The following is a 115,343-nucleotide window of genomic DNA, read 5'->3' on the forward strand; positions in this document are numbered from 1 at the left end:
TCGAGTACCTGGTGGTGTCGAACAACTCGAAGACCGCGGCGTCCGCGACCGTACCGACGTACGGCCCGAACACTTGGCTCAAGCCCGTCTACGGTGGCTCAAAGTCCGTCAAGACCGACCGCGAGGGCCGTGTTGTCGTCAGCCAGGCGCCCCTGTCCGTGACGGTGTACCAAGCGCAGAACAAGGTCCCGCCGCGTGCCAAGGCGCCTAACGTGTACATGAGCTCACCTGAGCTCGGCGCGACGGTCGGTGGGCGCGCTGAGATCGCGGCTGCGGTCCCCGAGAACACACCGGCCACCGTGACCTTCGGCTACCGCCCCGTGGGTACGACGGCGTGGAAGCGGCTCGGGTCTGACGACAACGCGCCGTACCGCGTCTTCCAGGACGTCAGCGGGCTGGCCAAGGGCACGCTGCTCGAGTACCGCGCCGTACTGCGGGACACCTCGGGCAACTACTCGGTCTCCGACTCGTACGGCGTGGTGGGCGACGCTGCTGCGCCGGGAGGTGGCGGCGGCTCGACCAGGCCCGTCGTACAGCCCAACAACGTGTCAGTGCCGGGTGACCACAACAGCGAGATGGGCTGTGCCGCGGACTGGTCACCGGACTGCGACCAGGCGCAGCTGAAGCTGGACCCGAAAGACAACGTGTGGAAGGGCACGTACACGATTCCGGCCGGTGAGCACGCGTACAAGGCGGCCGTCAACAAGAGCTGGGACGAGAACTACGGCGCCGGCGGTGTCGCTACCGGCGCCAACATCTCCTACACGGCGCCTAGCGGGCCTGTCACGTTCTATTACGAGCACGGGCGGCACTACGTCACGTCCAGCGCGGAGGGGCCGATCATCACGGTGCCTGGCTCGTTCCAGACTGCTCTGGGCTGCCCTACCGACTGGGATCCGTCCTGCATGCGACCCTGGTTGACCGACGAGGACGGTGACGGGACCTACACCTGGTCCACCAGCGAACTGAAGGCGGGCAACTATGAGGCGAAGGTCGCGCACAACCTGTCCTGGGACGAGAGCTACCCGGCGCAGAACGTGCCGGTCTCGGTACCGAGCGACGGGCTGGTCGTCACGTTCTCGTACGTGCTCGCGACCCATCAGCTCACGGTGACCACGTCCAAGCCCGGCGCACAGCCGGACCTCGGCCAGGCGAAGGCGTACTGGCTCAACCGCGACACCCTCGCCGTACCTGCCGTCGACCACCCGGAGCGGTACCGCTGGCGGCTGCACTGGTCGGACACCGGCTCGCTGAAGGTCGACGCGGACGACATCGGCGGCTCGTCGACGGCACTGCGCTACGACCCGACGGAGGTGAAGCCCGGGTACACGACACTGCGGCTGGACCATGCTGATGTCAGCAAGATCCTGACCGGGCAGCTCGGTCTGGCGCAGTACGACGACACAGGCCGACTGCTGGATGCCACCGGCGTACAGATCCCCGGTGTGCTCGACGATGTCTACAGCACTGCGGTCAACCGCTCGTACGGCGTCACATGGCAGGCCGGCAAACCGACCTTCACCGTCTGGGCGCCCACAGCCCAGAACGTCCGCCTACTTGTCACCGGAAGTGCTGTGCAGATGCACCGCAACTCAGATGGGTCCTGGGCCATCACTGGGCCCCGCTCTTGGAAGGACGATTCGTACCGTTTTGAGGTCACGGTCTATTCGCCCAGTACTGGGAAGGTAGAGCGGAACGTTGTCACGGATCCGTACTCGGTGGCCCTCACCACTGACTCGACCTACTCGGTGGCCGCTGACCTGAACGACCCGGCGGGCAAGCCGGCGCTGTGGTCAACCACCCCGTCACCAAAGCTCGCCCGGGGCGTCGATTCGACCATCTACGAGCTGCATGTGCGGGACTTCTCCATCAACGACAGCACCGTGCCGGTAGCGCACCGCGGTACGTACCTGGCCTTCGCCGACAACGGCAACGGCACGAAGCACCTGCGGTCGCTGGCCGCAGCAGGGCTCAACACCGTGCACCTACTACCCACCTTTGACATCGCTTCGATCCCAGAGACCGGCCAGCAGACACCGGCGTGCGACCTGAAGTCCATGCCGGCCGACTCCGACCAGCAGCAGGCCTGCGTGACCGCTGTAGCTGCCAAGGACGGCTTCAACTGGGGCTACGACCCGTTCCACTGGCTGGCGCCGGAGGGCTCGTACGCAACGCAGAAGGACGGGCTGCCACGGGTGGCCGAGTTCCGCACGATGGTCGGCGCGATCCACAAGTCCGGGCTGCGCGTCGTACTGGACCAGGTCTACAACCACACGCCCGCCGCAGGTCAGGCCCCGACGTCGGTACTCGACCGGATTGTGCCCGGGTACTACCAGCGGCTCGACGCGACCGGCAAGGTCGAGAACTCGACCTGCTGCAGCAACATCGCCACCGAGCACGCGATGGCCGAGAAGATCATGGTCGACGGCACCGTGAGCTGGGCGCGCAACTACCACGTGGATGGCTTCCGCTACGACCTCATGGGCCACCACACGAAGGCCAACATGCTCAAGATCCGGGCCGCGCTGGACAAGCTGACGCTCGCCAAGGACGGTGTCGACGGCAAGTCGATCTACCTGTACGGCGAGGGCTGGAACTTCGGCGAGGTCGCGAACGACGCGCTGTTCGTCCAGGCCCGGCAGGGCAACCTCGGCGGCACCGGGATCGGCACGTTCTCCGACCGGCTGCGGGACGCCGTCCGCGGCGGCGGGCCGTTCGACGACGACCCGCGGGTCCAGGGCTTCGGCTCCGGCGAGGCGAGCGACCCGAACGGCGCGGCCGTCAACGGTACGCCGGCCGACCGTGCGAAGCGGCTCGCGCACGACACGGACCTCGTACAACTCGGGCTCGCGGGCAACCTGCGGTCGTTCACGTTCAGGTCGGTGGCGTCCGGGGCCGAGGTCCGCGGTGACCAGGTCGACTACAACGGCTCACCGGCCGGGTACGCCGACCAGCCGGACGAGGTGGTGACGTACGTCGATGCCCACGACAACGAGACGTTGTGGGACACACTGACGTACAAGCTCCCGACAGATCTGCCGATGGCGGACCGGATCCGGATGAACACGTTGTCGCTGGCAACGACCGCGCTGGCGCAGACGCCGTCGTTCTGGCATGCCGGGGCCGACCTGCTGCGGAGCAAGTCGCTGGACCGGAACTCGTACGACTCCGGCGACTGGTTCAACACGCTGGACTGGACCGGCGCGGACAACGGTTTCGGGCACGGACTGCCACCGAAGGCCGACAACCAGGCCAAGTGGCCGTTCATGAAGCCGTTGCTCGCCAACCCGGCGCTGAAGCCGTCGGCGGGTGACGTGGCGACGGCTTCGGCGGCCGCCGGCGATCTGCTGAAGCTGCGGTTCTCCACACCGCTGTTCCGGCTGGGGTCGGCCGCGCTGATCAACCAGAAGCTGAGCTTCCCGGTCAGCGGTACGACGCCGGGAGTGATCACGATGCGGATCGACGACACGGTCGGCCCGGACGTGGACCCGGCACTGAAGGGGGTCGTGGTCGTGTTCAACTCCACCAACGCCGCCGTCACCCAGCAGATCCCGGGCCTGACCGGCGCCAACCTCACCCTCTCCCCCGTCCAGGCCTCCGGGTCCGACCAGGTGGTCAAGCAGACGACCTGGTCGGCCGGCAGCGGTACGGCGACCGTGCCGCCGCGGACTGTCGCCGTACTGGTCCAGCACTAGAGCTCCAGCACTAGAGCTCCAGCACTAGAGCGCAGCGAAGCGAGCCGCGGCGACGAAGGCCGCCAGCGCCAGGAGGACGGTGTTGGCGGCCGTGGACCGCGGCTCACGCAGGGACGAGTGGGAGGTCGCGGCGCCGACCATCACCACGCACAGGCCGACCGCGGCGAGTGGGGTGAGGACGCGGGCTCTGTCGCTCAACCACGGCGCGAACAGGCCGGCGACCGCGAGCAGTTCGCAGACGGCGACCGTACGCACGAGCGGCATCGGGAACGGTGCGATCCCGGTCTGACCGGTGGCGATCAGGCGTGCCCGGGACATGGTGGCCTTCAGTACGCCGGAGATCGTGAAGACCACGCCCAGCGCGCCGGTGAAGATCCAGACGATTGTGTTCATGCGGATTGCAGACGATCCGGCCATCCGGTCTGTGACACTGCGACACTGTCACAGAGAGGATGACTCGATCGTCTGAGATGGATGTGATGGAGGAACTCAGACCGCTGTTGCTGTCGATCGCGTACCGGATGCTCGGAACGTTCGGTGACGCGGAGGACGTCGTCCAGGAGGCGTACCTGCGGCTGCACCGCGAGCCCGAGGTGACCTCGCCCAAGTCGTTCCTCACCACGGTCACGACCCGGCTGGCGATCGACCAGCTGCGCTCGGCGCGGCGGCAGCGGGAGCAGTACTTCGGCCCGTGGCTCCCGGAGCCGGCTGTGGACGAGTACGTCGACCTCGCGGACCGGGCCGCCCTCTCGGACTCGCTGTCGACGGCGTTTCTCGTCGTACTCGAGCGGCTCTCCCCCGACCAGCGCGCGGTGTTCCTGCTCGGCGACGTGTTCGGCTACTCGTACGACGAGCTGGCCGGGATCCTCGGCAAGACCCCCGCGAACTGCCGCCAGCTCGCGGTCCGCGCGCGTCGCAGGATTGCCGACGATCGACCGCGCTTCGATCCGTCACCGCGGGAACGTGACGAGCTGCTCCGCCGGTTCGTCGCCGCGGCCGAGGACGGCGACCTCGAGGCGCTGGTCGCGGTCCTCACCCCTGACGCCACCTTCATCGGCGACGGCGGATTCCCCCGGCCCGTCCAGGGCGCGCTCAACATCGCCCGCCTGGTGATCGGCTCGTTCCGCAAGTTCACCGGTGTGGACTCGGCACGACTCAAGGGTCTCGGACCGCTGACTGTCGAGGTGGTGCACGTCGGTGGCCAGCCGGCGCTCCGGATGCTCGACCGAACGGACCGGACGGTCGCGATCTGGTCGTTCACGATTGCCGACAGTCAGGTGTCGACGATCCACGGAGTCGTCAACCCGGACAAGCTCACCCATCTCCAGCCCTGACGGCGCGCTCACGACCGCCCGTCTGTCGGCGCGGGGAGATAGCGTGCTGGGGGTGAGCAGACTTCCCCGGAGTACGCCAGAAGCCCAGGGTCTGTCCGCGGCCGCGCTCGACAGTTTCGTCGGAGCGCTCGACGCCGGGCAGCCGGAGATCCAGACAGTGATGCTGGTGCGGCACGGCCACGTGGTCCTGGAGGACGCGTGGGCGCCGTACCGGCTCGACGACCGGCACCTGCTGTTCTCGGTGTCGAAGAGCTTCACGTCGACAGCGGTCGGCCTCGCGGTCGACGCAGGACTGTTGACGATCGACGATCCGGTCATCTCGTTCTTCGGCGCGGACGAGCTGCCGGAGACGATCAGCGAGAACCTGGCCGCCATGAAGGTCCGGCACCTGCTGACGATGACCACCGGCCATTCCAAGGACACCGTCGAGGCGCTCAGCCGGGACCGCCGGATGGTGAAGATCTTCCTCGGCCTCGACGTCGAGCACGAGCCCGGCAGTGTGTTCGTCTACAACAGCGGCGCGACGTACATGCTGTCGGCGATCGTGCAGCGCCTTACCGGCGGCAACCTGCTGGAGTACCTGCGCCCGCGGCTGTTCGAGCCGCTGGGCGCCACCGAGGCGACCTGGCAGGTGTCGAAGGAGGGCATCACCGTCGGCGGCTGGGGGCTCAGCCTGAACACCGAGTCGCTCGCCTGCTTCGGACAGCTCATGCTGCAGCACGGCGAGTGGGAAGGCCGCCAGCTCGTCCCGGCGGAATGGTACGAGGCCGCAACGTCCAAGCAGGTCCCCAACGACAGCGAGGCGAATCCGGACTGGAAGCAGGGGTACGGACTTCAGTACTGGCGTGGCCGGCACGGCACGTATCGCGCGGACGGGGCGTTCGGGCAGTTCATCCTGGTGTTCCCGGCGTACGACGCGGTGCTGATCACCACGAGCGCGACCGGCGACATGCAGGCGATCCTGGACACCGCGTGGGACTACCTGCTGCCGGCGCTCGAGGGCAAGGAGGTGCCGGTAACGCCGCGCCCGGAGCAGCTCGAGCTACCGCCGCCGACCGGCGCCACTCCCCCACCGGGCGACGGCCGGACGTACCGCTTCGCCGGCCGCAACCCGGCCGGGCTCACCGCCGTACGGCTCGATGCCGACGGCACCGGGACGTTCACGTTCGAGGACCCGCAGGGCGGGACCCACGAGCTCGTCAGCGCCGCCGGCCCGTGGCAGGAGCGGCAGGCGCCGGGTACGGTCGCCGACGCCGGCCCCGAGACCGGCGAGCGGATCCTGACCAGCGCGTACGGCGACGGCGACGCGTTCGTCGCGACGTTCCGCTGGGTCGAGACACCGTTCCTCGCGACCCTCGGCTGCCGGGTCGCGGACGGGGTGATGACGGTCGACGGGAAGCTCAACGTGTCGTTCGGGCCGACCGAGTTCACCGTGGTTTCGGAGCAGATGTCACAAGGCTGAGGCGGCGCGTGTCCTCCGGGTCGTAATCATCGACGACGGAGGACGAGATGAAGGTCTTGGTGGCAGGAGCGACCGGCGGACTGGGCCGGTCGCTGGTACCGCAGCTGGTCGCGGCCGGGCACGAGGTGACCGGGATGATCCGGTCCGAGTCCGGCGCGGCCGGCGTCCGGGCGTTCGGCGCGGACGTCGTACTCGCCGACGGTCTCGACGCGGACGCCGTCCGGGCCGCCGTACTGTCGGTCCGCCCCGGTGGTCGTCCATCAGATGACCGCGCTCAAGGGCGGGATCGACTTCAAGCACTTCGACGACAGCTTCGCGCTCACGAACAAGCTGCGGACGACAGGTGTCGACAATCTGATCGCCGCCGCCCAAGCTGCCGGCGTACGACGGTTCGTCGTCCAGTCGTACGCCGGCTGGAACCTGCAGCACGGCGGCTCCGCCACCAAGACCGAGGCCGACCCGCTCGACCCGGCCCCGGCGCCCGCGCAACGGCAGACGATGGCCGGCATCAAGCACCTCGAGTCCGCCGTACTGAACGCCGACGGCATCGAGGGCGTCGCGCTCCGGTACGCGAACTTCTACGGCCCGACCGCCGACCTCGGCAAGGGTGGCTCGATGGTGGAACTGATCCAGAAGCGCCGGCTGCCGATCATCGGCGACGGCACCGGCGTCTGGTCGTTCATCCACTACGACGACGCGGCCGCCGCGACCGTGAAGGCGGTCGAGAGCGACGTCACCGGCGTGTACCAGGTCGCCGACGACGACCCGGCGCAGGCGGCGGTCTGGCTGCCGGAGTTCGCGAAGATCCTCGGCGCGAAGGCACCGCGGCACATCCCGTCCTGGATCGGGCGGCTCGCCGTCGGCGACGTCGGCGTGGCCGCCTTCACCGAGATCCGCGGAGCGTCGAACGCGCTCGCCAAATCGACGTTCGACTGGCAGCCCGGGTACGCCTCGTGGCGCGAGGGCTTCCGCAACGGCCTCTGAGCGGCCCTCTAAGGTGGGTGGGCATGAGCCTGACGCCCGCTGAACAGAAGGTGCTGGACCGCATCGACGAGGAACTGCTGGTCCGGATCACCCAGGCCCTGCTCCGCGCCCCCGGGCAGAACCCGCCCGGCGAGGAGGCCGCCACGGTGGCCGTCCTCACCGCGGCGGCACGCGACCTCGAGCTGGATGTGACAACCGCCACCGTCGAGCCGGACCGGGAGAACGTGACCGTATCGCTTGCCGGCGGCAACGGTCCCGGCCTGCTGCTGCTCGGCCACACGGACGTCGTACCGCTGGGTGACGGCTGGACGGTCGACCCGCACGGCGGCCTCGTCCGCGACGGGCGGATCTACGGTCGCGGCGCCTCCGACATGAAGGGCGGCCTAGCCGCTGGACTGGCCGCGCTCGCGGCGCTCTGCGGTACCACCCTCAGCGGCCCGGTAGACCTCGCCGCGGTCGTCGACGAAGAGGAAACCGGCAAAGGCATCCGCGCCTACCTGGCCGCCATCCAGGACGCGGCTGTGGATAACTCGGACCCAACCACCGCCCCGGCCTCGACCACGGCTCGGTACGTCGGGTGCATCACGGCCGAACCCACCGACCTGCAGACGATCATCGCGGCGCGAGGCGACTCGTACCTGCAGGTCGCCGTCCACGGTCGCGCATCCCACGCGGGCAACCCGGACGGCGGCGCGAACGCGATCTACGGCGCAGCCGCCGTCGTCGCCGAGATCGAACGCCTGCACGCCGAACTCGCCCAAACACCCCATCCCCTGCTCGGCCCGGCGACCTGGAGCGTCGGCCAGATCAACGGCGGTACCGGCGGCTCGATCGTCCCCGCCGAATGCGTCGTCGTCGCCGACCGCCGCCTCCTCCCGGGCGAGTCCCCCGCCGACGTACTCGCCGACCTGCGAGCCCGCGTCGCCGCCCTCCACCTGGAGGACCGCGGCCTGACCGTCGACCTCTCGATGCCGATGGAGATGCCCGCCTTCGAAACCCCCGAGGACCACGACCTGGTCCGCATCACCGAGGCCGCCCGCTTCGACGCCGGCGGCCCACCACTCCCCCTCGCCGGCTGGACCGCCGCCTGCGACGGCGGCTACATCGCCCGCGACCTCGCCGTACCGGTAGTCGTCCTCGGCCCCGGCTCGGTCACCACCCAAGCCCACCGCGCCGACGAGTCGGTAGCCATCGCAGAACTCGTCACCGCAGCCCGCGCCTACACCCTGATCGCCCTCCGCCTCCTCAACCCGTCGTGACCTGCTGCGACGTGGTTTGGATGTCCTCGTTACCCGACACGCAGCACCTGCCACCTTTCCGCTGGCCACTTTGAGGCATAGGCCGTATGGCGGGCGTCGTCTAACGCCTGTCCTCGAGAGAGGCCAAGAGCACGTCGACAGCAAAGTCATGGGGTGCTCGCCGGGCCGCCCGATCTGGCGGTCGCCTTCAGCGAGACCGACGGGCGGCTCGTAGTCACCTAGCGGATGTGCCGCCGCCACCGTGTGCAGGAGATTGGCTCTTCATACTTAGGACGTAGCACCCGTCTGCGCACTGGTGTCGGAATGAGAGATTTCCACAGCCGAACGGGAACGACGACCGCCAGCTACCCCCAAATCTGTGGATAACAAATCCCCTTGAAAATAAGGGGTTCTCGGCTTTGAAAACTGTCGGAGCCACCGGCTACAGTCATCGGCATGGACATTCTCGGCGGACGGACAGTGGTTGCTATCGGCAACCACGAGGTGCTGCCTGCCCTGGACGAGGTCCGTGCCGAGATCGCCCGCCTGCGATCCGTCGAGTTGCAACTCATCGCGCGCTGCGAGGCCGACGGCCTGCCCGAGGAAGTCGGCGCCCGCGACACCGTCGAACTCCTCACCGTCCGCCACCGCCGCGACCGCGCGGAAGTCTGGCGCGACGTCCGCCTGGCCCGCGCCCTCCCGAGGTACCAGGCCGTGAACACCGCCCTCACCGACGGCATCCAGTCGACCGACGGCACCGTCCACCAAATGCAGACCGGCCACGCCGCCGCGATCATCACCGAACTCGAACGCGTCCGCGCCCGCGTCCCCGTCGAAACCCTCGACGTCACCGAACACCAACTGGTCGGCCTCGTCCCCACCCACACCCCGCAAGAACTCCGCACCGCCGCCAAACACCTATGCGACCGGATCGACGCCGACGGCCCCGAACCCGACGAACACAGAGCCTACGCCCGCGAATCCCTCACCCTGAGCACCGCCGAGAACGGCGTGAAGATCCGCGGCTACCTGGCCAACGAGAACGCCGACCTCCTGCGCGCGATCGTGCATGCCGGTGCCCGCCCCCACAAGACCGTCGACGGCGAGCACGACCCCCGCCCCCGCGACAAACGCCAGGCCGACGCCCTCACCACCGCGCTCACGGTCGCCTCGAACGCCTGGGACACCGACACCGCCGGCCACGGCGCCAAAGCCAACATCACCGTCACCATCGACCTCGACGACCTCAAGTCAGCCACCGCCCACGCCACCGGCCAAACCGTCTACAGCGACGACCTCTCCGCCGCCACCATCCGACGCCTGGCCTGCGACGCGAACGTCATCCCCCTCGTCCTCGGCTCCAACTCCGAACCCCTCGACGTCGGCCGCCGCGAACGCCTCGTCACCCGACACATCCGCCACGCCCTCATCGCCCGCGACCGAGGCTGCGTCGTCTGCGCAGCACCCCCGGTCATGTGCGACGCCCACCACCTCACCTCCTGGCTCGACGGCGGACCCACAGCCCTCAACAACCTGACCCTCTTGTGCCGCCGTCACCACGTAGACCTCCACAACGGCCGCTGGCACATCACCATCACCAACGGCAAGGTCCAGGTAGCCCGCCCCACCTGGGCCGACACCACCGCCGTACGTGCCGCCCAACCACCGGACACAAACCTCCCCCAACCCGCAGAAACAGGTTCGGCCCAACCAGCTGATACGCGTCCCACGCAACCCGCACGGGCGGACTCTGCCCAGCGAGCGGGTGGATGCCTCGCACGATCGACCGGTGTCGGCTCCACCCGAGCTGCGGACTCATCCCCGCTCCAACCTGCAAGGGCGAAGCCTGTCCAACCTACGCGTGGATCCCTCGCGCGACCTGCAGGCAAGAGGTCTGCCCAACCTACGGGAGAACCCTTCGCGCGACCTGCACGGGAGAGGTCTGCCCACCCTACGGGTACGCATCTCGGGCCACCCGCAGGTGCTGACTCCACCCGAGCTGCAGCGGCGGAGCCTGCCCGATCTACGGATGACATCCTCGCGCGACCTGCACGGGAAAGGTCTGCCCAACCCACGGGTACGCATCTCGAGCCACCCGCAGGCCCTGACTCCACCCGAGCTGCAGCGGCGGAGCCTGCCCGATCTACGGATGACATCCTCGCGCGACCTGCACGGGAAAGGTCTGCCCAACCCACGGGTACCCATCTCGGGCCACCCGCAGGCGCTGACTCCACCCGAGTAGCAGCGGCGGAGCCTGCCCGATCTACGGATGACGTCCTCGCGCGACCTGTGGGAGCGGACTCTGCCCGGCGTGCAGGTGCGTATCCCGCGCGACTCGCGGGAGCTGGCTCCAGCCGGCCTGCGGCTGCAACGTCCGTTCGATCGGAGCAGTCGTCCGGTGGAGTGGCGCATACGCCTGAGCCGCCGGGTGCCGTGCCCGCCTGGTCTGAGCGGTCCGACAGCAGACCCAGACCCGTCGAACCCAACGAGCCGCCAGCCGACCTCTGGGGCGATACGGCCGTGCCTGTTGCGCGGAGGAGTCGGTGGAAGGCTGATGAAGCCACCCTGACTGATGCGGCTCGTTTCGCGGTGTGGGGCGAGCGTGCGCCGACCGGACCCATGACCGATCCGCCGCCCTTCGTCACCATCGAGTTGGGTTCCGGCTGACGGCGGACCGGTGTGCCCGCGATTCTTGTGCCGAGCGCGAGGGCTTCACCGCTCCAGACGGCTGCGCGACGAACTGCTCGGCGACGCGCCGTTCGACAACGAACGGCTCCGCGACACGCGAGCGTCGTCGAGCAGTCCCGGAGTGCTGGGCATGCTGTTCGTCAGCCAGCGCCGCGGCCGAGGGGCGGCAGTTGGAGGAGTCCGACGGCTTCGTGGTGCTGTCGTCGATGGTGGTCAAGAGCCGTACTGCGATCCCGGTGGCCGGACAGCGGCCTGTGGGCGGGCAAGCTCGACGGCTTGCCGGGCGCGCCGCAGCAACTGCTGGCTTGGGTTGTGGTCTCGCGGTACGCGAGGCGCGCCGGGCCGGCGTTGTCGAGGAGTCGTGCGGTCGTGGGCACACTGTTCGTCAGCTGGCGCCCGGCGCGAGGAGCGTCAGTTGGAGTCAGCTAGCGCCGGGTCCGAGGTGCGGCAGTTGGAGCAGTCCGACGGCTTCGTGATGTTGTTGTCGATGGTGGTCAGCGGGCGTACTGCGATCCCGGTGGCCGGACAGCGGCCTGTGGGCGGGTGAGCTCGACGGCTTGCGGGCGGGGCGGCGCGGGTGCCGAGGTGGGAGCGTGTGGGCGGGCCGCTGCGGTAGTTGGGTCGTGGGCTCGCTGTCTGTGCGGCGGGCTAACAGGTAGCGAGTCTTGCTCTGGTTGCGGTCATGGCCCGACGTGTTGTGCCTCAGCCGAGACCGGGGCCTCGCGGTTCGACTGGGCCGGCGCCGGTGGCGGAGGCGTCGACGGCTGGATTGAGGGCCTTTGGAGGTCCGTGCTTGGCGCAGGAGGTTCGACGGCTGCGTCGGCGGGTTGCTGGTCGAAGTCGGTGGATTCGGACGCTAGCTTCGGCTGCGGTCGTGGCGGGCGGTGTTGGGGCATACTCCGTGGCGATCGGATTCCTGGCTTGGTTGTGGAGGGGTTGTTCGGTGTGAGGCGGGTGGTTTTGCATTCGGGGGTGGTGCTGGATGTTGGGTCGGGTGAGGTGCGTGCCGCGGATGTGGTGATTGGTGACGGGCGGATTGTCGACGTCGGGGTCGGGTTGGACGGGGACGACGGGGTTGATTGCGCCGGGGCGCTCGTGGTGCCTGGGTTTGTGGATTGTCATACGCATGTGTGTTTCGGGCCGCCGGGGATGGATGCCTTGCGGGTGCCGCGGTCGGCTCGGGTGTTGTCGGCGGTTCCGGCGATGCGGACGTTGCTGCGGCTTGGGGTGACGACGGCGCGGGACGCGTGGGGTACGGACGTGGGGGTGCGGCTCGCGGTCGCGAGTGGGTGGATCGAGGGGCCTGATCTGCGGCTGAGTCTGCGGCAGGTCGGTACGACGGGGGCGATCGGAGACCTGTGGGCGCCGCGTACGGGGACGCTGGACTTCTACGGCGACCCGTCGCTGCCGGAGCCGATCTTCGACGGGGCGGACGCGGGGCGGGCCGTCGTACGGCGGATGGTGCGGGCGGGGGCGGACTGGATCAAGGTGACGGCGGGCGGATCGCTCGCGGCCGGGACCGGCGTACACGATCTGCACCTGACGTTCGACGAGTTGGCGGCGGTGGTGGACGAGGCCGCGCGGCGTGGTGGGCGGCGGGTGATGGTGCACGCGCACGGGGCCCGGGCGGCGGAACTGGCGGCGCGGGCCGGCGCGGCGAGTGTTGAGCATGGGACGTACCTGGATGCTGCCGCCGTGGAGGCGATGGCCGCGCACGACACGTGGTACGTGCCTACCTTGTCGGTGACACAGTCCGATCCGGAACACGCGCCGGATGGTGCGGCTGAGGCGCACCGGGCGTCGATGCGGTTGGCGATCGACGCGGGCGTGCGGATCGCGATGGGTACGGACAATCCGGTGCGCCCGTACTCGGAGGCGTTGTGGGAGCTGCGGCATCTGTCCGCGGCCGGTCTCGGTGAGGTGGGGGCGTTCCGCGCGGCGACGATCGACGCGGCGCGGTTGCTCGGGCTGGCGGACGATCGGGGCGAGATCGCGGCGGGCAAGCGGGCGGATCTGGTCGTCCTGGACGGTACGACGCTCGACTGCGCCGCTGTGGCGGAGCGGATCCGACGGGTGTTTCGCGACGGGGTCGAGGTGGGGCGTTGACTCTCACACAGTGTCCGGCGGATCTGGTGGTGCTGGACGGTACGACGCTGGACTGCACCGCTGTCGAGGAGCGGATCCGGCGGGTGTTTCGCGACGGGTCGAGGTGGGGCGTTGACTCTCACACGGTGTCCGGCGGATCTGGTCGTGCTGGACGGTACGACGCTGGATTGCACCGCTGTCGACCAACGGATCCGGCGGGTGTTTCGCGACGGGGTCGAGGTGGGGCGTTGACTCTCACACAGTGTCCGGCGGATCTGGTGGTGCTGGACGGTACGACGCTCGACTGCGCCGCTGTCGAGGAGCGGATCCGGCGGGTGTTTCGCGACGGGGTTGAGGTGGGGCGTTGACTCTCACACGGTGTCAGACCGTAGACAGTCCGCATGTTCACAGCTGGAGAGATCGCGGAGCGCATTCGTACGGGTCGAACGACGTCGTGGGAGGTCACCGAGGACCTGCTCGACCGGATCGCGGCTGACACCGAGGTCAACGCAGTCGTCGAGGTACGCCGAGAGCACGCACTAGCCGCAGCAGCTGCCGCCGACGCACAGCTGACGCACACGGCGCACACGGCGCACACGGCGCACACGGCGCACACGGCGCACACGGCGCACACAACACCCGCATCACACACGGCAGGCACAGCACCCGCGGCGCGCACCGCGCACACGATGCCCACAGCAGGCACGGTGCCCACAGCAGGCACGGTACCTACAGCACATGCAGTGCCCGCGGGCCGCGCCGCGGAGGGAAGGCCTGCGGTTCAGGAGCTTGGTCCGTTGCACGGGGTGCCGGTTACGGTGAAGGACTGCTTCGACGTGGCGGGCATGCATACGACCTGGGGCAACCCCGCATTCGCCGGTTTCGTCGCGGACGAGGACGCGGTGATCGTGCAGCGGTTGGAGCGGGCCGGGGCGCACGTTGTCGGAAAGACGAATGTTCACACGATGCTCGGTGACTTCGGGCAGACCGTGAACGAGGTGTACGGGCGGACCAACAACCCGGCCGACCTGACCCGCACCCCTGGCGGCTCCTCGGGTGGAGCGGCGGCCGCGCTTGCCGCTGGGCTCACGTATCTCGAGTTCGGCTCCGACCTGGTCGGGTCGATCCGGCTGCCGGCGGCGTACTGCGGCGTCTACGGACTGAAACCGACCAACGGACTCGTCCCAGAACGCGGCTTCCAGGTGCCCGGTACGCCGTACATCCCCAGCGAACTGCCCAGATTGTCAACCATCGGACCGCTCGCCCGCTCCGCCGCCGACCTGCGGATCGCCCTCCGCGCAACCGCCGGCCCGGAAGCGCCGTACTCGTACAACCTCGCCGCCCCAAGGCACCGGGACCTCAAGGATTTCCGCGTCGGCATCGTCACCGACCACCCCGCCGCGCCTGTGACGAGCGATGTCGGTGACGCACTCTCCGACACAATCGACCGCCTCGCCGCGGCCGGAGCGAAGATTGTCGACGGTTGGCCGGCCGGCGTCGACCCGAACGAACAGGCCGAGGAGTTCGGCCGCCAGGTGGAACTGTTCTTCGCGCTCCACGGCGGTGAGCCGACCACCATGACCGTCGACCAACTCCTCACCACCGAACGCCACCGCCTCGCCGCCCGGGCGAACTGGCAGCAGTACTTCGACGACGTCGACGTGTTCCTGTGCCCGACGAGCTTCACGGTCGCGTTCCCGCACGGTTCGACGACGATCGACGGGCGCCCGTACGAAGCGCAGGTGTTCTGGATCGCGCATGCCTCCCTCACCGGCCATCCCGCGCTCAGCATGCCGATCGGCAGTACGGCGACCGGGCTCCCGACCGCGGCGCAGGTCATCGGCCCGTGGCACCAGGACGACACCGCGATCATGTTCGCCGAGCTCCTCGCCCAACACCTCGGATCCCGCTAGCGAACTGGTTGACTGTCGGCATGTTCGCAATCGGCGAGTTCGCACGGCACGGCCGGGTGTCGGTCCGGATGCTGCGGCACTACGACGCGATCGGGCTGCTGCGGCCGGCGTACGTCGACCCCGCGACCGGGTACCGCAGCTACACCGCCGCCCAGCTCGCCGACCTGAACCGGATCGTCGCGCTGAAGGACCTCGGCTTCTCGCTCGAACAGGTCGGCACGATGATTGCCGACAATCCGACGCCGGCCGAACTCCGCGCGATGCTCACGCTGCGCCGCGCGCAACTGGAGAGCACCTTAGCCGAGAGCTACGCCCGGCTCGCCCAGGTCGAGGCGCGGCTCCGCGGCCTGGAGACGGACGTCCCGGCCAAGGACATCGTGGTCAAGGAACTGCCCGCCGTACGGCTCGTCGGCCTGACCGCGACCGCGGCGAGCTTCACCCCGGACGACATCACGCCCGTGGTGCACCCGCTCTGTGCGGAGCTGGGCCGCCGCCTGCCGCACGCCGCCGTGCGACCGGCCGGCCGCCTCACCTGCCTGTACGAGCAGCAGACAGACATCGTCGTACGGGCGACTGTCCCCGCCGCGGTCGATGCCGAAGGCAACCTCAACGGACTCGACGTCATCGACCTACCGGCGACGCCGGCGGCAACGCTCGTCCACCGCGGCCCCATCGACCAGGTTCTCCCGTCCTGGCAGGCGCTCGCCCGCTGGCTCGAGGACAACGGCCGGCGTGCCGCGGAGCCGGCCCGCGAGCTCTACCTCGACACCCCGGAGAACCCGCAGGACTGGGTCACCGAGCTGCAGCAACCGTTCACAGCCGGCTGAACGACAGCGTCTCCCCGCGCGCGCCGCCCATCCACAGGTCCTGGCACGCCGCGGCGAACTCCTCGAGATTCTCGGTGACCGCCCCGAACACGTTCCCAGGCACCCACCCCTGATCACCGTTGATCAGCAGGTTGTTCCGCCCGTAGAACACGGCAAGGTCGACAATCGCGCCGGTGGTCCCGGTGCCGGTCGTGTTCTCGTAGCCGTACGCCGGATTCCCGAGATCGTCGGAGTCGAACGAGAACCAGCACAGGTCCCCCGGGATCGGCGTGATCGTCGTGTTCTCCTTCCCCGGGTCGGCCGCGAACCCGGGCAGCAACGTGTAGATCTCGTTCCGCGCGTACTTCCCGTGGAACACCGGCGCCGACAGCGGCAGCGCGTCCCACACCGCCGCGCAGGTCCGCGGCGCGACGTCGTCGAGCAGCGTCGCCACGCAACTCGCGCCGCGCTTGTCCAGGCTGACCGTGATCTGCTTCATCGTGCCTCCAAGCTCGGGGTACGCCGGTGCCAGTCGGTCGCGGCCTGATACGCCTCGCCGACCCGCAGCGTCAGATTGTCGGCATGCCGGCGGCAGACGATCTGCAGTCCGACCGGCAGACCGGCCTTGGTCAACCCGCACGGCACGGTCAGCGCCGGCTGCTGGGTGAGGTTGAACGGATACGTGTACGGCGTCCAGTCCGTCCAGTCGGGCGACGCCGACCCGTCCGGGACGTCCTGCCCGACCGGGAACGCCGTGATCGGCAGCGTCGGCGTGACGAGTACGTCGTACCGCTGGTGGAACCGCCCCATCAGCGTGCCGAGCTCCATCCGGACCGCGGTCGCGTCGAGGAAGTCCGACGCCGTGTACGCCGCGCCCAGTTCGGCGACCCGGCGCAGCCCGGGATCAACCCGATCGTTGACGACATGACCGGACAGCACCTTGGCCGCTCCGGACCACCAGAGCACGTTGAACGCGTCGATCGGGTCCGCGAACCCGGGGTCGACCTCGGTCACCTCGGCGCCGAGCCCGGCGAGCACCCCGACCGCCGAGCGCACCAGCGCCTCGACCTCAGGATCGTTCTCGACGAACCCGAGATCCGCCGAGAACCCGATCCGCAGACCCGCGATCCCGTCGTCCAGTCCGTCCAGGAACGACCGGCCGGGCGTCGGCATCGCCGACCAGTCCCGCGGGTCGTACCCGGTCACCACGTCGAGCAACGCCGCCGCGTCCCGCACGGTCCGCGTCATCGGCCCCGCGTGCGACAACGTCCCGAAGGCGCTCGGCGGGAACAGCGGGATCAGCCCGTACGTCGGCTTCAACGCGACCGTGCCGGTGAACGCCGCCGGGATCCGCACCGAGCCGCCGCCGTCGGTGCCCAGCGACCACACGCCCATCCCGAGCCCGACCGCGGTCGCGGAGCCGCCGCTCGAACCGCCCGAGGTCTTCGCCGGATCCCACGGGTTGCCGGTCGCGCCGTACGTGAAGGAGTCGGTGACGCCCTTCCACGAGTACTCCGGGGTGGTCGTCTTGCCGAGGATGACGGCGCCGGTCTCGCGCAGCCGGGCGACCGACGGCGCGTCCTCGGCCCACGGCCCGGCCGGGTCGATCATCGTGCTGCCGCGCAGTGTCGGCCAGCCTTTGGTCCACAACGCGTCCTTGATCGACGTCGGCACCCCGTCGCCGGGGCCGAGCGGCCGGCCGGCGCGCCAGCGGCCCTCCGACTCCTTCGCCGCGGCCAGCGCACCCTCGGCATCGACCAGGACGAACGCGTTCACCTGCTCGTCGTACCGGTCGATCGCGTCCAGCGCGGCCTGCGTCGCGTCGACCGGGGACAGCGCCCCGGTCCGGTAGCCCTCGACCAACTCGGTTGCCTGAGTCATCGATCTCCTGTCGGAATGTAGCCAAGCTTCTTGTCGACGATGTTCAGCAGCGGTTCGCCGGCCAGCCAGCGGCGTGCGTTGTCCGCGAACTGGGCCGCGAGCGTGTCCCGCCAGCCGACCACGTCGCCGGACATGTGCGCGGTGACCGTCACGTTCGGCGCCGACCAGAGCGGATGGTCCGGCGACAGCGGCTCGCGGTCGAACACGTCCAGGGTGGCCGCGAGGTGCCCGGCGGCCACGGCGTCGAGCAGCGCACCTTCGTCCACAATCGGGCCGCGGGCAACGTTGACCAGGTGCGATCCCGGCCGCATCGCCGCCAGTACGCCGGCATCGACCAGCCCCCGGGTCGCCGCGGTCAACGGCGCCGCGAGCACCACGTGATCGGCCCAGCCGACCTCGGCGGACAGATTGCCGCTGGCAACGATCTCGCCGAAGTCCGGGTCGTCCGCCCGCGCGACCCGGCCGGCGCCCCGCACCTGCAGCCCGGCCGCGGTGAGCAGCCGGGCCGTCGCCCGGCCGATCGCCCCGGTGCCGACGACGAGCGCCTTCGCGCCGAGCACGCTCCGGGTCTCGCGGTGCTGCCAGCGGTGCTCGCGCTGCAGGTCGAAACTGCGCCGGCTGTCCTTGGCGTGCGCGATCACCGCACCCAGCACGTACTCGGCGATCGGCCGGTCGAACACCCCGTGCGCGTTGGTGACCACAACGGCCGAGTCCCGTAGTTCGTCGAAGAGCAGCGTGTCGACGCCTGCCGCCGTGACGTGGATCCACTCGAGCGATCCGGCGCCGGACCAGACATCGCGGACCGCGGTCGAGAAGAAGTCCCAGAGCAGGAGTGCCCGCGCACCTTCGACCGCAGGCGCCAACCCGTCGGCGGCGCAGTACCGGAAGTCGATCGGCAGGCCGTCCAGGCCCGGCGGGCGGTCCGTCGCCCGCTCGCAGAGCACCGCGACGACTGGGCGTTCCACGGGGGCCGGCACAGCTCCGAGGCTAGGAACTCGTTGGTAGGATTGTCAACAATCTACCCGGGGCCGCACACTGACTCGCATGAGCACGCGTCCCCTCACCAACCCGATGCCGGCAGCGGTCCCACCGCTGCTCCAGACCGGCATCGGTGTCGTCGCGCCGTACGACTTCGCGCTCGACCGGGAGCTCTGGCGCTGGGTGCCCGACGATGTCACCCTGCACCTCACCCGGACGCCGTACGCCCCGATGGCGGCCACCGTCGAGATGGCGTTGCACATCTCGGATCCGGGACTCGTCGCGCGGACGACGTACAACGTCCTCCCGGTCGCCCCGCTGGCCGTCGCGTATGCGTGCACCTTCGGCAGTTTCGTCGGCGGGCTCACCGGTGAGCTCGCGCTCGTGGACGCCATGGTCGGCGCCGGCGCCCCGGCCGCGGTGACCACCAGCGGTGCGCTGCTGCTCGCGCTCCGGCGGCTCGGGATCAACCGGGTCGCGACGGTCACGCCGTACACGAACGACCTGACCGCGGGCCTGTCCGCGTACCTCGCCGAGGCCGGGATCGAGGTGGTCGCGACGGCCGGGCTCGGGCTGATCGCGCAGATCTGGGCGGTGCCCTACGAGACGACGGTCGAGCTCGTGCGGGCTGTCGACAATCCTACGGTCGAGGCGATCTTCATCAGCTGCACCAACCTGCCGACGTACGACGTGATCGCCGGGCTGGAGGCGGCGCTCGGCAAGCCGGTGCTGACCGCGAACCAGGTCACCATGTGGGCGGTCCTGGAACTCGTCGGTCGCATCGGCATCGGTCCCGGCCAGCGCCTGCTGACGGCGAGTTGCCCATGAGCGAACCGGGAAGAGGCGAGTCCGTGTCCGACCTGCTGGAGCAGGCGGTCGAGCCCGCCGAGTACGCCGGCCGGCTGGCCCGGGTCCGCGCCGTCCTGGCCGAACGCGGCCTCGGCGCGCTGGTGGTCAGCGATCCCGCGAACCTCTTCTATCTGACCGGGTACGACGCGTGGTCGTTCTACACACCCCAGTGCCTGCTGGTCCCGGCCGACGGCGAGGTGCGGCTGTTCGCGCGGGCGATGGACGCGGCCGGGGCGTCGTACACCTGCAACCTGCGCGCCGACCAGATCCACGGTTACCCCGAGCAGCTGGTGCACCGGCCGGACGTCCATCCGTACGACTGGATCGCGGACGTCTGCCGCGACCTCGTGCCGGCCGGCGCCGACGTCGCGGTCGAGGCGGACGCGCACTACTTCACGCCGCGCGGGTACCTTGCCCTCGGCAACGGGCTGCCCGGCCGCCGGCTGGTCGACTCGGCCGAGCTGGTGAACTGGGTCCGGCTGGTGAAGTCCGAGCACGAGCTCCGCCAGCTGCGGATCGCCGGCCGGATCGCCGAGCAGGCGATGCGGATCGCGCTCGACCAGCTCCGGCCCGGCCGGCGGCAGTGCGACCTGGTCGCCGAGATCCTCGCCGCGCAGGCCACCGGCACGCCGGAGCACGGCGGCGACTACCCGGCGATCGTGCCGATGCTGCCGACCGGGAACGCGGCCGGTACGCCGCACCTGACCTGGACCGACCGCCCGTTCCGCAGCGGCGAGGCGACCACCGTCGAACTGGCCGGCGTCTTCGGCCGGTACCACGCCCCGCTCGCCCGGACGATCATGCTCGGCGACCCGCCGCGGCGGCTCCGGGAGACCGCGAAGATCGTCGCCGACGGCATGCGTGCCGCCTTGTCGGCGATCCGGCCGGGTGTCACCGGCGGCGCCGTGCATGCCGCGTTCGACGACGTGATCGCCGCGCACGGCCTGGTGAAGGAATCCCGGATCGGGTACTCGATCGGTATCGGGTACCCGCCCGACTGGGGCGAACGCACCGTCAGCCTGCGCCCCGAGGAGACCACCGTGCTGACCGCGGGAATGGCGTTCCACGTCATCCTCGGGATGTGGATGGACGGCTGGGGCTACGAGTTGTCCGAGCCCGTGGTGGTCACCGCCGACGGAGTGGAACGACTGACCGGTCTGTCCCACGAACTGACGATCAGGAGGTAAGCCCTTGTCCGCACTCCCGTACGCGGCCCGCGCGACCGGACTCGTAGGTTCGGTGATCGACTCGAGTACGTCGCTCCTGCACAAGCAGACCCACGACATCGTCCGCTTCGCGATGGGTTCGCCCGCCGCCGAGGCCGTACCGTCGCGGATCCTGTCCGCGATCGCGGCCGACGAGCTGGCCCGCCCGGACGCCTACGACTACGCGGCCACCGAGGGCGATCCGCCGCTGCACGCGGCGTTGCTGGAGATGCTGCGCGGCACGAGCGACGAGACGACCGCGGCCCGCCTCACCGTCACGGCCGGCGGCATGCAGGGCCTCGACCTGTTCTGCAAGATCTTCGTCGACCCGGGCGACCTCGTCGTCGTGGAGTCTCCGACGTACACGAACGGCAGCGCGACGGCACTGTCGTACGGCGCGGAGCTGCTCGAGGTGCCGGTGGATGCCGACGGGATGATGGTCGACACTCTGCCGAAGCTGCTGGACGGACGGCGGCCGAAGGCGATCTACACGATCCCGACGTTCCAGAATCCCTCCGGCGCGACGCTGTCGCTGGCCCGGCGGCACCAACTGCTGGAGCTGGCCCGGTCCTGGGGGTCGATGGTGATCGACGACGACCCGTACGGGCTCCTCCGGTTCGCCGGCGATCCGCTGCCGACGTTGCGGGAGCTGGGTGCGGGCGATCCGCTGGTGTTCTCGGTGCGGACCTTCTCGAAGATCGTCGCGCCCGGGCTGCGGGTCGGGTGGGTCGACGCGGATCCAGCGCTGCAGCAGCTGCTGATCAACGCGAAGCAGGCGATGGACACCTGTACGAACCTGCCGGCGCAGCGGCTGCTGGCGGGGTTCCTCAGCGGTGGGCATCTGGAGGAGCACCTGGTGCGGCAGCGTGCGGAGTACCGGACGCGCAAGGAGGCGATGCATGCCGCGCTGACCGAGCACTTCGGCGACATCGCGCGGTGGACGGATCCGGAGGGCGGCTTCTTCCTCTGGGTGACGCTGGAGAACGGCGTCGACACCCAGAAGCTGTTCGAGGTCGCGCTCGCGGAGGGCGTGGCGTTCATCCCCGGCCCGGCCTTCTCCCCCAGCGGACGCTTCGCCGACGCGTTCCGGGTCTGCTTCGCGTCGACGACTCCCGACCGCATCCAGGACGGCATCACTCGGCTCCGGCGTGCCGTCGACAGACTCGCAACGAACTAACTGACACCGCTGTCCGGGAGACCTGAGGCGAGTACCTCCGCCAGGTGGCGGGCGGTCCGCGGGGTGCCCTGGGCGATCTGGGTCCGGCAGCTGAAGCCGTCGGCGAGCACGGCTGTTGTCGACGGCAACGAGCGTACGGCGGGCAGCAGCGAGCGCTCACCGACCGCCTTGGACACGTCGTAGTGGTCGCGCTCGAACCCGAAGTTGCCCGCCAGCCCGCAGCAACCGGGCGCGGCGAGCTCGCTGTCGATCCCGGCGGCCGCCATCAGCTGGCGGTCGGCCTCGAACCCGAGCACCGCGTGCTGATGGCAGTGCGGCTGGACGAAGGCCTCTCCCCCGACCCGCGGCGGCGTCCAGCCGGCATCGACGAGAAACTCGGAGAACGTCCGAATGCCGGCAGCCGCCGATCCCGCGAGAGGATGGTCGACGAGCGCGGGCGCGTCATACCGGAAGGCCGCCGTACAGCTCGGTTCGAGGCCGACGATCGGCGTACCCGCGGCGAGGTGCGGAGCCAGCACGGCCAGCGACCGGTTGAGGACGCGGCGCGCGGTCGTGAGCTGCCCGGTCGAGATCCACGTGAGACCGCAGCAGACCGGCTTGCCGAGCAGGACGACCTCGAAGCCGGCGTTCTCCAGTACGGCGACCGCGGCCCGCCCGATCTCCGGAGCCAGGTAGTTCGTGAACGTGTCCGGCCACAGCACGACCTTCCGCCCGGCGGCTCCCGGCGTACGACCTTTGAACCATTGAGTGAAGGACTGCGAGGCGAACCCGGGCACAGCCCGCTCAGCGGCGATCCCGCCCAGGCGCTTCGTCAACGACAGCGCGGCGAAGCGGTTGGCAAGCTTCGGAGCGCGTGACGCGAGCCGGGACCACACCGGCAGCCACCCCATCGACCAGTGCGACATCGGCCTGGCCCACGGGCGGCGTGCGTAGTGATGATGGGTGAACTCGGCCTTGTACGTCGCCATGTCGACGTTCACCGGGCAGTCCGACAAGCAGCCCTTGCACGACAGACACAGATCGAGGCCGTCCCGTACCTCGGTGGACCGCCACCCGTCCGTGACCAGGTCGCCTTGCAGCATCTCCCACAGCAGATGCGCCCGCCCGCGCGTCGAGTGCAGTTCCTCGCGCGTCGCCTGGTAGCTCGGGCACATCACGCTGCCCGACGTCTGCCGGCACTTCCCGATCCCGACGCACCGCCGCTGCGCCTGGGCGAAGTCGTGCCCGTCGTCCGGATAGCTGAAGATTGTCAACAGTTGACGATCCTTCGCCGGCCCGTCGTGCCGGATCCCGGCGTCCAGCGGCGGCGGATCGGCGATCATCCCCGGATTCAGCACGCCGGCCGGGTCCCAGATCCGCTTCAGCTCACCGAACAGCGCGACGCCGTCCGCGCCGTACATCCTGGCCAGCAGCTCGCCCCGCGCCCGGCCGTCGCCGTGTTCGCCGGACACCGATCCGCCGAGCCCGACCACCAGGTCCGCGGCCTGCTCGACGAACTCCCGGTACGTCGCGATCCCCCGCCGGCTCAACAGGTCGAAGTCGATCCGCATGTGCATGCAGCCTTCGCCGAAGTGCCCGTACGACGCCCCCGACAACCCGTGCCGCCCGAGCAGTTCGTCGAGCCCGCGCAGGTACGCGCCCAGCCGCTCCGGCGGTACGGCGGCGTCCTCCCAACCGCCCCACGCCTCCGCCCCGTCCGCGCGCCGGGTCGCCAGCCCCGCGGCGTCCGTACGGCAACGCCACAGCACGGCTTGTGCCTGAGGCTCCGTGACCAGCGAGGCAGTCGCACCCGAATCGCGCAGTTCCGCCAGCATCGAGCGGGCCGCCGCCGCGGCGGCGGCCTCGTCCGACCCACCGACCTCGACCAGTAGCCAGGCGTTGCCGTCCGGCAGACCGGCGTGCACCGCGGCGTCACGGACTTCCTTCGGCAACCGGTCGACGAGCTCGTTGTTGATCGACTCCATCGTCAACGGTGCATGCCGCAGTACGACCGGCACACAGTCCGCCGAGGTGATCGAGTCGGCGAACCCGAGCACGCACAGAACCCTTGCCTTGGGCAACTCGACCAGCTCGACCGTCGCGCGGAGCGTCGCAGCCAGGCCGCCTTCGCTCCCGGACAGCAGCCCGGCCACGTTGTAGTCACCGAGCAACCGGTGCAACGCGTACCCGGAGATCTGCCGGCTGAACTGCCCGAACCGCCGCCCGATCAGCAGCTCGTGCCGCTCCGCGAAGGCCTGCAGCGCCCGGTGCAGTTCACCTTCCCGCCCAGGCCGCGCCGCGGCAACGGCCCGATCAGCAGCCGCGTCGACCGTCAGCCGGGTGCCCTCGGCAAGGACCAGCTCGAGTGACCGCAGATTGTCGGCAGTCGTCCCCCACGCGACCGAGTGCGCGCCGCAGGCGTTGTTCGCGATCATCCCGCCGAGCGTTGCCCGGCTCGCCGACGACGGGTCCGCACCGAACGCGAGCCCATGCGGCTTCGCGGCCGCCAGCAGCTCGGTCAGTACGACGCCGGGCTCCACCACCGCTGTCCGTGCCTCGGCGTCGAGATCGAGGATCCGGTTCACGTGCCGGGACGCGTCGATCACGACGCCGCCGATCGCGTTGCCGGCCATCGACGTACCGCCGCCGCGGAGCACCACGGGCGCACCGGCGGCCGCCGTCAGCGAGACCGCCGCGGCCAGGTCGTCCACGTCGGCCGGTACGACGACGAGATCGGGGACGGCGCGGTAGTTCGAACCGTCCGCCGCGTACAGCGCGCGGGTCCGGCGGTCGTCGGCCGCCGTACCCCGGAGCTCTCGGCGGAGCGTCGCCAGCAGACCCTGAGCGTCGTACGCGGAGTTGTCCGCGGGGTGCCTCGCAGCGGACCCGGGCTCCGGACGCTCTGGGGTTAACATTGTCGACAATCTACCCATTCGGTGCGGATCAAGCCAGGAGGTGCGATGGTCACGGTAGGGCTGCTCTATCCCGGGCACAGTGCCGAGGACGACTACTCCCTGCTCGAGGCGAAGCTGAACGGACAGGTCAAGCTGCCGGTCGTGATCACCTCGGTGGGCGAGGACGCCCACCGCGTGGACGCGCTCCTCGATCTCGGCCGGGCCGAGCGCCTCGCCGAGGGCGCCGCGCAGCTCAAGCAGGCTCATCCGGACTCCGTGATGTGGGCGTGCACCTCGGGCAGTTTCGTGTTCGGCCGCGAGGGCGCGAACATCCAGGCGGGCGGGGTCGCGCAGGCGGTCGGCGTACCGGCGTCGTCCACCTCGATCGCGTTCGTCGAGGCCTGCGCGGAGCTGGCGATCCACCGGGTCGCGGTGGCCGCGTCGTACCCCGAGGACGTCGCCCAGCACTTCGTCCGGTTCCTCGCCGCGGCCGGCATCGAGGTGGTGTCGATGGGCAGCAGCGGGATCGTCACCGCCGCGGAGGTCGGGACGCTGGAGCCGGAGCAGGTGATCACGATGGCCAAGGCCGCGAACCACCGCGACGCCGACGCGGTGCTGATCCCGGACACCGCGCTGCACACGCTGGGAATCATCGACGAGTTGGAGATCGCCACCGGCGGCGCGGTGCTGACCGCGAACCAGGTGACGGTGTGGAAGGGTCTGGAGCTGGTCGGCCCGGTGCCGTCGCTGCCGGGTCTCGGGATGCTGTTCGGGCAAGGGGAGAATGTGCTGTGACCAGTTACATCGAGCCGCTGGCGCAGGAGTCGACGCCGAGCATCATCGCCGACAAGCTGCGCCAGGCCATCAGCCACGGGGAGTTCAAACCCGGCGCCCAGCTCGTCGAGGCCGACCTGGCCCGCAAGCTCGGCGTCAGCCGCGGACCGTTGCGCGAGGGGATGCAGCGGCTCACCCAGGAGGGGCTGCTGGTCCCGATCCGGAACCGCGGCCTGTTCGTCATCGACATGAGCCCGGCCGACATCCGCGACATGTACTACGCCCGCGAGGCGATCGAGCAGGCCGCGGCGCTGCTGATCCTGCGCGACGGCGACTTCGAGACCGTCGGGCTGGACCTGCACGCGATCGCCGAGCGGATGAAGCCGGTCCGGCACGATCCGGCCGCGGTCGGCGAGATCGACATCCAGTTCCACGAGCACCTGGTCCGGGCCTCCGGCAGCCCGCGGCTGGTGCGGATGCACCGGACCTCGATCATCGAGACCCGGATGTGCATCCACGCGCTCGAGGCGACGTACGCCGCCGACGACGACCGCTACCTCGAGCACCGCCGGATCGCGGCGGCGATCCGCGACCGCGAGGTCGAGCGCACCAAGGAACTGCTCTCCGACCACATGCAGGACGCCATCGAACGCCTCGCCCGCACGTAGCCGCCAGCCGGCTCAGCTGCCGGCGGCAATGCCGATGTACTTGGTCTCCAGGAACTCGTCGATGCCGATCGCGCCGCCCTCGCGACCGAGGCCGGACTGCTTGACACCGCCGAACGGCGCGGCGGGGTTCGACACCACGCCCTGGTTCAGCCCGACCATCCCGGTCTCGATCGCCTCGGCCACCCGGAGCGCCCGCCGCAGGTCGTTCGTGAACACGTAGGCGACCAGCCCGTACTCCGTGTCGTTGGCGGCCCGCACCACCTCGTCCTCGGTACCGAACGGGGTCAGCGGCGCGACCGGCCCGAAGATCTCCTGGTCCGCCATCGCCGCCTCCCGCGGTACGCCGGTGAGCACCGTCGGCGGGTAGAAGTACCCGTTGCCCGGGGCAACCTCTCCGCCGGTGAGCACGGTCGCGCCGCGGTCGACCGCGTCCGCGACCAGTGCGCGGACCTTGTCGCGGCCGGCCTCGTCGATCAGCGGGCCGACGGTCACGTCCGGCGCGGTGCCGCGGCCGACGGTCAGCGCACCCATCCGCTCCGCGAGCCGGCGGCCGAAGTCGTCGATCACCGAACGGTGGACGAAGATCCGGTTCGCCGCGGTGCAGGCCTCGCCCATGTTCCGCATCTTCGCCGCGATCGCACCGGTCACCGCCTCGTCCAGGTCGGCGTCCTCGAACACGATGAACGGCGCGTTGCCGCCGAGCTCGAGCGAGGTCCGCAGCACCTTCTCCGCGCACTGCTCGAGCAGGATCCGGCCGACCCGGGTCGAGCCGGTGAACGACAGCTTCCGCGCCAGCCCGGACCGGATCAGCGGCTCCATCACACCGCCGGCGTCCATCGCGGTCACGCAGTTCACCACGCCCGCGGGCAGGCCGGCCTCGGCCAGGATCTCCATCAGGGCAAGCATCGACAGCGGTGTCTGGTGCGCGGGCTTGATGACACTCGTACAGCCGGCGGCGATCGCGGGGCCGAGCTTGCGGGTGCCCACCGCCATCGGGAAGTTCCACGGCGTGATCAGCAGGCACGGGCCGACCGGCTGCTTGGTGATCAGGAACCGCGCGTTGCCGGCCGGCGCGGTCTGGTACCCGCCGTCGATCCGCAGCGCCTCGCCGGAGAAGTGCCGGAAGAACTCGGCCGCGTACGCGATCTCGCCGCGCGCCTCGGCGAGCGGTTTGCCCATCTCCAGCGTCATCAGCAACGCCAGCTCGTCGACCCGCTCCATCAGCAGCCGGTACGCCGTCATCAGCAGGTCGGACCGCTCCCGCGGCGAGGTCCGGGCGAAGTCCGGCTGCGCGGCAACCGCGGCGTCGAGCGCGGCCCGCCCGTCGGCCGGCGACGCGTCGGCGACCGCGCAGAGCACCTCGCCGGTGGACGGATCGACGACCTCGAAGGTCCTGCCGCCGGCGGCGTCCGCCCATTTCCCGTCGATGAACAACCGCTTCTCGACCGCCTGGACCACGGTGGACTCGTCCATCTGCACCCCTTCACCGGCCTGGAACTGCTGAGGTAGGATTGTCAACAATCTACCATCTTGCGGTTGGAGGGAAGTCCGTGGCCGAGCTCTCGCAGATCCTGAAACAGGCGACCGGGGTGGTCGCCGCCCGTGGAGTGGGCGTGCAACTGTTCGACGAGGACGACCGCCGGTATCTGGACTTCACCGCCGGCATCGGCGTCACGTCGACCGGGCACTCCCATCCCCGGGTGGTCGCGGCCGCGCAGGAGCAGGTCGGCCGGATCATCCACGCGCAGTACACGACCGTCATGCACCGGCCGCTGCTGACGCTGGTCGACCGGCTCGGCGAGGTGCTCCCCCGGCACCTCGACCGGATGTTCTTCGCGAACTCGGGCAGCGAGGCGATCGAGGCCGCGCTCCGCCTCACCCGGCAGGCCACCGGCCGGCCGAACGTGATCGTGTTCCACGGCGGCTTCCACGGCCGGACCGTCGCCGCGGCGTCGATGACGACGTCCGGCACCAAGTTCCGCTCCGGCTTCAGCCCGCTGATGGCCGGCGTGCACGTGTCGCCGTTCCCGGACCCGGGTCACTTCGGCTGGCCGGTCGAGCAGGCAACGGACTTCGCCCTCAAGCAACTGGACTACGTGCTGCAGACGTTGAGCACACCGGCCGACACCGCGGCGTTCTTCGTCGAGCCGGTGCTCGGCGAGGGTGGCTATGTCCCAGCAAATGAACGGTTCTTCGCCGGCCTGCGCGAACGCGCCGACGCGCACGGCATCCTGCTGGTCGTCGACGAAGTACAGACCGGCTTCGGGCGGACCGGGAAATTCTGGGGCGGCGACCACTTCGGCTCGCACCCGGACGTGCTCGTCACCGCGAAGGGGCTGGCCTCCGGCTTCCCGCTGTCCGGGATCGCCGCGTCGTCGGACCTGATGGAGAAGGCCTGGCCCGGTTCGCAGGGCGGCACGTACGGCGCGAACGCGGTCGCCTGCGCGGCAGCGATCGCGACGCTCGACGTCATCCAGGACGAAGGGCTCGTCCAGAACTCGGCCGACCGTGGCGCGCAGCTCAAGCAGGCGCTGCAACTGGTCGCGGACAAGCACGAGCAGATCACCGACGTCCGCGGGCTCGGCCTGATGATCGGCAACGAGTTCCGCGACGCGGACGGCAAACCCGACGCCGCGACCGCCACCGCCGTCCAGCAGGAAGCCGCACGCCGTGGACTGCTGCTGCTCACCTGTGGCGCCTGGGGCCAGGTGGTGCGGTTCATCCCGGCGCTGGTCGTGTCCCCCGACGAGGTCGACGAGGCGGCCGGCCTCTGGTCCGACGCCGTCTCCGCCGTCCTCGGCTGACAACGCGAACGACCCGCGCTCACCACGGTGAGCGCGGGTCGTTCGTCGTTTCAGGCCTTCGCGTGGGCCGGCTCCAGGGCCACGGGCGGCGGGGCGTCCTCGGTGCCCGGGATCTCGGTGCCGTTGATCGGGCACCGCGACGTCTCCGGCACCCTCGCCAGTGCGAGCGCGCCGATCACGCAGGCCGCCATCATGTAGTACGCCGGGACCAGCGAGTCACCGGTCTTCGCGGTCAGCCAGTCGTTCACCGCGGGCGCCGTACCGCCGAACAGCGACGTCGACACGTTGTACGCGATCGCGAACCCGGCGTACCGGACGTGCGTCGGGAACATCGCCGGGAAGGTCGCGGAGATGGTCGCGAGCTGCGGCACGTACAGCAGGCCGAGCACCGCGAAGCCGACGATCGCGCCGACCAGGTTCGTACCCATCAGCAGGAACATCGGTACGCCGAACACGAACAGCCCGGCCAAGGATGCCCACCACAACGGTTTTCGCCCGATCCGGTCGGACGCGCGGCCGGCGAACGGCACGAACACCATCATCGCGAGCATGCCGATGATAGGCACGACCAACGACTTGTCCGCACTCAGGCCGATCTGCTTCTCCAGGTACGTCGGCATGTACGTGAGCAGCGTGTAGTTCACGACGTTCAGCGCGATCACCATGCCGCCGAGGCGCAGGATCGGCTGCCAGTAGCCGGACAGCAGGTCCTTGAACTGGGTCGCGGTCTCCTCCTCCTTCTGGCCCTTCGCCTCGAGCTCGCGGAAGACCGGCGTGTCCTCGAGCCGGGACCGCAGGTAGACGCCGACCAGACCGAGCGGCGCGGCCACCAGGAACGGCAGACGCCAGCCCCACGCGTGCATCTGCTCGTCACCGAGTACGAGCGAGAAGCCCAGCATCAGCAGCGCACCGAGCGAGAACCCGGACAGGGTGCCGAACTCCAGGAAGCTGCCGAGGAACCCGCGCTTGCGGCTCGGCGCGTACTCCGCCATGAACGTTGCCGCACCACCGTACTCGCCGCCGGTCGAGAAGCCCTGCACCATCCGCAACAGCACCAGCAGCACCGGCGCCCAGTAGCCGATCGTGTGGAACGAGGGGACGAGTCCGGCGCACAGGGTCGCGCCGGACATCATCAGGATCGTGATCGCCAGCACGTGTTTGCGGCCGAGCCGGTCACCGAGCGGGCCCCAGACCAGGCCGCCGAGCGGACGGACCAGGAACGAGACGGCGAACGTCATCAACGCCAGCAGCGTCTGGCTCTGGGTGTCACCGGGGAAGATCGCGGCCGAGATGTACGTCACGCCGTAGGCGTAGATGCCGTAGTCGAACCACTCTGTGGCATTGCCGATGGCCGAGGCGGCGATGGCCTTCTTCAGTACTCCTGGGGGCTGCTCCTGTTCGGTCGGCGGTACCACTGGTGGCGGGGTGTCGGCGTCCACGATGTCCTCCTGTCGTCATACGGCCTCACCCGAGTGCCCACCCCACACGCAATCCACACGCCTCACGAGTGACAAAGTCGTAGTTTTGTAGACAATCCGAATGTTAACCATGTGCATTCGTGAACCACAAGCACTTGAACCTACGATCGATCAGGGTTGGGCGAGCGCGGCGAGACCCGCGACGATGACGGAGATACCGAACTCGAACCGCTCGTCACCCGACGCACCGGAGGTGAGCGGACCGGCCAGCGCCGCGATCAGCGGGAAACGATCGGCCGGCTGCCCGGCAAGGTAGGTGCGCAGTCCGGCGACGAAGGCTTCGACGTCGTCAAGGGTCCAGTCGGAGGCGCTCTGCACGGTCTCCTCGAACGCGACCGCCGTTACGTACAAGGGGATCAGGTCGACCGCCCACGCCGCGGCCTGGTCCGGGAGACTGCCCGCCTTGAGCAGCGAGAGCATCCGTTCGGTGGTCTGCAGCGCCCGATCCCCCGTCGGTACGGCGCCGATCGCGGCGCGGGCCACCCCCGGATTCGCGCGCAGCGCGCCGAGCATCCCGCGCATCAGGTCCTTCAGCTGCTCCTGCCAGCGCGCGGGGTCGACCGGCTCGTCGAAGGACAGGTCGGCATTGGCCCGCTCCACCAGGAGCTGGTCGAGCTCCCGCTTGTTCGCGACATGGGCGTAGAGCGAGGCCGGGCCGGTGCGGAGTTCCTGGGCGACCTTGCGCATCGAGACGCCGTCGTACCCCTCCTTGCGCAGCAGCTCCATCGCGGCGTCGACGATCCGGTCCCGGGTGAGCGGAGCCTTGCGCTCGCGAGCCGGCTTCGCGGGGGTGATCGGCTGCCACGGAGAGTGCGTCATGGGACCACTGTAGCGAACACCGTACTTGACGCGAACACTGTTCGGGAGTAGAACAGTGTTCGTCAACGAACACCGTTCGAATCAGAGCTCGAGGGGGCCACCGATGAGCACCACACTTCAGAACACGGCAGCACCGGCCGACGGAAGCACCGTCTTCCGGTGGCGGTGGATCGTGCTGGCGACGATCCTGATCGCGGAGATCATGGATCTTGTCGACGCGACGATCGTCAACATCGCGGCGCCGTCGATCCGCGCCGAGCTCGGCGGTTCCGAGTCGGCGATGCAGTGGATGCTCGCCGGGTACACGCTCGCGTTCGCGATCGGGCTGATCACCTTCGGCCGGCTCGGCGACCTGGTCGGGCGGCGGCGGTTGTTCGTGATCGGGGCGCTCGGGTTCACGGTCGCGTCCGCGGTCTGCGGGCTGGCCGGAAGCCCGGAGGTGCTGATCGGCAGCCGGTTCGCGCAGGGGCTGCTCGGCGCGGTGATGATCCCGCAGGGCTTCGCGATCCTGAAGTCGATCTTCCCGGCCGACGAGCTCGGCAAGGCGTTCGCGATGTTCGGCCCGGTGATGGGGCTGTCCGCGGTCGCCGGCCCGATCCTCGCCGGCCTGCTGATCGACGCGAACTGGTTCGGCGCCGGCTGGCGGACGATCTTCTTCATCAACGTCCCGATCGGGATCGCCGCCCTGGCCGGCGCGCTGCGGTTCATGCCCGAGGTCAGGACCCCCGGGGCGGCCCGGCTCGACACGACCGGCGTCCTGCTGGTCAGCCTCGCCTCCGGGATGCTGATCTATCCGCTCGTCCAGGGCCGCGAACTCGGCTGGCCGTTGTGGACGATCCTGTTGCTGACCGGTTCGCTCGTGGTCTTCGCGCTCTTCGCCCACCGCGAGCGCCGGTCCGGCAACCCGGTCATCGACCCGTCGCTGTTCCGGAACCGCGGGTACGTCGCGGGCCTCGGCGTGATCACCACGTTCTTCCTCGCGATGAACGGCTTCATGCTGGTGTTCAACCTGTTCACCCAGCTCGGTCTGCACTACAGCCCGCTGAAGGCCGGGCTCGCGATGGTGCCGTTCTCGCTCGGCATCGCGATCGGCGCTCCGGTCTCGGCCGCGCTGCTGGCCCCGAAGCTCGGCCGCAAGGCGCTCCAACTCGGCGTCGCGTTGATGACCGTAGCGATGGGTGGCGTCTGGTTCACCCTGCACATGTACGGCGACGCGACCACCATCTGGAACCTGGTCCCGGCGACCCTGGCCACCGGGATCGGCGCCGGGATGGTGTTCGCGCCGCTGTTCGACATCATCCTGGCGTCCGTCGACGACCAGGCCGCGGGGTCGGCATCCGGCGTACTGACCGCCATGCAGCAGTACGGCGGGGCGATCGGCGTCGCCGTGATCGGCACGATCTTCTTCCAGCTGCTGCCGGCCCGCGCGTTCCTGGGCGCGACCAAGACGTCGGTCCTGGTCGCGATCGGGTTGTTCGTCGTCAGCCTCGCGGTGACGTACCTACTTCCCAAGCAGGCCAGGGAGAACGTCGTCAGTCACGGCTGACGAAACCCTCCTTGACCAGCCAGTCCATGGCGACGTCGGCGGGCTCGCGCCCCTCGACGTCGACCTGGGCGTTCAGGTCGATCAGCACCGGGTCGGTCAGCTTGTCCGACACCGGCTGGAACAGGTCCCGCAGCTGCGGATACGTGTCCAGCACCTTCTTGCTGATCACCGGCGCCACGTTGTACGCCGGGAAGTACTTCTTGTCGTCCTGCAGCACGACCAGGTCGAGCGACTTGATCCGGCCGTCGGTGGTGAAGATCTCCCCGAACCGGCAGTCCCCGTGACTCGTCGCGGCGTACACCGCGCCGGTGTCCAGGGTCCGGATGTTGTTCCGCGGTACGCCGCTGCCCAACGGGATCCCGTAGTGCTTCAGCATCGGCTCGAACCCGTCGTTCCGGTTCGCGAACTCGGACTCGACGCAGAACGTACGGTCCTTCACCGGCAGCGTCTGGACCTGCGACAGCTTGGTGATGTGCAGCCGGTCCGACTCCTCGCGGGTCATCGCGAAGCCGTAGCTGTTGTTCATCGGCGCGGGCTTCAGCCAGATCAGCCCGTACTTCTCCGCGTCCTCCTTCGCGACCGCGTCGTACTGCTCCTGCTTGTCCGGGATGCCGGTGTCGTGGCCGAGGTACGAGATCCACGCCGTACCGGTGTACTCCCAGGCCATCTGGATCTGGCCCTGGATCATCGCCTGCCGGGACGTGTCGCTGCCGGGCATGTTGGTCAGGTCCTTGACGTGCGCACCGGCCGCGCCGAGCAGGATCGCGGCGATCTTGCCCAGGATCAGCTGTTCCTGGAAGCTCTTCGACCCGATCCCGATCGTCAGGCCGTCGAGGCTCTTCACCGACCGCAGTTCGCCCTTCAGCGTCCCGGACGGTACGAACCCGCCGCTGGTGCCGAGGCCGCAGCCGGACAGTACGAGGAGAAGGGCGGACGCTGCCGCCATCAGCCGCTTCATCCGAGCCCTCTCGGTCGGGTCACTTCTTCCAGGACACGGCCCGCCCAGTCGATCAGCAGGGCGAGCGCCCCGACCAGCAGCGCGCCGCTGATCAGGACCGGGTACCGCAGCAGCCGGATGCCGGTGGTGATCAGGCTGCCCAGTCCCCCGGCGTCGATGAACGTCGCGAGCGTCGCCGTACCGACGACCAGCACGAGCGCGGTCCGGATGCCGGCCATGATCACCGGTACGGCGAGCGGCAGCTCGATCCGGCCGAGGACGGCGAGCGTCGACATGCCCATCCCCCGCCCGGCCTCGACGAGCGTCGGGTCGACGCCTTGCAGGCCGACGATCGTGTTCCGCAGTACCGGCAGGATCGCGTACAGGCAGAGCGCCACGATCGCGGTCCAGAAGCCGAACCCGAGCCAGATCGCGAGCAGCACGATCAGCCCGATCACCGGCGCGGCCTGGCCGGCGTTCGCGACCGCGACCACGATCGGCGCGGCCTTGCGGGAGCGCGGCCGGGTCAGCATGATCCCGAGCGGTACGGCGATCAGCAGCACGATGACGGTGGCGACCGCGGTCAGCTTCAGGTGTTCGAGGGTCAACTGCCCGACGAGCTTCCACTCCAGCTGCCGCCGCTCGATCGAGTCGAGCTCGGCCTGCGAGCGCCAGATCGCCCAGGCGCCGATGACGATCGCGACGAACAGCGGCTGCCCGATCAGCGTGCCCCACGACGGGCGCCGGGCCCGGCGGGTCGCCAGTCCGGCCGCGGCCGCCTTCGCGTCGGCGAGGTTCTCCTGCTGCTGCCGGTCCGGTCCAGTGTCGATGGTGGTCATCCGGCGACCTCCGCCTCCGGCTGCCCGTTGCCGTCCTGGATCCGGGCCAGCACGGACTGGAAGTCGACGACACCGAGGTACTCGTCGCGCCGGCCGGTGACGACCGCGCTGCCGTGGCTGGACATCAGCATCGTGTCGAGCGCGTCGTTCAGCGTCGCACGCCGGTCGATCGTGACCAGGTCGGTGTCCTCGTGCGGCGCCGGCACACTGTCCACGTCGGACAGGTCGCTGGTCCACATCCAGTCGACCGGCCGGCGGCGGCGGTCGAGTACGACGACCGAGTCGTCACCCGCCGCCTTCGCGGCCCGCAGTACCTGAGGAGCCGGGTCGCCGATCTCCGCGACCGTCGGCTGGTTCAGCTCGATCTCGCTGACCCGGCTCAGGGTCAGCTGCTTGAGCGCGGCGCCCGCGCCGACGAAGTCCGCCACGAACCGGTTCGCCGGGTTCGCCAGGATCGCTTCCGGGGTGTCGTACTGCGCGATGTTCGCGCCCTCGGTGAGGATCAGGATCCGGTCGCCGAGCTTCACCGCCTCGTCGAAGTCGTGCGTGACACAGACGATCGTCTTGCGCAACTCCTCCTGGATGCTGAGCAGTTCGTCCTGCAGCCGCTGCCGGGTGATCGGGTCGACCGCGCCGAACGGCTCGTCCATCAGGATCACCGGCGGATCAGCGGCCAGCCCGCGGGCCACGCCGACCCGCTGCTGCTGCCCGCCGGACAGCTCCCGCGGGTAGCGGCCCCGGTACCGGTCCGGGTCCAGGCCGACGAGTTCGAGCAGCTCGTCGACGCGTTCGGCGGTCCGCCGCTTGTCCCAGCCGAGCAGGCCCGGGACCAGCGCGATGTTCTGCGTGACGGTCATGTGTGGGAACAGGCTGCCGCCCTGGATCACGTACCCGATCCGGCGCCGCAGGTCGTCGTCGTCCTGCCTGCCGATGTCCTCGCCACCGATCCGGATGCTGCCGGACGTCGGCTCGATCAGCCGGTTGATCATCTTCAGCGAGGTGGTCTTGCCGCAGCCGGACGGGCCGACGAACATCACGATCTCGCCGGCCGGGATGTGCAGCGACAGCCCCTCGACGGCGGGCTTCTTCTGCCCCGGGTACCGCTTGACGACATCGGTCAACTCGATGTCGACGCCGCTGACTTCAGGTTCGGTTTCAGGCACGGATACCCCTCGAGGTGGTCAGGCGGCCGACGAGCAGCAGCATGGCGTCCAGGATCAGAGCGAGCAGGACAACGCCGATCGTGCCGACCAGCGCGGAGTTCAGCGCGTTCGCGCCACCGATCTGGGTCAGACCGGTGAAGATGAAACTGCCCAGGCCGGGGCCGAGCACGTACGCCGCGATCGCCGCGATCCCCATCGACATCTGGGCCGAGACCCGGACGCCGGCCAGGATCACCGGCCAGGCCAGCGGGATCTCGATCCGCAGCAGGGTCCGGATCGCGCCCATGCCCATCCCGCGCGCGGACTCGATCAGCGTCGAGTCGACGCCGGCCAGACCGACGACGGCGTTCCGCAGGATCGGCAGGCAGGCGTAGAAGGTGACCGCGATCACCGAGGTCGCCGTACCGATGCCGGCCACCGGGATCATCAGCCCGAGCAGCGCGAACGACGGGATCGTCAGCCCGACCGCGCTGACCGCGCCGGCCAGTGACGCGACTCGCGGATTGCGGTGCACGACGACCGCCAGGCCGACCGCGATCACGGTGGCCAGCAGTACGCACTGGATGACCAGGCTCAGGTGCTGGTAGCTCTGATAGAGCAATTGTGAATGACGCTCAGTTATGTAGTCCCACACGCGGCCACCGGTACCCAACAAGCGTTGGCTTACACATCGGCACGGTCGCTACCGAAGTCCGGGCATGGCAAAACCCCTGGTCACGCCGTTGGTGACCAGGGGTTTCGGGCCTGCTTCAGATCAGTTGAACGAGTCGCCGCAGGCGCAGGAGCCGGTCGCGTTCGGGTTGTCGATCGTGAAGCCCTGCTTCTCGATCGTGTCCACGAAGTCGATCGTCGCACCCTTCAGGTACGGCGCGCTCATCCGGTCCGTGACGACGCTCACACCGCCGAAGTCGGCCACCACGTCACCGTCGAGCTGCCGCTCGTCGAAGAACAGCTGGTACCGCAGCCCGGAGCAACCACCCGGCTGCACGGCGACCCGCAGCGCGAGGTCGTCGCGGCCTTCCTGGTCGAGCAGCGCCTTCACCTTCGAGGCGGCTCCGTCGGTGAGGAGCACACCCGTCGCTGCGGCCTGCTCGGTCTGCGCTTCAGTCATCCCTGACTCCAGTCATCTGCTCAAGTGCCCACGCACGAACTCCGCCGGCACGGAAGTCTCTTGTCAACACAGGACAACAGCCGCCGTCCCGCGCTCATTCCCATGGTCGCACACCAATTTCACGGATCAACCATCCTGGTCGAAGGCTGGTCCCTCCGCCGTGACGCAGGGTCAGCGCGCCCAGGTCCGGGCGACCCGTTCGGCGACGGTCGCGAGCGAGCCGTGCGGGTCCGCGAAGGCCTGCTCCTCACCCACCGTGTCCACCAGCGCGTACGCCGACTCGACTCCCATCGAGCGCATCTCGCGGGAGCCGATCAGTACCTTGCCGGCCAGGACGACACACGGCCGCATCGCGTCGTTCGCGATCTTCGCCACCCCGGCGATCACCTTGCCGTCGCGGGACTGGAAGTCGAACGCGCCCTCGCCGCTGATCACCAGGTCGACCTGCGACGCCTTGCGCTTCAGCCCGGTCAGCTCGGCGACCAGGTCGATCCCGGAGACACGCTCGGCGCCGAGGAGCAGGAGCGCGTAGCCGAGCCCCCCGGCGGCACCGGCGCCCTTCTTGTTCGCGGTCTTCCGGTCGGCCAGCTCGGCGAAGTGCGTCAGCCAGCCGTCGACCTCCGGCTTCCGCTCGTCCGGGATCCCCTTCTGGCTGCCGAACACATTGGTCGCGCCGCGCAGCCCGAGCATCGGATTCTCGACATCACTGGCCGCGACGAACTCGATCCCCTCCACCCGCGCACGGGCACCGTCCAGGTCGACCGCGGTCAGCCCCGCAAGCCCAGCCGCACCGCCATCCAGCCGCCCACCACCCCCGCCGGTGGCGCCGAGGGCGGCGAGGAGGCCGGCGCCGGCGTCGTTGGTGCCGGAGCCGCCGAGGCCGAGGATGATCCGTCGGGCGCCGGCGTCGACGGCGGCGGTGATCAGCTGGCCGACGCCGTACGTGGACGCATCCTCGGGGCGGCGGTTCTTCGGCTCGACCAGGTGCAGGCCGCACGCCTGCGCGGTCTCGACGTACGCCGTCTCCCCGGCGAGCAGCACCGTCGCCGGCGTCTCCTCCCCGAGCGGTCCGCGGACCGTGACGGACAGCAACTTCCCGTCGACGACCGCCGACAGTACGTCGATGAACCCGGGTCCGCCGTCGGCCATCGGCGCCACCAGCACCTCGGCACCGGGGTCGCGCCGCCGCCAGCCTTCCTCGATCGCCGCCGCAGCCTCCACGGCCGTCAGCGTCCCCGCGAACTTGTCCGGCGCAATCAGAATCCGCATGCGCACATCCTCCCCCACCCCACGCACGTCCCCGACGCCCGTCCAGGTACACAAGGACAGGACGTAGTCATATACGTACATCCGCTCGCCCGCCTGAGCACGTCGCGAATCTGCCGGGATGCCCGGATACCTCCTGTCGCCCGGTACCGCGACACGGTTAGATCGTCCGCATGAAGTCGATCCTGTTCGCGTTGCGGGTGAGTGACCTCGAGCGGTCGCTCGCGTTCTACGCCAAGGTCGGGTATGTCTCGCTGGGCAAGGTCCCGTTCGACGACGGGTCGAGCCTGGTCTGGCTGCGGCTCCCGGACGAGACCTCGGTGTCCCTCGAACTCGTGCACCGGCCCGCCGACGGCCCGGTCGAGGTTCGCGGTTTCGAGCACTTCGCGATCGAGGTCGAGTCGCTCGGTGCCGCCGTGGACCGGCTGACCGCGGCCGGGCTGTCCCCGGGTGAGCCGGTGGTCCACGGGCCGGACGGACCGAAGACGGCGTGGCTGACCGACCCGGACGGGTACCGGTTCGAGCTCGTCGAGTGGCCGCCGGGCGGTCCGCCGGCGCCTGACGCATGACGGAGTGGCCGGCCACCGCGGCGGAGGCGATCGCCGTACAGGAGGAGCTGCGCGAGCAGGTCGAGGTAGCGGACGTCGAGGAGCCGGCGCGGTACGTCGCCGGGCTGGACGTGGCGTACGACGGGGACCGGCTGGCGGCCGCGGTCGTGGTGGTGGACGCGACGACGCTCGCGGAGGTCGACCGTGCGGTGGTAGTCGGTGAGACGGCCTTTCCTTATATACCGGGGCTGTTCGCGTTCCGTGAGGTGCCGGGGTTGCTGGCCGCGTTGGAGCAGCTCACGGTCCGGCCGGGGTTGCTGGTGTGTGACGGGCAGGGGTTGGCGCATCCACGGCGGTTCGGGCTGGCGTGTCACCTCGGGGTGCTGACCGGCATCCCTTCGATCGGGGCGGCCAAGACGACGTTCGTCGGAAGGCATTCGGAGCTAGGGCAAGCGCGCGGTTCGACGGCCGACCTGGTGGACGGCGACGAGGTGGTCGGCGCGGCGGTCCGTACACAGCACGGCGTGAAGCCGGTCTACGTCTCGGTCGGCCACCGCGCAACGCTGGCAACAGCCGTCGCGCAGGTACTACAACTGGCCCCGAAATACCGCCTACCAGAAACAACCCGCCTCGCCGACCGAGCCTGCCGAGACGGGTTACGCGGTGGTTGACGGCTCAGTGGCGGAAGAGGCGGCGGAGGGCTAGGGCGAGGACGGCTCCGATCAGGTAGGGGGCTGCGCGTTTGGCGAGCATGGGGAGGACGGTGCCGGCCAGGTCGAGTGCCATGGGCTCTGTCTCGGCCGTTGGTTCTTGGGACGTGGTGGTGGGTTGCTTCGGGGCCTCGGGCGGTTGTTCGGGCGGTTGGAGTTTGGTTGTGAGGCAGGTGGTGAATTGGTCGAGGAGTTTGTTGGAGACGTCCTGGATGAGGCCGCGGCCGAACTGGGCGGGGCGGCCGGTGATGGTGAGGTCGGTGTCGACGGTTACCTCGGTGGAGGTGCCGGACTCGGTGAGGTGGGCGGTGACTCGCGCGGTGGCGGTGCCGTTGCCGCGGCGGTCCTTGCCCTTGGCCTCGATGACGGCGCGGTGGGCGGACTCGTCGCGTTCGACGAAGGTGCCGGTGCCGCTGTACTGCAGCGACACCGGCCCCAGCTTCACCTGGCACGTGCCGGTGAAGTCGTCGCCTTCGTACGTCGTCAGGGTGGCGCCGGGGAAACACGGCACCACCCGTTCGAGGTCGTTGAACGCGGCCCACGACTCGTCCACGGGCGCCGGTACGACGAACTTGTGCTCGAGCTTCACGCCGTACCTGCCGCAGCCAGGACCGCGCGCCGGGTGAGTACCGTCGCGAGGTGCCGGCGATAGTCCGCGTCGCCGTTGCTGTCACTGACCGGCGACGTACCGTCCGCAGCCCGTGAAGCCGCTTCCCGTACGGCGTCGACCGTCGCCGGCTGACCGACCAGCGCAGCCTCGACCGCGGTCGCCCGGACCGGTGTCGAGCCCATGTTGCCGAGCCCGACCCGCGCCTCCGCGATCCGGTCGCCGTCCAGCCGGACCGCCGCGGCGACCGACACGATCGACCAGCCCTGCGCGACCCGGTTGAACTTCTCGTAGTGCGCGCCCCACCCGGTGTACTTCGGCACCCGCACCTCGACCAGCAGCTCGTCCTCGGCGAGCGCCGTACTGAACACGCCCTGGAAGAACTCCGACGCCGGCACGGTCCGCCGCCCGCCGGGGCCGGCGATCTCGAACGACGCGTCCAGCGCCACCGCGACCGCCGGCAGATCGGCCGCCGGATCCGCGTGCGCCAGCGACCCGCCGAACGTGCCGCGGTGCCGGATCTGCGGATCGCCGACCGTTGCCGTGGCCAACGAGATCAGCTGGGCGTGTTCGAGCACCAGCGGATCGGACTGCACCGTGCTGTGCGGCGTCATCGCACCGATCACCAGCGCGTCACCGTCGTCCCGGATGCCCTGCAGCTCGCCGACCTTCCCGATGTCGACGATCGTCTCCGGCGCCGCGAGCCGCAGCCGGAGCGCCGGCATCAGGCTCTGCCCGCCGGCCAGCACCTTCGCGTCGGAGTGCTCGCGCAGCAGCGCCAGCGTCTCGTCGACCGTTGTGGGCGCGTAGTAGTCGAACGCCACCGGGATCATGAGCGCGCCCCTTCCTGGATCGCCGTCCACACGCGGTACGGCGTACACGGCATCCGCACGTCCGTGACGCCGAGCGGCCGGAGGGCGTCGACGATCGCGTTGACGACCGCCGGCGTGGACGCGATCGTGCCCGCCTCGCCGACGCCCTTCACGCCGAGCTGGTTCGTGGTCGCCGGCGTCTCGGTCCGCGCGGTCTCGAACGCGGGCAGATCAGGTGCCGCCGGCAACGTGTACTGGTCGAACGACCCGGTGACCAGCGTCCCGGCGTCGTCGTGCACCGCTTCCTCGTAGAGCGCCTGGGCGATCCCCTGCGCGAGACCGCCGTGTACCTGGCCCTCGACGATCAACGGGTTCACCACCACGCCGACGTCGTCCACGCACACGTACGAGCGCAGCTTGGTCGCGCCGGTCTCGGTGTCGACCTCGACCGCGCACAGATGCGTGCCGTGCGGGAACGAGAAGTCCTCCGGGTCGAGCGTCGCGTCCGCGTCCAGCGACCCGTCGCCGGCGCCGTCCAGCTTGTGCCCCTGGAAGACCGCGAACGCCAGCTCCGCCAGCGTCATCCCGGCGTCCGTCCCGCGGACGCCGTACCGTCCGGCCGAGAACTCGAGGTCGTCGGCGTTCGCCTCCAGCAGCTGCGCCGCGATCGGTTTCGCCTTCTCGATCACCTTGTCCGCCGCGGCCAGCACCGCCATCCCGCCGACGGCCAGCGACCGCGACCCGTACGTGTCGAGCCCGCGGACGGCGACCTGCGTGTCACCGTGCAGTACTTCGACGTCCTCGAACGCCACGCCCAGCCGGTCCGCGACGATCTGGCTCCAGGCGGTCTCATGGCCCTGCCCGTGCGGGCTGGTCCCGGTCACCACCTCGACCTTGCCGGTCGGCAGCATCCGGATCGACGCGTGTTCCCAGCCGCCGCCGACGTACCCCATCGAGCCGAGCCAGCGCGACGGCGCCAGCCCGCACATCTCGGTGAACGTCGACACGCCGATGCCGAGCTGCACCGGGTCGCCGGCCTCCCGGCGCTGCGCCTGCTCCTTGCGGAGTTCGTCGTACCGGAAGAGCTCGCGCGCCTTCGCGGTCGCGGCCTCGTAGTTGCCGGAGTCGTACCGCAGCCCGGACACCGTCGCGAACGGGAACTCCTCGTGCTTGATCCAGTTCTGCTCGCGGATCTCCAGCGGGTCGACGCCGACCCGGGCGGCGAGTTCGTCCATCAGGCGTTCGATCGCGTACGTCGCCTCGGGCCGGCCGGCGCCGCGGTACGCGTCGGTCCACGCCTTGTTCGTGAACACGTTGGTGATGCCGAGGTGGTACGCCGGGAACTTGTAGATCCCGTTGTACATGAACGCGCCGAGCAGCGGGATCGCCGACGTGACCAGGCCGAGGTACGCGCCCATGTCGGCGGTCAGCTCGACCTTCAGCCCGGTGACCGTACCGTCGGCGGTCGCGGCGAGCGTGAGCTGCTGCCACTGGTCGCGGCCGTGGTGCGCGGCCATCAACGACTCGGACCTGCTTTCGGTGTACTTGCAGGGCTTTCCGGTACGCCGGGCCGCGATGACCGTGAGTACCTCCTCCGGCGTGAACTGGAGCTTGCCGCCGAAGCCGCCGCCGACGTCCGGCGCGATCACCCGGATCTTGCTCTCCGGGATACCGAGCACGAGCGCGATGAAGATCTTCACGAAGTGCGGCACCTGCGTCGCCGACCAGACCGTCATCTGCTCGGTCGTCGGATCGACGACGATCGACCGCGGCTCCATGAACGCCGGGATCAGCCGCTGCTGGCGGTACTCCTGCTCGATCAGGATGCCGCCGTCGCGGGCCGCCGCGATCGCCGCCTCGACGTCGCCGCCGGTGCCGGCCTCGGCCGAGTCGTACGACCAGACCGCGGACACGTTCGTCCCGAGATCCGGATGCGCGAGCACCTCGTCGCGGGCCGCGGCCTTCAGTTCGAGGGCCGGTGCGAGTTCCTCGTAGTCGACGTCCACCAGGTCGGCGGCGTCGGCCGCCTCGGCCGCGGTGCGGGCGATCACCATCGCGACGATCTCGCCGGCGAACGCGACCCGGTCGACCGCCATCGACGGGTGCGGCGGGGCCTTCTGGTCGGGGACGACGGCCCACGCGTTCGGCAGCGCGCCTTGTTCGTCGGCGATGTCGGCGCCGGTGATCACGGCCACGACACCGGACGCGTCCTTGGCGGCGCTGGTGTCGCTCGACGTGATCCGGGCGTGCGCGAACGGGCTGCGCACCATCGCGAGGTGCTGCATGCCGGGCAGCACGATGTTGTCGGTCCAGCGGGTCCGGCCGGTGATCAGCCGGGCGTCCTCCTTGCGGCGCCGCGGAGTACCGACCTCCTTGACCGGACGTTCCTCGGTGGCCGTCATCGCGCACCTCCGGCCGCGGCGCGGACCGCCTTCACGATGTTCTGGTAGCCGGTGCAGCGGCACAGGTTGCCCTCGAGGCCGAGCCGGATCTCGTCGTCGTCGGCGTTCGGATTGTCGGCGATCAGATCGAGCGATTGCATGATCATCCCCGGTGTGCAGTAGCCGCACTGCAGGGCGTGGTTCTCGTGGAAGGCCTGCTGCATCGGGTGCAGCTGGCCGTCGGTCGCGATCCCCTCGATCGTGGTGACCTCGTGCCCGTCGGCCTGCACCGCGAGCATCGAGCACGACTTCACGCTCCGGCCGTCCAGGTGGACCGTGCAGGCGCCACAGTTGCTGGTGTCGCAACCGATCACTGTGCCTGTCTTCCCCAGTTGCTCGCGCAGATAGTGCACGAGCAGCGTGCGCGGCTCCACGTCGTCCGTGAAGCTGCTTCCGTCGACCTTCACCGTGATCCGGGTCATCGCCCCGCCTCCAGATGTCAGCACTCGCCGTACCTTCGATCCTGCTCCTGTTGGGTTCCTGCCCACAAGGTTCAGTGGTGGATCGGTCCTGCCGCCGCCGAAAGTCGTTGCCCCGCGCCACCCCAGCGCTGGGCGATGATCTCGGCGGCGATACTCACCGCGGTCTCCTCGGGCGTGCGCGCGCCGAGGTCGAGGCCGATGGGGCTGGCCAGCCGGGCGACCTCGGCTTCGCTCAAACCCGCCTCCCGCAAGCGTTTCAGCCGATCGTCATGGGTGCGCCGTGAGCCCATCGCGCCGATGTAGGCGACCGCCGGCAACCGCAACGCGACCTCCAGCAGCGGTACGTCGAACTTCGGGTCGTGCGTGAGGACGCAGATCACCGTGCGGTCGTCGATCCGGCCGGCCTCGGCCTCACCGGACAGGTACCGGTGCGGCCAGTCGACGATCACCTCGTCGGCAAAGGGGAAACGGGACGCGGTCGCGAACACCGCGCGCGCATCGCACACGGTCACGCGATAACCGAGGAACGAGCCGAGTCGCGCAACCGCAGCTGCGAAGTCGATCGCGCCGAACACCAGCAAACGCGGAACCGGCGCGTACGACGAGACGAAAACGCGCATCCCCTCACCCCGCCGTTGCCCGTCCGGTCCGTACTCCAAAGTCTCGGTCCGCCCGTTCGCCAGCAGGCCGCGCGCATCATCGGCGATCGCATCGTCGACACGGTCCGAGCCGGTGCTCCCCAGCTGCCCGTCCGGCCGGACGATCAGCCGGCGGCCGATCCGGGCCGGGTCCGGGTGCGCCACCACGGTCGCCACCGCGACCGGCCGCCCGTCGGCGATGTCGGCGGCCACCTCCCCCAGTTCCGGGAACGTCGTACGGTCGACCTTCTCGACGAACACGTCGAGGATCCCGCCGCAGGTCAGCCCGACCGCGAACGCCGACTCGTCGCTGACGCCGTACCGCTGCAGCACCGGCTCGCCGGACGCCAGGATCTCCTCGCCGAGCTGGTACACCGCGCCCTCGACGCAGCCGCCGGACACGCTGCCGACCGCCTCCAGCCCGGGACCGACCAGCATCACCGCGCCGGGCGGCCGCGGCGCCGACTGGAACGTTGCGACAACGGTGCCGACGGCAACGGATTCGCCGGCCTCCCACCATGCGAGCAACCGATCGAGGACGTCACGCATCGGCCACCACCTCCAGTAGTTCCGCGAAGCTGGCCAGGCTGTGCCCGGCGACGAGATCGTCCAGGTGCGGCAGGACGGCGACGATCCCGGCCTGCACCGGTTCGTACCCGCGCTTCCCGCGGTGCGGGTTGAGCCAGACCACCCGGTGCGCGAGGCTCGCCAGGCGTTCCAGTTGGGCGCCGAGGAGGGTCGCGTCGCCGCGTTCCCAGCCGTCGCTGCAGACCACGACGACGGCGCGGCGCGCGGTACCGCGCTGGCCCCAGCGGTCGAGGAACACCTTCAGTACCTCGCCCAGCCGGGTCCCGCCCGACCAGTCGGGTACGACGTTCCCGGCGGCGCGCAGCGCGAACTCCGCGTCCCGGTGGCGCAGCGCCGGGGTGACGCGGGTCAGTCGCGTACCGATGGTGAACACCTCGACGATCCGGGGTGCCTGCTGGACCATCGTGTGCGCGAGCCGGAGCAGGCTGTCGGCGTACGGGCGCATCGAGCCGGAGACGTCGATCAGTACGACGACGCGGCGCGGCCGGACGCCGCGGCGGCGGTAGTGGACGCGGGCCGGCTCGCCGACCTGACGGAGCTGGGCGCGGAGCGTCCGGCGCGGGTCGATCTCGCCGCGGTGCGACGGGCGGCGGCGGTTCGCCCGGCGCAGCGGTACCTGCGGGCGGAGCGTGCCGAAGAGGCGGGCGAGTTCGGCGCGGTCGGCTGCCGACAGGTCGGCGACGTCGCGGTGGCGGAGGACTTCCGTCGTACTCGCGGAGACGTTGAGGGTGTGGTCGCCGGTGTCGTCGCCTCCGTCGGCGGCGTCGAGGGCGGCTTGGACGGAGGATTGCGGCGTGCGGCTCGGGACGACGCCGCGCGTGCGGTCGCCGGTGAACCAGGCGGCGAAGACCTCGTCGTACCGGGCGGTGTCGTCGGGCCCGCTGCAAAGGGCGGCGCGGCCGGCCCAGTACACGTCCGCGGTCAGCGTGACGTCGAGGACCGCGACCGCTCGCAGGAACAGCTGCACCCGATCAGCCGTCACCGCCAGCCCAGCATGCCGGAGTGCGGTCGCGAACCCGGCAAGCGCAAGATCTGGTGCGGTCATCGGCGGTCAGCTCGCCAGGAGGCGGTCTAGGGAGTCGCGGACGCGGTCGGTGTCCTCGCGGTACTTGAGGACGGCACCGAGCGTCGCCGCCGCGGTCTCCACGTCGAGGACGTCGGTGCCGAGTGCGTCGAGGGCACGTGCCCAGTCGAGGGTCTCGGCGACGCCGGGCGGCTTCAGCAGGTCGAGGTCGCGCATCCGCTGCACCGAGCGCGTGACCTGTTCGGCGAGCCGCGCCGAGACCCCGGGCAGCCGGGTGCGGACGATCTCGATCTCGCGGGCCAGACCCGGGTGGTCGATCCAGTGGTACAGGCACCGGCGCTTCAGCGCGTCATGGACCTCGCGGGTGCGGTTCGACGTCAGCACCACGATCGGCGGTACGTCGGCCGCGATCGTGCCGAGCTCCGGGATCGTCACCTCGTACGTCGACAGCACCTCGAGCAGGAACGCCTCGAACTCGTCGTCGGCGCGGTCGATCTCGTCGACCAGCAGAACGGCGGGGCTCTCCCGGAGCGCCCGCAGTACCGGCCGGGACAGCAGGAAGCGCTCGTCGAACAAGCTCTTCTCCACCTCCTCGACCGCCGCCTCGGAGCTGGTCGCCTCGACGGTGCGCAGGTGCAGGATCTGCCGCGGGAAGTCCCAGTCGTACAGCGCCTGCGAGGCGTCGATGCCCTCGTAGCACTGCAACCGGATGAGGTCGATCCCGAGCGCCTCGGCCAGGGCCTCCGCGAGGGCGGTCTTGCCGGTACCGGGTTCCCCCTCGAGCAGCAGCGGGCGGTGCAGTGCGAGCGCGAGATAACCGACCGTGGCAAGGCCCTCACCGGCCAAGTACCCGGTCGCCCGCAAACACCCGGCAAGCTCCCCCGCCGAGCCGACGGCACGCACTCCTTCAGCATTCACCCACTCAGCCACGATGCCAACCCTGCCCACCGACCACCTTTCCGGAAAGAACCTGCCACCCGGCGCCAAGAATGTTCCGGAAACCGCGGCCCGCTCCGCGGGTGGACGGGCCGCTGGACGCTGGACGGCGGACGAGGGGCGAGGAGCGAGGAGCCGGGCGGCGGAGGAAGGGCGAGGGGCGAGGGGCGGGCTGAGCGGCGGAGGGCCGGAACGGACGGCGGCCGAAGGGCGACGGGCGAGGGGCCGGGTGGGCGGAGAGGTCAGCGGCGGACGGTGGGAGCGGTCGGATGGGTGGAGAGGTCGGGTGGGCGGAGGGGTCAGTGGTGGCCGGGTGGGAGGTTGGCGGGGGTGTCGATGTCGGTGCCGTCTGCGACGTCGCCGCATTCCAGCTGGGCGGCGCGGTGCTCACGGAGGTACGTCCGGGCACCCTCGTCGCCGCGTGCCGACGCGATCACGCCGGCCCAGTGCGCTCGCCCGAGAACTACCGGATGACCGGGCGCACCGTCGTACGTCGCGCGTGCCAACGCGTCCGCCCCGGCGCCGGACGTCACCCGTTCCACGGCGGCGACCGTCAGCCCGGGTACGTCCACCGGGACCACGACCACCGCGTCCGCAGCCGAGGCGGTCAGCTGGGTGAGGCCGGCGCGGAGGGAGGCGCTCATGCCCTCGGACCAGTCGGTTGCCTCGACGACCTCGACCGATTCGCCGGCGAGCGCCGCCCGAGCGCGGGAGGCCTCGGCGCCGACGACCACCAGGACCGGGGCACAGCCCGCCTCCGCCAGCAACCTCGCCGTACGGACGACCCACGCAACGCCGGCCGCGTCGCGGACGAGGGCTTTCGGCGTACCCATCCGGCGGCCGGCGCCCGCGGCCAGGACCAGGCCGGCGACGGCGGGCGGCGGCGTACCGGCGTTGTTCACAGCAGCAGCGTACTGATTTCACAGTCTGGGCAGTGGCGTCCACCACGCGAGCTCCGGCGTGGCACGATGTCTGCCGTGACAACGATCGCAGACGGCTCGAAGTCCCTTCCGCTGCTGTTCCTCGGGCAGAACACGGACCCGCACTCCGAGCGTGGCGTCGAGTGCCCGGGAGCGCTCCCGCCGGCCTCCGACCCGGACCTGGTGGAGCGGGCGCTGAAGGCGAAGGCGGCGCTCGGTGACCAGGTGTTCGTGCTCGGGCACCACTACCAGCGCGACGAGGTGATCCAGTTCGCGGACGTCACCGGTGACTCGTTCAAGCTGGCCCGGGACGCGGCGGCCCGGCCGGACGCGCCGTACATCGTGTTCTGCGGCGTGCACTTCATGGCCGAGTCCGCCGACATCCTCACCAACGACGCGCAGACCGTGATCCTGCCGGACCTCGCGGCCGGCTGCTCGATGGCCGACATGGCCCGGATCCAGCAGGTCGAGGCGGCCTGGGACGCGCTCGCGGACGCGGGTGTCGCGGACGTGACGGTGCCGGTCACGTACATGAACTCGAGCGCCGACATCAAGGCGTTCTGCGGCCGGCACGGCGGGGTCGTGTGTACGTCGAGCAACGCGGAGACCGCGCTGAACTGGGCGTTCGAGCGACCGGGGCGGTGGGGTGGGGAAGGAATCAAGCGCAGCGAGAAGGTGCTGTTCCTGCCCGACCAGCACCTCGGCCGGAACACCGCCGTACTGCAGCTCGGTCTGTCGCTCGAGGACTGTGTCGTGTACGACCCGCACAAACCGGGCGGCGGGCTGACGAAGGAGCAGCTGGCCGCGGCGAAGATGATCCTGTGGCGCGGGCACTGCTCGGTGCACGGCCGCTTCACCCCGGAGTCGGTCGACGACGTCCGCTCGCGGGTCCCCGGTGTGAACGTGATCGTGCACCCGGAGTGCCGGCACGAGGTCGTCACGAAGGCGGACCAGGTCGGGTCGACGGAGTACATCATCAACGCCCTGGAGAAGGCCGAGCCCGGTACGTCGTGGGCCGTCGGCACCGAGCTCAACCTGGTGCAACGGCTGGCGAAGCAGCACACCGACAAGAACATCGTGTTCCTGGACAAGACGGTCTGCTACTGCGCCACGATGAACCGCATCGACCTCCCGCACTTCGTCTGGGCCCTGGAGAACCTGGTCGCCGGCCACGTCGTCAACCCGATCAAGGTCGACGCCGACACCGAGCACTACGCCAAGGTCGCCCTCAACCAGATGCTCGCCCTCCCCGGCAAGACCGCCAAGGATTAGGTGGTGTCTGGTGATTCCGCGCCGTAGCGAGGAGGTGCCCGGTGCGGTAGCTCGGCGTGCGGGGGCGAAGGGGTCGATGCGGAGCATCGTGGCCTTTGCACCCGTGCGGCGAGGTGCCGTGCCGGGTGCCCCGCAGTAGGCGGGGAATCACCAGACACCACCTAGTCGGCGGGGACGCGGGCGGGTGAGTACCAGTCCGAGAGAAGGTCGGGGAGGCGGTCCGGGCCCCAGCGGTCGACCGGAGTGATGCGGCCGGTGAGGGTGGCGAGGCCGCGGGCGAGTTCGCCGACGACGTCGCCGCGCCACGGGACCGTGACGCCTTCCTCGGGGCCGACGATGACCGCCGGGCCGCCGCGGTCGACGCAGACGACGGGGCAGCCGGAGGCCAGCGCCTCGGTCACGGCCCAGCCGGCGGCTTCGCGGAACGCGGGCGCGAGCAGCGCGTCCGCGCGGAACATCGCGGCCAGCACCTCCTCGCGGGGCAGCGCGCCCATGAACTCGACCCGGTCGCGGACGCCCAACTGCCAGGCGAGGCTCTCGGCGCGTCCCCAGTCGGGGCCGTCGCCGATGATCCGCAGCTCCCAGCCGGCCGCCTCCGGACGGGCCAGCGCGCTGATCGCGAGCAGCACGCCCTTCCACGGGATCAACCGTCCGACGAACAACGCGGTCTTCACGTTCCGGCTGAACGGCTCGTACGGACCGGACGCGGTGAAGCGCCGGATCGCGACGTTCGGCTGGACGACGAGTTGCCGTGCGTACGGCGCGAACGCCTCCGCGACGTCGTTGTTCTGGGCAACCATCAGGTCCGCGGTCTGCGCCATCCGCCGGCCGGTGAGACGCCGCCGTACGCCGGTGTACGCCCGCCGTACCAGCTCCCCCACCACGCCCCGCGGCCCGAGCCAGTGCGCCATCGACAGCGGCGCGGTCGTCGACCCGCCGACGGGGCCCCAGATCACCTTCGCGGACGACTCCTCGATCACCCCGGCGCCCATCCAGTCCACCGCGAACGTCAGGTGGTGGATCACGTCGAACGAGTGCAGCGCGTGCAGCTCCCGCGCCGTACGGCGGGCAAGCCCCTGCCACAACGGGTAGTACCAGTACACGTCCGCGGGCCGCCTGCGCAGCCGGAGGATCCACCGAGGCATCTCCAGCGGTACGACCGTCAGCCCCGGCACCGGCCGCGCCGCGAGCTCCTCCTGGATCTCGTGCACGAACTTGCCCCGGGTCAGCAGCCAGACGTCATGGTCCCGCGCCGCCGCCTTCGCCCACGCCCACCCGGCGCCTGGCTCCGACCCGCCCGACGGCCGGCAGGCGTACGCGCTCAGCAGTACTTTCGGCCGGCCAGGCATCAGCTCATCCCCTCCAGGAGCCTGCGCAGATCGGTGCTGGAGGTGGAGGCGGTGTACGGGAAGTAGTGCACCTGTGCGCCGACCTCACCCAGCAGCCTTTCCAGTCTGGTCCCCTTTTCGGTTCCCTTCCAGTCGTCCCCTTTGAACAGGATGTCGTACCGGAGCTGTTGCCACATCTCGAACTTGTCGCTGGACCAGTCGGAAACCACCTCGTCGACCAGGTCCAGCGCCCGGATCACGTCCATCCGTTCGCCGTGCGGGACGACCGGCGGGCGGCCCTTGATCCGGGTCACCACGTCGTCCTCGACGACGCCCGCGATCAGGTGGTCGCAGTGCTCGCGGGCGCGGCGCAGGATGTTCAGGTGGCCGATGTGGAACATGTCGTACACCCCGGGCGCGTAGCCGACGACCGTCATGCCGGCACCCCCAGGACGGCCATCTCGCGGTACCACTTGCCGATCGCGGCGGCCAGGAAGAGAGCGTTCAGCAGCAGCAACGCGCCGTACAGCACGACGAACACGGACGGTGCGCCGAAGGCGAGGAAGACCAGGCAGAGGACGCCGTAGTCGGTCGGTGCGATCAGCAACGACTTGACCACGGAATCGCCGCGCTCGTTGGGTTTCGCGGCCGCGCCGTGCCGGCGGCGGAGCTGGTCGATCAGGATCAGGCCGAAGAACAGCACCGACGACAGGCAGACGTACGCCAGCGGCACCAGCAGCACGAGATGATTGCTGAAGGCGTCGAAGCGGTAGAACGAGATCAGTACGGCGCTGTGCAGCAGCACGATCTTCACCGCGTCGATCATGTGGTCGAGCCACTCCCCCAGCGGCGAGCCGCCGCCGCGCAGCCGGGCCAGCTGCCCGTCCGCGGAGTCCAGCCCGTACCCGAGCACGAGCAGCGCGGTCACCACCAGGGCGAGCCACCACGACGGGCGGACGGTTGCCACCAGCACGATCCCGACGAGGGAGCAGAACCCGGACGCGAGGCTGACCTGGTTCGGCGTCCGGCCGGCAAGGTACGCCGCGGCCGCGAGCACCCGGCCGATCCGGCGGTTCACGAACCGCGAGTACGCCGGCGTACCGGCGGACGGCTTCTGCGCCCGGGAGAGCCGCGCGACGGTGTCCTTCAGCCCGGTCATGGGGCCTCCCGGTCTGGACTGAGGAGCGCAGGGAGCGCAGCGACCGGAGCGACGAGGGAAGACCGGGAGGTCGAGCCCCATGACCCGCCGCGACGGAGTCGCGGCATCAGCGCCGTCATGCGACGGAGCTGCGCGACTGCCGCTGGTCGATCGCGGCGCGCAGGATCGGGCTGCGAGGCTGTCGGCCGGCGGGCAGCACGGTGATCAGCGCGGCCGGCAGTCCGGCCAGCTCCTCGACACCCAGCACGCCGTCCGCGGCACTCGCGGCGAACACGGTCTGTACCCCCAGTACGCCGGTCATCCGGTCCGCCTGGACGGCGTCCACGGCGACGACCTCGTCGACGCAGCGCAGGTGCCCGACGATCTGCGCCCGCTCCAGCTGCGGCACGAACGGCCGCCCGCCCCAGGCATCCAGCGCCCACTCGTCCGACAGCACCGCGACCACCAGCCGGTCACAGAACTGCCGCGCGCGCTCGAGCACGTCGACATGCCCGACGTGGAACAGGTCGAAAACCCCGGCAACGCATCCGATCCGCGGCAAACTGCCTTCCCCCAACACGAAATCCCGCATTCTTTCCTGCCCGACGCCGCCCCCTGCGTCTGGCGCGACTTTATACCGGGCGGGCACGACCCGCCCAACGTCCGGCGCTCGACCTGCCGCGGGCGGTGTGCCGGGCGATCGCATCGGTGTAGATCCTTTCCGTGGCCACCAGGTCACGCTCCGGTGTGAAGCGCTTCAGGTAGTCCTCGCGGGCTCGTTCGCCGCAGGCTATCGAAGTGACGGGATCAGCCACCAACCCGATCGCCTTGCGCAGTGCTTCCGGGTCGCCGGGCTCGGTCAGCGCGCCGGTCCGGCCGTCGTCGACGAGCTCGGCGAGCGCCCCGAGCCGGGACGCGACCACCGGCACTCCTTGTGCGAAAGCCTCCACGACCACGAGTCCGAACGTCTCATACGAACGGGCCGGTACGACGGCGGCGCGCGCGGATCGCAGCACATCCATGCCGTCGGCCCACGGTAGCTGACCGAGCACCTGAATCGACCGGTCCGTCCGGGCCCGTTCCGCTGCCGCGGCGCGCAGCGGTCCGTCGCCCACGACAACCAACCGGCCGAGCCCGGAATCCCATGCCTGCAGGAGATCCGCGAACCCCTTGTCCTCGCTCAGCCGCCCGAGGAACACCACCGCCTCCCCGGCTCCCGCACGTACCCCGGCGGGATGCGGTACGGCGTGCGGCTTCACCACGAACCGCTCCGCGTCGAACCCGGCGGCGACGTACCGGTCGCGGACGAACCCGGACGGTACGACGAACGTGTCGACGTACCGCTGCCACGTATGGAGGGTGTTGTGCACGCCGATGCTGGTCGCCAGCGGGAGCGTCTGGACGCGCGACTCGCGATAGCAGCCGTGCTTGACCGCCGCGACCGGAAGCTTGCCGACGCAGGATTCGCACGGGCGCCCGTCGCGCTGGAGGACCGCGTTCGCACAGAGCAGCCGGAAGTTGTGCAGGGTCGCGACGACGGGCAGGCCCAGCCGGTACGCCGCCCGTAGTACAGAGGCACTGAACAGCGGGAAAGTGTTGTGCACGTGCACCACGTCGGGCCGCTGCGCCTGCAATAGCTGTGTTAAATCGCGTTCCGCCGAAAATGACCAAACGGAACGAAACGGTAACAGTGCGCGATCTTTTCGGCCCATACCGGCGATGTCGTCGCTGTCCCGCGCGTAGAGGTCGATCTCATGGCCGGAGTTCCGCAACAAATCAACTGTTTGAGCAACAACGGTGTTCTCACCACTGGGTTGACCGGTCCGGTAACGGTTGTGCAGCATTGCGACCCGCATGGCACTACCTTAAGTCCCGCGGTAACTACAGCCTGGTCTCGCCCGCTCCCAGGAGAGTGCATTGAGGAAGTGGTGGTTGGCAGCGCTCCTCGCTGCCGGAGTCGCGGTGGTCGCGGTCGCCGTGCCGGTGATCGCGAACGAGCACAAGGCGACGACGACGGCGCGGTTCCAGGAGTCCGAGCAGGCCGCGGGCCGGGTGGTCCCGTCGCATCGCGCCGGCGCCATGCCCACGACGCCCACGACGCCCGCCGGGCGCCCGACCGGCCGGCCAACGGCCGCGCCGACCTCTGCGCCCAGCTCGAAGCCCGGATCGCACCGCACCGGTAAGCCGGGCAGTACGCCGACGACCGCCAAGCCGACGAAGCCGGCCGAGCCGAAGGTCCCGAAGCCGCCGGTGGTCAGCTCGGAGAAGGCCGGACCTGCCGTCGCCGGTCCGTGCGTCGGCGTGGTGATCAAGCCCGGGCAGGACGCGCAGTCGATCGTGAACTCCAAGCCCGCCGGTACGACGTTCTGCTTCGCCGCGGGGGTGCACCGGATCAGCAGCACGATCCGGCCGAAGGCGAACCAGGTCCTCGCGAGTGCGCAACGCGCCGTACTCACCGGGTCCGTTCCGTTGAGCGGCTGGGTCCGCTCGGGGTCGGCGTGGGTCGTCCGCGGGGTGCTGCCGGCGGCGTACGGCAAGAGCGGTGAGTGCGAGGACAACAAGGCCAACATCTGCTACCTGCGGGAGCAGCTGTTCCTCGACGGCGCCCACCTGACGCGGGTCGCGAGTGTGTCCGCGGTCCGGGCCGGGACGTTCTACGCCGACTACGCGGCGAACGCGGTGTACCTCGGCAGCAGCCCGTCCGGGCACGAGGTCGAGATGTCGAAGACCGCGACCGCGATCGAGTCGAACGCCCGCGGCGTCGTGGTCCGCGGGCTCACCATCGAGCACTTCGCCAGCGCACCGCAGGCCGGGGCGCTGGTCTCCGGTCCGGCCTGGAAGGTGACCGCGAACGACGTCTCCTGGAACCACGCGGTCGGCGTGATGCTGGTGGACGCCGACAACACGATCGTCGACAAGAACCTGATCCACCACAACGGGCAGCTCGGCCTCGGGCAGTACAGCTCGGCCGCCGCGAACGTGACCCGCAACGTGGTCAGCTCGAACAACACCGACGGCTTCTGGATCGCCGACTGGGAGTCCGGCGGCATCAAGTCGACCCGCTCGTCCGGGACCGTGAGTGGCAACGTGATCACGGCGAACAAGGGCATCGGGATGTGGGCCGACGTCGCCGACGACGGCCGCTCGATCGTCGGCAACCAGATCGTCGGCAACGCGGCGGACGGCATCCGCTACGAGATCAGCCGGAACGGCACCATCGAGGGAAACACGGTCACCGGCAACGGCTTCGGCACCGGCCGCGGCTCCGGTACGTCGCTGTGGGACGGCGGCGGCATCAACGTGAACACGTCGACCGGCGTCACGATCAAGGGGAACCGGGTCGCGGGCAATGTCAACGGCGTGACGATCCAGTCCCGGACCCGCGGCAGCGGGCCGTGGGGGACGTACCTGCTCCGCGACGTCCAGGTCAGCGGCAACACGATCGAGATGACCGGCGGCACCCAGGCAACCGGCATGGTCCAGAATTCGGGCGCCGAGGTACCGAGCGGCGAAGTGGTGTTCAGCGGCAACAAGTACGTGCTCGACAGCCTCGGCACCCAGCGGTTCGCGCGCTTCGGCCACAAGCTGACCGCGGCCGGCTGGCGGCAGGCGGGGCTGGACAAGGTCGGCAGCTTCCTCGCCAACTGACCGCTTGCCTTTCGCAACATATTTGTGCGCTACGTATTGCCATGACTACGTGACGTAGGGGTAACCTGCGTAGCGAAGCCGCGCCATGGGGGGTGCGCTCAGGGCTACCTGTGCCACCGGAGGCTCCGCTATGAAGACCGCATTTCTGGCAGTCGTTGTCGTCGGCACCGGCCTGGTTGCCGTCGGCCCGCTACCCGCGAACGGTGTGTCGCCGGACGTCGGCGATCAGGTCGTCGGCCTGCTGACCGGCGACGACCACGCCGTCGCCACGCCGCCGAACGACGGGACGTTCCGCACCGGGCCGGCCTTGGCGCCCGCCTGCGACGGCGTACCGATCGGCACCACCGACGACGCCGCCGCGATCGTCGACCAGGCACCGGCCGGTACGACGTTCTGCTTCAGCGCCGGCCTGCACCGGATCCGCGCCACGATCCACCCGAAGGCCGGCCAGGTCCTCGCCAGCGACGACGGCGCCGTACTCACCGGGTCCGTCCGCCTCAACCGCTGGGCACCGTCCGCCACCGCGTCGCGGGCCGCCTGGGTGACCACCGGCGTGCTGCCGCCGGCGTACGCGCAGACCGGGCAGTGCGAGGACGACAAGGCGAACATCTGCTACCTCCGCGAGCAGGTGTTCCGCGACGGCCGGCACCTGACCCGGGTGGCGTCCCGCGACAAGGTTGCCCCCGGCACCTTCTACGCGGACTACACCGGGAACGCCGTCTACCTCGGCGACAACCCGGCCGGGCACGCGATCGAGATGTCGAGTACGCCGGCCGCGATCGAGCCCGGCGGGAACAACGTCGTCGTCCGCGGGCTGACGATCGAGCACTTCGCCACTCCCCCGCAGTCCGGGGCCGTCGTACTCGGGCTCGGCTGGCACGTGTACGCGAACGACATCGGCTGGAACCACGCCGTCGGGGCGATGCTGGTGAACGCCGACAGCGCCGTACTGGAGAGGAACCGGATCCACGACAACGGGCAGCTCGGCGTCGGGCAGTACAGCACGCTGAAGGGCACGATCGCGGCGAACGAGGTCAGCGGGAACAACACCGACGGCTTCTGGATCGCGGATTGGGAGTCCGGCGGGATCAAGACCACCTGGTCGTCCGGCGGCTCGGTGGTCGGCAATCTGATCGCAGACAACCTGGGCATCGGGCTGTGGAGCGACGCGTACGACGACAGCCGGACGTTCGCGAGCAACCTGATCGCCGGCAATGCGGCCGACGGGATCCGCTACGAGATCGGCCGCAACGGCGTGATCGCGAACAACACGGTCAGCGGCAACGGCTTCGGCACCGGGCGCGGCTCCGGTACGTCGCTGTGGGACGGCGGCGGGATCAACGTCAACACGTCGTCGAACGTCCAGGTCCGCGACAACGTGGTGGCGAACAACGTGAACGGGATCGCGATCCAGTCCCGCACCCGGGGCTCGGGTCCGTGGGGCCAGAACCTGCTCCGCGACATCGTTGTCTCCGGCAACCAGGTGACGATGCGCGGGGGGACCGCCGCGACCGGGATGGTGCAGAACTCCGGCGCGGCGATCCCGGCCGGCGCGGTCACCCTCGACGACAACGTCTACATCCTCGACAGCCTGACGGCGGACCGCTTCCAGAAGACGGGCCAGTGGTACACCGCCAAACAGTGGCAAACCACCGGCCAGGACACCTCCAGCACCTTCACCCTCGGCACAGCAGTCCTGAACGCAACCGGCATCCTCACCATCGTGCCCAGCTAATGGAGCAGGGCAGTTGTGTGGGTGATCAAAAGGTCCCGGAAGACGTCCGAGTCGCGGAGGTCGGGGGTGAAGATGGTTTCTACTGACAGAAGGGCATCTACCAGTTTGGTGGGGGTGGTGGCGCCGGCGACCGTGGATCGGAGGCGGGGGGCCTGGGGGTCGTCGAGGTCGGGGGTGCGGAGGACGTAGACCATCCAGGCGGCGACCGCGAGCGAGATCGTGTGGGGTTCGGCGCCGGCTGCGAGGCGGTCGCGGACGGTGCCGAGCATGCGGACCGGGAGTTTGACCGAGCCGTCCATCGCGACCTGGCGGGTGCGGTGCTTGAGGGCCGGGTTCTCGAAGCGTTCCAGCACCGTCTCGCCGTACGCCGGCAGGTCGAGGCCGTCGGGTGGTGTCAGCGTCGGGATCACGTCGTCGGTCATCAGCTGCCGGGCGAGGCCGCCGAGCTCCTCGTCGCGGACCGCCTCCGCGATCGTCTCGTACCCACGCAGGGCACCGAGGTACGCGAGCATCGAGTGGGTCGCGTTCAGCATCCGCAGTTTCGCCTGCTCCCACGGCGCGACATCGGCGGTCAGCACCGCGCCGCCGCGTTCCCACGCCGGCCGCGGACCGGCGAACTCGTTCTCGATCACCCACTGCAGGAACGGCTCCGCGACCACCACCGCCTCGTCGCGCACCCCGAGCATCCGGGCCGCCTCGTCCCGGTCCGCGGCGGTGGTCGCCGGCACGATCCGGTCGACCATGCTCGCCGGGAACCGGGTCGCCTCGAACGCCGGCGGAACCTTGCCCAGGGCATCGAAGTAGTCCGCCACCAGCTTCCGCAGGAACGGCCCGTTGGCGACCAGGTTGTCGCAGGACAGGATCGTCAACGGCTCGTCCCGGCGGGCGAGCGCCGCGGCCAGCTGGCCGACGACGGTCCGCGGCGGCCGCCCGGCCAGGTCGGCCCGGATCTCCGGGTCGTCCAGGTCGAGCCCGTCGCCCGCGGCCCGGTACCCCTTCTCGGTCACGGTCAGCGTGACCACCGACACCGCCGGGTCCGCGATCCGGGCGACCACGGCCTCCGGGTCCTCGGGCGCGGTCAGTACGTCGCGGATGCTGCCGATCACCTGGATCGACGGATCGCCGAGTCCGCGTTCGAGTACGGAGTACAGCCCGTCCTGCGGCGCGAGCTGGTCGCGGACCGTGCCGGAGCGCTGGCTCACCCCGGTGATCCCCCAGCGGGTCTCGCCGGTCGCGACCGCCGCGCGTTCGGTGACGACGGCCTGGTGGGCGCGGTGGAACGCGCCGATCCCGAGGTGCACGATGCCGACCGACACCGCGTTCGGGTCGACCGCCGGGGCGACGGGCAGATGGGTGAGACTCAGCCTGGTCAAGCGTCACTACCTTTCACTCTGAGGGTGCCGGTCCGGTCGAGTCCCGGACGATCAGTTCCCCGTGCAGATCCCCGTGGGCGGTGGTCGCGGCGTCCGGGTCGTCCAGGAGCGTGAGCAGCAGCTCGACCGCGAGCCGGCCGGCCTCCTGCTTCGGCAGCCGGACCGTGGTCAGCGCCGGCCGGGCCATCCGGGACATCGCGATGTCGTCGACGCCGACCACGCTCAGGTCCCCGGGCACCGAGATGCCGCGGCTGTGCAGCCGGGCCAGCAGGCCGATCGCGACCAGGTCGTTGTAGGCGACCACCGCGGTCGCGCCGGTCGCTGCGACCTGGTCCGCGGCCGCCATTCCGCCCTCGTACGTCGGCGCGAAGTTGCCGACCGGGGCGAGCTCGACGTGCAGCGCCTGGACCGCGTTCCGCAGGCCGACGCCGCGGTGCTGGGTGGACCAGGACGACGCCGGTCCGCCGACCCAGGCGATCCGGCGGTGGCCGAGGGCAACGAGGTGCGCGACGGCCTGCCGCATCCCGTCCTCGTTGTCGTAGTTGATCCCGGGCAGTCCGGCCACCACGCGGTTGACCAGGACGACCGTGGTGTCCTGGGCGATCGCGGCCAGCTCCTCGTCGCTGCCGCGCGGCGAGCACAGGACGACGCCGTCGACCTGCTTGGACAGCGCCCGGACCAGGCCCGACTCGGCGGTCGGGTCCTCGTCGGTGTCGGCGACGAACACCGCGACGTCGTGCCGGCGGGCGCGTGCCTGGATGCCCTTGGTCAGGCTGGCGAAGAACGGGTTGGCCAGGTCCGGCACCACCAGGCCGATGGTTCCGGTGCGGCCGGTGATCAGGCCGCGGGCGGCCCGGTTCGGCGCGTACCCGAGCTGCTCGACGGCCGCCGCGACCCGGGCGCGGGTGGCGTCGTTGACCATGCCGGGCAGCGACAACGCACGTGACACGGTCGAGGCCGACACTCCGGCCAATCGCGCCACGTCCCTGATCGTCGCTGCCACACCCATCTCCTCTACCGGTCCGCTTGAGTCTGCAATCGGTTGCACCCTGTGTCAAGAACCCGGGTATTGTGCGGGCAGCCCCCGGCTGCAATCCTTTGCAGTGCCGTTTCAGCTGACTGGAGGACAGATGCCGAAGGCCTTGCAGCCCCACCCGGACCGCGCCCTGCCGGCCGGACCGGCGCGTGACGTCGCGCGCCGGGTCCACGACTCGACGAAGGACCTGCCGCTGCTCTGCCTGCACGGCCACGTCGACGTCGGGCTGTTCGCCACCGACGCGCCGTTCGGCGACCCGGCCGAGCTGCTGGTCGTCCCGGACCACTACGTGACCCGGATGCTGGTCTCCCAGGGCGTCTCCCCGGACAAGCTCGGCCTGCCCCGCCGGGACGGCGGGCAGACCGCCGAGCCGCGGGAGATCTGGCGCGAGTTCTGCGCCAACTGGCATCTGTTCCTCGGTACGCCGAGCCGGTACTGGCTGGAGCACGAGTTCGCCGAGGTCCTCGGCCTGACCGTGCACCCGTCCGCGGAGACCGCCGACGAGCTGTACGACCAGATCATGGCGCGGCTCGCGGAGCCGGAGTTCCGCCCGCGGGCGCTGCTCGACCGGTTCAACATCGAGCTGATCTCCACCACCGACGCCGCCACCGACGACCTCGCGCAGCACGCGAAGCTCGCCGCGGACCTGCCCGGCCGGGTGGTCCCGACGTTCCGCCCGGACGCAGTCGCCCACGTCGACCGGGACGGCTGGCCGGACCTGATCGCGCGGCTCGGCGAGCTCGCCGACATCGACACCACGACGTACGACGGGTTCCTGCGGGCGCTCCGGCAGCGGCGGCAGGCCTTCATCGACGCTGGTGCCCGCGCTACTGATCACGGTCACCTGAGTGCGGCCGCCGTACCGCTCAGCGGCGCCGAGGCGGCCCGGATCTACGCGGGGGCGTTGAAGGGCGACGTGACCGCGGAGGACGCCGCTGTGTTCGCGGGGCACATGCTGTTCCAGTTCGCGGTGATGTCGGCCGAGGACGGGCTGGTCATGCAGTTGCACCCCGGCGTACTGCGGGACCACGACCCGGCGATCTTCGCGACGTACGGGCCCGACCAGGGGCACGACATCCCGGTGGCGACCGAGTTCACCCGGTCGCTGCGGCCGCTGCTCGAGCGGTTCGGGCATGCGGACGGGTTCCGGCTGGTGCTGTTCACCGTGGACGAGACGGTCTACTCCCGGGAGCTCGCGCCGCTGGCCGGCGTCTACCCCGCCGTACGGCTCGGGGCGCCGTGGTGGTTCCTGGACAGCCCGGACGGCATGCGCCGGTTCCGTGAGCTGGTGACCGAGACGGCCGGGTTCTACAACATGTCCGGCTTCGTCGACGACACCCGCGCGTACCTGTCGATCCCGGCGCGGCACGACCTGGCCCGGCGGATCGACGCGGGGTACCTGGCCAACCTCGTCGTACAGCACCGGCTGGACGAGGACGACGCGCTGCAGGTCGCGAGGGCGCTCGCGTACGACCTCGCGAAGGACACCTACCTGTCGAACAGGTAGTCTCACGCAATCTTGCCGAAGGGATTGCGATGAGGCGTGGGGCCGTCGCGGCTGCTGGTGCCGCGGTGTTGTTGGTGTCGGGCTGCTCGAGCAAGGGAGCCGTTCCCGAGCCCACGCAGGTCGTGACCGTCACGGTCCCCACCGCTCCCCCGGCCGCGGCCGGCGCCGTACTCGGACCGACAGGCCCGAGTACGGCGAAGCCCTGCAGCGGTACGGCGATCCCGGTCGGCACCGACCCGCAGTCGATCATCGACGCCGCCCCGGCCAACACCACGTTCTGTTTCACGCAAGGCGTGCACCGGCTGTCGAAAGCGATCCAACCGCGGACAGGTGACACGCTCGGCGGGCGCCCCGGTGCAGTGCTGAGTGGGGCCGTCAGCTTGACCGGCTGGAAGCGCACAGGCACCAGTTGGTCCGTGCAGGGCGTGCTGCCACCGGCGTACACGCTCAAAGGCCAGTGCGAGGACAACAAGACGAACCCGTGCCAACTGGGCGAGCAGCTGTACCTCGACGGCAAGCACCTCACCCGGGTGATGAGCCTGCCCCAGGTCAAGCCCGGCACGTTCTACGGCGACTACAGCACCAACATCCTGTACGTCGGTGACGACCCGACCGGGCATCTCGCCGAGCTGGCGCGCGCCCAGACCGCGATCGCGAACACGGCCGAGAACGTGACCGTCACGGGCCTGACGATCGAGCACTTCGCCAGCCGCCCGCAGGCCGGCGCGCTGCAGGCCGGCCCCGGCTGGAAGGTGCTCTCGAACGAGGTCCGCTGGAACCACGCCATCGGCATCATGGTGAGCCAGGGCGACCGGGCCGAGGTCAGCCGGAACACTGTCGCCGACAACGGCCAGCTGGGCATCGGGCAGTACAAGTCCGCCGACGTCCGGATCAGCGCGAACCTCGTCACCCGCAACAACACCGACGGGTTCTGGATCGCGGACTGGGAGTCCGGCGGGATCAAGTCCACCCGGTCCTCCGGCGAGGTCAGCGGCAACGACATCGTCGCGAACCGGGGCATCGGGATGTGGAGCGACATCGCCGAGTACGACCGGCGGATCACCGGGAACCGGATCCGCGACAACGCGGCCGACGGCATCCGGTACGAGATCAGCTACGCCGGCGTGATCGACCAGAACGTCGTCGAGCACAACGGGTTCGGCACCGGCCGCGGGTCCGGCGGCACGCTCTGGGACGGCGGCGGGATCAACGTCAACACGTCGTCCGACGTCCAGGTCCGGGGCAACCTGATCAAGGACAACCGGAACGCGCTGTCGATCCAGTCGCGGACCCGGGGCGACGGGCCGCGCGGCACGTACGTCCTGAGGAACGTGCTCGTCGAGGGCAACCTGTTCGTGATGACCGACCCGTCGTCGACGCTCGGCGTGGTGGAGAACAAGAAGTCGCCGACGCAGCCCGGCGCGATCACCTTCCGCCGGAACAGCTACCAGGGCGCGGACAAGTTCGCCTACCACGGCAAGTCGCTGACCTGGTCGCAGTGGCAGCAGTCCGGCTTCGACAAGGACTCAGTGAGCAGCTGACCGTCTTCGGTTGCGCAGCCGGTCCGCGTCGCAGATCGCGGCCGCGACCAGCAGGTGCAGCGTCATCGACGACAGGTCGGACAGACCGCTCTCGTTCAGCGAGGCGACGGTCACGTAGCCGAGCAGCACCGCGCCGCAGGCCCTGACGTACGGCGTGGGCGCGCGGAGGACCGAGATCCACGCGACGATCAGCGCGACCGCGACGATCGCGACCGCGAGCAGGCCGGTCTCCCAGTACAGGCTGAGCCAGCTGTTGTCGATCGCCATCACGCCGATGTTGCCCTCGCCGGTGAGCAGCAGGATCCGCTTGTTGCCGAGACCGTGGCCGATGATCATGGTCTGCGTCGAGACCTTCTCGTCGATGACCGCCTGCCAGCTCGTCGTCCGGCCACTCAGCGAGGTGATCTGCTGCGTGCCCTGGCCGCGCAGCAGCCAGGTGTGCAACGACCCGATCGTCAGGAACGCGAGCCCGAGCAGCCCGGGGACCACCAGGCAGGCGATCCGGCCGAGCCACGTCTTCCGGGTGACGATCAGCGCGACCACCAGGCCGGCCGCGACCGCCGCGGCCGCCGTCCGGGTCCGGCTGGCCGCGACCAGGATGCCGCCGAGCCCGATCAGCGCCACCGCGGGCAGCGTGGCCAGTTTGCGGCAGATCAGGCCGACCAGGGCGAGCCCGAGCATGATCGCGCCGACCTCGCCGACGCGCGGCGGCAGCATCGGGATGATCACGCCCTGCAGGCGGTAGCCCGCGCCCAGGGTGCGCAGCGGCCGCCACGCCTCCGACGGCGAGTACGCGAGGCTCAGTACGACGGTTGCCCCGAGCAACAGGTGTGCCCACAGGTGCGCCCGGACCAGCCGCTCCGGTACCCGGACCAGCGGACGCCAGAGCAGGAAGACCAGCACCAGCCCGATCAGGAACCGGGCCAGCCGGGTCAGCGGCCCCATCGGCTCGGCCAGCAGGAACGCTGTCGCGCACGCGAACAGCACGTACATCACATAGAGCCAGCTGGCCGGGTTCACCCGGGTCCGGAACCCGGGTTTGGTGGCCGCGATCGCGACCAGGAAGACCGCACCGAGCAGCAGGCCCTTCGCCATGCTGTTCGTGGACCCGGTGTCGCCCTGCGGCGACGCCACCCGGGACGACCACGGCTGCACGCCGAGCACGAACAGGCACCACAGCATCAACCAGAACCAGGCCGGTCGCTCGTTCGTGTTCTCGACCGTGCCTGGGACGGGTGGCGCCAGCGTTGCCTGCATCAGTCCAGCGGCTTGTAGTTCAGCGGGATGCCCAGCGTCTCGTCCTGGGTCGCCGTGCCGATCAGTACGACGCCCAGCACCGGAGCGCCGGCGAACTGCAGCGCACCGGTCAGCCGGGCGACGTCCATCTCCTTGTCGAGGCCGACCTGGACGACCAGCACCGACGCGTCGACGGCCGCGGCGAGCGGCGAGATCCCGTGCCGGCCGACCGACGCCGGGCCGTGGACGACCACGGAGTACCCGGGCGGCAGGTCCGCGACGATGCCGGGCACCAGCGACGGGCCGACCGCCTCGGCGGTCTCCTCGTGGTTGAGGCCGGGCGGCAGCACGTACAGGTCCGCGACGGTACCGGGCCGGAACAGCTTGCGGGCGCGGATCGCGCGGGTGGCCGCCGGCTCGTTGACCAGGTCGGTCAGCCCTTCGTGGCCGGTGAGGTGCGGGAGGACCGGCGTACCTTCGATGTCGGCGAGGACCAGCAGGGTCTCGCGGCCGTCGCGGGCGTTCGCCTCGGCCATCGCGAGCGCGATACCGGCGGAGTTCGGGGTCGGGGAGGCGGACACGACCAGCAGCGCGCCCGGGCTGCCGCCGGCGACCGCGCGCGGGTTCAGCTCCCGCCGCGCCAGCGCACCGCTCGCCTCGGCGCCGAGCGCGGTGATCTCGTACTGCGGGAGCTCCGGGGCGGACCGCTGCCAGAACCGGCGGCGGTGTCCCTCGGAGGCCGCCATCACCGGGGCGCTCGAGGCCCGCGCCGCCTGGTCCCGGGTCAGGATGTACGGCGTCAGGTGCGAGCGGAGCAGCGCGAGGCCGAAGCCGAGCACCAGGCCGAGGATGCCGCCGACGAGGATGTCGCGGGCAACCATCGGCGACGACGTGGCCGTGTCGGTGGTGGCCGGCGCGACCAGCTGGCTCGCGGCGCCGACGGCCGACAGCGCCTTCAGCATCGCGGCCGCGTCGTCGGCGGCCTGCCGGGCCTCGGTCGCGAGGCCGACCCGCTGGTCGCGCAGCGCCGCCGCGGTCTGGTTGTCGCCACGTCCGACGGCCTCGTTGATCTGGCTGACGAGGCTGCGGGACTGCGCGGTCGCGGTCTTCGACCGGGCCTGCGCCTGCTCGGCCAGGTTCGTGAGCAGGCTCTTGGCCTCGTTGTTGCGCTGCGCCAGGTAGGCCGCCGCGATCGCGTTCGCCCGGTCGACGGCCTTCTGCGCGGTCGGACCGTCGGTGCTGATCAGGTACGCGTTGTCGGTGACCGCCTTCACCTTGGTCGCCGCGGCCAGGTCCTGGAGGGTCTTGTCGTCGCTCGGCATCCCAAGGGACTTGACCACGGCTTTCAGCAGCGTCGGGCTGGCCATCACCCGGGCCTGGGTCTCGGCCGGCAGGTCCATGCCGAGCGGGCCGGTCTTGTCCGCGCCGGCGGACAGCTTCCCGACCAGGGCCGGCGGTACCGCGGGGCCGATCACCAGCTGACTGGACGCGGTCCAGCGCGTGGTCTGCGAGAGCGCGAACACCGAGCCACCGAGCAGCCCGAGGAGCACGCAGCCCATGATCAGCCACTTCTGCCGCAGCAGTGACTGGGCGGTCTCCCGCCAGACCACAGTGCCCGGTTCCATGCAGTACCTCGCTCGAGTCGATCACGGCCAGCGCCCCAGGATATCCACAGGCCGCGGCGGCCAGGGCAGACGATCTCGCTCCGGTGCTCTACTCTCTGTCCGGGGGAGCTTCGGAGAAAGCTTGTGTACGGCGTCGTGAGGCGGCGCCGGATTGTCCTAGGGGGGACATGACGAAACGACCGCTGTTCACCCGGCTGCGCCTTCAGCTGGGCATCGCCGGGACCGTGCTGGCCGTCGCAGGGACGCTGCTGCTCGCGCCACCGGCGCAGAGCGTGGAGGCGTCGCTGTCGGCGGTCGACAGCTCGAGCTGGCAAACCAACGCCAGCGTGCAGGGTCTCGCGGTCGCCGGCGGCAAGGCGTACGCGGGCGGGCGCTTCACCAGCGTCCGGCCGCCGGGCGCCGCGGCCGGCACCGGCGAGGTCGCCCAGGCGTACCTGGCGGCCTTCGACGCCGACACCGGCGACCTGGTCACCGCGTTCAACCCGGTGCTGAACGGTCAGGTCTACGCGGTCGCCGCCTCGGCGGACGGCTCGCGGATCTTCGTCGGCGGCGACTTCACCACGGTCAACGGCCAGACCCGGAACCGGATCGCCGCCTTCGACACGGCCACCGGCGCCCTGGTCGCGAACTGGAAGCCGTCGGTCTCGTACCGGGTGAAGACCATCGCTGTCTCCGGGACGACGGTGTACTTCGGCGGCTCGTTCGGCCTGGTGAACGGCCAGACCCGCAACCGGCTCGCCGCGGTCACCACCGACACCGGCACGCTGTTGCCGTGGGCGCCGGACGTGAACGGCGACGTGTACGCCGTGGACGCCGCCGATGACGCGTCGAAGGTGTACGCGGGCGGCCAGTTCAGTACGGTCAACGGCACCAGCCAGAACACCGTGACGAGCCTCGACCCGGTGACCGGCGCCGTCCTGCCGTTCCCCGGCGCGTCCGCCGTACCGCCGCCGAACGGGTCCTGCACGACCCGCGTGAAGACCATCGACGCGAGCGGCGACACCGTGTACTTCGGCAACGGCGGTGACGGTGGCGGGTGCTTCGACGGCACCTGGGCGGTCGACATCGCGACCAACACGCTGAAGTGGAAGAACCAGTGCCTCGGCGCGACCGAGGCCGTCAAGGTCGTGAACGGCTGGCTCTACAAGGGCTCCCACGCGCACGACTGCGCCAACCAGGGCGCGGGCGGTTTCCCGCAGGGCTTCGACTACCGGTTCCTGCTGTCCGAGAAGCTGTCCGACGGCTCGCTCGGCCCCTGGTACCCGAACACCGACGCCGACCCGAACAGCGTGACCAACGTCGGCCCGCTGGCGTTCGCGACCGGCGGCGACGACCTGTGGGTCGGCGGCGACTTCCTGCACGTCAACGACGCACCGCAGCAGGGCCTCACGCACTTCACCAACGCGCTCCCCGGTGCGGCTCCGGCCAAGCCGGCCAAGTTGACGCCGTACAGCGTCCGTCCGGGCGCGGTGCAGATCAACTTCCCGACCGTGGTCGACAACGACGACAGCACGCTGACCTACCGGCTGCTCCGTGGCTTCAGCAACACCACGATCGCCACCTGGACGGTCAAGTCGACGCCCTGGGACCGCCCGTGGATCCACTACACCGACACCGGCGTGACGCCCGGTGAGTCGACGAACTACCGCGTCGAGGTCACCGACGGCAGTACGACGATCCGCGGCAACTACTCCGACCCGGTCACGGTCGCCACAACCGCGTCCACGGCGTACGACCAGATCGTCAACGCGGACGGGCCGCAGGCGTACTGGCGGCTCGGCGAGGCGGCCGGTGCGACGACCTCGGTCGACTCCTCCGGGCAGAGCAACACCGGCCCGTTCACCGGCGTCACGCTCGGTGGTCCCGGTGCGATCGCGGGCAACACCGCGATGACGACCAGCACCACGACCGGGCGGATGGTCGGCGCGAAGGCGTCCAGCATGCCGCAGCAGTTCACGGTCGAGGCCTGGGTCAAGCAGAGCGGGCTCAACCGCGGCGGCCGGATCATCGGGTTCGGCAACGGGAAGACCCAGAGCACCGCGATCAACGACCGGATGCTGTACATGCGGACCAACGGCGCGATCGTGTTCGGCGTCAACGACGGCGCGCAGCGCACGCTGACCAGCCTGTCCGGCAAGAACGACGGCAACTGGCACCACGTGGTCGGGACGTACGACAACGGCGCGATGAAGTTGTACGTCGACGGCGTGCTGAGCGGCAGCGCCCAGGTGGGACAGGCGTCGCTGTACTACGGATGGTGGCGCGTGGGGTACGACAACAACAACTCGTGGCCGGGCGGCGGTGCGACGCAGACCGGGATGGGCATCGACGAGGCGGCGGTCTACCCATACGCGTTGACCGGCGCTCAGATCCAGTCTCACTACGCGGCCAGGTGAAAAGGCTTCTCTAGCACAAAGTCATAACGCGCGCAGGAGACTCGCTTCCAGTGGGCCTCCTGCAGCGCTAATGTCCGACGCTGGTGCGTGATGAGGCACGCGCTGTAGGACCCCGCCTGTGTTAGGACACAAATGAAGAAGTTAGTGCTGGCCGTTGTCACTGCCGCGGCCGTTCTGGCCGCTGCGCTGATCCCGTCGGGACCGCCGGTGCAAGCGGCGACGCCGGGCTTCGCGTCCGCGGTGTCGGCGATCAAGCAGACCTCCTGGCAGACCAACAACAGCGTGAACGCGCTGGCGATCGCCGGGGACACCGTGTTCGCGGGCGGGCTGTTCACCAGGCTGCGGCAGCCGGGGATGGCCTCCGGGCAGGCACCGGAGACGAAGCGCTCGTACGTCGCCGCGTTCAACCGCAAGACCGGTGCGCCAACGGCCTTCGCGCCGGTGCTGAACGGCCCGGTGTACGCGATCGCCACCAGCCCGGACGGGAAGTGGGTCGTGATCGGCGGCGACTTCACGATGGTGAACGGCGTCCGGCGCAGCAAGATCGCGATGTTCTCGGTCGCCACCGGCAAGCTCGTCGCCGCCTGGGACCCGGTGGTCGCCGCGCGCGTGAAGGCGCTGGCCATCTACGGCAACAGCGTGTTCGTCGGCGGGGCCTTCGGCAAGATCGACGGCGTGGTCCGCAACCGGCTCGGCGCGGTCCGGCTGATCCAGGGCGACCTGCTGCCGTGGAACCCGAACGCGAACGCCGACGTGTACGCCGTCGACGTGTCCGACAACGGCACCCGGGTCTTCGTCGGCGGCCCGTTCAGCACGATCGGCGGCAAGGACCACTACTCGCTGGCGATGCTGAACAACACCACCGGCGCCGCCTTCGACTTCCCCGCCGCGGCCGCGATCCCGAAGCCGACGGCGACCTGTACGACGCGGGTCAAGGACATCGACACCCTCGGTGACAACGTGTACGTGTCCAACGGCGGCGACGGGTCCGGCTGCTACGACGGCGTACTGGCGGCGTCGGTGTCGACCGGCAAGCTGCTGTGGAAGAACACCTGCCTGGGCGCCACCGAGGCGATCAAGGCGATCGGGAACTGGCTGTACAAGGGCTCGCACGCGCACAACTGCAGCTCGTCACCGAACGGCTTCCCGGACGGCACCGGCACGCACTACCTGCTGGTCGAGAGCACGATCAACGGCAACCTCGGGCCGTGGTTCCCGAACACCGACGCGAACCTGAAGAGCACCACGAAGGTCGGCCCGCTGGCGATGGCCGGCACCGACACAGACCTGTGGGTCGGCGGCGACTTCCTGCACGTGAACGGCAAGCTGCAGGTCGGCATCACCCACTTCACGAACGCGCCCGGCGGCGCGGCTCCCGCCGTACCGAAGGCTCCGACGCTGACCGCGACGACGGCCGGCCGGGTGTACGTGAGCTACGCCGACTCCTACGACGTGGACAACCTGACGCTGACCTACAACGTGTTCCGCGGTTCGCTGAACATCGGGTCGGCCAAGTACACGACGTACTTCTGGCAGCCGCGCAAGACCTACCAGGTCGTCGACCGCGGGCTGAAGCGCGGCTCGACGTACTCCTACCACGTCGAGGTGCACGACGGCCGCAACATCATGAAGGGCGCCACCGCCTCGGTGAAGATCCCGTAACTGTCCCTTCCCGATCGACACCCTCAGTCGTAGCTTGGTGACTGGGGGTTCGATCATGGGGACAAGACTCTTCGTTGCGTTGGGCATCGGTGGACTCGTACTGGGGGTACTCCCACCGGAGCCCGCGCACAGCACCGGAGCGAGACTGACGGCCGTGGCCGCCGCGAGCTGGCAGACCGATGCCAGCGTGCTCGGCCTGGCCGTTGCCAGGGGCAAGGTGTACGTCGGCGGCCGGTTCACCACCGTCCGTCCGCCGGGCGCGGCGCCCGGTACCCGCGAGGTGACCCGGACCTACCTGGCCGCGTTCGACCAGCGCACCGGCGCGCTCGACGCCACGATGAACCACGACCTGAACGGCTTCGTCTGGGCCGTGGTCGCGGCGCCCGACGGTTCCAGGGTGTACGTCGGCGGCGACTTCACCCGCGTCGACGGTCTGGTCCGGAACCGGCTCGCCGCCTTCGACACCGCGACCGGCCGGCTGGTCCCGACCATCGCGCCGCGGGTGTCGTACCGGGTGAAGGCCCTCGCGATCGGCCGGACCAGCCTGTACTTCGGTGGCTCGTTCGGGCTCGTGAACGGCGTGACCCGGAACCGGGCGGCGGCGATCAGCACGGTCACCGGCGCGCTGCTGCCGTGGAACCCGGACGCGGACGACGACGTCTACGCGATCGACGTTGCCGACGACAACTCGCGGGTCTACCTGGGCGGGACGTTCGCCACGCTCCGCGGGAGGAGCCGCTGGGCGGTGGCCAGCGTCAACACGACGATCGGGGTGCTGCTGCCCTTCCCCGCGGCGTCCGCCGTACCGCTGCCGAGCAGCACCTGTGTCTCGCGGGTGAAGGACATCGAGACGTCCGGCAGCCGGGTGTTCTTCGCCGACGCCGGCGACGGCCGGGGCTGCTTCGACGGGACCTGGGCCGCGGACGTTGCCACCGGCAAACTCCTCTGGAAGAGCAGCTGCCTGGGCGCGACCGAGGCGCTGGCGATGGTGGACGGCTGGCTGTTCAAGGGATCGCACGCGCACAGCTGTCCCGGTACGTTCGCCGACGGCAGCGGCACCCACTTCCTGCTGCTCCAGAACCCGGCGACCGGCGCCCTCGGCCCGTGGTTCCCGAACACGAACGGCGGCCCGCCGACGCTGGTCGGACCGCTCGTCGCGGCCAGTGGCGGGAGCGATCTGTGGGTGGGCGGCGACTTCACCGAGGTCAACGGTGCCGGGCAGCAGGGGCTGACCAGGTTCACCAACCTCGGCCCCGGCGCCGCGCCACTGCGGCCGGCGGTCCCGACCCTGTCCCGTCCGGCGATCGGTCAGGTGCGGGCCACGGTCCGGGCCTCGCTCGACAACGACGACGTACGGCTCACCTATCGCCTGCTCCGCGGTGCGTCGAACACGGTCGTGGCCACCACCCGGGCCAGTTCCGCGTTCTGGTACCGCCCCGACGTCACGCTGACGGACACCACGGCGCCGACGAGGACCACTCAGAGCTATCGCATCGAGGTGTCCGACGGGCATCACGTCGTACGCGGCGGGTACGCCACCGTCACTGTGCGCTGATCCGCCGGTGGGCGGCGATGGCTCGGTGGGCCTCGTTCCACCACAGCAGCAACGTGGCGAACGAGGCGCCGGCCAGGCCCCACGCCGCGCCCTTCGGACCCCACAGGTACGCGCCGGAGATGCCGCAGACGATCAGGATCACCGACGAGATCAGCCGGACGCGCAGGCCGCGGGTGGCGGCGGTGAGGGCGCGGAGGATCGCGAAGGCGCCTGCGTTCGAGGCGCCGAGGGCCTGCAGCAGGATGACCGGGATCAGGACCGTGTGCGCCTGGGTCCAGACGCCGGGGCCGAGGAGCTCGCGGCCGACGACGGCCGGTAGCAGCAGGAAGACGGCGCCCCACGCGAGCGCCCCGGCGCCGACGCCGAACGAGATCGCCAAGCCGACCAGCCAGAGCCTCCGGTACGAGTGCTTGAGCGCCCGGGCCGCCTCGGGGACCGAGATCATCCGGATCCCCTGGTTGAGCACGTTGACCGGACCGAGCAGGACCTGCGCGCCACGGATGCCGGCGGTGGCGACCAGGCCGGCGGCCGCGGTGATGCCGAGCATGTAGACCTGGATGGTGCCGGAGACCGCGAGCATCTCCCCGACGTACTTCGGGCTCAGGTCCCAGTTGCGCTGCACCCATTCGCGGATCAGCTGGCGGCGGGGCGCGACGCCTGCTTGGAACCGGCCGGCTGTCGCGGCGATCACCGCGCCCAGGCCCCAGGCGAAGGTGAGGGTGAAGGCTGAGGTGGTTCCGGTCAGGTAGAGGGCAGCGAAGATCGCGAGCATGGCGAGCAGCCAGATCAGGTCGTTGATGAAGGCTTTCTGGCCTTCGCCGACGACGAAGAACGCCCACCGCCACGCGTCCTGGAGGAGCAGGCCGGGCATGGTGAGGGCGAAGGCGAGCAGGACGCCCTTCGACGGAACGCCTGGAAACGCGGCGATGGCGAGGCCGACGAGCATCGCCAGCAGACCACACAGCACGGCGGTTGCCGTGCTGGCCCGGACGGCTCGTTGCCAGGCGGGCGTGCGGGTTCCGGAGTAGCGGACCGCGAGGGGTTCCGTCGAGACGGCGCGGGAGACGTTGAGGGCGATGGTGTAGCCGCCGAACGCCAGTGCGTAGATGCCGAAGTCGGCGACCGTGCTGGAGCGGGCGACGACCACGCCGACGGCGAGGTTGCTGAGGCTCGACAGGCCCTGGTCCGCCAAACCCCAGGTGGCGCGACCGGCCGGACCGGCCAGCCGACGCAACTTCGGCCGCCGGAACTTCACCGCCCCAACCTAGACTAGAGCGCGCGCGGCGGATGCCGGAGCACGCCCAGGAGGAAGCGCGGGATGCCCAGCACGTACCGCTTCCAGAGCCGCCGCGGCTCCTTGTACAGCCGGTAGCTCCACTCCAGCCCGGCGCGCTGCATCCAGCGCGGCGCGCGGTCCAGCCGGCCGGTGTGGAAGTCGAACGCCGCGCCGACACCGATCAGGATCGTCGCGTTCAGCCGGTCCCGGTGGTCGGCCATCCAGCGCTCCTGCTTCGGCGCGCCGAGCCCGACCCAGACGATGTCCGGCCGCGCCTCGTTCATCCGCGCGACCGTCTCCGCGTCCTCGGCCGCGGTCAGCTCCCGGTACGGCGGGCACTCGACGCCGACCACCTTCAACGCCGGGTGCCGGTCCTGGAACCGCTCGCGCAACTCCTCCGCGACACCGACCGCGCCGCCGTAGAAGTACTGTGTCCAGCCGCGGTCGGCCGCCTCCGCGAGCACCCGCTCGAGCAGGTCCGGCCCGGCGACCCGGTCCATCTCCGCGAAGCCTGCCTTCTTCCCCGCCCACACCAACGGCATGCCGTCCGGGACCGTCAGCCCGGATGTGTTGTAGACCTCGGTCAGCCGCGCGTCGGCGCGCGCATGCAGCAGCGCGTTCATGTCCGACACGCACACCAGCTGCCGCTCGCCGTCGTCGATCCAGCGCGCGAACGTCGCCACGGTCCGGTCCAGGTCCGTCACGCTGACATGGATGCCCAGAACATCTACTCGACTCACGTGTCGTCCCCCGTCAGCTTGGCGAGGTCGGCGTCGACCATGATGCGGACCAGTTCGGGGACATAGACCTGGGCCTTCCAGCCCAGCTCGGTCATGGCTTTGGACGCGTCGCCGATCAGCGAGTCGACCTCGGTCGGGCGCTCGTACCGCTGGTCGTGGTCGACGTACTTCTCCCAGTCCAGCCCGACGTGCTCGAACGCCAGCGCCACGAAGTCGCGCACGGAGTACGACGTACCGGTCGCGATCACGTAGTCCGCGGGCGTGTGGTGCTGCAGCATCCGCCACATGCCCTCGACGTACTCCGGGGCGTACCCCCAGTCGCGGGCCGCCCGCAGGTTGCCGAGATACAGCCGGTCCTGCCGGCCGCACGTGATCGCGGCGACCGCGCGGGAGATCTTCCGGGTCACGAACGTCTCGCCACGGCGCGGGGACTCGTGGTTGAACAGGATCCCGTTCACCGCGAACATGTCGTACGCCTCGCGGTAGTTGCGGGTCATCCAGTAGCTGTAGAGCTTCGCGGCACCGTACGGCGACCGCGGGTAGAACGGGGTGTCCTCGTTCTGCGGCGGGGGCGTCGCGCCGAACATCTCCGACGAGCTCGCCTGGTAGAACCGGCAGTCCAGCCCGATCATCCGGATCGCCTCGAGGAGCCGCGTCGTACCCATGCCGGTGGTGTCGCCGGTGTACTCCGGCTCGTCGAAGGACACCCGGACGTGCGACTGCGCGGCCAGGTGGTACACCTCGGCAGGCTGGATCGAGGCGAGCAGCGTCACCAGGCGCGAGCCGTCGGTGAGGTCGCCGTAGTGCAGGAACAGCCGCTTGTCCTCAGCATGCGGGTCCTCGTACAGGTGGTCGATCCGCTTGGTGTTGAACGTCGACGCCCGGCGGATCAGGCCGTGCACCTCGTAGCCCTTGGACAGCAGCAGCTCGGCCAGGTACGAACCGTCCTGGCCGGTGATACCGGTGATGAACGCTTTCTTCACGACACATGCTCCTGATACCAGGCGTACGTGGCGGCGACACCGTGTTCGAGGGAAATGGACGGCTTCCAGCCCAGCGCCAGCAGCCGGCTCACGTCGAGCAGCTTGCGCGGGGTGCCGTCCGGCTTGGACAGGTCGTTGCTCAGGGCACCGGTGTAGCCGACGGTGCGGGCGACCAGCTCGGCCAGCTCGCGGATCGTCACGTCGGTGCCGACGCCGACGTTGATCGGCTCCGGCTCGTCGTAGTGCTCCAGCAGGTGCAGGCAGGCGTCCGCGAGGTCGTCGACGTGCAGGAACTCGCGCCGCGGCGTACCGCTCCCCCACAGCACCACTTCCTCGGCACCGTTGACTTTCGCCTCGTGGAAGCGGCGGATCAACGCCGGCAGGACGTGCGACGACGCCGGGTCGAAGTTGTCGTTGGGCCCGTACAGGTTCGTCGGCATCGCGGAGATCCAGCGCAGCCCGTACTGCCGGCGGACCGCCTGGACCTGCATGATGCCGGCGATCTTCGCGATCGCGTACGCGTCGTTGGTCGGCTCCAGCTCGCCGGTCAGCAGGCTCGACTCCTGGATCGGCTGCTCGGCGTACTTCGGGTAGATGCACGACGAGCCGAGGAACAGCAGCCGCGGGGTCCGGACCTCGAGGCAGGCGTCCATCAGGTTCACCTGGATCCGCAGGTTGTCGCTGAGGAACTCGGTCGGGTGGTCCCGGTTCGCCAGGATCCCGCCGACCCGGGCGGCGGCGTCGACCACGACCGCGGGCCGGTGCTCGCGCAGGAACGCGAACGTCGCGGCCCGGTCCCGCAGGTCCAGCTCCTGCGAACTCGCGCCGATCAGGTTCGTGTACCCGGCCGCGTCCAGGCGCCGCCAGATCGCGGAACCGACGAGACCACGGTGGCCGGCGACGTACACCGGTGCATGCAAATCCATTCAGTACGCTCCTGCGCCGTAGATCACCGCGCGCACGGTCTTCCAGAGAATCAGCAGGTCCAGCGTCATCGACCAGTTGTCGACGTACCGCAGGTCGAGGCGGACCGACTCGTCCCAGGACAGGTCGCTGCGGCCGCTGACCTGCCACAGGCCGGTCATCCCGGGTTTCACCAGCATCCGCCGCGAGTCGTCGGCGGCGTACAGCGCGACCTCCTCGGCCAGCGGCGGGCGCGGGCCGACCAGCGACATGTCGCCGCGCAGCACGTTGAACAGCTGCGGCAGCTCGTCCAGCGAGAACCGGCGGATCCAGCGGCCGAGCGGGGTCATCCGCGGATCGTTGCGCATCTTGAAGATCACGCCGTTGCCGTCGCTCAGCGCGTACAGGTCGGACAGCCGCTGCTCGGCGTCGACGTACATGCTGCGGAACTTCAGCATCGTGAACTCGGCGCCCGCACGGCCGACGCGCTGCTGCCGGAACAGCATCGGGCCGGAGCTGGTCAGCTTGACCGCGAGCGCCAGCCCGATCAGCAGCGGGGACAGCAGCGCAATGATGCCGAGGGCAACCACCCGGTCGAAGACCGCCTTCATCAGGTGCGGTCCGCCGCTCACCGACGGGCGCTCCAGGTGCAGCAGCGACAGGCCGGCCACCGGGCGGACCGAGATCCGCGGGCCGGCCACCTCGATGATGCCCGGCGACACGATCAGCTCGACGCCGCGCTGCTCGAGCGCCCAGGACAGCCGGCGCAGCGACTGCCCGGCCAGCTCGGGGTCGGTCGCGATCGCGACCACCTCGACCGCGTGCCGGTCGGCGGCGGCGAGGATGTCGGGCTCGTCCAGCTCGTCCGGCTGCAGCGGGGCGTCGGCCTTGTTGTCGTCGTGGCCGTCGCCGCGGGGCCGGCAGGTGGCGACGACCCGGAAGCCGTCGGTCGGGCGGCTCTCGAGGTGCTCACACAAGGTAGCGGCCGGGCCACTGCGCCCGACCACCAGAACCCTGTGCATACAGCGACCTCGGACCCGGTGCCGGTGCAGGTCCTTGCGCAGCGCGTACCGCAGCAGCAGCGCGGCGATCACCATCACCGGGATCGCCAGCACCACGAAGCCACGCGCGATCATCGCCTTGGTCACGTACGACGTCATCGCGACCGCCGCGGTCAGCCCGACCCCGGCCCGCAGCAGCGACCGGAACTCGTCCGGGCCCGCGCCGAAGAACCGCGGGTCGTACCCCTTCGACAACGCGACGACCGCCACCCAGGCGACCGGCAGCAGGCTGCTCACCACCAGGTAGCTGGAACCGACGTGGTACCCGAACCGGGTCAGCAACGCGATCGAGACGCCGAGCATCGCCGCCAGCAGGTCCCCACCCACCGCGGCCCAGCGGTACACCCCCACCCAGCGCGGCTCGGTCGACCGCGAGGGCAACGGCACGATCGCCGGCACCTCGTGCGGAACGACCCAGAGCGGGCGACGGCCTTCCCGGCTGTCGACCGCGTCCGGCGCTTCTGCTCCGCTCACAGCGGCCCCTGTTCCCTCCCGCAACCGCTCCGTCACTATCAGTGTCCGGTCCGGCGTGCAGTGTGTCCTTGTTAACCCGCGTGTCGTCGCCGAGTCACCGAAGATTACTACGCGGGCAGGTCGCGGGCGACGACCGGCGGGGCAGTACAAGTTTGCATGTTCCTGACCGGGGGCTACCGGTGCTAATCTCCCGATGGGGGGACGGTGCGACTGGGGGGCCAGCCGTCTGGTGCGGGGTAGCACTGTTTTGGCTGGGGGGCCAGGCACATGGGGCGGATCTTCGGCGCTGGCGTGCACGCGAAACGCGCGACCGGCATACTTCTTCTGGCCGTCGCGATGGCGTCGGCCTCGATCCCACAGGTGGCGAGCGCCGCCGGGTCGACCGTCGTCTCTCTGACGTTCAACGACGGTCTGATGTCGCAGTACACCTACGGCAGGCCGGTGCTGCAGGCGCACAACATGACCGGCACCTTCTATGTGTCCAGCAAGGTCATCGAGGCCAACGCGCCTGGCTACATGGCCACCTGGCACGTCGACGACCTGTACCGCGACGGCGACGAGATCGGCGGCCTGACCAAGGACCACGTCGACCTGACCGATCCGGGCACGACCCTGGCCTACAAGCAGGACCAGGTCTGCAGTGACAAGGGCCGGCTGAGCGCCCTCGGTTACGACCCGAAGAGCTTCAGCTACCCGTTCGCGGCAGTGGACGCATCGGCCGAGGCGATCGTGCAAGGCTGCGGCTACCTGTCCGGCCGGACCGTCGGCGGGCTGTACGCCGGCAGACCCGCCAACGCTCTCCCACCGGCCGACCCGTACTGGATCAGCACGCCCGGCGCGGCCGGGTCGCCGATCCAGCTCAGCGACCTGCAGGACGCGGTGAATGTTGCCTCGAGCAACGGTGGTGGCTGGGTGCCGATCGCGTTCGACAGCGTCTGCGGCGCCTCGGACCCGAACTACTCGTCGTGTATGAGCGGCTGGCATCCGATCGACTCCGGCGTACTGTCGGCATTCCTGGACTGGCTGCAGAACGGCGCTCCCGCGGGGACGCAGGTCGAGCGTGTCCGCGATGTGATGGGTGCCCCGGCACAGCCGGTGCTGCCACCGCGGCCGACTTGGGCCTCACTGACCTTCGACGACGGCGACGAGTCGCAGTACGGCGTCCGCCAGATCCTTGCCTCACACAACGTTCACGGCACCTTCTTCATCACCACCGGTGCGCAGGACGGCCAGGAGGCGGGCGCGATGACCTGGGCCCAGATCCACGCCCTCGCGAACGACGGCAACGACATCGGCGGGCATACGCTGGACCACACCGACATGACGGCGACCGGCACGAACTACGACTACAAGTGGCACGAGGCGTGCTACGACAGGGCGCGGCTACAGGCGCTGGGCTTCTCGCCGCAGAACTTCGCCTACCCGTTTGCGACGTTCAACGCCGAGGCAGCAGGCATCGTGCAGGCGTGCGGGTACCAGAGCGGGCGCACGGGCGGCAGCCTGCTGGTCGGCGGACCGCTGTTCAGCGAGACCGTTCCGCCACCGGAGCCCTGGTCGTACAAGGCGCTCGGCACCTACGACAACGGACCGATAACCCTGCAGTGGCTGCAGGACGCCGTCAACGGTGCCGCGGCCCGCTCGGGGGGCTGGATCCCGATCATCTTCCACCAGGTCTGCTATGCCGGGACGCCTGGGTTCGACACCTGCATGAGTGGCTACCGCACGGTCTCCGACACCACGCTGATCCAGTTCCTGGACTGGGCCGCGGCGAACGCGAACCGCGGCATCTCGGTCAAGAGCATCTCCGAGGTGCTCAACGGCACCAGCACGGTGCCGAACGTACGGATCACCGCACCGGCGCTCGGCGGCACCGTGCAGGCTCCGCCGCAGATCACCGGTACGGCGGCCACCACGGGCGGCAGCGTGACGGTCGACCTGTACGCCGGGCCGTACAGCACCGGAACCCCGATCGAGTCCGAGACGGCGACCAACAACAACGGTGCGTGGTCGACGACTCCGGCCGGCGCGCTGACAGTCGGCAGCACCTACACCGTGCAGGCCAGGCAGACGGACTCCGGCGTGACCGGGTACAGCGCGCCGATCACCTTCACGATCGGCACCGACACGACGCCGCCCGCGCTCCGGATCAGCGCACCGGAGAACGACTCGCGGACGAACGTCACCACGCCGACGATCAGCGGCACAGGTGGTACGGCGCCCGGTGACAACGCCGCTGTCGCCGTCCGGATCTACAACGGCACCGCCACGACCGGCGCGCCCGTCCAGACGCTCAACACGACGATGGACGAGCTGGGCTCGTTCTCGGTCACGGCGGCCACACTGGCGCAGGGCACCTATACCGCCGTTGCCTCGCAGTCCGACGCAGCCGGCAACACCGGCACCAGCACAGTGGTGTTCACCGTCGACACCACCCCACCGGTCGTCCGGATCACCAGCCCGGCCAGCGGCTCGGCGGTCACAACCACACCGTTCACCGTGTCGGGAACCGCCGGCATCACGGCCGGCGACATCGCCCAGGTGACGCTGACCGTACTGAGCGGCACCACCACCGTCCGCACGCAGACCGCCGCGGTCGCCGCGAACGGCACCTGGAGCAGCTCGGTCGCGGGTCTCCCGGCCGGGACGTACACATTGCAGGCCGGCCAGGCCGACACCGCAGGGAACACCGGGCACAGCAGCAACGTGCCTGTCCAGACCCGCAGCGCCATGACCATCTCGAGCGTGTCCCCGTCGACCGCCGGACAGGGCGCCACCCAGCGCACGATCGACGTGCTCGGCTCGGGCTTCACCGGCGCCACGACCTTCTCGGTGGGCGGCGCCGGCGTCACCGTGCTGGCGAAGAACCTGCTCAGCTCGGGCTGGGCCCGACTCACCGTGAACGTCGCGGCTGCTGCGCCGACCGGAGCCCGCGACGTGGTGGCCGGCCGCACCGGCACGCTCGACGCGGTGTGCGCGAACTGCCTGACCGTCGCCGGCGCGCCCGTGCCGACCGGCGCATCGCCGGCCACCGTACGGACCGGCTCGTTGCTCGCGACCGTCGGGATCAACGGCAGCGGGTTCAACTCCACCTCACAGGTCAGCATCTCCGGCAACGGGATCACCATCGTCGTCTCCGGGCGCAGCGCCACCCAGATCAGCCTGACGCTGATCGTCAGCTCCACGGCCACGCTCGGCGCGCGCAACGTCACCGTGACCAATTCCGACGGCGGTTCCGGTACTTGTACCGGGTGCTTGACCGTAACCCGGTAAATGCGGTCTCCATAGTCTCGAAAATTCCATTCAGGGAATGGCGAACAAATTCAAAGAGAGGCAGCCGGCGGCCGCAATCGAACGGTCGCCGGACGATAATTTCACGGGAATTGCCGACGCGATTCTGTGTTCATTGCTGCCAGCCTGAGCCGCGCTTCAGGACTGGTTTTTCCGTCGATTCAGTCGTATGGTTTTCATTATGAGGGCGGTTCGGGGACGCCGCCTGGATACTGACTGGGGGGCCGGTCAAAGGAGATTCCGCAGAGTGCAACTTGCCCGGCGGAACCATTGTTCGAAGTCAGGGCTTGAACTCAGTGGGGGTTCTCGAGATGGCGAATGGTGCTGGGCTGCGCGTGGGCGTGGTCGGGTGTGGTTACTGGGGTTCGAAACATGTCCGCGTGCTGCATTCGCTGGACTCGGTGGACCGGGTCGCGGTGGTGGACCCGAATCCCGAACGCGCGCTGCAGTTGAGCCGCAACTATCCGGCGATGGACAGCTACACGACCTTGCCGGAGGCGTTGCCGAACCTGGACGCGGTGATCATCGCGACGCCGCCGAGTACGCACCGGCCGCTCGCACTGATGGCGATCGAGGCCGGCGTGCACGTCCTGGTCGAGAAGCCGCTGGCGACCACCTCGGCCGACGCCCGGATGATGCTCGATGCGGCGCAGGCCAAGGGCGTGGTGCTCATGGTGGGCCACACTTTCGAGTACCACTCCGCCGTGTGGAAGCTGCGCGAGATGGTACAGAACCGCGAGCTCGGTGAGCTGTACTACCTGGACACCGCGCGGCTGAACCTCGGCCTGTACCAGAACGACTGCAATGTCCTGTTCGACCTCGCGCCGCACGACATCTCGATCCTCAACTACGTGCTCGGTGCCAAGCCGGTCAGCGTGAAGTGCTGGTCGTCACGCCATGCGCACCGCCAGCTCGAGGATGTCGGCTACCTGCGGCTGCGCTACGAGAACCCCGACGTGATCGCGAACGTGCACGTCAGCTGGCTGGACCCGTGCAAGGTCCGCCGGGTCACGATCGTCGGCAGCGAGAAGATGGTGATCTTCAACGACCTCGCCACCGAGGAGCGGATCAAGGTCCACGACAAGGGCGTGTCCGAGCGTCCTGACTCCGGGCTGGACCTGACCCAGCCGCCGATGTCGTACCGGTACGGGGACGTGGTCGCGCCGTTCCTGCTGGTCAACGAGCCGCTGAAGCTCGAGGACGAGCACTTCCTGGACTGTGCGATCAGCGGCATGCATCCGCTGACCGACGGCGAGAACGGCCTGGCGGTGGTCGAGGTACTCGAGGCCGCGCAGCGCTCGGCGGAGCAGGGCCGCCCGGTCCGCCTGGACGAGTTCGCCGGCGGGTCCGTGCGGCCGTCCGCCGTCGGGGAACTGCTGTGACGGCGGGCGACAACCAGATCCCGTTCCTCGACCTCACCGGCGTCAATCGCGAGGTCGCGGACGAGGTCCGGACCGGCTGGGACGAGATCGTCCGCACCGCGCGGTTCGTCGGCGGTGATGCGGTGACACGGTTCGAGGCCGAGTGGGCGCAGTACTGCGGCACCGAGTACGCGGTCGGGGTCGCGAACGGGACCGACGCGTTGCACCTGGTGCTGCGCGGGCTCGGGATCGGCCCGGGTGACGAGGTCGTCGTACCCGCCAACACGTTCGTGGCCACGGTCGAGGCGATCGTGCTGGCCGGTGCGGTACCGCGGTTCGCCGACGTCGACGAGCGCACCCTGCTGGTCACCGCGGACACCCTCAAGGCCGCCGTGACGCCGGCGACGAAGGCTCTGATTCCGGTGCACCTGTACGGGCAGATGCCCGACCTGACCGCGATCGCGACACTGGCCGACGAGCTAGGGCTGATGCTCGTCGAGGATGCGGCACAGGCACACGGCGCGACCTGGGACGGCCGGCGGGCGGGGTCGTTCGGCCGTGCGGCCTGCTTCAGCTTCTATCCCGGCAAGAATCTCGGCGCCTTCGGGGACGCGGGCGCGGTGGTCACCTCGGACGCACGACTCGTGGAACTGCTGCTCTCGATGCGCGATCACGGCCGGGCCCAGAACGCGGTCGACGGTCACTTCCAGCACGACGTCCTGGGCACGAACAGCCGGCTCGACGCGCTCCAGGCGGTGGTGCTGTCAGCGAAGCTGAAGCGGCTCGACGAGTGGAACGCGTCCCGGCGACGGCTGAGGGCCGTGTACGCCGAGCGCATCGACCCGGCAGCAGCGACTCTGGTCGACGAACTCGAGGGCAGCGCCGGGAGCTATCACCTGGCCGTCGTACAGGTGGACGACCGGGACCGGGTCCGCGCGGACCTCGCGGCCGAGGGCATCGGCACCGGCATCCACTACGCGGCGCCGTGCCACCTGATGGCGCCGTACGCCGAGCACGCGTCCGGCGAACTACCGGTGGTCGAGGCCTCGGCCGGCCGGCTGCTGTCGCTGCCGATGTTCCCGCACCTGGGCACGCAGGACGCGGAACGGGTCGCGGATCGCCTGAACGCCATCGTGGCGAGGACCAGCCGATGACCACCGCCGACGCCGGGGTTCAGATCGGCTATCCACCGGCCCGGCCCGTCGACCCGGAGCTGGAGCTCGGACCGGACGCCCGGCTGCGCAGCGGTTCCGTCCTGTACGGCGGCTCGCGGATCGGCGCGCGATTCGAGACCGGGCACAACGTCGTGATCCGCGAGCAGTGCGAGATCGGCGACGACGTCTCGGTGTGGAGCAACACAGTGGTCGACTACGGCTGCCGGATCGGCGACGGCGTCAAGATCCACACGAACTGTTATGTAGCGCAGTACACCGACATCGGTGACGGTGCCTTCCTTGCGCCCGGGGTGACCGTGGCCAACGACCTGTACCCGGGCCGTGAGGAGTCCGCGGAGGTGATGTCCGGGCCCGCGATCGGCGCCGGAGCGCAGCTCGGGGTGAACGTCACCGTGCTGCCGTTCGTGCGGATCGGCGAGGGCTGCATCGTCGGCGCGGGCTCGGTGGTGACCCGTGACCTGCCCCCGAAGTGCGTTGCCTACGGCAACCCGGCGCGGGTGCACGGCACGGTCGACGGGCTCGTGGACATCTCCCAGCGGATCGAGGCCGACGACGCGTCCGCCTCCAGGTTCACGTTCAGCGCAACGGCGAGCGCCGACAGGGAGGGCCGGGTATGAGTCTCCTCCGCGGCCGGGTCAGGTCCAGCGTCGACACCGGACCCCGGCATGCCCCACAACGCGGAGTGAGCGGTGCTGTCCCGGTGGGGTGGGGCAAACGATCCATGGATCTGGCCCTGGCCTCCATCGGGATGGTACTGCTGTCCCCGCTGATGCTGGTGATGTTCGTGCTCGTCCGAGCGACCAGTCCCGGCCCGGCGCTGTTCCGGCAGGTCCGGGTCGGTGCGGGCCGGCGTACGTTCGTGATGCTGAAGTTCCGCACCATGCGCATCGACGCGGACCAGCAGTTGCACCTCGACTACGTACGGCGGCTGATGGCCGGCGAGGTGGAGGCGGTCGACGGCCTGTACAAACTGGATCACGACCCGCGGATCACCAGACTCGGCGCGCTGCTGCGCAGAACCAGCCTGGACGAGCTGCCACAGCTGCTGAACGTACTGCGCGGCGACATGTCCCTCGTCGGACCCCGCCCGATGCTGCCGGCCGAGCTGGAGATGCTGCCGCCATGGGCGGGAGTGCGGTTCGAGGTGCCGCCCGGCATCACCGGCCTGTGGCAGGTCAGCGGCCGCAACCGGCTGACCATGACGCAAGGGCTGCGCATCGACGTGGACTACACGCAGCGGCGCAGCGCCTGGCTGGATCTGCTGGTGCTGCTCCGGACGATCCCCGCGGTGCTCGGCAGCACGGGCCGGTAGGGGACGGTGGTCGGATGACGGCGAACGCCACTCCGGACGAGCGGACCGGGCAGGTGCCGCCCGTCGAAGCGGCCCCGGACGCGAAGCACGGGAGGGCCGGAGGGTCGCCGCCTGCACAGTTCGCCGACAGTGCCGACCTGACCAGCGGCTCCGGGACCGCCAAGGACACCATGACGGTCGGCGTCTGGACCGCGCTGAGCCGGATCACGGGCGTGGTCCGGGTGATCGTGATCGGTGCCGTGCTCGGGCCGACGTTCCTCGGCAACACCTACCAGCTGACCAACTCGTTGCCGAACCTCATCTACTACGGGTTCCTCGCGGGTTCGCTGTTCGTCTCGCTGCTGGTACCGGCGCTCGTACAGCACATCGACCAGCGCCGGCCCCGCGACACGGCCCGGGTCAGCGGCGGCTTCCTCGGCGTAGCACTGGCCGGGCTGCTCGTACTTGCGCCGGTGGCAGTGGTGCTGCTGCCGGAACTCCTCCGTGTCACTTCGCTCGGCGGCGAAAGGCTCTCGGGCGCCGACCAGGTCGGCGTCGCCCGGTTGCTGGTGCTGCTCACCATCCCGCAGGTGTTCCTGTACGCCGTGGTCGGCTCGGCCACCGCGGCGATGTACGCCCATCGCCGATTCGCACTGGCTGCCGCGGCGCCGCTGGTCGAGAACGCCGGCATCATCGTCGTACTGGTGCTGTCCGGCCTGCTGTACGGCACCGGCCACGAGCTCGGAGCCCGACCGACCGGGCAGATCCTGCTGCTCGGTCTGGGGTCCACAGGAGCGGTCGCGGCCCATGCGGCGGTGCAGTGGTGGGGTGCCAGGCGGGCCGGCGTACGACTGGTCCCCCGGGCGGGCTGGCGCGATCCCGAAGTCCTGGCGACCATCCGCCGGGCCATGCGCGCCGTCGCCCAGGCCAGTCTGCTCGCCGTGCAGCTGCTGACGCTGCTGCTCGTGTCGAACCGGGTGGCCGGCGGCACCGTGGCGATCCAGATGGCGCTGAACTTCTATTATCTGCCGATCGCGCTGGCCGCGACCCCCGTGGCGCTGGCCCTCCTCCCCCGGCTGGCACGACTGCACCAGGCCCGGTCGGCAGAGTTCGCGCCGACATTCCTGCAGGGACTCGGCCTCGCGCTGTTCCTCGCGGTCCCGGCGGCGGTCGGTTACATCGCACTCTCGGGGCCGACCGCGGCTACGATCGCGGCCGGACCAATGGCCTCCGAGCATGGCCGCGCATTGATCGCCGGTGCGCTCGCGGCCATTGCGTTGGGGCTGGTCGGAGAGACGATGTTCTTCGTGACCACCCAAGCCTGCTACACCCGCGAGGACGCCCGGACCCCACTGACCTCGATGGCGTTCCAGGCCGTCGTCTGCCTGGCACTGTGCGGCACCGCTCTGCTGGCGCCCCCGGACCGGCTGCTGTCCGCGCTCGGAGCGGCGTACACGGTGGCTGCCGTTGCCGGTGGCATCCACCTGCTCCTGCGGATGACCCGCGGCTGGGACCGCTCGTCGCTGCTGTGGTCGCTGGGCCGCACCACGCTCGGCTCCGCGCTGATGGCCGGACCGGCGTACCTTGTGGCGCATCTGGTCGGTCGCGCGGTCGACGGCCGGCTCGGGCAGGCGCTCGCGCTGTGCGCCGGCAGCCTCCTCGGGCTCGTGGTGTTCGGCGCCGTCCAGGCGTTGCTGCGCGCACCCGAGCTGTCCTGGCTGACCGCCGCCCTGCCGATCCCCCGCAGAGCCGGCGCACCGGCCGGTGAGGCGTCCTGATGGATCGGGTTGTGCTCCCCGGCCTGGCACTTTCGGCGGCCCTGGTTGCGGTCCTCACCGGCGCACTGCTCGCCGTCTCACCGGTCGCGGCGGTGGGCCTGGTGGCAGTCGCCGGGGTGGTGGTCGTCGTATGGCGCCGGCCGGCCACCGCGGCGTACCTGATCATCGGTCTGACTCCGACCCTGGCGGGAATCGACCGCGGGCGGCTGATTCCGGCGCTGCGGCCGAACGAGGGGCTGGCCGTCTTCCTGACCGGGATCCTCGTCGTCCGGTTCCTCTTCCGGTACCGCCCGGGCACGCGGCTGAGGATCCAGCTCAACCCGATCGAGGTGACGCTGGTGGCGCTGGCGGTCACCAGCTCGGTGCTGCCGCTGGCCTGGATGCACCTCGTCGGCCGGCCGATCATCGCCGACGACATCTCGTACGCCCTGGTGATGTGGAAGTTCCTCGGCGTGTACGGGATCGTGCGCGCAGCGGTGCACACCCAGGCGGAGGTCCGCCGCTGCCTGCTCGCCGCGGTCGCGGCCGCCGGGCTGCTCGGCACGCTGGGCATCCTGCAGTCGCTGGACATGCTGGGCGTCCGGTCGCTGCTGCTCACCTACTGGGCGCCGTTCGGGTACGCCGACGCGCTGTCGATCCCGCGCGGCAGCTCCACCCTGGCGTTGCCCGCGGCAACAGCCGACGTGCTGATCTTCAGCCTGGCGATCGCGGTCGGCCTGCTGTGGAAGCGGCAGCACAACCTGTATCTGACCCTCTTCCTGGCCGGCGCCTCGGTGGTCTGCGTCGTGGGTGTTTTCGCGGCCGGTGAGTTCTCCTGCGCGCTCGGCCTGGTGGTCGCGATCGTCTGCCTGACCGCCGGGCTGCGTCGGCTCGACCTGCTGCGGTACGCACCGGTCGGGCTCGGGGTCGCACTGATCGCGGCCTGGCCCGCGGTCTCACACCGGCTCGTCGGCTTCCAGTCGGCCAGCGGCTGGCCGAACAGCTGGATCGTGCGCTGGTACAACCTGTCGACGTACTTCTGGCCGGACCTGTTCTCCGGCCAGAACGTGCTGTTCGGCGTCCGCCCGTCGGCCCGCGTCGTGGTGCCCACCCAGGGCACCGGTTACGTGTGGATCGAGAGTGGCTACACCTGGTTGCTCTGGGGCGGCGGGATCCCGCTGTTCGCCGCGTTCGTCGCTCTTGTCTGGGTGTCGCTGCCCCGGCTGTGGCGGCAGACCGAGGGCCTGCGTGACGAGAGTTCGGTCGCGGCGTTGGCAGCGTTCACGGCGATCACCGCGATCGTCGCGATGATGATCTTCGATCCGCACCTGACCTACCGGGGGGCGGCGGACCTGCTGTTCTCGCTGCTCGCGCTGACCTTTGTGAAGTCACCTGACATAACAGAATCGACCGAATCACCCACCAAGGCGTCGCGGGGGCGGATGATGGAGCTGTCCGACGTCCTACCCACAGGAGCGGCCCGATGAGGCGAATGACCCTGAGCCGGCCCGGATCGCGGGGCTTCGTCCGCACCTACCTGCCGATGATCATCGCGCTGACCGTGCTCACCGTTGCCGGAGCGGTCGCCGCCACGGTCACCAGACCCACGTCGTACGTCGCCAGCTCGGAGGTGATCGTGTACCCCGACCCGGCCCGGGTGAACTCCGCCGCCGAGCCCGACATGGGGACCCAACGCACGGTCGCGTCGTCCGGTGTCGTCACCAATGCGGCCGCAGTGGTCCTGCACACCAGCCCGGGTGAGGCCCTCAAGGGCCTGTCGGTCTCGGTGCCGGTGAACGCCAACGTTCTCCAGTTCAGCTACAAGGCGCCGACAGCCGAACGGGCCCTGACGGGCGTCGCGGCCTTCACCCGGGCGTACATCAATTACCGCAACCAGAACCGCAAGATCAAGCTCGCGGACGTGATCACGCAGCCGGTGCTGCCGGACCGGCCGACCCAGCCGAACCTGCCGCTCGTGATCGGCCTCGGTCTGGTGCTCGGCGCGATGATCGGAGCCGGTTTCGCGTTCGTGTGGGACAGGGCACGGGGACGGATGCGCGACCACGGCGACGTCACCCGGACCACCGGCCTGCCGGTGCTGGCCGACGTACCGACGATCCTGCAGCGGCTGCCGCTGCGACCCGAGGCAGGTCCGCCGGGGCCGCTCGGCGAGGTGTTCGGGTACCTGGCGGCACAGCTCACCACGCTGCCCGCGCGCGGGCGCGGCGCCTGCTTCGTGGTCACCAGCCCGGCCCGCCGCGCGGGCACCACCACGGTCGCGTCCCAGCTGGCGATCGCGCTCGCGAACACCGGCAAGGAGGTCGTGCTGATCGGCGGCGACCTGCGCCGGCCGGCCCTGCACACAGTGTTCGGGGCGGACGAGTCGCCCGGCCTCACCGACGTGCTGGCCGACTCCAGGTCGCTGGACCGGGCCCTGGTGCCGACGGCCTTCGACGGCCTGCGGCTGCTGCCGGGCGGCCGTCCGCCGGCCGGTGCGGCGCCGTGGTTCAACGTCGAGGACCTCGAGTTGCTGATCGACAACCTGTCCACCCGGACGCTGGTCGTGATCGATACGCCGGCGGTGACCACAGCGGCCGAGGCGGCGCTGCTCGCCGGGCGCTCGAACTTCGTGCTGGTCGTGCTCGACGCGCGGAAGGGCCGGCGCTCGCCGGCCGCGGCCGCGGTGACGGCGCTGAAGAGCGCGGGCGGCAATCCGATCGGGTGCATCATGAACGCGCCGCCGACGAGATCGGTGCTTTTGCGTCCGCTGGTGCGGCTGCGCAGCGGGTCCGAGGTCAACGAGGCGCCGCGGATCGCGCCGATCGCGAACCCAGCGAAGCCGTCCAGGCCGTCCGAGCGCGCCGGAGAGGCCGAGCGGACCGACCAGGAAGACACTGAGCCGGGCGGCTCGGAACCTTTGGCGGGCACTGAACGCGCCAAGACCTGAGCGGGGAATTGGGGGGATCTGATGAGACCGCAGCGCCGCAGGCTGGTCCGGCCGGCGATGGTAGGCGTGGCGGCCGCAGTGGTTGCGGTGGCCGTCGCCCTGCCCTTACCGGCGCCGGCCGACGGGCGCCCACCGGAGTCCGGGTACTTCGAGACCCTGCCGGCCGGGTCCTGGCAATCGCTTCCGGACGACGCGACCTGTGCCGGCCGGGTGCGCCCCTCGACCTGGGAACCACGCCCGGAGAACACCGCAGCCAACCGGCGGATGCCCGACCGGGAGGCCGTCCGCCTCTCGCTGAGCAGCCGTCCACGCGCGAGCCGGCAGACGTACGACCAGCGTTGGGACACCTGGCTGCTCGCCCGGGTGTCCGGCCAGCACACCGGAACCACCGACGAGAACATCCAGTGGGCCGCCTGCAAGTGGGGCCTCTCGGACAATCTGTTGCGCGCCGTCGCCATCACCGAGTCCAGTTGGTACCAGTACCTGACCGACGCCGCGGGCAGATGCGTCGACAAGCGCGGTTGCGGCGACGAGTTCGACCGGGCGACCGAGGCGTCGGGGGTCTACTGCCGCGGAATCGGGCAGTTCGGGTACGACTATCAGCGCGACTACGGTCCGGGTAAGTGCCCGAAGACGTTCTCGATCATCGGCGTGATGTCCTGGCAGGACCCGGCCTGGACGGACATGTCCGGCAACCAGAACGGCACCTTCCCGTTCAACCGGGACTCGACGGCGTTCGCCCTGGACTACTACGGCGCCTTCATCCGCGGCTGCATGGAGGGCTGGATGTGGTGGCTCACCGGCTCGCCGCCGTCCACACAACCGCGGGATCTGTTGTGGGGCTGCGTCGGCACCTGGTACGCCGGCGCCTGGATGACCGCGGGTGCACAGGACTACGTCAAGCGGGTGCGCAAGACCTTGGACTCCCACTCCTGGCTGACACTGGTACCCAGTATGCGCGTACCGCAGCGCGGCTCCAGGCCCAGGCCAACCGCATCCCGATAGCTGCTCGCGCACCGTCCCGGTCATCGGGCCGAGGTCTCAGCGGTCGGCGGGAAGGCGTGTGCCGGTCACGGCGCTCAGGTAGGCGGGGACCTGGCGTTCCCACGCGAGTTCCTCGGTGATCCGGCGTCGGCCGGCCTCACCGAGCTGCTTGCTCATGGCCGGGTCGTCGAGCAACTCCACCACGGCGTCGGTCAGCTGGGCGACGTCGCCGGGCGCGGCGAACCGGCCGGCGCCCTCGATGATGGCCCGGCTCTCCTGCAGGTCGAAGCACACCACCGGTAGGCCGAGGGCCATGTACTCCATCGCCTTCACCGGCGACACTTCGACCTGCAAACTGGTGTCGATGCCGACGTCGGCGGTCGCCAGGTACCCGAAGACGGATGCCTCCGGCAACCACCCGGGGAAGCTCACCCAGCGCTCGAGGTCCAGCTCCCGGGTGAGCTCTCGCAGTTCCTCGAGACACTCGCCATCACCGAGCACCACGAACCCGCAGTCGGTGCGGCCCAGCTCGCGGACCATCCGCTCGGCGGTGCGAACCACGAGATCGACCCGGTCCTGGCGACCCATCTTGCCGATCCAGCACACCAGGTGCCGGTGCTCGCCCCGCAACGCCGGGTCTGGCTCGGCCTGCCGCACGCGGGCCAGGACAGGGCCGTTGCGCACGACCGTGACCAGGTCCGGCTCGGCGCCGGCCTTGACCATCCGGTCCTTCAGGTAGCCGTTCACGGTGATCGCGTGCTGCGCGACCTTCTGGGACCGGCGTTCCAGCCAGCGCAGAATCCGGAGCAGCTGCCCCGGTGGGTCTCCGTCGTACCGGCCGCGCAGCAGCTCCGGCATCAGATCGCGCTGGTCGATCACGATCCGGGTGCCGGTCAGGCGCAGCATCCACGCCAGCGGAAAGTAGATGTCCGGAGGCTGGCACAAGTGCAGTACGTCGATCCGCCCGCGGAGCCGGGTCCGCAGTACGTGCCAGGCCGCCCAGCCGAAGGCCTGTGCGTACTCGATCGCGTACCCGACCGGCCCCGGGCGCTCGACCGGGGGCGGGTACTCCAGCAGCCGCAGCCGGTCGCGGTACGGCGTGTTGTCGGGATGCCGCATGCTGATCACCGTCAGCCGGCAGCCGGCGTCCAGCAGGTCCTCGACCTGCTTGCGCAGCCGGGTATCGACACCGAGTGGGACGTTCTCGACCACGATCACGACGTGCATGGCGTCACGCCCTCACCAGCAGGCCGTGCCGGACCCGGCCGCGGCCCGCGACCGGGCCGTCGAGTGCCCAGCCGTCGGCGGTGTGCACCAGACGGCTGCCGGCCCGGTCCCGCCACCAGGTGGCAACCTCGCGCGGCAGCGCCTGCCAGACCGTCTCGTCGTGTGCGAACTCGTCGAGCAGCTTGCTCCACGCGGTCAGCAGCCGCTCGTCGCGCGCGTAGTCCGGATGCACGAGCACGAGTACCATGCCGCGCCGCTCGCGGATCGCGTGCGCCTTGGACACCCAGACCGAACCGTCGTGCTGCAGGATCTCGAACACGGTGTGGTCCTGTGGCAGCGTGATCGGCAGCTCCACCAACTCCTCGTTGAAGAATGGGAGGTAGGTGCAGCATCCGCCGGGCTGCGGCTCGTACGGGTCGGAGTCGGTGTACGACGAGTCGTAGTCGAAGCCCATCGTCGGCATCAGGTCCCACCGGCGTTGCGTCGCCGGCGACCGGAATCCGGCTGCGCCCCAGCGGTCCGCGGACGACCGCATCGCGGGCAGCCGCTGTTCCAGGAGCCGTCTCGACCCGATGTCGCGGCCGTCATGCCGCAACCCGTGGACTCCGACCTCGCAGCCGTCGGACTTGAGCTCTGCGACCAGGTCGTCGGAGGTGACGTACCGCTCGGGCACGAAATTCCACGAGGACCGGTAGCCGCGCTCCCGCTCCGGACCGCGCAGCAGCTCGATGTCGTCGCGGCCTCCTGCCTGCTCGACGTCGTGCGTGAGCACCATCGTCCAGGCCTTGCCCTCGGGCCACAGGTCGATCCACGGCACCGGCTCCCCCGCCACCTTGCCGGCCAGCTCGAGCAGCCAGTCGTACAGGTCCTGCAGGCCGTGCTCGACCGGCCACGCCGGGAACTCCGGCGGCGCCTGGTGCTTGGCGAACGTCCGCCGCATCCGCAGCTGCAACGGCCTGGGCAGCAGCGGCCGAACCGCGTAGTACGTCTTGACCATTGCCTTGCGCAACTTCCGCGTCACGCGCGCGCTGCCCATCGTGGTGTACGACTCCGACCACAGGAAACCCATCACCTGCCCGGGGTCGAACGGCAGGAAGACGTTGCCGTCAGCATCTTCCTGGACAGCTGCGACGGGCCGCCCGTCGGCGCCGAGGACTTCCTCGGTACGCCGCCAGCTCGTCCCCGCGACGGGCACGGGACCGGTGTGGATACGCCCGGCGAGGTTGACCGCCCCGATCCGGAACCGCCCTGTCCGGGTGTTCTTGCCGCGGTACCAGAACAGCTTGCGGCCCGAGTTCTGTGCGGTCAGCGTGCCGATCTCACGGTCGGCGTCAGCGGGCACCACGTCGTACGGGACCCTGAAGTAGTCGAAGAACGCGAACGGATGGGTGGCCTCGAACATCGGTCACAGGCCTCTTTTCACGGCTAGGTACGGCAGCATCGCGATCTCGTACAGCGCCGGCATCGGATCCCGCAGGCTGAACACGGCTTCGGCGTCGATGCCACGCAAGGTCTTCAGGTACTCGCCCAGCCGCAACCGTCGTGCGCGGAGATCCTTGGCCGCGTTCGGCAGGTCGGTGGCCAGCCGGATCCACCGCACCCCGGCCCGCGCCTGAACCGGCTCCACCGGCAACCCGAGCTGGTCACGGTAGACCAGGTACGGAAAGTCCACGCCGGCCGCGTACCCGAGGGTGTGGTAACCCCAGGTCCGGGCGTTCACGTCCAGCAGCTTGAACTGCCCGTCCGCCGGGTCCTGCTTGTACTCGAGCTCGGCCAGGCCGTAGTAGTCCACGTCCTGCAAGAACTTCCACGAGTGCTTGGCAAGTTCCGGCTCGTCGATCGTCTCCACGTACGTCGAGGCGCGGCCGAAGTCCGACGGATGCTGTCGCAACCGCCGGGCCGTCATCTCCGCGACCGCCGCACCGTCCTTGAAGAACGCGCCGTACCCGAACTGCCGGTCGCCGCCGCCCTCGATCAGCTGCTGGACGATCATCTCGCCCTCGCCGACGATCGCGGTCGCCCGGTCGAACGCCTGCTCGAGCTCGGCGCGGGTGTCGGCCCGCCAGGCCTTGGCCCTGGTCTCGTAGAAGAAGTGCTCCTTGATCGCCGGCTTGAGGATCACCGGACGGCTGACGTCGACCTCGGCCAGGTCCTGCCGCGTCGACGGGAACCAGCATCGCGGGATCGGGATGCCCAGCCGCTCGGCCCGCTGGTACGTCTCCCGCTTGTCCCAGGCCGGCCGGACCGCCTCCCAACCGGGCGTGACCAGCCGGAACGATCCGAGCAGGTCATCACGGTTCGCCGCGATCGCCGCGACCGTCTCCTCGCGGGTCGGGTACACCACCCAGCCGTCCAGGCCCAGCCGGCGGCCGGCGTCCAGGAGGGTGCGCACTGTGTACGCCGCGTCCCGCAGGTCGCCCACCCGCTCGTACTTCGAGACGTACCGGGACATCCTGCCGATCGAGTGCTCGTCGTCGAGAACCACGACCGGTACGCCGTACCGGCCGAGACTGCGGGCGATGCCGAGCCCCTGGTAGTCGCCTCCGATGACGACAGCCCCGACCGTAGCGCTCGTGCTCCGGCCGGACCGCCTTGTCATGCCCCGTCGCCCATCGGCTCCAGCGTCGGCTTCCGTACGACGTCCGCACCCGAACGGCCCCGCACTGCCCGGGTGAGCGTCTCGGCTCCGAACCACCCGCCGGCCACGAACCGCATGATCGGACCGAAGCTGTACGCTCCTGGCGCTCCGAGGAAGTGCAGTCCGGGCACGGACGACTCCATCCCGGGCCGCAGCACCGGGTAGCCGTTCACAGTGCGCACCTGCCGCACCACGTCCTTGTCCAGGAACGGGTACCTGCTGATGTCGACCCGGTACCCGGTGCCGAACAGCAGATGATGCACGGTCCGGGTCGGGCCGTCGCTCAGCGTCACGTCAAGCCGGTCGCCCTTCGGCCGTGCCTCGAGCACCTGTACCCCGGTCCGGACCCGCACGCCGGCCAGCCTGTCGACCAGCCAGGCGGCACCGGCCGGGCGGATCGCGCGGTAGGCCATCTTGTCCTGTACGCCGCGCGGTAGCCGCCGGAACAGCCCCGGCTCGGCGACGATCCGGGAGATGCCCATCGGCCCCACGTCCGTCGGTGCGTACACCAGCGGTGCCAGCCGGCCCAGCATGCGGTGGTACTTGCCGCCGTGTAGCCAGTTGATGTGGTCCGCACGGGCCGCAACCTCGACCACGGCACCGGACTCCTTCATCAGTGCAGCCGACTCGAGAGCGCTCTGGCCACCTCCGACGACCAGGACCTCCTGGCCGGCGAAGCCGCCGAGGTCCTTGTGCTCGCCGGTGTGTGAGGCGAGTTCGGACGGCAGCCCGGCCATCACCTCGGGACGGTTCACAAAGTCGTCGATGCCGGCCGCCACCACGACCCGCCGGGCCCGCAACTGCGACTCGTCGGCGAACGTCAGCACGAACGCATCGTCTTCTCGGGTCACGCTCGAGACGCGCCGCCGGTCCACGTCCGGCGCGACCTTCGACTGCACCCACAGGCCGTAGCCGATGAATTCGTCCAGCGGCACCGGCCTGGTGAAGCTGCGACCGGTCTCAGCCTGGTACGAGTCCAGCGACAACGGGCCTTCGTACTCGGCGATGCAGGTGGCTGTCCAGTTCGAGCGCAGCAACATGCCGGCGGGCATGGTCTGCCAGAACGACATCGGATCACCGAAGACCCGCAATTCCTCCCCGGCCCGGCGAAGGTGTGCTGCGGCGGCCAGGCCGTGCGGGCCCGCGCCAATAACGGCAGTAGCTGTTTCTTCCATGTCTCGTGGTCCCCCCACCGAGAATGTGTGTCCCCCGACATGCCTCCCCAGGCGAAATCAGTATCTCCCAGCACCGCAGGGGTGTCCATCGATCGTCACCCGGCGCATCCCGCGGTTCAGCGCGATCTGAACGCGGCACCGGGCTCGGAGCCCGGCGTGTGCAACCGCAGCCCGAGCCCGAACGAATCAGGTGCGTTCTAGACTGACTACAGGGGGTGGGGATGGCGTCAACTCGGACATTGCCGGCGCTCGGACACGGGCTGCGCCGGCCATTGGCGGTGCTGGCCGCCGTCGGTGCGGTGCTGCTCGCCGTACCGGCGGTGGCGTTCGGCGGTGACACCGGACCGAGCCGCCTGGACCGCTCGGTCCAGCGGCTCGTCGACAAGTCACCGGACGGTATGTGGAACGTCGCCCATGCCCTTGACTGGCTGGGCGAACCGGTCGGCCGGGCCGTGCTGACGATCGCCCTCGCCGCGGTCTGCCTGCTCGCCGGCCGCCGGCTGCTGGCGATCGCCGCGGTGGCCGCGATGGTGGCTGCCACCTTGCTGAGCACGGTGCTGAAGTACGTCGTCGACCGCCGGATCCACGACGGATTCCTCTCCTATCCCAGCGGCCACGCCGCGGCCGCCACTGTCGCCGCCACGATCATCGGCCTGCTCCTGGCGGATCTGCTGCGTACCAGCGGTGTTCGCGGTACGGCGCTCGTCCTGGCGCTGAGCGTTCTCGGCGGCGGTCTGATGGCATGGACGCAGACCCTCCTCGGCGCGCACTACCCCACCGACACGCTCGGCGGCTACGGCTGCGGAGTTCTCGTCACGGCGGTGGCCGTTCTGCTCGTGCCCCGTGGAAGAGCTTGTATCAACACCTGATGGAGATGCTCTTTTGGGGAGAGGAGCGGAGGTGTGTCGCAGTGCCGAATTCACAGGCCGGGGAGATCGTCACCGATCTCTGCATCATCGGCGCCGGGCCCGCAGGGATCAGCGTCGCGCGGACGCTGGCCGGCACCGGGGCCCGGATCTGTGTCCTGGAGAGCGGTGGTCAGGACATCGAGCGCCGCGTGCAACGGCTGAGCAGGGGCGAGACCGACGGCTATCCACTGCACCAGCTGCACCGGTCGAGGGTGCGAGCCTTCGGCGGCACGCTGCGGCATCCGAGAGTCCTGCACGGCGGGTGGCTCGCCCGGCCGCTGGACCCGATCGACTTCGAGTCCCGTCCCGGGCGCCCCGACTACGGCTGGCCGTTCGACCGCGACCACCTGATTCCGTACTACCTGCGCGCCCAGCGGGACTGCGGCCTGGCGCCGTACGACCTGGTCGACGGGGATCCGATGTCCGACGGCCGGCCCGCGCCGCCGGTCCGGGACGACGAGATCGTGCCGGCACTGTTCCAGGTCTGCTCGGCGGACTTCCGCGACGAGCTGCAGACGTTCGCGCGGTCCGCCAACGTGCGGGTCGAGCTGCGCAGCCGGGTGGCCGACATCACCACCGACCCGTCGGGCCGACGCATCGCGGCGGTCACCGTGGTCCGCGACGACCGCAGCCGGTTCGTCGTCCGGCCGAGGATCGTCGTACTCGCGACGGGCGGGATCGAGAACGCCCGGCTGCTGCTGACCGCCGACGGGGGCAAGGGCATCGGCAACGAGCACGACCTGGTCGGACGCTACTTCGCCGAGCGGCTGTCGATGCCGGTCGGCCACGTCGTACTGTCCGGTGCGCACACGGTCGACGACGCGAGATTCTTCGCCGACCTGCACGGCGCGACGGGCGCGGTCCGGATCGCCGAGAACGTCCAGCGGGACAAGGATCTGCTGAACTGCACGTTCTCGCTGGTCCCGCGGCCGGCAGCGGTCGCGACGCCGGCGGTCCGGTCGCTGACCACCCTGCGCAAGGCCGTCGGCAGGCGGCCCCGGATCGACGGCTTCGGTACGCACGTACGCAACGTCGTCACGGGACTTCCCGATGTCGCCGACCTCGCACTGGGCAAGGTGAGGTCGCGGCCACGGACGCTGATGCTCCGTGCCATGGGTGAGCAGGCGCCGAACAGCCTGTCCCGCGTGTCACTCGGTGCCCGCCGGGACGACCTCGGGATCCCGGTCGCCCGGGTGACCTGGCGGCGGTCGGCCGACGACCACGAGTCCCTCCGGTCGTCGGTCGACATCCTGGCCGCGGCCTTCCGGGCGGGCGGGTTCGGGTACGTCGAGACGCTGCTCGACGACGTCCCCGCGACCCTTGTCGAAGGCAACCATCACCACATGGGGACCACGCGGATGCACGCCGATCCACGCAAGGGCGTCGTGGACGGCGACGGGCGGGTGCACTCCGTGGAGAACCTCTACGTCGCCGGGGCGTCGGTGTTCCCGACGTACGGTGCGTCCAACCCGACGTTCACGATCATCGCGCTCGCGCTCCGCCTCGCCGACCACCTGCGCGGTGTGCTCGGTTCAGGCGGCTGATCCCTCGGGCACGTGCTGCCGGAGCGCACTCGTCAATTGCTGCCACCAGATTCCGGTGCCCAGGATCGCGGCGAGTGCGGACCCCCAGACGGCGCCCTGCGCTCCCCAGGCAAGCGCTCCGGCGGCGCAGAACACGATGGCCAGCGGAGCGTTGGCGAGCTGGCACCGCATGGTCCGGTCGGCTCGGCCCAGGGCGCGCAGACCGGCGGACGGACCGACCTGCAGGCAACCGGCAAGGTTCCTCACGGTGATGCCGAGGACGAGGACCTGCGCTTGCGGCCAGACGGTCCCGAGCAGCACCCTGCCGAGCCCGAACGGGAAGACGACAAGGACGACCAGACTCCACGCGAACGACACCACGGCCAGCCCGCCGCTCAGTCCGAGGCAGAACCGCCGCAGATGCCGGTCGCTGCGGCGGACCGCGCGCGCCGCCTCCGGTACGGCGACCTGCGCGAGCCCCATCAGCAGTGCGCTCACCGGCCCGACCAGCATCTCGCCGCCCCTGATCGCACCGACCGCCACCAGGCCGACGGTCGCGGCCACCACGACGGCGCGGACCTGCCCGACCGAGGCGAGTACGACGTTCTCGACCAGGAAACGCGGACCGAGATCGCGATGCCTGCGCAGCCAACCGGTCGCGGCCCGCAGCCGCGGCACGATCCCGGCCTGGACCACGCCGAACAACGCGGACAGCGTCGCCGATCCGCCGAACGCGAGCAGCGACCACGCGACGCCGTGGGCACCGGCGACCCCACCGGCGAGCAGAGCACCGAGCAGAAGCACGGTCCACACCGAGTCGTTGACGAAGGCCTTGGCCCCTTCACCCGCGGCAAAGAACGCCTGACGCCAACTGTCCTGCAGGGTGAGCCCCGGAAGCCCGGCTGCCAGTGCGATGAAGGCGGCCCCGACCTCGGAGCCCGGCATCGCACTCCGCAGGACCGCCCCGATCGCGACACAGCCCACGCCACCGGCGAGCCCGACCAGGAGCGCGACACCACTCGAGGCCGCGACCCCCTGGCGCCAAGTCGGTCGGGGAACATCGCTGAACCGGACCATCAGCGCGTCCGTGGACAGCGCACGCGACACGTTGAGGACGATGCCGTACGCAACGAACGCGACACCGAGTGCGCCGAGGCTCGCCGCACCCAGCGTCCTTGCGACATACACGCCGAGCAGGAAGTTCTCCAGGCTGGACACGGCCTGATCGGCGACTCCCCAGCTCAGCCGTCGCAGGATCTGACGACGCACGGTCTCACGCGTACTTGCGAAAAACCGGCTGCACCGGCCGCCCAGGCAGGAACGCCGTCACGTCCTGCGCGTCGAGCGCCTGGCGGTAGACCGTGCAGGCCTGCGCGACAACCTCGACGGTACGGTCGATGTCGGCATCGGTGAGCGCACTGCTGACCACGAAGGACGGGCCGATCACACCGCCGAGAATGAGCTGGCGGAGGAACAGCGTCCGGTACGGCTGGGACGGTTGAAGCTGCTCGTCCAGGGTGGCGAACACCAGGTTGCTCGGCCGGCCGCGCACCACCACGTGGTCCTGAACACCCGCAGCCGCGGCGACCTCGCGTACGCCGGCCGTCAGCCGCTCGCCGCGTTCGTGCAGCCGGGCCGCGATGCCCTCCTCGGCGTACACGTCCATCACGGCGATCGCCGCGGCCAGGGCGTGCGTCTCGGCGCCGTGGGTGGTGGACAGCAGGAAGACCCGCTCGCGGTTGTCCCGCAGGCCACCGCGCTCCATGTACTCACGCCGGCCGGCCAGCGCCGACACCGCGAAGCCGTTGCCGAGCGCCTTACCGAAGGTCGAGAGGTCGGGCGTCACGCCGTACAGGCCCTGTGCGCCGGCTTCGGAGTAGCGGAAGCCGGTGATCATCTCGTCGAAGATCAGCAGTGCGCCGTACCGGTGGGCGAGGTCGCGCAGGCCCTCCAGGTAGCCCGCGGGCGGGTCGTGCTGGGTCGCGGCCTCCAGGATCAGGCAGGCGATCCGGCCGTCGTACTGCCGGAACAGCTCCTCGGTCGCGGCCAGGTCGCCGTACGGGAAGCCGACCGTCAGGTCGCCGTACTCGGCGGGGATACCGGCCGACATCGGGGTCCGGGCGATGAACCAGTCGTCGATCGAGAAGAACGCGTGGTCCGAGCACAGCGCGACCAGCGGACGGCCGGTGACCGCGCGGGCCAGTTTGACCGCGGCGGTGGTGGCGTCCGAGCCGTTCTTGGCGAACTTCACCATCTCGGCGGTCGGTACCGAGGTCAGGAACCGTTCGGCGGCCTCGAGTTCGACGATGCTCGGCCGGACGAAGTTGCTGCCGCGGTCGAGCTCCCGCCGGACCGCCTCGAGCACCTTCGGGTGCCGGTGACCGAGGCTGACGGCGCGCAGGCCGGAGCCGTACTCGACGTACTCGTTGCCGTCGACGTCCCAGACGTGCGCGCCCAGACCGCGGTCGATGACCGGTGCCATCTCCAGCGGGAACTGGTCCTCGCCCTTGGCGTAGGTGTGTGCGCCGCCGGGGATCAGGTCGTGCAGTCGCTTGTTCGCGGCAACGGACTTCTCGAAGGACTTCATGTCAGCCTCGCAGTGGCCAGGGCGAGTGAGTGAGCGGCCTTGTCGCGCTCGGACATGAGCGTGATCGGAAGCGGCCACGGGATGTCCAGTTCCGGGTCGTCGAACCGGATCGCGACGTCCTCGGACGGGTCGTGCGCGCGGTCGATGCGGTACGACACGTCCGCCGGTTCGGTGAGCGCCTGGAAGCCGTGCGCGCAACCGGCCGGCACGTACACGGTCACCTGGTTGTCGCCGGTCAGGTCGAAGGTCTCCCGGTTGAGGTACGTCGGTGAGCCCCGCCGCAGGTCCACGATCACGTCGAAGACCGCGCCGTACGAGCAGCGCACCAACTTCGCCTCGCCGAGTCCGGAGCGGATGTGCATGCCGCGAACGACGCCCCGCCGCGAGCGCGAGATGCTGTCCTGCACGAACGCGTCCGGGTCGAGACCGGCCGTCTTCACCACGTCCCGGTCGAACGTCCGCGAGAAGAACCCGCGCTCGTCGCGGTGCGGCGCCGGCCGGAACACCAGCGCTCCGGCGATCGCCGGTACCTCGATGACTTCCATTGCTACTCCCCCTGCTCCACGACGACGTGTTCCCCCACAGCCCGGGTCCCGTCGAACAGCACCGCTGACAGTACGTCGTACTGCCGCTCGAGCTCCCGCAGGTACTCGGCGTTCCGCTCCCGCATGGCCGGCACGACCGACGGCGCCCGCGCCTCGAGCGCCCGGAACTGGTCGATCAGCCGGCCGACGTCGAGTCCCCGGATCGGCTGCCGGAACTCGGCGAGCCGCATCTGTTCGACCAGGACGTCGCTCTTCGTCCCGTAGCTGATCGAGATCGTCGGCTTCGACAGCTTCAGCGCCGACAGCACGTTGTGGTACCTCGACGCGACGACCAGGTCGGTCTCGGCCAGCTGCGTCATCAGCTCCCCGAGAGTCCCGGCCGGCTCGCTGACCACGCGCTTCTCGCCGAGGTCCGGTCGGGTCCGGCGCAGGTCGGCGCAGATCGCGTCGACCACCACGAGATCGGCCGGGTCGCCGACGATCAGGCGGATCCGGTAGCCCTGGTCCACCAGCCAGCGGGCGAACTCGATGATCTTCGCGGTGTACTCGGCGAGGATCTGCTCCCCCTGGTGCCGATCGGCGTTGGTCCCGCGGTACGCCATCACGCCGAGGCCGACGATCCGCTCCCGCCGTTCGGGTACGCCGGGCTCCGACAGCGCGAAGGCGAGATCCGGGTACACCTCGTCGGCACCGGTGTCGAGGCCCATCTGCCGCATCGCGTCGCGCGAGTAGGCGTCCCGGAACGAGCGGTACGACGCGAGCCGGGCGGCGCCGACGTACAGCCGGCGCAGCGTGCGTTCGCGGGCGTAGTTCGCGCCGACGCTGACGAAGGCGGTCCGCACACCGGCGAGCCGCGCCGACAACGCCATCAGGAACAGCGCGTACGGCCAGCCCCACGGGCGGACCTCCAGCGTGGTCTCGAAAATGCCCATGCCCGGCACGATCACGAGGTCGTAGTGGCGGACCAGTCGCGGCATCCGGACGACGTCGGCGACCTTGCCGAACGTCTTCCGGACCACGGTGCCGAGCCACGAAGCCCCCGGGCCGTGCTGCTGGTACCAGGTGATCGCCACCGCCGGGATGCCGTACTGGCGCTCGAACTCCACCGGATCCGCGCAGACACAGCTCAGCTCCGCCTCCGGATGGCGGGTCCGGACGAAGTCCAGCATCGCGTCCAGCGAGCCGTGGTTGCCGAGGTTGCCCGACCCCAGCAGCCCGAAGAACGCCACCCTTGGTGACCGCGGTGTCACACTCATGGTCAGGACGCCTCGCCGCGAACGACCGCCGAGCTCTCCGGGATCCGGGCCGGCGGTGCGGCCGGCAGGTTGTCCTCGATCCGTCCCGTCGACCGACCGACCGCGCGGCTCGCCAGCCAGCTCATCAGGTGCCGGTAGCACTCCCGCCGGTCCGCGACCGACAGCGGCGCCCGGCGGATGCCACCGACGAAGCCGTTCACGTACTCGGCCAGCAGCCGGACCGTGGGGTTGCGCAGCCGGCTCGCCCGCCGCGGCTCCATGTTCGCCGACCGGGAGCGGATCGTCGGCTTGGCCCGCTCGGCGCGGTCCGGGTGGTCGCGGCGGAAGAACAGCAGCTCGGGCACCTGCGCGAACCGGCCGTACAGGGCCAGCTCGGCCATGATCGTCCGGTCGGAGTGGTGGTAGCTGCCGTTCAGCGGCGTACGGCGGAGGATGTCCGAGCGCATCACGCCGTAGAAGTCGTCGCCGCCGACGTCGAACAGCAGACTGCGGAACCGGTCCGGCGCGTGCGGATTCGCCGTGTCGAGCGGGTAGTCGACCTCGAGCACGATGTCGCCCGCGCCGTCGATGATCGCCTGGTAGGCGTGTGCCAGGACGAGGTACGGGTCGTCGTCCAGCGCCTCGACGCAACGCTTCAGCAGGTCCCGCCCGTACAGGTCGTCGTACGACGCCCACTTGAACAACTCGGTGTCCGACTGCTCGAAGCACCAGTTGTGGTTCGGGGTGGCGCCGATGTTCACGGGCTGGCGGAAGTACGTGATCCGCCCGTCCTTGGCCTGGTACTCCCGGCAGATCTCCTCGGTGGCGTCGGTCGACGCGTTGTCGGAGATGATCATCCGGTAGTCGCCGTAGCTCTGCCCGAGCAGGGCGTCCAGGGACTCGGCCAGGTACTTCTCACCGTTGTAGACCGGAAGGCCGACGGTCAACCGCGGTACCGCGTTCATGCGCTTCTCACTTCCTCTATTTGGGGCCGCTGCGGTACTGAGATCGGCTCGGATCCCTGTTGCCCGCGCTCACGGATCCCGACGCGCAGCGTGAACCACCAGACGAACGCGCTCGACATCGTCGCGGCCGCCGCTCCCCAGGCCGAGCCCAAGGCACCGCCGACGGCACCGCCGGTGACGCCTCCGACCAGGTAGAACGCCGACGCGCAGAGCTGCGCCTTGAGACTGCGCCGCGCGATCCCCAGGGCCCGGAGCCCGGCGGCCGCGCCGGTGTTGAACCCGGCCCCCGCCACCGCCAACGTTGCCGGCAGCACCAATGCCGAGGAGGTCAGCCAGACCTCGCCCAGCAGTGCGTGTCCCCACTTGTCCGGGAGCGCGAACAGGAGCAGCAGACCCCACGCCAGCGCTGCGACCGCCTGCGCGCCGCCCAGCAGGAGACAGAACAGATGCAGCCGGCGAGCCGACCGGCGAAGGACTCGCGCAGCCTCCGGCACCGCCACCAGGCCGACGCCGGACAGCACGATGAAGAACGGCCCCAGCAGCATCTCCGCACCGCGGACCGTGCCGACCGCGGCGACTCCCGCGAACGCGCCGAGACCGTACATCCGCAACTGGTAGGCGCCGCTCTGGGTCAGGTTCTCGGTCAGGTACCGCAGGCCGAGATCGCGGTGCTCCGTCAACCAGTGCCGCGCCTGCGGCACCCTCGGCACGACGCCGGCCTGTACGCCGCTCACCAGCGCGGCCAGGATCCCGGCGCAACCCCACGCCACCACGAACCGGGTGACGCTCGGGCTCCGCGACGCCAGGTACAACGCCGGAACCAGACCGAGTGCCCAGGTGAGGTCACTGACGAACGCCTTGCTGCCCTGGCCGGAGGCGAAGAACGCGAACCGCCAGCTGTCCTGCAGCATGAGCCCGGGCAGCACGATGCCCAGGGCAACGAACGCGGACCCGGTCCGGCCGCCGATCGCCGTGCCGAGACCCGCGCAGATCGCACCGGTGACGACGCCGACCACGATCGCGGTGCCGGACGAGCCTGCCACCGCGGTCCGCCAGACCGGACGCTGGACGCCGCTGAAGCGCACCGCCAGCGGGTCCGTCGCGAGACCACGGGAGATGTTCACGACCACGCCGTACGTCACCCAGGCCAGGCTGAACGCGCCGAACTCGAGCGCGCCGAGCGACCGGGCGACGACGATGCCCACGACGAAGCTGACCAGGCTGGTCACGGCCTGGTCCGCCAGTCCCCAGGTGAGCCGCCGGAACACCCCGCGCATGGGTCAGCGCCTCGTCTCGGGCGGGACGGGCAGCGCGAGTTCCTGGAGCGGCCAGACGCCGATCCGGCTCGGGTCGACGTCACCGCCGTCCGGGAAGGACTCGACCGGTTCCGGGAAGTCGAACGGTGGCCGGCCGAGGTTCAGCCGCCGCCAGTTCCGGCCGGTGAACTGGTTCCGGTTGTACTCGACCTCCGGGTAGGTGTTGGTCAGCAGCCAGGTCGCGCCGGTGCTGCGGAAGTTGTCCAGGATCAGCGCCGCGTCCTGGAACGACATGTGCACGAGGCAGTCCCGGCACAGGATCGCGTCGGCCTTCGGCAGTTCGTCCCGGGTCAGGTCCGCGACCGCGAACTGCCGCTGCTCGTCGCCGAACTGCCGCTTGTTCGCCGCGATCACGCTCGGCACGATGTCGACCCCGTAGTACTCCTGCACCGGAAGGTCGACCTCACGCATCCAGTTCAGGTCACCGCACGGCGCGTCCAGCAGCGACTGCGCCTCGAGGCGGTTCAGGACCTCGGGCAGGTTCTGGCGGATGTCGACGGTCGCCCGGAGCTCGGACCCGGTACCGGAGCCCGACTCGCCGCTGGCCCACCCGGCGGTCTCGTAGACGTGGGAGAACAGCTTCTCCCGCGACGTGACGCGCCACCGCAGCCGGTGCATCGCCGGCAGCTGCGGGAGGGTGTCTCGTAGCCGCCGGAGTACTCGGCGCATCGTCAACGCCCCCTCTCGTAGGGTTCCGGAAGTGGAATGAGGTACGTCGCTCCCCAGCCGCCGCCGTTCTCGAGCTGGGTGATGATCTCGTCGGCGATGTCCCAGGTGAGGACCAGTACGACGTCCGGCCGGGCCGCCGTGAGCTCGGCGATCGGGCGGATCGGGACCAGGCCGCTGCCAGGGATCCGGCGGCCGTGCTTGCCCGGCGCGAGGTCGACGGTGAACGGCAGCAGGTCCGTCGTCACCTTGCTCAGGTCGAGCAGCAGCGGCGCCTTCGACGGGGCGCCGTACCCGAGGACCGTCCGGCCCGCGGCCCGGTGCCGGGCCAGCTCGACGTGCAGCGCGCCGGCGGCGTGCCAGGCGGCCTCCTGCAACGTGCCGAGCTGTACCTCGTCCGCGATGCCGGCCGCGTCCTCGTCCTCCAGTACGACGTCGACCGACGGGTCCGGGTGCGCGTCCGCGCCGTGCCGGAGCATCACCAGCAGGCTGCCGCCGTACATGTCGACCTGGCGCACCGACTCAACCGCGAGACCGTGCAGCGCGGCGAGGCTCCGCAGCGCCCGCAGCGACATGTACACCCAGTGGCCGTGCCGGACCGTGTCGAACTGGTTGCCGACGAACAACGGCAGCAGGTGGTGGAACTCCATCACCAGCAGCCCGCCCGGCGCGAGCCGGTCCGCCCGCAGCTTCAGCATCTCGCCGTACCGCGGCTCGTGCACGATCCCGTGGACGTCGACCACGAGGTCGGCGCGCTCATCGTCCGCCGACCGGCAGCCGGCGGCGTACAGGTGCTCGAGCCACGAACCCCCGTGCGGACTGCCGAACTCGAACACCACCCCACCACTCAGTTCCGGGTAATCGCTCAGGATCTCCTTGACGGAAGCCTCCGCATGCGCCCGGCTGGTCGCCGACTCGACGGCCAGCGGCTCCTCCGGCAGCTGCGGCTCGACCGGCCCGAGCTGCACGAGCGTGCACCCCCGGCACAACCAGAGCGCGAGCGGCCACCGCGGATCGGGCCCCGGCGTGTCCGCGGCCGGGAAGTAGTCGGCGCACGGCTGCGCACCCAGATCGACCACGGGGACGACGTTCTCCCCCGCGCATCCGCGACACCTGAAGCTCACCATGTCAGCGTCGCCTTCGCCGTCGTGAACGCCTCGGCGTACGGCGCCCGGCACTCCATCCCCCGCAAGCGCGCCAGGCCGGCGAACACCTCTTCGTCGAACCAGTCGTGCGGGACCTGCGACGGATACGCCTTGTGCAGCAGGGCGATCTTGTCGCGGAGCTGCTCCTCGGTGAGTTCGACGTACAGCCACGGCCGGCCGAAGTCGCCGTCCCACTTCGGGATCTCGTAGTGCAGCACCAGGTGGTCGCGCCAGACCGTCGGCGCCAGCTCCGCGATCAGCCGGTGGTCCTGGTGCGCGTCGGCCCGGCTCGGCGCGAGCACGAGGTCGGCGCGCCGGCTGCCACGGGCCGTTGCCTCCAGCAACTCCTTGGTCTGGTTCCAGTACGCCGGGAGCCGGCCGTCGGGAAGCTCCGCGGACGTGACGGTGACCTCGCACTCGGGCAGGAACAGCTCCGCGGCCCGGCGCGCCTCCTCCAGGCGGACCGGCGTACCGGTCGCGATCACGAACTCGGCGGACAGCTCCGGCACCGACTCCGCGAGCTTGAGCAGCGTGCCGCCGCAGCCGATCTCGATGTCGTCGGGATGGGCGCCGAGGGCAACCAGGTGCACCGGGCCCTCGATCAGGCCGAGCTGGAACGGGAGCATCAGACCGCCGCCGTCGCCGACGTCTGGTGGCTCCACAACGCCCACGGTTTCTTGCCCGACCGGTGCAGGTCCTCGAGCTGGCTGCGTTCCTTGAGCGTGTCCATCGGCGCCCAGAACCCGTGGTGCGGGATCGCCTCCAGCTTGCTCATCGCGGCCAGCCGCGGGAACGCGTCCCCGACCAGGTCCTCGCCCTCGTGCAGGACGTCGAAGATCTCCTTCTTCAGCACGAAGTACCCGCCGTTGATCCAGACGTTCAGGTCCGCGGCCGAGCGCAGCCCGGTGATCCGCGAGTCGGTGCCGAACTCGACCACGTGGAACGACGCCTGCGGCGGCACCGCGAGCAGGCTCGCGGTGATGTCGCTGGTCATCACGTGGTCGACGATCTTGTCCATCGGCGCGTCGGTCAGTACGTCCCCGTAGTTCGCCAGGAACGCGTCGTCGTCCTCCAGGTACGGGCGGACCCGGCGCAGCCGCTCACCGATGCTGGTGTCGATCCCGGTGTCGACGAAGGTGATCTTCCACTCGCTGATGTCGGACTCGAGCAACTCGATCTGCTCGCCGCCCTTGGTCATCACGAAATCGTTGGAGACGGTCTCCTCGTAGCGCAGGAAGTACTCCTTGACCGACCTCCCGCCGAACCCCAGCGGCAGGATGAACTCGGTGTGCCCGAAGTGCGCGTAGTACCGCATCACGTGCCACAGGACCGGCCGGTCGCCGATCGTCATCATCGGCTTCGGTGCGGAGTCCACGCCGCTGCGCATCCGCAATCCGTGCCCCCCACAGAAGATCACGACCTTCATGCTGCTGCCCCTCGTGTCAGATAACTTCGAGACGCGGGATCGGTACGACGAACCGCGCGCCCCACTCCCGTGCGTAGCCGAGCTGGTGGACGATCTCCGTGCGCAGGTTCCACGGCAGGATCACGATGTAGTCGGGACGCGTCTCGGCCAGGCGTTCCGGGGCGAAGATCGGGATGTGCGTGCCCGGCAGGTACATGCCGTGCTTGTGCGGGCTGCGGTCCACCGTGTACGGCAGCAGGTCCTCGCGGATCCCGCAGTGGTTGAGCAGCGTGTTGCCCTTGCCGGGAGCGCCGTACCCGGCGACGGTCTTGCCGTCGCGGCGGGCCTGGATCAGGAACTCCAGCAGGTCGGACTTGATCGTGAACACCTCGTCGGCGAAGCCCAGGTGGCCCTCGACGGTGTGCAGGCCGGCGTCCTGCTCGTCCTGCAGCACCTTGCCGACCAGCTCGGTCGGCTCGCCGCTCGGTGACGAGAAGAGCCGGAGCGAGCCACCGTGGCTCTGCAGTTCCTGTACGTCGACGACCTTGAGGCCGGCGCGGCTCAGTGCTTCGGCCGCTGTCTTCAGGGTCAGGTACTGGTAGTGCTCGTGGTAGATCGTGTCGTACTGCCGGTTCTCGATCAGCCGGAGCAGGTGCGGGAACTCCAGCGAGACCAGGCCGTCGTCCTTCACCAGTGCGCGCAGGCCCTTGGCGAAGTCGACGATGTCCGGTACGTGCGCGAACACGTTGTTGCCGACGACAAGGTCCGCCTTGCCGTGCCGGGCCGCCGCGTCCTTGCCGGTGGCCTCGCCGAGGAAGTAGCTCTCGGTGCGGATGCCCTTCTCGTTGGCGATCTTCGCGATGTTCGCGGCCGGTTCGATGCCGAGCACCGGGATCTCGAGAGCGACCGCGTGCTGCAGCAGGTAGCCGTCGTTGCTGGCGGCCTCGACGATCAGGCTGTTCCCGTCGAGGTCCAGCCGCTCCCGCATGTCGACGACGAACCGGCGCGCGTGCTCGACCCAGCTGGTCGAGTACGACGAGAAGTACAGGTAGTCGCTGAACACGTCGTCGGCCGCGACGTACGCCGGGAGCTGCACGAGCAGGCAGTTCCCGCAGATCCGGACGTGCAGCGGGTAGAACGTCTCGCCGCTGTCGAGCTGGTCCGCGCGCAGGTAGCTCTCGCACGGCGGCGACATGCCGAGGTCGACGAACGTCCGGGTCAGCGGTTCGCCGCAGAGCCGGCAGGCTGGATCGGTCATCGGGCCAGCTCCTTCGGTCCGGGGAACTGGGCGTCGGTCGTGCGGCGCAGCCGATCGTCGACCAGGCCCGCGTCGAGCAGCTGCTGGATGCGGCGCAGCCGGACGAACTGCGCGGAGTTGAAGTCGTCGAGCGTGAGGCCGTGCCGCCGGTAGGCGTCGTACAGCTCGTCGACGCCCTTGCGGACCGACCAGTGCAGCTTCAGGTCCGGGAACGTGTCGTTGAGCTTGCCGAAGTCGACCTTGTAGTTGCGCAGGTCCGGACCGGCGCCGTCGGCGATCGACAGCGTCGACCCCGGCACCGCCTCGCGGACCATCTCGGCGATGTCGCGGACCTGGACGACGTCCTCGGACCGGCCGACGTTGAACGCCTCGTCGTGGACCGTCTCCCGCGGCGCCGCCAGCACGGCCTCGAACGCGCGGCTGATGTCCTCGATGTGCACGAGCGGCCGCCACGGGGTGCCGTCGCTCTCCAGCCGGACCTGGCCGGACGTCGCCGCGATGGCGGTCAGGTTGTTGACGACGATATCGAGCCGCAGCCGGGTGGACGCGCCGTACGCGGTCGCGTTCCGCAGGTACGTCGGGCTGAAGTTGTCGTCGGCCAGCTTCGACAGCTCCTGCTCGGCCAGCGCCTTCGTCTCGCCGTACGCCGTCACCGGGAACAGCTCGGCCTCCTCGGTCACCGCCTCCGACCCCGCCGCGCCGTACAGGCTGCACGACGACGCGAACAGGAACCGCTCGACGCCGGCGTCCTTCGCGGCCCGGGCGAGGTTCAGTGTGCCGTCGAGGTTGACCGAGTACGTCGCGGCCTTGTCGAGGTTCCCGAGCGGGTCGTTCGACAGCGCGGCCAGGCACACGACAGCGTCGTACCCGCGCACTTCCGCCGCCGTCACGTCCCGCAGATCCCGCGGCGCCCGCTCCCCGATCGCCTCCGGCCCACCCAACAGGTCGCACCCCTCGTACAACCCGGAGTCAAGCCCCCCGACCTGATGCCCCCGCCCCCGCAGGAACGGCACCATCACCGCCCCGATGTAACCCCGATCCCCCGCAACCAGAACCCTCATCCCGCCATCCCCTCACCCCACAAGTTCCCGTCGCCCAATACAGATCAACGGAATCCCGCCCTGATACAGCCAATTTCGGAGGCATGAGAGGACGACGACCTAGGGACTGGGATGGTCGCTCGGCTCTACACGGTCGAACTCGAACCGGAGGCTCGGGCCTGGCTGGAGAGCGTTCCCGCCGAGCGGCGGATCGAGGGTTCCACCATCGCCGTCGACGGCGACGAGACGGAGGTGTCGTTCACGCCGCACAGGACCGACGCCGCCTGACCACGGGCGGTGCGCCGGACCTTGACGATGTCATCGGTTTCCGGACTCGTCGTTCCGGTCAAGCCTCTTGGGGAACAGTTCGTCGCTGTCGGGGTCGAGGCCGAATTCCTCCATCATCTCCTCGAACGTCACCCACTTCGACGGATCGTCGTTGGCCAGCCGTTCGCGAGTGATGTCGTAGACCCGGCGGTCGAACTCGGCTTCCTCCTTGACGACCTCGTACTCCGCCCACTGGTCGAACGAGATGACGACCCCCTCGGGCTGGTGCCGGTCGCCGGTGAAGAACACCTGCCCGGTGGATTCGCTGCGGAACCGCTCCACGATCTCGCCCAGGCGCTGGCTGACGGTTCCGATGTCAGCGACCCGCAGCGTCGCACCGTTCGGCAGCGGGTAGTTCCCATCCGTGATCTCCGCGTCGATGGCAGCCTGCAGCCGACGCCGATGATCGCCTTCGATGTCTGGCCGACCACTCCGTACGACGGGATCCCAGCCGCCTTCACGCGCCGCTTCCTCGTAAGTCACCTTCCTGGACGGATCCTGGGCCTCGAGCCTGCGAAACACCTCCTCGCGACGGCGTTCCTCCTCGGCGTCCTCCCGCTCGATCTCATACTCGATCCATGCGCGGAACGAGATGATGACCCCCTGGGGACGAGTGCCCATCTCGTCGGCGAAGAAGATCGGCGCGCTGCCGTCCACACGAAGCAGTTCGAGAATACGGTCCACATTGCGCGCCACCGTGACCGTGTCGACGACGTACAGCACGTCGCCGTTCGGAGCGTGATATCGGTCGGCGGCGGCGTCCACACGACCGTCGTAGCCGGCATCCGGACGGATCGCCTCGTACTCCGCCCACCGGTCGAACGAAAGCACGACCCCCTCCGGCTCGGCGCCGGCTCCGTAGAACAGCGGCGCACGCTCGCCCTCGCGCCACAAGCGCATCGCGGCACCAAGGACCTCACCAGCCACGGCAGTGTCGATCACGCGGACGCTGAGCCCGTTCACCAGCTTGCAGACCTTCTCCGAGATCTGCTCGCCGGCGTCGCCCTGCGCGGTCGCAAGCTGATCGGCAGCGATACCTGATACGCGGCGCTCGAACCGGGTCTCATGCCCGATCGACTCGTACGCCGCCCAATGCCCGAACGAGATTGCCACGCCGTTCGGCCTCCCATCCGTACCGAAGACGAGCGGCTCGGTCGCGCCCTCGAGCCATGACTGGACTGCGTATCCAAGCCGGCCGCCGGCCGTGGTGGCATCGACGACCAGGAGCGTCAGTCCGTTCGGAAGGCGGTAGGGGGTCTCCATGGGTGCTCCTGCCGAGACGATCAGCGTTCTCTGGACTTCGACGCACCCGGGCCGGGCGGCCGGTTGACATTCGCCTGCGGGGCCGCCGCGGGCGCAGGCGCAGTGCCGGGCGGCGGGCTGCCACGGAGCATCCTCGCTGCCTGAAGCAGATCCGGCGGCAGTGGGCCCCGGGCCGGCGTCGTCGGCACGCCCTCCCTCTGCGGTCCGACCGACGGCCGCTCTCCGCTACCCACTCCGTGTAGCCCGGGCTCCAGCAACCCCCGCGTCCGTCCCAGACGGCCACCGGCGATCGCCGCCGGGTCGTCCGCGCGGTGCGCGAAGGCAACAACGTGTCTGTACGGCAAGGCGTCCGGATCCGCGACCACGCGGCCGTCCTCGATCTTGGGAAGTGGGTCGAACTCACGGTAGACCAGCCGGTGGGACGGCCCGAGGGCGCGCCCGTTATCTGCGTACTCGTCGAAAACCGGCACCTTGAGCTCGGCGCAGTCCCTGAGATCATGCGAACCTGGGCCGCTGGTCAGGCGCTTGCCGACGTAGTCCCCCTCGCGGCCTTCCTGGAGCGCCTTCATCGCCTTCATCGCGGCATTGAACTCGCGACCGGCATCACTGTCCGGACCCGCCTTCCAGGCTCGATGCCCGGCGTCCAACTCAGGCTTGACGCCCTCATCGACGATGAGGTGGTACCTCACGACTTCCCGCCACCATCGTCGTCGCTGTCCTCCCATCCGTACTCACGGACCAGATCGTCGAACGAGACGCCCTTGTCGGGCCGGAAGTTCGCGACCCGCTCTCGGGTGATCTCTTCGACGCGGCGGTCGGTGTCGGCTTCGAGCTTGAGCGCCTCGTACTCCGCCCACTGGTCGAAGGAGATCACTACGCCTTCCGGTTTGCCCGCGGAGCCGTAGAAGAGTGGTTCGGTCGCGCCTTCGCGCCAGAGCTGCGCAGCTCGGCCGAGGCTCTGGCCGGCGGTTTCGGTGTCGACCACCATCGCGGTGTCGCCGTTTGGGAGGTGATAGGGCGTCTGCATGAGGGCTCCTGCGTCGGACGCGGACACGTTCGGTGACCAGGATAGTTTCCAGGGCTGGTTTCTCGGGGGAAGTTTCCACAGGGGTGTATCAGCGTGGTGGGGTGGGTGCTCTCATGGGCGCTGGGGCGTGGGGACGTCGGGATCTTGCCTGTGGGGGGCGTTATGAGAGTTGCCGTGTTCGGCTTGGGGTATGTGGGGTCGGTGACGGCGGCTTGTCTGGCTGCTGCCGGGCATGAGGTGTGGGGGGTGGATGTCGACACCGCCAAGGTGGAGCCGATCGCGCGCGGGCACAGTCCGGTGGTTGAGCCGGGGCTGGACGAACTGGTGGCAGCGGGGGTCGCGGCGGGGCGGTTGCGGGCTACTACCGATCCGCAGGTGGCGCTGGACGGTGCCGATGTCTCGCTGATCTGCGTGGGCACGCCGTCCACCGCGGCCGGGAGTACCGACCTCACCTACATCAAACGCGCGGTGCGGGACATCGCCGAGGCGGCACGGGACGTCGTACGCCCGGAGTCCGGGTTCCACAGCATCGTGGTCCGCAGCACCGTGCCGCCGGGAACGGTCGACGAGGTCGTCGCGCAGGTGCTGGCCGAGGTGCCGGCGCCGGACGGGCTGACGTTCGGTACGGCGATGTGCCCCGAGTTCCTGCGCGAAGGGTCTGGGCTCGCGGACTTCTACGCGCCGCCGTTCGTCGTCGTCGGCACCCGCGACCCGAAGGTCGGTACCGCTCTGACCGACCTGTTCGCATTCCTCGGCACGGACGTGCAGATCGTCGACGTCCGGACCGCGGAGGCCCTCAAGTACGCGTGCAACGCGTTCCACGCCACGAAGGTCTCGTTCGCGAACGAGATGGGCCGGATCTTCCGGCACTTCGACGTCGACTCGCGCGAGGTGATGAAGATCTTCGTGCAGGACACCAGCCTGAACATCTCGCCGTACTACCTGAAGCCCGGCTTCGCGTTCGGCGGCTCGTGCCTGCCGAAGGACCTGCGCAGCGTCCTGCACCTCGCGCGGATCAACGACACCGAGCTCCCGCTGCTGTCCGGCGCACTCGCCACCAACGAGCGCAGCGTCCGCGACATCGTCGACCGCGTGATCGCCGGCCCCGGCCGCGAGATCGCACTGCTCGGGCTGAGCTTCAAGCACGCCACCGACGACCTCCGCGAGAGCCCGAACGTCGAACTTGCCGAGCGCCTGATCGGCAAGGGCTACAACCTGCGGATCTACGACGCGATCGTGAACCCGACCCGCCTGGTCGGCGCGAACCTGCGGCACGTCCGGTCGAAACTGCCGCACCTCCAACGGGTCCTCACCGACGACCCGGACGCCGCGCTGGCCGGCGCCGACGTGGCGATCGTCTCCGCGACCGACACCGCCGCCGTGGACGCGCTGCTCGACAACCCGCCGGCCCGGACCATCGACCTGAGCGGCCGGCTCGGCGCCGACGTCGAGGCACTGCCCGGATACGAAGGAGTGGGCTGGTGAGCGGTCCGCGGGTACTGATCATCATCCAGAACCTGTGGGTGCCGTTCGACCGCCGGGTCTGGCTGGAGTGCCAGGCCCTGGTCGCGGCCGGGTACGACGTGACCGTCGTCTGCCCGAAGGGCCCCGGGGATCCGTCGTACGACGTGATCGACGGCGTGGTCGTGCACAAGTACACGGCGTACGCGCCGGGCGGGAGCAAGGTCAGCTTCGTCTGGGAGTACGTGTACTCGTTCCTGATGACGCTCCGCCTGGTGTTCCGGGCCCGCAAGGCCGGCCGGTTCAAGGTGCTGCAGGCATGCAACCCGCCGGACATCTTCTGGCCGATCGCGATGCTGCTGCGCCGCCTCGACGGCACCCGGTTCGTGTTCGACCACCACGACCTGTGTCCCGAACTGTTCCAGTCCCGGTTCGGCGGTACGGCGAGCCTTCCGTACAAGGGCTTGCGCTTCCTCGAACGGACCACGCACCGCCAGGCCGACCACGTGATCTCGACCAACGACTCGTACCGCCGGATCGCGATCACCCGCAGCGGCAAGGCGAACCACGACGTGACCGTGGTCCGCACCGGGCCCGATCCGGACCAGCTCCGCCGCGGTACGCCGGACGAGTCGCTGCGCCGCGGTCACCGGCACCTGGTCACGTACATCGGCGTGATGGGTCCGCAGGACGGCGTCGACATCGTCGTCCGGGCCGCCGACCACATCGTCAACAATCTGCGGCGCACCGACATCGCGTTCACGCTGATGGGCGGCGGCGACTCGTACGACGAGGTGGTCGCGCTGCGGGACGAACTCGGGCTCGGCGAGTACGTCGAGTTCACCGGACGGGTGCCGGACGAGACCGTGCGCGCGGTGATGTCGACCGCGGACCTCGGCCTCTCCCCCGACCCGAAGAATCCGCTCAACGACGTGTCGACGATGAACAAGACCATGGAGTACCTGGCGTTCGAGCTCCCGGTCGTCGCGTTCGACCTGGTCGAGACCAGGGTGTCCGCCGCCGACGCCGCGGTGTACGTGGAGCCGAACGACGTGGCGAAGTACGGCGAGGCGATCGTCGACCTGCTCGACGACGAGGTACGCCGGCGCCGGATGGCGAAGCTCGGCCGCGAGCGCGTCGAACGGGTACTGGCGTGGAAGCACCAGCAGAAGGCCTACCTCGAGGTGTACGACCAGCTGACCGGGCACGTCAGCCGGCTCGGCCCGGTCGCCGGCGTCAAGACGGGGTCCTGACGTGTGCGGCATCGCGGGCTGCTACCAGCAGCGGGACGGCTTCGCGCTCGCGGAGACGATGAGCGACCGGATCGCGCACCGCGGCCCGGACGCCGACCAGGTGTACGCGTTCGACGAGGGCGACGTACGGGCGTTCCTCGCGCACCGCAGGTTGTCGATCATCGACCTGTCGGCGGCCGCGGACCAGCCGTTCAGCAAGCGCGGCCTGACGATCTGTTACAACGGCGAGCTCTACAACTACAGGGAACTCCGGGCCGAGCTGTCGAAGTCGGGCGTGCACTTCCGCACCCAGAGCGACACCGAGGTCGTGCTGGAAGCCTGGCGCCGGTGGGGTCCGGACGCGCTCCGGCGGTTCCGCGGCATGTTCGCGTTCGCGATGCTGGACGAGGACAGCGGCAGCCTGTACCTGGCCCGCGACCCGCTCGGCATCAAGCCGTTGTACTTCCTCCGCCGACAGGGCGGCGTGATCTTCGCGTCCGAACTGAAGGCCCTGGTCGCCGCGGTCGGGTCCGAGCTGCGCACCGAACCCGGCGCGCTGATCGCGTCGATGCTCTATTACTGGCTGCCCGAACAGCGCTGCGCGATCGACGGCGTCGACAAGCTGCCGCCGGGATCCTGGGCGGAGTTCCGCCCGGACGGCAGCAGCCGGCACGAGACGTACTGGCGGGTCGCCGACGTCGCGGCCGAGGCCGCTGCCGGTCCGCCCGCCGATCTCCGGCAGATCATCGAGGAGTCCGTCGCCGCGCACCTCGTCGCCGACGTAGGAGTATCGACCTTCCTCAGCGGCGGCCTCGATTCGAGCCTCGTGACCGTGCTGGCCAAGCAGCTGGACCCGGGGATCGACTCGTACACGATCACGTTCCGGGCG

The 115,343-nt window shown here is 70.0% G+C and carries 97 protein-coding genes and 1 pseudogene (2 of these 98 running past the window's edge); 43 read left to right on the top strand and 55 right to left on the bottom strand.

Annotated elements, in window-relative coordinates; genetic code table 11:
• On the top strand, positions 1 to 3,695 hold the 3' portion of the coding sequence (gene pulA / locus ACQHIV_RS15040; protein WP_427894734.1) for a pullulanase-type alpha-1,6-glucosidase. The gene continues 1,951 nt to the left of window position 1, outside the view; only the last 3,695 of its 5,646 coding nucleotides appear in the window; its start codon lies beyond the left edge, outside the window; its stop codon occupies positions 3,693 to 3,695.
• 24 nt (positions 3,696 to 3,719) lie between these two features.
• Here the strand turns inward: pulA and ACQHIV_RS15045 are convergent, their stop codons facing one another.
• The gene (locus ACQHIV_RS15045; RefSeq protein ID WP_380198383.1) at positions 3,720 to 4,088 is read right to left on the bottom strand and encodes a DoxX family protein; all 369 of its coding nucleotides are present in this window, start codon (positions 4,086 to 4,088) and stop codon (positions 3,720 to 3,722) included.
• Positions 4,089 to 4,165: 77 nt separating this feature from the next.
• Between ACQHIV_RS15045 and sigJ the strand changes: the two genes are divergently transcribed.
• From sigJ to ACQHIV_RS15095, 10 genes and pseudogenes are all read left to right on the top strand, one after another.
• Positions 4,166 to 5,029: an RNA polymerase sigma factor SigJ gene (sigJ, locus tag ACQHIV_RS15050; RefSeq protein WP_427896496.1), complete on the top strand. Its 864-nt coding sequence runs from the start codon at positions 4,166 to 4,168 to the stop codon at positions 5,027 to 5,029.
• A 52-nt stretch (positions 5,030 to 5,081) separates the two neighbouring features.
• The gene (locus ACQHIV_RS15055) at positions 5,082 to 6,491 is read left to right on the top strand and encodes a serine hydrolase domain-containing protein (protein ID WP_427894737.1); all 1,410 of its coding nucleotides are present in this window, start codon (positions 5,082 to 5,084) and stop codon (positions 6,489 to 6,491) included.
• A gap of 47 nt (positions 6,492 to 6,538) precedes the next feature.
• Positions 6,539 to 6,679: pseudogene (locus ACQHIV_RS15060) on the top strand (NAD(P)H-binding protein); the annotation flags it as partial.
• Positions 6,680 to 6,755: 76 nt separating this feature from the next.
• Positions 6,756 to 7,475, top strand: coding sequence for an NAD-dependent epimerase/dehydratase family protein (locus tag ACQHIV_RS15065; RefSeq protein ID WP_427894738.1), 720 nt, complete (start codon positions 6,756 to 6,758; stop codon positions 7,473 to 7,475).
• A gap of 23 nt (positions 7,476 to 7,498) precedes the next feature.
• On the top strand, positions 7,499 to 8,734 hold the full coding sequence (locus ACQHIV_RS15070) for a M20 family metallopeptidase (RefSeq protein WP_427896498.1): 1,236 nt from the start codon (positions 7,499 to 7,501) through the stop codon (positions 8,732 to 8,734).
• 435 nt (positions 8,735 to 9,169) lie between these two features.
• Positions 9,170 to 11,380, top strand: coding sequence for a DUF222 domain-containing protein (locus ACQHIV_RS15075; RefSeq protein ID WP_427894740.1), 2,211 nt, complete (start codon positions 9,170 to 9,172; stop codon positions 11,378 to 11,380).
• A gap of 436 nt (positions 11,381 to 11,816) precedes the next feature.
• Complete coding sequence (locus ACQHIV_RS15080) at positions 11,817 to 11,948, top strand: hypothetical protein (protein ID WP_427894742.1); 132 nt, start codon at positions 11,817 to 11,819, stop codon at positions 11,946 to 11,948.
• Between the two features lie 551 nt (positions 11,949 to 12,499).
• Positions 12,500 to 13,507, top strand: a complete 1,008-nt coding sequence (locus ACQHIV_RS15085) for an amidohydrolase family protein (protein WP_427896500.1) — start codon at positions 12,500 to 12,502, stop codon at positions 13,505 to 13,507.
• A gap of 380 nt (positions 13,508 to 13,887) precedes the next feature.
• The gene (locus ACQHIV_RS15090; RefSeq protein WP_427894743.1) at positions 13,888 to 15,399 is read left to right on the top strand and encodes an amidase family protein; all 1,512 of its coding nucleotides are present in this window, start codon (positions 13,888 to 13,890) and stop codon (positions 15,397 to 15,399) included.
• A 20-nt stretch (positions 15,400 to 15,419) separates the two neighbouring features.
• Positions 15,420 to 16,226: a MerR family transcriptional regulator gene (locus ACQHIV_RS15095; protein ID WP_427894745.1), complete on the top strand. Its 807-nt coding sequence runs from the start codon at positions 15,420 to 15,422 to the stop codon at positions 16,224 to 16,226.
• On the opposite strand, the gene ACQHIV_RS15100 is transcribed toward ACQHIV_RS15095, so the two are convergent.
• From ACQHIV_RS15100 to ACQHIV_RS15110, 3 genes are read right to left on the bottom strand one after another with little or no spacing between them, the layout of a single operon-like run.
• Positions 16,213 to 16,704 carry a DUF3830 family protein gene (locus ACQHIV_RS15100; RefSeq protein ID WP_427894746.1) on the bottom strand — a complete coding sequence of 164 codons (492 nt, stop codon included), beginning with the start codon at positions 16,702 to 16,704 and terminating at the stop codon, positions 16,213 to 16,215. The genes ACQHIV_RS15095 and ACQHIV_RS15100 overlap by 14 nt on opposite strands.
• Complete coding sequence (locus ACQHIV_RS15105; RefSeq protein ID WP_427894748.1) at positions 16,701 to 18,086, bottom strand: amidase; 1,386 nt, start codon at positions 18,084 to 18,086, stop codon at positions 16,701 to 16,703. Before ACQHIV_RS15105 ends, ACQHIV_RS15100 begins: the two co-directional genes overlap by 4 nt.
• Entirely contained in the window at positions 18,083 to 19,063 is a 981-nt protein-coding gene (locus tag ACQHIV_RS15110; protein WP_427894750.1) for a D-2-hydroxyacid dehydrogenase, read from the bottom strand. The genes ACQHIV_RS15105 and ACQHIV_RS15110 overlap by 4 nt, the downstream gene beginning before the upstream one ends.
• A gap of 67 nt (positions 19,064 to 19,130) precedes the next feature.
• Between ACQHIV_RS15110 and ACQHIV_RS15115 the strand changes: the two genes are divergently transcribed.
• The 3 genes from ACQHIV_RS15115 to ACQHIV_RS15125 are packed head-to-tail and all read left to right on the top strand — an operon-like array spanning position 19,131 to position 22,295.
• Positions 19,131 to 19,892 (top strand): maleate cis-trans isomerase family protein, encoded by a 762-nt coding sequence (locus tag ACQHIV_RS15115; protein ID WP_427894751.1) that lies wholly within the window; start codon positions 19,131 to 19,133, stop codon positions 19,890 to 19,892.
• A gap of 23 nt (positions 19,893 to 19,915) precedes the next feature.
• The gene (locus ACQHIV_RS15120) at positions 19,916 to 21,100 is read left to right on the top strand and encodes a M24 family metallopeptidase (protein ID WP_427894753.1); all 1,185 of its coding nucleotides are present in this window, start codon (positions 19,916 to 19,918) and stop codon (positions 21,098 to 21,100) included.
• Positions 21,101 to 21,104: 4 nt separating this feature from the next.
• Entirely contained in the window at positions 21,105 to 22,295 is a 1,191-nt protein-coding gene (locus tag ACQHIV_RS15125) for a PLP-dependent aminotransferase family protein (RefSeq protein ID WP_427894755.1), read from the top strand.
• Here the strand turns inward: ACQHIV_RS15125 and ACQHIV_RS15130 are convergent.
• A complete protein-coding gene (locus ACQHIV_RS15130) occupies positions 22,292 to 25,189 on the bottom strand; it encodes an FAD-binding and (Fe-S)-binding domain-containing protein (protein ID WP_427894757.1) in 2,898 nt (965 codons plus the stop codon). The two genes, ACQHIV_RS15125 and ACQHIV_RS15130, sit on opposite strands and share 4 nt — an antisense overlap.
• Positions 25,190 to 25,234: 45 nt before the next feature.
• Between ACQHIV_RS15130 and ACQHIV_RS15135 the strand changes: the two genes are divergently transcribed.
• Together ACQHIV_RS15135 and ACQHIV_RS15140 are read left to right on the top strand one after the other, a co-directional pair.
• Positions 25,235 to 25,963: a maleate cis-trans isomerase family protein gene (locus tag ACQHIV_RS15135; protein WP_427894759.1), complete on the top strand. Its 729-nt coding sequence runs from the start codon at positions 25,235 to 25,237 to the stop codon at positions 25,961 to 25,963.
• On the top strand, positions 25,960 to 26,610 hold the full coding sequence (locus ACQHIV_RS15140; protein WP_427894761.1) for a GntR family transcriptional regulator: 651 nt from the start codon (positions 25,960 to 25,962) through the stop codon (positions 26,608 to 26,610). The genes ACQHIV_RS15135 and ACQHIV_RS15140 overlap by 4 nt, the downstream gene beginning before the upstream one ends.
• A 12-nt stretch (positions 26,611 to 26,622) precedes the next feature.
• On the opposite strand, the gene ACQHIV_RS15145 is transcribed toward ACQHIV_RS15140, so the two are convergent.
• Positions 26,623 to 28,083, bottom strand: a complete 1,461-nt coding sequence (locus tag ACQHIV_RS15145) for an NAD-dependent succinate-semialdehyde dehydrogenase (RefSeq protein WP_427896502.1) — start codon at positions 28,081 to 28,083, stop codon at positions 26,623 to 26,625.
• A 77-nt stretch (positions 28,084 to 28,160) separates the two neighbouring features.
• Here ACQHIV_RS15145 and ACQHIV_RS15150 point away from each other — a divergent pair, with 77 nt between their 5' ends.
• Positions 28,161 to 29,414 carry an aspartate aminotransferase family protein gene (locus ACQHIV_RS15150; RefSeq protein WP_427894763.1) on the top strand — a complete coding sequence of 418 codons (1,254 nt, stop codon included), beginning with the start codon at positions 28,161 to 28,163 and terminating at the stop codon, positions 29,412 to 29,414.
• Between the two features lie 50 nt (positions 29,415 to 29,464).
• Here ACQHIV_RS15150 and ACQHIV_RS15155 read toward each other — a convergent pair whose 3' ends face one another.
• Together ACQHIV_RS15155 and ACQHIV_RS15160 are read right to left on the bottom strand one after the other, a co-directional pair.
• Positions 29,465 to 30,853 (bottom strand): MFS transporter, encoded by a 1,389-nt coding sequence (locus ACQHIV_RS15155; RefSeq protein WP_427894765.1) that lies wholly within the window; start codon positions 30,851 to 30,853, stop codon positions 29,465 to 29,467.
• Between the two features lie 150 nt (positions 30,854 to 31,003).
• Entirely contained in the window at positions 31,004 to 31,711 is a 708-nt protein-coding gene (locus ACQHIV_RS15160) for a TetR/AcrR family transcriptional regulator (protein WP_427894766.1), read from the bottom strand.
• 103 nt (positions 31,712 to 31,814) lie between these two features.
• Between ACQHIV_RS15160 and ACQHIV_RS15165 the strand changes: the two genes are divergently transcribed.
• A complete protein-coding gene (locus ACQHIV_RS15165; RefSeq protein ID WP_427894768.1) occupies positions 31,815 to 33,257 on the top strand; it encodes a DHA2 family efflux MFS transporter permease subunit in 1,443 nt (480 codons plus the stop codon).
• Here the strand turns inward: ACQHIV_RS15165 and ACQHIV_RS15170 are convergent.
• From ACQHIV_RS15170 to ACQHIV_RS15195, 6 genes are all read right to left on the bottom strand, one after another.
• Positions 33,244 to 34,215 carry a glycine betaine ABC transporter substrate-binding protein gene (locus ACQHIV_RS15170; protein WP_427894770.1) on the bottom strand — a complete coding sequence of 324 codons (972 nt, stop codon included), beginning with the start codon at positions 34,213 to 34,215 and terminating at the stop codon, positions 33,244 to 33,246. The genes ACQHIV_RS15165 and ACQHIV_RS15170 overlap by 14 nt on opposite strands.
• Positions 34,212 to 35,033, bottom strand: coding sequence for an ABC transporter permease (locus ACQHIV_RS15175; RefSeq protein ID WP_427894771.1), 822 nt, complete (start codon positions 35,031 to 35,033; stop codon positions 34,212 to 34,214). Before ACQHIV_RS15175 ends, ACQHIV_RS15170 begins: the two co-directional genes overlap by 4 nt.
• A complete protein-coding gene (locus ACQHIV_RS15180) occupies positions 35,030 to 36,196 on the bottom strand; it encodes an ABC transporter ATP-binding protein (RefSeq protein WP_427894773.1) in 1,167 nt (388 codons plus the stop codon). The genes ACQHIV_RS15175 and ACQHIV_RS15180 overlap by 4 nt, the downstream gene beginning before the upstream one ends.
• Positions 36,189 to 36,797: an ABC transporter permease gene (locus ACQHIV_RS15185; RefSeq protein WP_427894776.1), complete on the bottom strand. Its 609-nt coding sequence runs from the start codon at positions 36,795 to 36,797 to the stop codon at positions 36,189 to 36,191. Before ACQHIV_RS15185 ends, ACQHIV_RS15180 begins: the two co-directional genes overlap by 8 nt.
• 153 nt (positions 36,798 to 36,950) lie before the next feature.
• The gene (locus ACQHIV_RS15190) at positions 36,951 to 37,307 is read right to left on the bottom strand and encodes a HesB/IscA family protein (RefSeq protein WP_344201431.1); all 357 of its coding nucleotides are present in this window, start codon (positions 37,305 to 37,307) and stop codon (positions 36,951 to 36,953) included.
• A gap of 171 nt (positions 37,308 to 37,478) precedes the next feature.
• Entirely contained in the window at positions 37,479 to 38,576 is a 1,098-nt protein-coding gene (locus ACQHIV_RS15195) for a glycerate kinase (protein ID WP_427894778.1), read from the bottom strand.
• Positions 38,577 to 38,746: 170 nt separating this feature from the next.
• On the opposite strand from ACQHIV_RS15195, the gene ACQHIV_RS15200 reads away from it, so the two are divergent.
• Positions 38,747 to 39,142: a VOC family protein gene (locus tag ACQHIV_RS15200; protein ID WP_427894780.1), complete on the top strand. Its 396-nt coding sequence runs from the start codon at positions 38,747 to 38,749 to the stop codon at positions 39,140 to 39,142.
• Complete coding sequence (gene nfi / locus ACQHIV_RS15205) at positions 39,139 to 39,792, top strand: deoxyribonuclease V (RefSeq protein WP_427894782.1); 654 nt, start codon at positions 39,139 to 39,141, stop codon at positions 39,790 to 39,792. The genes ACQHIV_RS15200 and nfi overlap by 4 nt, the downstream gene beginning before the upstream one ends.
• 4 nt (positions 39,793 to 39,796) lie before the next feature.
• Here nfi and ACQHIV_RS15210 read toward each other — a convergent pair whose 3' ends face one another.
• The 8 genes from ACQHIV_RS15210 to ACQHIV_RS15245 all read right to left on the bottom strand — a co-directional run bounded on the left by ACQHIV_RS15210 (position 39,797) and on the right by ACQHIV_RS15245 (position 48,201).
• Positions 39,797 to 40,420, bottom strand: coding sequence for an SRPBCC family protein (locus ACQHIV_RS15210; protein WP_427894784.1), 624 nt, complete (start codon positions 40,418 to 40,420; stop codon positions 39,797 to 39,799).
• Positions 40,417 to 41,271, bottom strand: a complete 855-nt coding sequence (locus ACQHIV_RS15215) for an FAD binding domain-containing protein (protein WP_427894786.1) — start codon at positions 41,269 to 41,271, stop codon at positions 40,417 to 40,419. The genes ACQHIV_RS15210 and ACQHIV_RS15215 overlap by 4 nt, the downstream gene beginning before the upstream one ends.
• Complete coding sequence (locus tag ACQHIV_RS15220; protein ID WP_427894788.1) at positions 41,268 to 43,652, bottom strand: xanthine dehydrogenase family protein molybdopterin-binding subunit; 2,385 nt, start codon at positions 43,650 to 43,652, stop codon at positions 41,268 to 41,270. Before ACQHIV_RS15220 ends, ACQHIV_RS15215 begins: the two co-directional genes overlap by 4 nt.
• Positions 43,649 to 44,137, bottom strand: coding sequence for a (2Fe-2S)-binding protein (locus ACQHIV_RS15225; protein ID WP_427894790.1), 489 nt, complete (start codon positions 44,135 to 44,137; stop codon positions 43,649 to 43,651). Before ACQHIV_RS15225 ends, ACQHIV_RS15220 begins: the two co-directional genes overlap by 4 nt.
• 47 nt (positions 44,138 to 44,184) lie before the next feature.
• The gene (locus ACQHIV_RS15230) at positions 44,185 to 45,300 is read right to left on the bottom strand and encodes an XdhC family protein (RefSeq protein WP_427894792.1); all 1,116 of its coding nucleotides are present in this window, start codon (positions 45,298 to 45,300) and stop codon (positions 44,185 to 44,187) included.
• Positions 45,293 to 46,384: a vWA domain-containing protein gene (locus ACQHIV_RS15235; RefSeq protein WP_427894794.1), complete on the bottom strand. Its 1,092-nt coding sequence runs from the start codon at positions 46,382 to 46,384 to the stop codon at positions 45,293 to 45,295. Before ACQHIV_RS15235 ends, ACQHIV_RS15230 begins: the two co-directional genes overlap by 8 nt.
• A 6-nt stretch (positions 46,385 to 46,390) precedes the next feature.
• Complete coding sequence (locus tag ACQHIV_RS15240) at positions 46,391 to 47,293, bottom strand: AAA family ATPase (RefSeq protein ID WP_427894795.1); 903 nt, start codon at positions 47,291 to 47,293, stop codon at positions 46,391 to 46,393.
• A 305-nt stretch (positions 47,294 to 47,598) separates the two neighbouring features.
• Positions 47,599 to 48,201 (bottom strand): nucleotidyltransferase family protein, encoded by a 603-nt coding sequence (locus ACQHIV_RS15245; protein ID WP_427894797.1) that lies wholly within the window; start codon positions 48,199 to 48,201, stop codon positions 47,599 to 47,601.
• Positions 48,202 to 48,267: 66 nt separating this feature from the next.
• Between ACQHIV_RS15245 and nadA the strand changes: the two genes are divergently transcribed.
• Positions 48,268 to 49,491 (top strand): quinolinate synthase NadA, encoded by a 1,224-nt coding sequence (gene nadA, locus ACQHIV_RS15250; protein WP_427894799.1) that lies wholly within the window; start codon positions 48,268 to 48,270, stop codon positions 49,489 to 49,491.
• Between the two features lie 161 nt (positions 49,492 to 49,652).
• Here nadA and ACQHIV_RS15255 read toward each other — a convergent pair whose 3' ends face one another.
• From ACQHIV_RS15255 to ACQHIV_RS15275, 5 genes are all read right to left on the bottom strand, one after another.
• A complete protein-coding gene (locus ACQHIV_RS15255) occupies positions 49,653 to 50,840 on the bottom strand; it encodes a glycosyltransferase (RefSeq protein ID WP_427894801.1) in 1,188 nt (395 codons plus the stop codon).
• Entirely contained in the window at positions 50,840 to 51,256 is a 417-nt protein-coding gene (locus ACQHIV_RS15260) for an adenylyltransferase/cytidyltransferase family protein (RefSeq protein WP_380198477.1), read from the bottom strand. The genes ACQHIV_RS15255 and ACQHIV_RS15260 overlap by 1 nt, the downstream gene beginning before the upstream one ends.
• Positions 51,253 to 51,978: a CDP-alcohol phosphatidyltransferase family protein gene (locus ACQHIV_RS15265; protein WP_427894804.1), complete on the bottom strand. Its 726-nt coding sequence runs from the start codon at positions 51,976 to 51,978 to the stop codon at positions 51,253 to 51,255. The genes ACQHIV_RS15260 and ACQHIV_RS15265 overlap by 4 nt, the downstream gene beginning before the upstream one ends.
• A 115-nt stretch (positions 51,979 to 52,093) precedes the next feature.
• Positions 52,094 to 52,549, bottom strand: a complete 456-nt coding sequence (locus tag ACQHIV_RS15270; protein ID WP_427894805.1) for an adenylyltransferase/cytidyltransferase family protein — start codon at positions 52,547 to 52,549, stop codon at positions 52,094 to 52,096.
• Positions 52,550 to 52,589: 40 nt separating this feature from the next.
• A complete protein-coding gene (locus ACQHIV_RS15275; protein ID WP_427894807.1) occupies positions 52,590 to 53,813 on the bottom strand; it encodes a glycosyltransferase in 1,224 nt (407 codons plus the stop codon).
• Between the two features lie 76 nt (positions 53,814 to 53,889).
• Here ACQHIV_RS15275 and ACQHIV_RS15280 point away from each other — a divergent pair, with 76 nt between their 5' ends.
• Complete coding sequence (locus tag ACQHIV_RS15280) at positions 53,890 to 55,605, top strand: right-handed parallel beta-helix repeat-containing protein (RefSeq protein ID WP_427894809.1); 1,716 nt, start codon at positions 53,890 to 53,892, stop codon at positions 55,603 to 55,605.
• A 130-nt stretch (positions 55,606 to 55,735) separates the two neighbouring features.
• Positions 55,736 to 57,340 carry a right-handed parallel beta-helix repeat-containing protein gene (locus ACQHIV_RS15285; protein WP_427894811.1) on the top strand — a complete coding sequence of 535 codons (1,605 nt, stop codon included), beginning with the start codon at positions 55,736 to 55,738 and terminating at the stop codon, positions 57,338 to 57,340.
• Here the strand turns inward: ACQHIV_RS15285 and ACQHIV_RS15290 are convergent.
• A complete protein-coding gene (locus tag ACQHIV_RS15290) occupies positions 57,337 to 58,713 on the bottom strand; it encodes a mannitol dehydrogenase family protein (protein ID WP_427894813.1) in 1,377 nt (458 codons plus the stop codon). The genes ACQHIV_RS15285 and ACQHIV_RS15290 overlap by 4 nt on opposite strands.
• A 13-nt stretch (positions 58,714 to 58,726) precedes the next feature.
• Complete coding sequence (locus ACQHIV_RS15295; protein ID WP_427894814.1) at positions 58,727 to 59,716, bottom strand: LacI family DNA-binding transcriptional regulator; 990 nt, start codon at positions 59,714 to 59,716, stop codon at positions 58,727 to 58,729.
• Between the two features lie 127 nt (positions 59,717 to 59,843).
• Between ACQHIV_RS15295 and uxaC the strand changes: the two genes are divergently transcribed.
• Positions 59,844 to 61,256 (top strand): glucuronate isomerase, encoded by a 1,413-nt coding sequence (uxaC, locus tag ACQHIV_RS15300; protein ID WP_427894816.1) that lies wholly within the window; start codon positions 59,844 to 59,846, stop codon positions 61,254 to 61,256.
• Positions 61,257 to 61,285: 29 nt separating this feature from the next.
• Positions 61,286 to 62,797, top strand: coding sequence for a right-handed parallel beta-helix repeat-containing protein (locus ACQHIV_RS15305; protein WP_427894818.1), 1,512 nt, complete (start codon positions 61,286 to 61,288; stop codon positions 62,795 to 62,797).
• On the opposite strand, the gene ACQHIV_RS15310 is transcribed toward ACQHIV_RS15305, so the two are convergent.
• The gene (locus ACQHIV_RS15310; RefSeq protein WP_427894820.1) at positions 62,783 to 64,054 is read right to left on the bottom strand and encodes an O-antigen ligase family protein; all 1,272 of its coding nucleotides are present in this window, start codon (positions 64,052 to 64,054) and stop codon (positions 62,783 to 62,785) included. The two genes, ACQHIV_RS15305 and ACQHIV_RS15310, sit on opposite strands and share 15 nt — an antisense overlap.
• Complete coding sequence (locus ACQHIV_RS15315) at positions 64,054 to 65,658, bottom strand: Wzz/FepE/Etk N-terminal domain-containing protein (protein WP_427894822.1); 1,605 nt, start codon at positions 65,656 to 65,658, stop codon at positions 64,054 to 64,056. Before ACQHIV_RS15315 ends, ACQHIV_RS15310 begins: the two co-directional genes overlap by 1 nt.
• A gap of 167 nt (positions 65,659 to 65,825) precedes the next feature.
• Here ACQHIV_RS15315 and ACQHIV_RS15320 point away from each other — a divergent pair, with 167 nt between their 5' ends.
• The 3 genes from ACQHIV_RS15320 (at position 65,826) to ACQHIV_RS15330 (ending at position 71,271) form a co-directional block, all read left to right on the top strand.
• Complete coding sequence (locus tag ACQHIV_RS15320; protein WP_427894824.1) at positions 65,826 to 68,054, top strand: LamG-like jellyroll fold domain-containing protein; 2,229 nt, start codon at positions 65,826 to 65,828, stop codon at positions 68,052 to 68,054.
• Positions 68,055 to 68,186: 132 nt separating this feature from the next.
• Positions 68,187 to 69,716: a fibronectin type III domain-containing protein gene (locus tag ACQHIV_RS15325; protein ID WP_427894826.1), complete on the top strand. Its 1,530-nt coding sequence runs from the start codon at positions 68,187 to 68,189 to the stop codon at positions 69,714 to 69,716.
• A gap of 55 nt (positions 69,717 to 69,771) precedes the next feature.
• Entirely contained in the window at positions 69,772 to 71,271 is a 1,500-nt protein-coding gene (locus ACQHIV_RS15330; RefSeq protein WP_427894828.1) for a fibronectin type III domain-containing protein, read from the top strand.
• Here the strand turns inward: ACQHIV_RS15330 and ACQHIV_RS15335 are convergent.
• The 5 genes from ACQHIV_RS15335 to ACQHIV_RS15355 are packed head-to-tail and all read right to left on the bottom strand — an operon-like array spanning position 71,258 to position 76,708.
• Entirely contained in the window at positions 71,258 to 72,526 is a 1,269-nt protein-coding gene (locus tag ACQHIV_RS15335) for a hypothetical protein (protein WP_427894830.1), read from the bottom strand. The two genes, ACQHIV_RS15330 and ACQHIV_RS15335, sit on opposite strands and share 14 nt — an antisense overlap.
• A 14-nt stretch (positions 72,527 to 72,540) precedes the next feature.
• On the bottom strand, positions 72,541 to 73,287 hold the full coding sequence (locus ACQHIV_RS15340; RefSeq protein WP_427894831.1) for a WecB/TagA/CpsF family glycosyltransferase: 747 nt from the start codon (positions 73,285 to 73,287) through the stop codon (positions 72,541 to 72,543).
• Positions 73,284 to 74,270, bottom strand: a complete 987-nt coding sequence (gmd, locus tag ACQHIV_RS15345) for a GDP-mannose 4,6-dehydratase (protein WP_427894833.1) — start codon at positions 74,268 to 74,270, stop codon at positions 73,284 to 73,286. The genes ACQHIV_RS15340 and gmd overlap by 4 nt, the downstream gene beginning before the upstream one ends.
• Positions 74,267 to 75,196: a GDP-L-fucose synthase family protein gene (locus ACQHIV_RS15350; protein WP_427894835.1), complete on the bottom strand. Its 930-nt coding sequence runs from the start codon at positions 75,194 to 75,196 to the stop codon at positions 74,267 to 74,269. Before ACQHIV_RS15350 ends, gmd begins: the two co-directional genes overlap by 4 nt.
• A complete protein-coding gene (locus tag ACQHIV_RS15355; RefSeq protein WP_427894837.1) occupies positions 75,197 to 76,708 on the bottom strand; it encodes a sugar transferase in 1,512 nt (503 codons plus the stop codon). It lies immediately after the preceding gene.
• A gap of 267 nt (positions 76,709 to 76,975) precedes the next feature.
• Here ACQHIV_RS15355 and ACQHIV_RS15360 point away from each other — a divergent pair, with 267 nt between their 5' ends.
• The 9 genes from ACQHIV_RS15360 (at position 76,976) to ACQHIV_RS15400 (ending at position 89,532) form a co-directional block, all read left to right on the top strand.
• On the top strand, positions 76,976 to 79,978 hold the full coding sequence (locus tag ACQHIV_RS15360) for a polysaccharide deacetylase family protein (protein WP_427894839.1): 3,003 nt from the start codon (positions 76,976 to 76,978) through the stop codon (positions 79,976 to 79,978).
• 329 nt (positions 79,979 to 80,307) lie between these two features.
• Complete coding sequence (locus ACQHIV_RS15365) at positions 80,308 to 81,378, top strand: Gfo/Idh/MocA family protein (RefSeq protein ID WP_427894841.1); 1,071 nt, start codon at positions 80,308 to 80,310, stop codon at positions 81,376 to 81,378.
• On the top strand, positions 81,375 to 82,511 hold the full coding sequence (locus tag ACQHIV_RS15370; RefSeq protein WP_427894843.1) for a DegT/DnrJ/EryC1/StrS family aminotransferase: 1,137 nt from the start codon (positions 81,375 to 81,377) through the stop codon (positions 82,509 to 82,511). Before ACQHIV_RS15365 ends, ACQHIV_RS15370 begins: the two co-directional genes overlap by 4 nt.
• A complete protein-coding gene (locus ACQHIV_RS15375; RefSeq protein ID WP_427894845.1) occupies positions 82,508 to 83,149 on the top strand; it encodes an acyltransferase in 642 nt (213 codons plus the stop codon). Before ACQHIV_RS15370 ends, ACQHIV_RS15375 begins: the two co-directional genes overlap by 4 nt.
• Positions 83,150 to 83,253: 104 nt before the next feature.
• Complete coding sequence (locus ACQHIV_RS15380; protein WP_427894847.1) at positions 83,254 to 83,844, top strand: sugar transferase; 591 nt, start codon at positions 83,254 to 83,256, stop codon at positions 83,842 to 83,844.
• A gap of 14 nt (positions 83,845 to 83,858) precedes the next feature.
• Positions 83,859 to 85,601, top strand: a complete 1,743-nt coding sequence (murJ, locus tag ACQHIV_RS15385) for a murein biosynthesis integral membrane protein MurJ (protein WP_427894849.1) — start codon at positions 83,859 to 83,861, stop codon at positions 85,599 to 85,601.
• Positions 85,601 to 87,067, top strand: a complete 1,467-nt coding sequence (locus ACQHIV_RS15390; protein ID WP_427894851.1) for a hypothetical protein — start codon at positions 85,601 to 85,603, stop codon at positions 87,065 to 87,067. Before murJ ends, ACQHIV_RS15390 begins: the two co-directional genes overlap by 1 nt.
• Positions 87,064 to 88,527 (top strand): hypothetical protein, encoded by a 1,464-nt coding sequence (locus ACQHIV_RS15395; RefSeq protein WP_427894852.1) that lies wholly within the window; start codon positions 87,064 to 87,066, stop codon positions 88,525 to 88,527. The genes ACQHIV_RS15390 and ACQHIV_RS15395 overlap by 4 nt, the downstream gene beginning before the upstream one ends.
• Positions 88,528 to 88,548: 21 nt before the next feature.
• Positions 88,549 to 89,532, top strand: a complete 984-nt coding sequence (locus ACQHIV_RS15400) for a hypothetical protein (RefSeq protein ID WP_427894854.1) — start codon at positions 88,549 to 88,551, stop codon at positions 89,530 to 89,532.
• A 36-nt stretch (positions 89,533 to 89,568) separates the two neighbouring features.
• Here ACQHIV_RS15400 and ACQHIV_RS15405 read toward each other — a convergent pair whose 3' ends face one another.
• Genes ACQHIV_RS15405 through ACQHIV_RS15420 form a run of 4 tightly spaced genes read right to left on the bottom strand, consistent with a single transcriptional unit; the run spans position 89,569 to position 94,551 of the window.
• Entirely contained in the window at positions 89,569 to 90,738 is a 1,170-nt protein-coding gene (locus ACQHIV_RS15405) for a glycosyltransferase family 4 protein (RefSeq protein ID WP_380198538.1), read from the bottom strand.
• 4 nt (positions 90,739 to 90,742) lie between these two features.
• Entirely contained in the window at positions 90,743 to 92,140 is a 1,398-nt protein-coding gene (locus ACQHIV_RS15410; RefSeq protein WP_427894857.1) for a hypothetical protein, read from the bottom strand.
• Between the two features lie 3 nt (positions 92,141 to 92,143).
• A complete protein-coding gene (locus ACQHIV_RS15415) occupies positions 92,144 to 93,337 on the bottom strand; it encodes an ATP-grasp domain-containing protein (protein WP_427894859.1) in 1,194 nt (397 codons plus the stop codon).
• On the bottom strand, positions 93,334 to 94,551 hold the full coding sequence (locus tag ACQHIV_RS15420; RefSeq protein WP_427894861.1) for an NAD(P)-binding domain-containing protein: 1,218 nt from the start codon (positions 94,549 to 94,551) through the stop codon (positions 93,334 to 93,336). The genes ACQHIV_RS15415 and ACQHIV_RS15420 overlap by 4 nt, the downstream gene beginning before the upstream one ends.
• A 221-nt stretch (positions 94,552 to 94,772) precedes the next feature.
• On the opposite strand from ACQHIV_RS15420, the gene ACQHIV_RS15425 reads away from it, so the two are divergent.
• Positions 94,773 to 95,420, top strand: coding sequence for a phosphatase PAP2 family protein (locus tag ACQHIV_RS15425; protein WP_427894863.1), 648 nt, complete (start codon positions 94,773 to 94,775; stop codon positions 95,418 to 95,420).
• A gap of 41 nt (positions 95,421 to 95,461) precedes the next feature.
• Entirely contained in the window at positions 95,462 to 97,003 is a 1,542-nt protein-coding gene (locus tag ACQHIV_RS15430; RefSeq protein ID WP_427894865.1) for a GMC oxidoreductase, read from the top strand.
• Here the strand turns inward: ACQHIV_RS15430 and ACQHIV_RS15435 are convergent.
• Genes ACQHIV_RS15435 through ACQHIV_RS15490 form a run of 12 tightly spaced genes read right to left on the bottom strand, consistent with a single transcriptional unit; the run spans position 96,992 to position 109,165 of the window.
• Positions 96,992 to 98,251, bottom strand: a complete 1,260-nt coding sequence (locus ACQHIV_RS15435; RefSeq protein ID WP_427894867.1) for a hypothetical protein — start codon at positions 98,249 to 98,251, stop codon at positions 96,992 to 96,994. The genes ACQHIV_RS15430 and ACQHIV_RS15435 overlap by 12 nt on opposite strands.
• 4 nt (positions 98,252 to 98,255) lie before the next feature.
• Positions 98,256 to 99,569, bottom strand: coding sequence for a glutamate-1-semialdehyde 2,1-aminomutase (locus tag ACQHIV_RS15440; protein ID WP_427894869.1), 1,314 nt, complete (start codon positions 99,567 to 99,569; stop codon positions 98,256 to 98,258).
• Positions 99,566 to 100,114, bottom strand: a complete 549-nt coding sequence (locus ACQHIV_RS15445) for a dTDP-4-dehydrorhamnose 3,5-epimerase family protein (protein ID WP_427894871.1) — start codon at positions 100,112 to 100,114, stop codon at positions 99,566 to 99,568. Before ACQHIV_RS15445 ends, ACQHIV_RS15440 begins: the two co-directional genes overlap by 4 nt.
• Before the next feature lie 2 nt (positions 100,115 to 100,116).
• Complete coding sequence (locus tag ACQHIV_RS15450) at positions 100,117 to 101,370, bottom strand: polysaccharide pyruvyl transferase family protein (RefSeq protein ID WP_427894873.1); 1,254 nt, start codon at positions 101,368 to 101,370, stop codon at positions 100,117 to 100,119.
• A gap of 2 nt (positions 101,371 to 101,372) precedes the next feature.
• Entirely contained in the window at positions 101,373 to 102,314 is a 942-nt protein-coding gene (locus ACQHIV_RS15455; protein WP_427894875.1) for a glycosyltransferase family 2 protein, read from the bottom strand.
• Positions 102,311 to 103,591 carry a hypothetical protein gene (locus tag ACQHIV_RS15460; protein ID WP_427894877.1) on the bottom strand — a complete coding sequence of 427 codons (1,281 nt, stop codon included), beginning with the start codon at positions 103,589 to 103,591 and terminating at the stop codon, positions 102,311 to 102,313. The genes ACQHIV_RS15455 and ACQHIV_RS15460 overlap by 4 nt, the downstream gene beginning before the upstream one ends.
• A gap of 3 nt (positions 103,592 to 103,594) precedes the next feature.
• A complete protein-coding gene (locus ACQHIV_RS15465; protein WP_427894879.1) occupies positions 103,595 to 104,299 on the bottom strand; it encodes a class I SAM-dependent methyltransferase in 705 nt (234 codons plus the stop codon).
• Positions 104,300 to 104,301: 2 nt separating this feature from the next.
• Positions 104,302 to 105,423, bottom strand: coding sequence for a class I SAM-dependent methyltransferase (locus ACQHIV_RS15470; protein WP_427894881.1), 1,122 nt, complete (start codon positions 105,421 to 105,423; stop codon positions 104,302 to 104,304).
• Entirely contained in the window at positions 105,417 to 106,103 is a 687-nt protein-coding gene (locus ACQHIV_RS15475; RefSeq protein WP_427894883.1) for a PIG-L deacetylase family protein, read from the bottom strand. Before ACQHIV_RS15475 ends, ACQHIV_RS15470 begins: the two co-directional genes overlap by 7 nt.
• Complete coding sequence (locus tag ACQHIV_RS15480; RefSeq protein WP_427894884.1) at positions 106,067 to 106,867, bottom strand: glucose-1-phosphate cytidylyltransferase; 801 nt, start codon at positions 106,865 to 106,867, stop codon at positions 106,067 to 106,069. The genes ACQHIV_RS15475 and ACQHIV_RS15480 overlap by 37 nt, the downstream gene beginning before the upstream one ends.
• A 16-nt stretch (positions 106,868 to 106,883) precedes the next feature.
• Entirely contained in the window at positions 106,884 to 108,104 is a 1,221-nt protein-coding gene (locus ACQHIV_RS15485; protein WP_427894885.1) for a class I SAM-dependent methyltransferase, read from the bottom strand.
• Complete coding sequence (locus tag ACQHIV_RS15490) at positions 108,101 to 109,165, bottom strand: NAD-dependent epimerase/dehydratase family protein (protein WP_427894887.1); 1,065 nt, start codon at positions 109,163 to 109,165, stop codon at positions 108,101 to 108,103. The genes ACQHIV_RS15485 and ACQHIV_RS15490 overlap by 4 nt, the downstream gene beginning before the upstream one ends.
• Positions 109,166 to 109,276: 111 nt before the next feature.
• Here ACQHIV_RS15490 and ACQHIV_RS15495 point away from each other — a divergent pair, with 111 nt between their 5' ends.
• The gene (locus tag ACQHIV_RS15495; protein WP_427894889.1) at positions 109,277 to 109,432 is read left to right on the top strand and encodes a hypothetical protein; all 156 of its coding nucleotides are present in this window, start codon (positions 109,277 to 109,279) and stop codon (positions 109,430 to 109,432) included.
• Positions 109,433 to 109,462: 30 nt separating this feature from the next.
• On the opposite strand, the gene ACQHIV_RS15500 is transcribed toward ACQHIV_RS15495, so the two are convergent.
• The 3 genes from ACQHIV_RS15500 to ACQHIV_RS15510 are packed head-to-tail and all read right to left on the bottom strand — an operon-like array spanning position 109,463 to position 111,761.
• The gene (locus ACQHIV_RS15500; RefSeq protein WP_427894891.1) at positions 109,463 to 110,734 is read right to left on the bottom strand and encodes a hypothetical protein; all 1,272 of its coding nucleotides are present in this window, start codon (positions 110,732 to 110,734) and stop codon (positions 109,463 to 109,465) included.
• Between the two features lie 20 nt (positions 110,735 to 110,754).
• A complete protein-coding gene (locus ACQHIV_RS15505; RefSeq protein WP_427894893.1) occupies positions 110,755 to 111,423 on the bottom strand; it encodes a hypothetical protein in 669 nt (222 codons plus the stop codon).
• Positions 111,420 to 111,761: a hypothetical protein gene (locus tag ACQHIV_RS15510; protein ID WP_427894895.1), complete on the bottom strand. Its 342-nt coding sequence runs from the start codon at positions 111,759 to 111,761 to the stop codon at positions 111,420 to 111,422. Before ACQHIV_RS15510 ends, ACQHIV_RS15505 begins: the two co-directional genes overlap by 4 nt.
• Positions 111,762 to 111,923: 162 nt before the next feature.
• On the opposite strand from ACQHIV_RS15510, the gene ACQHIV_RS15515 reads away from it, so the two are divergent.
• The 3 genes in view from ACQHIV_RS15515 to asnB are tightly spaced (at most 1 nt apart) and all read left to right on the top strand, a layout consistent with a single transcriptional unit that may run on beyond the window.
• Positions 111,924 to 113,246 carry a UDP-glucose dehydrogenase family protein gene (locus ACQHIV_RS15515; protein ID WP_427894896.1) on the top strand — a complete coding sequence of 441 codons (1,323 nt, stop codon included), beginning with the start codon at positions 111,924 to 111,926 and terminating at the stop codon, positions 113,244 to 113,246.
• Entirely contained in the window at positions 113,243 to 114,475 is a 1,233-nt protein-coding gene (locus ACQHIV_RS15520; protein ID WP_427894898.1) for a glycosyltransferase family 4 protein, read from the top strand. The genes ACQHIV_RS15515 and ACQHIV_RS15520 overlap by 4 nt, the downstream gene beginning before the upstream one ends.
• 1 nt (position 114,476) lies before the next feature.
• Positions 114,477 to 115,343, top strand: partial view of an asparagine synthase (glutamine-hydrolyzing) gene (asnB, locus tag ACQHIV_RS15525; RefSeq protein WP_427894899.1) — the 5' end (the start) only. Its footprint extends 1,053 nt past the window's final position; 867 of the gene's 1,920 nt are visible here — the first part of the coding sequence; it begins with the start codon at positions 114,477 to 114,479; its stop codon lies beyond the right edge, outside the window.

The organism is Kribbella polygonati (assembly GCF_050320105.1).
Classification (GTDB): domain Bacteria; phylum Actinomycetota; class Actinomycetes; order Propionibacteriales; family Kribbellaceae; genus Kribbella.

Coding starts and splice junctions, on each gene's coding strand:
- ACQHIV_RS15045 (WP_380198383.1), bottom strand. CDS start 4,088: ATGAACACAATCGTCTGGATCTTCACCGGCGCGCTGGGCGTGGTCTTC.
- sigJ (WP_427896496.1), top strand. CDS start 4,166: ATGGATGTGATGGAGGAACTCAGACCGCTGTTGCTGTCGATCGCGTAC.
- ACQHIV_RS15065 (WP_427894738.1), top strand. CDS start 6,756: ATGACCGCGCTCAAGGGCGGGATCGACTTCAAGCACTTCGACGACAGC.
- ACQHIV_RS15070 (WP_427896498.1), top strand. CDS start 7,499: ATGAGCCTGACGCCCGCTGAACAGAAGGTGCTGGACCGCATCGACGAG.
- ACQHIV_RS15075 (WP_427894740.1), top strand. CDS start 9,170: ATGGACATTCTCGGCGGACGGACAGTGGTTGCTATCGGCAACCACGAG.
- ACQHIV_RS15090 (WP_427894743.1), top strand. CDS start 13,888: ATGTTCACAGCTGGAGAGATCGCGGAGCGCATTCGTACGGGTCGAACG.
- ACQHIV_RS15095 (WP_427894745.1), top strand. CDS start 15,420: ATGTTCGCAATCGGCGAGTTCGCACGGCACGGCCGGGTGTCGGTCCGG.
- ACQHIV_RS15100 (WP_427894746.1), bottom strand. CDS start 16,704: ATGAAGCAGATCACGGTCAGCCTGGACAAGCGCGGCGCGAGTTGCGTG.
- ACQHIV_RS15105 (WP_427894748.1), bottom strand. CDS start 18,086: ATGACTCAGGCAACCGAGTTGGTCGAGGGCTACCGGACCGGGGCGCTG.
- ACQHIV_RS15115 (WP_427894751.1), top strand. CDS start 19,131: ATGAGCACGCGTCCCCTCACCAACCCGATGCCGGCAGCGGTCCCACCG.
- ACQHIV_RS15130 (WP_427894757.1), bottom strand. CDS start 25,189: ATGTTAACCCCAGAGCGTCCGGAGCCCGGGTCCGCTGCGAGGCACCCC.
- ACQHIV_RS15135 (WP_427894759.1), top strand. CDS start 25,235: ATGGTCACGGTAGGGCTGCTCTATCCCGGGCACAGTGCCGAGGACGAC.
- ACQHIV_RS15145 (WP_427896502.1), bottom strand. CDS start 28,083: ATGGACGAGTCCACCGTGGTCCAGGCGGTCGAGAAGCGGTTGTTCATC.
- ACQHIV_RS15160 (WP_427894766.1), bottom strand. CDS start 31,711: ATGACGCACTCTCCGTGGCAGCCGATCACCCCCGCGAAGCCGGCTCGC.
- ACQHIV_RS15165 (WP_427894768.1), top strand. CDS start 31,815: ATGAGCACCACACTTCAGAACACGGCAGCACCGGCCGACGGAAGCACC.
- ACQHIV_RS15170 (WP_427894770.1), bottom strand. CDS start 34,215: ATGAAGCGGCTGATGGCGGCAGCGTCCGCCCTTCTCCTCGTACTGTCC.
- ACQHIV_RS15175 (WP_427894771.1), bottom strand. CDS start 35,033: ATGACCACCATCGACACTGGACCGGACCGGCAGCAGCAGGAGAACCTC.
- ACQHIV_RS15190 (WP_344201431.1), bottom strand. CDS start 37,307: ATGACTGAAGCGCAGACCGAGCAGGCCGCAGCGACGGGTGTGCTCCTC.
- ACQHIV_RS15195 (WP_427894778.1), bottom strand. CDS start 38,576: ATGCGGATTCTGATTGCGCCGGACAAGTTCGCGGGGACGCTGACGGCC.
- ACQHIV_RS15200 (WP_427894780.1), top strand. CDS start 38,747: ATGAAGTCGATCCTGTTCGCGTTGCGGGTGAGTGACCTCGAGCGGTCG.
- nfi (WP_427894782.1), top strand. CDS start 39,139: ATGACGGAGTGGCCGGCCACCGCGGCGGAGGCGATCGCCGTACAGGAG.
- ACQHIV_RS15215 (WP_427894786.1), bottom strand. CDS start 41,271: ATGATCCCGGTGGCGTTCGACTACTACGCGCCCACAACGGTCGACGAG.
- ACQHIV_RS15220 (WP_427894788.1), bottom strand. CDS start 43,652: ATGACGGCCACCGAGGAACGTCCGGTCAAGGAGGTCGGTACTCCGCGG.
- ACQHIV_RS15230 (WP_427894792.1), bottom strand. CDS start 45,300: ATGCGTGACGTCCTCGATCGGTTGCTCGCATGGTGGGAGGCCGGCGAA.
- ACQHIV_RS15235 (WP_427894794.1), bottom strand. CDS start 46,384: ATGACCGCACCAGATCTTGCGCTTGCCGGGTTCGCGACCGCACTCCGG.
- nadA (WP_427894799.1), top strand. CDS start 48,268: ATGTCTGCCGTGACAACGATCGCAGACGGCTCGAAGTCCCTTCCGCTG.
- ACQHIV_RS15255 (WP_427894801.1), bottom strand. CDS start 50,840: ATGCCTGGCCGGCCGAAAGTACTGCTGAGCGCGTACGCCTGCCGGCCG.
- ACQHIV_RS15260 (WP_380198477.1), bottom strand. CDS start 51,256: ATGACGGTCGTCGGCTACGCGCCCGGGGTGTACGACATGTTCCACATC.
- ACQHIV_RS15265 (WP_427894804.1), bottom strand. CDS start 51,978: ATGACCGGGCTGAAGGACACCGTCGCGCGGCTCTCCCGGGCGCAGAAG.
- ACQHIV_RS15270 (WP_427894805.1), bottom strand. CDS start 52,549: ATGCGGGATTTCGTGTTGGGGGAAGGCAGTTTGCCGCGGATCGGATGC.
- ACQHIV_RS15275 (WP_427894807.1), bottom strand. CDS start 53,813: ATGCGGGTCGCAATGCTGCACAACCGTTACCGGACCGGTCAACCCAGT.
- ACQHIV_RS15285 (WP_427894811.1), top strand. CDS start 55,736: ATGAAGACCGCATTTCTGGCAGTCGTTGTCGTCGGCACCGGCCTGGTT.
- uxaC (WP_427894816.1), top strand. CDS start 59,844: ATGCCGAAGGCCTTGCAGCCCCACCCGGACCGCGCCCTGCCGGCCGGA.
- ACQHIV_RS15305 (WP_427894818.1), top strand. CDS start 61,286: ATGAGGCGTGGGGCCGTCGCGGCTGCTGGTGCCGCGGTGTTGTTGGTG.
- ACQHIV_RS15310 (WP_427894820.1), bottom strand. CDS start 64,054: ATGCAGGCAACGCTGGCGCCACCCGTCCCAGGCACGGTCGAGAACACG.
- ACQHIV_RS15315 (WP_427894822.1), bottom strand. CDS start 65,658: ATGGAACCGGGCACTGTGGTCTGGCGGGAGACCGCCCAGTCACTGCTG.
- ACQHIV_RS15320 (WP_427894824.1), top strand. CDS start 65,826: ATGACGAAACGACCGCTGTTCACCCGGCTGCGCCTTCAGCTGGGCATC.
- ACQHIV_RS15325 (WP_427894826.1), top strand. CDS start 68,187: ATGAAGAAGTTAGTGCTGGCCGTTGTCACTGCCGCGGCCGTTCTGGCC.
- ACQHIV_RS15330 (WP_427894828.1), top strand. CDS start 69,772: ATGGGGACAAGACTCTTCGTTGCGTTGGGCATCGGTGGACTCGTACTG.
- ACQHIV_RS15350 (WP_427894835.1), bottom strand. CDS start 75,196: ATGGATTTGCATGCACCGGTGTACGTCGCCGGCCACCGTGGTCTCGTC.
- ACQHIV_RS15360 (WP_427894839.1), top strand. CDS start 76,976: ATGGGGCGGATCTTCGGCGCTGGCGTGCACGCGAAACGCGCGACCGGC.
- ACQHIV_RS15365 (WP_427894841.1), top strand. CDS start 80,308: ATGGCGAATGGTGCTGGGCTGCGCGTGGGCGTGGTCGGGTGTGGTTAC.
- ACQHIV_RS15375 (WP_427894845.1), top strand. CDS start 82,508: ATGACCACCGCCGACGCCGGGGTTCAGATCGGCTATCCACCGGCCCGG.
- ACQHIV_RS15380 (WP_427894847.1), top strand. CDS start 83,254: ATGGATCTGGCCCTGGCCTCCATCGGGATGGTACTGCTGTCCCCGCTG.
- murJ (WP_427894849.1), top strand. CDS start 83,859: ATGACGGCGAACGCCACTCCGGACGAGCGGACCGGGCAGGTGCCGCCC.
- ACQHIV_RS15390 (WP_427894851.1), top strand. CDS start 85,601: ATGGATCGGGTTGTGCTCCCCGGCCTGGCACTTTCGGCGGCCCTGGTT.
- ACQHIV_RS15395 (WP_427894852.1), top strand. CDS start 87,064: ATGAGGCGAATGACCCTGAGCCGGCCCGGATCGCGGGGCTTCGTCCGC.
- ACQHIV_RS15400 (WP_427894854.1), top strand. CDS start 88,549: ATGAGACCGCAGCGCCGCAGGCTGGTCCGGCCGGCGATGGTAGGCGTG.
- ACQHIV_RS15405 (WP_380198538.1), bottom strand. CDS start 90,738: ATGCACGTCGTGATCGTGGTCGAGAACGTCCCACTCGGTGTCGATACC.
- ACQHIV_RS15410 (WP_427894857.1), bottom strand. CDS start 92,140: ATGTTCGAGGCCACCCATCCGTTCGCGTTCTTCGACTACTTCAGGGTC.
- ACQHIV_RS15415 (WP_427894859.1), bottom strand. CDS start 93,337: ATGACAAGGCGGTCCGGCCGGAGCACGAGCGCTACGGTCGGGGCTGTC.
- ACQHIV_RS15420 (WP_427894861.1), bottom strand. CDS start 94,551: ATGGAAGAAACAGCTACTGCCGTTATTGGCGCGGGCCCGCACGGCCTG.
- ACQHIV_RS15425 (WP_427894863.1), top strand. CDS start 94,773: ATGGCGTCAACTCGGACATTGCCGGCGCTCGGACACGGGCTGCGCCGG.
- ACQHIV_RS15440 (WP_427894869.1), bottom strand. CDS start 99,569: ATGAAGTCCTTCGAGAAGTCCGTTGCCGCGAACAAGCGACTGCACGAC.
- ACQHIV_RS15445 (WP_427894871.1), bottom strand. CDS start 100,114: ATGGAAGTCATCGAGGTACCGGCGATCGCCGGAGCGCTGGTGTTCCGG.
- ACQHIV_RS15450 (WP_427894873.1), bottom strand. CDS start 101,370: ATGAGTGTGACACCGCGGTCACCAAGGGTGGCGTTCTTCGGGCTGCTG.
- ACQHIV_RS15455 (WP_427894875.1), bottom strand. CDS start 102,314: ATGAACGCGGTACCGCGGTTGACCGTCGGCCTTCCGGTCTACAACGGT.
- ACQHIV_RS15460 (WP_427894877.1), bottom strand. CDS start 103,591: ATGCGCGGGGTGTTCCGGCGGCTCACCTGGGGACTGGCGGACCAGGCC.
- ACQHIV_RS15465 (WP_427894879.1), bottom strand. CDS start 104,299: ATGCGCCGAGTACTCCGGCGGCTACGAGACACCCTCCCGCAGCTGCCG.
- ACQHIV_RS15470 (WP_427894881.1), bottom strand. CDS start 105,423: ATGGTGAGCTTCAGGTGTCGCGGATGCGCGGGGGAGAACGTCGTCCCC.
- ACQHIV_RS15480 (WP_427894884.1), bottom strand. CDS start 106,867: ATGAAGGTCGTGATCTTCTGTGGGGGGCACGGATTGCGGATGCGCAGC.
- ACQHIV_RS15485 (WP_427894885.1), bottom strand. CDS start 108,104: ATGACCGATCCAGCCTGCCGGCTCTGCGGCGAACCGCTGACCCGGACG.
- ACQHIV_RS15490 (WP_427894887.1), bottom strand. CDS start 109,165: ATGAGGGTTCTGGTTGCGGGGGATCGGGGTTACATCGGGGCGGTGATG.
- ACQHIV_RS15495 (WP_427894889.1), top strand. CDS start 109,277: ATGGTCGCTCGGCTCTACACGGTCGAACTCGAACCGGAGGCTCGGGCC.
- ACQHIV_RS15500 (WP_427894891.1), bottom strand. CDS start 110,734: ATGGAGACCCCCTACCGCCTTCCGAACGGACTGACGCTCCTGGTCGTC.
- ACQHIV_RS15510 (WP_427894895.1), bottom strand. CDS start 111,761: ATGCAGACGCCCTATCACCTCCCAAACGGCGACACCGCGATGGTGGTC.
- ACQHIV_RS15515 (WP_427894896.1), top strand. CDS start 111,924: ATGAGAGTTGCCGTGTTCGGCTTGGGGTATGTGGGGTCGGTGACGGCG.